The organism is Rhizobium sp. CB3171 (assembly GCF_029714265.1).
GTDB lineage: Bacteria > Pseudomonadota > Alphaproteobacteria > Rhizobiales > Rhizobiaceae > Rhizobium.
In genome coordinates this window covers 3,774,736-3,890,078 of sequence record NZ_CP121652.1, presented here as the reverse complement: position 1 = coordinate 3,890,078, position 115,343 = coordinate 3,774,736, and the positions used below count along the sequence as shown (strand labels likewise).

Annotated in this window: 106 protein-coding genes, 1 tRNA gene and 3 pseudogenes (2 of these 110 only partly in view); 57 read left to right on the top strand and 53 right to left on the bottom strand. The window is 60.7% G+C overall.

Annotated elements, in window-relative coordinates:
* A pseudogene (locus tag QA648_RS18885) lies at positions 1 to 1,420 on the bottom strand (SulP family inorganic anion transporter) (it extends 214 nt beyond the left edge of the window).
* Between the two features lie 91 nt (positions 1,421 to 1,511).
* Positions 1,512 to 2,390 (bottom strand): LysR family transcriptional regulator, encoded by an 879-nt coding sequence (locus QA648_RS18880; RefSeq protein WP_283048692.1) that lies wholly within the window; start codon positions 2,388 to 2,390, stop codon positions 1,512 to 1,514.
* Between the two features lie 92 nt (positions 2,391 to 2,482).
* Between QA648_RS18880 and QA648_RS18875 the strand changes: the two genes are divergently transcribed.
* The 8 genes from QA648_RS18875 to QA648_RS18845 all read left to right on the top strand — a co-directional run bounded on the left by QA648_RS18875 (position 2,483) and on the right by QA648_RS18845 (position 9,137).
* Positions 2,483 to 3,457 carry a quinone oxidoreductase gene (locus tag QA648_RS18875; RefSeq protein ID WP_283048690.1) on the top strand — a complete coding sequence of 325 codons (975 nt, stop codon included), beginning with the start codon at positions 2,483 to 2,485 and terminating at the stop codon, positions 3,455 to 3,457.
* A gap of 280 nt (positions 3,458 to 3,737) precedes the next feature.
* Positions 3,738 to 4,919 (top strand): MFS transporter, encoded by a 1,182-nt coding sequence (locus tag QA648_RS18870; protein WP_283048688.1) that lies wholly within the window; start codon positions 3,738 to 3,740, stop codon positions 4,917 to 4,919.
* Between the two features lie 152 nt (positions 4,920 to 5,071).
* Positions 5,072 to 6,133 (top strand): succinylglutamate desuccinylase/aspartoacylase family protein, encoded by a 1,062-nt coding sequence (locus tag QA648_RS18865; RefSeq protein WP_283048686.1) that lies wholly within the window; start codon positions 5,072 to 5,074, stop codon positions 6,131 to 6,133.
* Between the two features lie 99 nt (positions 6,134 to 6,232).
* Positions 6,233 to 6,583: an ArsC family reductase gene (locus QA648_RS18860; protein WP_104821719.1), complete on the top strand. Its 351-nt coding sequence runs from the start codon at positions 6,233 to 6,235 to the stop codon at positions 6,581 to 6,583.
* Between the two features lie 50 nt (positions 6,584 to 6,633).
* Positions 6,634 to 7,059, top strand: a complete 426-nt coding sequence (locus tag QA648_RS37030) for a putative toxin-antitoxin system toxin component, PIN family (RefSeq protein WP_349254296.1) — start codon at positions 6,634 to 6,636, stop codon at positions 7,057 to 7,059.
* 1 nt (position 7,060) lies between these two features.
* A complete protein-coding gene (locus tag QA648_RS18855; protein ID WP_104821717.1) occupies positions 7,061 to 7,288 on the top strand; it encodes a ribbon-helix-helix protein, CopG family in 228 nt (75 codons plus the stop codon).
* Between the two features lie 31 nt (positions 7,289 to 7,319).
* Positions 7,320 to 7,793: a Cys-tRNA(Pro) deacylase gene (ybaK, locus tag QA648_RS18850; RefSeq protein ID WP_104824956.1), complete on the top strand. Its 474-nt coding sequence runs from the start codon at positions 7,320 to 7,322 to the stop codon at positions 7,791 to 7,793.
* Positions 7,794 to 7,883: 90 nt separating this feature from the next.
* Positions 7,884 to 9,137, top strand: a complete 1,254-nt coding sequence (locus tag QA648_RS18845; protein WP_104821716.1) for an aminopeptidase — start codon at positions 7,884 to 7,886, stop codon at positions 9,135 to 9,137.
* Positions 9,138 to 9,175: 38 nt separating this feature from the next.
* Here QA648_RS18845 and QA648_RS18840 read toward each other — a convergent pair whose 3' ends face one another.
* The 3 genes from QA648_RS18840 to xseA all read right to left on the bottom strand — a co-directional run bounded on the left by QA648_RS18840 (position 9,176) and on the right by xseA (position 12,599).
* Positions 9,176 to 10,285 carry an endonuclease/exonuclease/phosphatase family protein gene (locus tag QA648_RS18840; RefSeq protein ID WP_283048682.1) on the bottom strand — a complete coding sequence of 370 codons (1,110 nt, stop codon included), beginning with the start codon at positions 10,283 to 10,285 and terminating at the stop codon, positions 9,176 to 9,178.
* 101 nt (positions 10,286 to 10,386) lie between these two features.
* Positions 10,387 to 10,983: an NAD(P)H-dependent oxidoreductase gene (locus QA648_RS18835; protein WP_283048680.1), complete on the bottom strand. Its 597-nt coding sequence runs from the start codon at positions 10,981 to 10,983 to the stop codon at positions 10,387 to 10,389.
* A complete protein-coding gene (gene xseA, locus QA648_RS18830) occupies positions 10,983 to 12,599 on the bottom strand; it encodes an exodeoxyribonuclease VII large subunit (protein WP_283048678.1) in 1,617 nt (538 codons plus the stop codon). The genes QA648_RS18835 and xseA overlap by 1 nt, the downstream gene beginning before the upstream one ends.
* Positions 12,600 to 12,736: 137 nt before the next feature.
* On the opposite strand from xseA, the gene QA648_RS18825 reads away from it, so the two are divergent.
* The gene (locus QA648_RS18825) at positions 12,737 to 12,964 is read left to right on the top strand and encodes a homogentisate export protein (RefSeq protein ID WP_283048676.1); all 228 of its coding nucleotides are present in this window, start codon (positions 12,737 to 12,739) and stop codon (positions 12,962 to 12,964) included.
* A gap of 40 nt (positions 12,965 to 13,004) precedes the next feature.
* On the opposite strand, the gene QA648_RS18820 is transcribed toward QA648_RS18825, so the two are convergent.
* The gene (locus QA648_RS18820) at positions 13,005 to 13,559 is read right to left on the bottom strand and encodes an RES domain-containing protein (protein ID WP_283048674.1); all 555 of its coding nucleotides are present in this window, start codon (positions 13,557 to 13,559) and stop codon (positions 13,005 to 13,007) included.
* Between the two features lie 103 nt (positions 13,560 to 13,662).
* A complete protein-coding gene (locus QA648_RS18815) occupies positions 13,663 to 15,498 on the bottom strand; it encodes a hypothetical protein (RefSeq protein WP_283048672.1) in 1,836 nt (611 codons plus the stop codon).
* A 238-nt stretch (positions 15,499 to 15,736) separates the two neighbouring features.
* On the opposite strand from QA648_RS18815, the gene QA648_RS18810 reads away from it, so the two are divergent.
* Together QA648_RS18810 and QA648_RS18805 are read left to right on the top strand one after the other, a co-directional pair.
* Positions 15,737 to 16,750 carry a glycosyltransferase gene (locus tag QA648_RS18810; protein ID WP_283048670.1) on the top strand — a complete coding sequence of 338 codons (1,014 nt, stop codon included), beginning with the start codon at positions 15,737 to 15,739 and terminating at the stop codon, positions 16,748 to 16,750.
* Entirely contained in the window at positions 16,747 to 17,133 is a 387-nt protein-coding gene (locus QA648_RS18805) for a GtrA family protein (protein ID WP_104821709.1), read from the top strand. The genes QA648_RS18810 and QA648_RS18805 overlap by 4 nt, the downstream gene beginning before the upstream one ends.
* Positions 17,134 to 17,238: 105 nt before the next feature.
* On the opposite strand, the gene QA648_RS18800 is transcribed toward QA648_RS18805, so the two are convergent.
* On the bottom strand, positions 17,239 to 18,225 hold the full coding sequence (locus tag QA648_RS18800) for a Gfo/Idh/MocA family oxidoreductase (RefSeq protein ID WP_283048668.1): 987 nt from the start codon (positions 18,223 to 18,225) through the stop codon (positions 17,239 to 17,241).
* A gap of 315 nt (positions 18,226 to 18,540) precedes the next feature.
* Here QA648_RS18800 and QA648_RS18795 point away from each other — a divergent pair, with 315 nt between their 5' ends.
* The 4 genes from QA648_RS18795 (at position 18,541) to QA648_RS18780 (ending at position 21,622) form a co-directional block, all read left to right on the top strand.
* Complete coding sequence (locus QA648_RS18795) at positions 18,541 to 19,107, top strand: isochorismatase family protein (RefSeq protein ID WP_283048666.1); 567 nt, start codon at positions 18,541 to 18,543, stop codon at positions 19,105 to 19,107.
* Positions 19,104 to 20,096: a helix-turn-helix domain-containing protein gene (locus QA648_RS18790; protein WP_283048664.1), complete on the top strand. Its 993-nt coding sequence runs from the start codon at positions 19,104 to 19,106 to the stop codon at positions 20,094 to 20,096. Before QA648_RS18795 ends, QA648_RS18790 begins: the two co-directional genes overlap by 4 nt.
* Before the next feature lie 112 nt (positions 20,097 to 20,208).
* A complete protein-coding gene (locus tag QA648_RS18785; RefSeq protein WP_283048662.1) occupies positions 20,209 to 21,159 on the top strand; it encodes an aldo/keto reductase in 951 nt (316 codons plus the stop codon).
* Positions 21,160 to 21,178: 19 nt separating this feature from the next.
* Positions 21,179 to 21,622, top strand: coding sequence for a GNAT family N-acetyltransferase (locus QA648_RS18780; RefSeq protein ID WP_283048660.1), 444 nt, complete (start codon positions 21,179 to 21,181; stop codon positions 21,620 to 21,622).
* A 50-nt stretch (positions 21,623 to 21,672) separates the two neighbouring features.
* Here QA648_RS18780 and QA648_RS18775 read toward each other — a convergent pair whose 3' ends face one another.
* A complete protein-coding gene (locus tag QA648_RS18775) occupies positions 21,673 to 22,263 on the bottom strand; it encodes a hypothetical protein (RefSeq protein ID WP_283048659.1) in 591 nt (196 codons plus the stop codon).
* A 170-nt stretch (positions 22,264 to 22,433) separates the two neighbouring features.
* Here QA648_RS18775 and QA648_RS18770 point away from each other — a divergent pair, with 170 nt between their 5' ends.
* Positions 22,434 to 22,928 carry a ferritin-like domain-containing protein gene (locus QA648_RS18770; RefSeq protein ID WP_104821702.1) on the top strand — a complete coding sequence of 165 codons (495 nt, stop codon included), beginning with the start codon at positions 22,434 to 22,436 and terminating at the stop codon, positions 22,926 to 22,928.
* A 42-nt stretch (positions 22,929 to 22,970) separates the two neighbouring features.
* Here QA648_RS18770 and QA648_RS18765 read toward each other — a convergent pair whose 3' ends face one another.
* Positions 22,971 to 23,864, bottom strand: a complete 894-nt coding sequence (locus QA648_RS18765) for a LysR family transcriptional regulator (RefSeq protein WP_104821701.1) — start codon at positions 23,862 to 23,864, stop codon at positions 22,971 to 22,973.
* A 136-nt stretch (positions 23,865 to 24,000) separates the two neighbouring features.
* On the opposite strand from QA648_RS18765, the gene QA648_RS18760 reads away from it, so the two are divergent.
* From QA648_RS18760 to QA648_RS18745, 4 genes and pseudogenes are all read left to right on the top strand, one after another.
* Entirely contained in the window at positions 24,001 to 24,996 is a 996-nt protein-coding gene (locus tag QA648_RS18760; RefSeq protein WP_283048656.1) for an aldo/keto reductase, read from the top strand.
* 450 nt (positions 24,997 to 25,446) lie between these two features.
* Positions 25,447 to 30,954 carry an alpha-2-macroglobulin family protein gene (locus QA648_RS18755; protein ID WP_283048654.1) on the top strand — a complete coding sequence of 1,836 codons (5,508 nt, stop codon included), beginning with the start codon at positions 25,447 to 25,449 and terminating at the stop codon, positions 30,952 to 30,954.
* 8 nt (positions 30,955 to 30,962) lie between these two features.
* A pseudogene (pbpC, locus tag QA648_RS18750) lies at positions 30,963 to 33,046 on the top strand (penicillin-binding protein 1C).
* A gap of 90 nt (positions 33,047 to 33,136) precedes the next feature.
* Positions 33,137 to 33,496, top strand: coding sequence for a nuclear transport factor 2 family protein (locus tag QA648_RS18745; protein ID WP_283048652.1), 360 nt, complete (start codon positions 33,137 to 33,139; stop codon positions 33,494 to 33,496).
* Positions 33,497 to 33,536: 40 nt separating this feature from the next.
* Here the strand turns inward: QA648_RS18745 and pheT are convergent, their stop codons facing one another.
* The 4 genes from pheT to rpmI all read right to left on the bottom strand — a co-directional run bounded on the left by pheT (position 33,537) and on the right by rpmI (position 38,023).
* Complete coding sequence (pheT, locus tag QA648_RS18740; protein WP_283048650.1) at positions 33,537 to 35,960, bottom strand: phenylalanine--tRNA ligase subunit beta; 2,424 nt, start codon at positions 35,958 to 35,960, stop codon at positions 33,537 to 33,539.
* Positions 35,961 to 35,976: 16 nt separating this feature from the next.
* Entirely contained in the window at positions 35,977 to 37,059 is a 1,083-nt protein-coding gene (gene pheS, locus QA648_RS18735) for a phenylalanine--tRNA ligase subunit alpha (protein WP_283051423.1), read from the bottom strand.
* A 318-nt stretch (positions 37,060 to 37,377) separates the two neighbouring features.
* Entirely contained in the window at positions 37,378 to 37,782 is a 405-nt protein-coding gene (gene rplT, locus QA648_RS18730) for a 50S ribosomal protein L20 (RefSeq protein WP_104821695.1), read from the bottom strand.
* 37 nt (positions 37,783 to 37,819) lie between these two features.
* Positions 37,820 to 38,023 (bottom strand): 50S ribosomal protein L35, encoded by a 204-nt coding sequence (gene rpmI, locus QA648_RS18725; RefSeq protein ID WP_028750884.1) that lies wholly within the window; start codon positions 38,021 to 38,023, stop codon positions 37,820 to 37,822.
* A gap of 316 nt (positions 38,024 to 38,339) precedes the next feature.
* Between rpmI and QA648_RS18720 the strand changes: the two are divergent.
* Positions 38,340 to 39,473, top strand: a pseudogene (locus QA648_RS18720) (ISAs1 family transposase); the annotation flags it as partial.
* 127 nt (positions 39,474 to 39,600) lie between these two features.
* Here the strand turns inward: QA648_RS18720 and infC are convergent.
* Positions 39,601 to 40,137 (bottom strand): translation initiation factor IF-3, encoded by a 537-nt coding sequence (gene infC, locus QA648_RS18715; RefSeq protein ID WP_183868856.1) that lies wholly within the window; start codon positions 40,135 to 40,137, stop codon positions 39,601 to 39,603.
* A gap of 278 nt (positions 40,138 to 40,415) precedes the next feature.
* On the opposite strand from infC, the gene QA648_RS18710 reads away from it, so the two are divergent.
* Together QA648_RS18710 and QA648_RS18705 are read left to right on the top strand one after the other, a co-directional pair.
* The gene (locus QA648_RS18710) at positions 40,416 to 41,228 is read left to right on the top strand and encodes an alpha/beta hydrolase (protein WP_283048644.1); all 813 of its coding nucleotides are present in this window, start codon (positions 40,416 to 40,418) and stop codon (positions 41,226 to 41,228) included.
* 234 nt (positions 41,229 to 41,462) lie between these two features.
* Entirely contained in the window at positions 41,463 to 42,062 is a 600-nt protein-coding gene (locus QA648_RS18705) for a transglutaminase-like cysteine peptidase (RefSeq protein ID WP_283048642.1), read from the top strand.
* A 215-nt stretch (positions 42,063 to 42,277) separates the two neighbouring features.
* Here the strand turns inward: QA648_RS18705 and mbfA are convergent, their stop codons facing one another.
* Positions 42,278 to 43,261, bottom strand: a complete 984-nt coding sequence (mbfA, locus tag QA648_RS18700) for an iron exporter MbfA (protein WP_283048640.1) — start codon at positions 43,259 to 43,261, stop codon at positions 42,278 to 42,280.
* 210 nt (positions 43,262 to 43,471) lie between these two features.
* On the opposite strand from mbfA, the gene QA648_RS18695 reads away from it, so the two are divergent.
* On the top strand, positions 43,472 to 43,939 hold the full coding sequence (locus QA648_RS18695; RefSeq protein WP_283048638.1) for a truncated hemoglobin: 468 nt from the start codon (positions 43,472 to 43,474) through the stop codon (positions 43,937 to 43,939).
* 2 nt (positions 43,940 to 43,941) lie between these two features.
* Here the strand turns inward: QA648_RS18695 and QA648_RS18690 are convergent, their stop codons facing one another.
* Together QA648_RS18690 and QA648_RS18685 are read right to left on the bottom strand one after the other, a co-directional pair.
* The gene (locus QA648_RS18690; protein ID WP_104821689.1) at positions 43,942 to 44,856 is read right to left on the bottom strand and encodes an EamA family transporter; all 915 of its coding nucleotides are present in this window, start codon (positions 44,854 to 44,856) and stop codon (positions 43,942 to 43,944) included.
* 97 nt (positions 44,857 to 44,953) lie between these two features.
* Complete coding sequence (locus QA648_RS18685; RefSeq protein WP_283048636.1) at positions 44,954 to 45,979, bottom strand: histone deacetylase family protein; 1,026 nt, start codon at positions 45,977 to 45,979, stop codon at positions 44,954 to 44,956.
* Positions 45,980 to 46,131: 152 nt separating this feature from the next.
* Here QA648_RS18685 and QA648_RS18680 point away from each other — a divergent pair, with 152 nt between their 5' ends.
* Positions 46,132 to 46,740, top strand: coding sequence for an HAD-IA family hydrolase (locus QA648_RS18680; RefSeq protein ID WP_283048633.1), 609 nt, complete (start codon positions 46,132 to 46,134; stop codon positions 46,738 to 46,740).
* 15 nt (positions 46,741 to 46,755) lie between these two features.
* Here QA648_RS18680 and QA648_RS18675 read toward each other — a convergent pair whose 3' ends face one another.
* Positions 46,756 to 47,277 (bottom strand): GNAT family N-acetyltransferase, encoded by a 522-nt coding sequence (locus QA648_RS18675; protein WP_104821687.1) that lies wholly within the window; start codon positions 47,275 to 47,277, stop codon positions 46,756 to 46,758.
* Between the two features lie 17 nt (positions 47,278 to 47,294).
* Positions 47,295 to 47,864 (bottom strand): XRE family transcriptional regulator, encoded by a 570-nt coding sequence (locus QA648_RS18670; RefSeq protein ID WP_283051420.1) that lies wholly within the window; start codon positions 47,862 to 47,864, stop codon positions 47,295 to 47,297.
* 176 nt (positions 47,865 to 48,040) lie between these two features.
* Between QA648_RS18670 and lepA the strand changes: the two genes are divergently transcribed.
* The 4 genes from lepA to QA648_RS18650 all read left to right on the top strand — a co-directional run bounded on the left by lepA (position 48,041) and on the right by QA648_RS18650 (position 51,144).
* Positions 48,041 to 49,873, top strand: coding sequence for a translation elongation factor 4 (lepA, locus tag QA648_RS18665; protein ID WP_112446975.1), 1,833 nt, complete (start codon positions 48,041 to 48,043; stop codon positions 49,871 to 49,873).
* Positions 49,874 to 50,047: 174 nt separating this feature from the next.
* Positions 50,048 to 50,386 carry a hypothetical protein gene (locus QA648_RS18660; RefSeq protein WP_283048627.1) on the top strand — a complete coding sequence of 113 codons (339 nt, stop codon included), beginning with the start codon at positions 50,048 to 50,050 and terminating at the stop codon, positions 50,384 to 50,386.
* A gap of 269 nt (positions 50,387 to 50,655) precedes the next feature.
* Positions 50,656 to 50,853: a hypothetical protein gene (locus QA648_RS18655; protein WP_283048625.1), complete on the top strand. Its 198-nt coding sequence runs from the start codon at positions 50,656 to 50,658 to the stop codon at positions 50,851 to 50,853.
* Positions 50,854 to 50,919: 66 nt separating this feature from the next.
* Positions 50,920 to 51,144, top strand: coding sequence for a DUF2188 domain-containing protein (locus tag QA648_RS18650; RefSeq protein WP_283048623.1), 225 nt, complete (start codon positions 50,920 to 50,922; stop codon positions 51,142 to 51,144).
* Between the two features lie 44 nt (positions 51,145 to 51,188).
* On the opposite strand, the gene QA648_RS18645 is transcribed toward QA648_RS18650, so the two are convergent.
* Positions 51,189 to 51,647 (bottom strand): GFA family protein, encoded by a 459-nt coding sequence (locus QA648_RS18645; RefSeq protein WP_283048621.1) that lies wholly within the window; start codon positions 51,645 to 51,647, stop codon positions 51,189 to 51,191.
* A gap of 143 nt (positions 51,648 to 51,790) precedes the next feature.
* Here QA648_RS18645 and QA648_RS18640 point away from each other — a divergent pair, with 143 nt between their 5' ends.
* Positions 51,791 to 52,615 (top strand): DUF2066 domain-containing protein, encoded by an 825-nt coding sequence (locus QA648_RS18640; RefSeq protein ID WP_283048619.1) that lies wholly within the window; start codon positions 51,791 to 51,793, stop codon positions 52,613 to 52,615.
* Between the two features lie 23 nt (positions 52,616 to 52,638).
* Here the strand turns inward: QA648_RS18640 and QA648_RS18635 are convergent, their stop codons facing one another.
* A complete protein-coding gene (locus QA648_RS18635; RefSeq protein WP_283048617.1) occupies positions 52,639 to 53,367 on the bottom strand; it encodes a type 1 glutamine amidotransferase in 729 nt (242 codons plus the stop codon).
* 121 nt (positions 53,368 to 53,488) lie between these two features.
* Between QA648_RS18635 and QA648_RS18630 the strand changes: the two genes are divergently transcribed.
* Positions 53,489 to 53,782, top strand: coding sequence for a SelT/SelW/SelH family protein (locus tag QA648_RS18630; protein WP_028750867.1), 294 nt, complete (start codon positions 53,489 to 53,491; stop codon positions 53,780 to 53,782).
* A gap of 395 nt (positions 53,783 to 54,177) precedes the next feature.
* Here QA648_RS18630 and QA648_RS18625 read toward each other — a convergent pair whose 3' ends face one another.
* Entirely contained in the window at positions 54,178 to 54,603 is a 426-nt protein-coding gene (locus QA648_RS18625) for a BA14K family protein (RefSeq protein ID WP_104821683.1), read from the bottom strand.
* 187 nt (positions 54,604 to 54,790) lie between these two features.
* Here QA648_RS18625 and QA648_RS18620 point away from each other — a divergent pair, with 187 nt between their 5' ends.
* A complete protein-coding gene (locus QA648_RS18620) occupies positions 54,791 to 56,212 on the top strand; it encodes a phosphomannomutase (protein ID WP_283051418.1) in 1,422 nt (473 codons plus the stop codon).
* 92 nt (positions 56,213 to 56,304) lie between these two features.
* A tRNA-Leu gene (locus tag QA648_RS18615) sits at positions 56,305 to 56,389 on the top strand.
* 369 nt (positions 56,390 to 56,758) lie between these two features.
* On the opposite strand, the gene QA648_RS18610 is transcribed toward QA648_RS18615, so the two are convergent.
* The 6 genes from QA648_RS18610 to QA648_RS18585 form a co-directional block, all read right to left on the bottom strand.
* A complete protein-coding gene (locus QA648_RS18610) occupies positions 56,759 to 57,700 on the bottom strand; it encodes a hypothetical protein (RefSeq protein WP_283048612.1) in 942 nt (313 codons plus the stop codon).
* 1,185 nt (positions 57,701 to 58,885) lie between these two features.
* Positions 58,886 to 59,200: a hypothetical protein gene (locus tag QA648_RS18605; protein ID WP_283048610.1), complete on the bottom strand. Its 315-nt coding sequence runs from the start codon at positions 59,198 to 59,200 to the stop codon at positions 58,886 to 58,888.
* Positions 59,201 to 59,346: 146 nt separating this feature from the next.
* Positions 59,347 to 61,266, bottom strand: a complete 1,920-nt coding sequence (locus QA648_RS18600; RefSeq protein WP_283048609.1) for a beta-N-acetylhexosaminidase — start codon at positions 61,264 to 61,266, stop codon at positions 59,347 to 59,349.
* 27 nt (positions 61,267 to 61,293) lie between these two features.
* On the bottom strand, positions 61,294 to 62,070 hold the full coding sequence (locus QA648_RS18595; protein WP_283048608.1) for an SDR family oxidoreductase: 777 nt from the start codon (positions 62,068 to 62,070) through the stop codon (positions 61,294 to 61,296).
* Positions 62,071 to 62,249: 179 nt separating this feature from the next.
* The gene (locus tag QA648_RS18590; protein WP_104821677.1) at positions 62,250 to 63,113 is read right to left on the bottom strand and encodes a MurR/RpiR family transcriptional regulator; all 864 of its coding nucleotides are present in this window, start codon (positions 63,111 to 63,113) and stop codon (positions 62,250 to 62,252) included.
* A gap of 87 nt (positions 63,114 to 63,200) precedes the next feature.
* Entirely contained in the window at positions 63,201 to 63,590 is a 390-nt protein-coding gene (locus QA648_RS18585; RefSeq protein ID WP_104821676.1) for a RidA family protein, read from the bottom strand.
* Between the two features lie 111 nt (positions 63,591 to 63,701).
* On the opposite strand from QA648_RS18585, the gene QA648_RS18580 reads away from it, so the two are divergent.
* The 3 genes from QA648_RS18580 to QA648_RS18570 are packed head-to-tail and all read left to right on the top strand — an operon-like array spanning position 63,702 to position 66,794.
* The gene (locus QA648_RS18580) at positions 63,702 to 64,187 is read left to right on the top strand and encodes a hypothetical protein (protein WP_104821675.1); all 486 of its coding nucleotides are present in this window, start codon (positions 63,702 to 63,704) and stop codon (positions 64,185 to 64,187) included.
* A gap of 11 nt (positions 64,188 to 64,198) precedes the next feature.
* Positions 64,199 to 65,689: a M81 family metallopeptidase gene (locus tag QA648_RS18575; protein WP_283048607.1), complete on the top strand. Its 1,491-nt coding sequence runs from the start codon at positions 64,199 to 64,201 to the stop codon at positions 65,687 to 65,689.
* 1 nt (position 65,690) lies between these two features.
* On the top strand, positions 65,691 to 66,794 hold the full coding sequence (locus QA648_RS18570) for a D-TA family PLP-dependent enzyme (RefSeq protein WP_283048605.1): 1,104 nt from the start codon (positions 65,691 to 65,693) through the stop codon (positions 66,792 to 66,794).
* Between the two features lie 212 nt (positions 66,795 to 67,006).
* Here the strand turns inward: QA648_RS18570 and ugpC are convergent, their stop codons facing one another.
* From ugpC to QA648_RS18540, 6 genes are all read right to left on the bottom strand, one after another.
* The gene (ugpC, locus tag QA648_RS18565; RefSeq protein WP_283048603.1) at positions 67,007 to 68,143 is read right to left on the bottom strand and encodes a sn-glycerol-3-phosphate ABC transporter ATP-binding protein UgpC; all 1,137 of its coding nucleotides are present in this window, start codon (positions 68,141 to 68,143) and stop codon (positions 67,007 to 67,009) included.
* A gap of 84 nt (positions 68,144 to 68,227) precedes the next feature.
* Entirely contained in the window at positions 68,228 to 69,457 is a 1,230-nt protein-coding gene (locus QA648_RS18560; protein WP_283048601.1) for an ABC transporter substrate-binding protein, read from the bottom strand.
* A 35-nt stretch (positions 69,458 to 69,492) separates the two neighbouring features.
* Positions 69,493 to 70,350 (bottom strand): carbohydrate ABC transporter permease, encoded by an 858-nt coding sequence (locus tag QA648_RS18555; protein WP_104821670.1) that lies wholly within the window; start codon positions 70,348 to 70,350, stop codon positions 69,493 to 69,495.
* Positions 70,347 to 71,231: a sugar ABC transporter permease gene (locus tag QA648_RS18550; protein WP_104821669.1), complete on the bottom strand. Its 885-nt coding sequence runs from the start codon at positions 71,229 to 71,231 to the stop codon at positions 70,347 to 70,349. Before QA648_RS18550 ends, QA648_RS18555 begins: the two co-directional genes overlap by 4 nt.
* A 13-nt stretch (positions 71,232 to 71,244) precedes the next feature.
* Positions 71,245 to 72,405 carry a Gfo/Idh/MocA family oxidoreductase gene (locus QA648_RS18545; RefSeq protein WP_283048598.1) on the bottom strand — a complete coding sequence of 387 codons (1,161 nt, stop codon included), beginning with the start codon at positions 72,403 to 72,405 and terminating at the stop codon, positions 71,245 to 71,247.
* A gap of 195 nt (positions 72,406 to 72,600) precedes the next feature.
* Positions 72,601 to 72,933 (bottom strand): hypothetical protein, encoded by a 333-nt coding sequence (locus QA648_RS18540; RefSeq protein WP_283048596.1) that lies wholly within the window; start codon positions 72,931 to 72,933, stop codon positions 72,601 to 72,603.
* Between the two features lie 289 nt (positions 72,934 to 73,222).
* Between QA648_RS18540 and QA648_RS18535 the strand changes: the two genes are divergently transcribed.
* Entirely contained in the window at positions 73,223 to 74,065 is an 843-nt protein-coding gene (locus tag QA648_RS18535) for a glycosyltransferase family 25 protein (RefSeq protein WP_104821668.1), read from the top strand.
* A gap of 32 nt (positions 74,066 to 74,097) precedes the next feature.
* Here the strand turns inward: QA648_RS18535 and QA648_RS18530 are convergent, their stop codons facing one another.
* The gene (locus tag QA648_RS18530; RefSeq protein ID WP_104821667.1) at positions 74,098 to 76,080 is read right to left on the bottom strand and encodes a nucleoside-diphosphate sugar epimerase/dehydratase; all 1,983 of its coding nucleotides are present in this window, start codon (positions 76,078 to 76,080) and stop codon (positions 74,098 to 74,100) included.
* A 215-nt stretch (positions 76,081 to 76,295) separates the two neighbouring features.
* Positions 76,296 to 77,975, bottom strand: a complete 1,680-nt coding sequence (locus tag QA648_RS18525) for a GumC family protein (protein ID WP_283048594.1) — start codon at positions 77,973 to 77,975, stop codon at positions 76,296 to 76,298.
* A gap of 211 nt (positions 77,976 to 78,186) precedes the next feature.
* Here QA648_RS18525 and QA648_RS18520 point away from each other — a divergent pair, with 211 nt between their 5' ends.
* From QA648_RS18520 to QA648_RS18465, 12 genes are all read left to right on the top strand, one after another.
* Positions 78,187 to 79,266, top strand: a complete 1,080-nt coding sequence (locus tag QA648_RS18520; protein WP_283048592.1) for a glycoside hydrolase family 5 protein — start codon at positions 78,187 to 78,189, stop codon at positions 79,264 to 79,266.
* Positions 79,267 to 79,360: 94 nt separating this feature from the next.
* Positions 79,361 to 80,605: a hypothetical protein gene (locus QA648_RS18515; RefSeq protein WP_283048590.1), complete on the top strand. Its 1,245-nt coding sequence runs from the start codon at positions 79,361 to 79,363 to the stop codon at positions 80,603 to 80,605.
* A gap of 37 nt (positions 80,606 to 80,642) precedes the next feature.
* A complete protein-coding gene (locus QA648_RS18510) occupies positions 80,643 to 81,668 on the top strand; it encodes an acyltransferase (RefSeq protein WP_283048588.1) in 1,026 nt (341 codons plus the stop codon).
* Positions 81,669 to 81,861: 193 nt separating this feature from the next.
* Entirely contained in the window at positions 81,862 to 82,746 is an 885-nt protein-coding gene (gene purU / locus QA648_RS18505) for a formyltetrahydrofolate deformylase (RefSeq protein WP_283048586.1), read from the top strand.
* Positions 82,747 to 82,883: 137 nt separating this feature from the next.
* Positions 82,884 to 83,444: a hypothetical protein gene (locus QA648_RS18500; protein ID WP_104821662.1), complete on the top strand. Its 561-nt coding sequence runs from the start codon at positions 82,884 to 82,886 to the stop codon at positions 83,442 to 83,444.
* A 211-nt stretch (positions 83,445 to 83,655) separates the two neighbouring features.
* Positions 83,656 to 86,583, top strand: coding sequence for an aminotransferase (locus tag QA648_RS18495; RefSeq protein ID WP_283048584.1), 2,928 nt, complete (start codon positions 83,656 to 83,658; stop codon positions 86,581 to 86,583).
* 510 nt (positions 86,584 to 87,093) lie between these two features.
* Positions 87,094 to 87,288, top strand: coding sequence for a hypothetical protein (locus QA648_RS18490; protein WP_104821660.1), 195 nt, complete (start codon positions 87,094 to 87,096; stop codon positions 87,286 to 87,288).
* 299 nt (positions 87,289 to 87,587) lie between these two features.
* Entirely contained in the window at positions 87,588 to 88,586 is a 999-nt protein-coding gene (locus tag QA648_RS18485) for a P1 family peptidase (protein WP_283048581.1), read from the top strand.
* A 135-nt stretch (positions 88,587 to 88,721) separates the two neighbouring features.
* Complete coding sequence (locus QA648_RS18480) at positions 88,722 to 90,251, top strand: ABC transporter substrate-binding protein (RefSeq protein ID WP_283048580.1); 1,530 nt, start codon at positions 88,722 to 88,724, stop codon at positions 90,249 to 90,251.
* Between the two features lie 90 nt (positions 90,252 to 90,341).
* Positions 90,342 to 91,295, top strand: coding sequence for an ABC transporter permease (locus tag QA648_RS18475; RefSeq protein ID WP_283048578.1), 954 nt, complete (start codon positions 90,342 to 90,344; stop codon positions 91,293 to 91,295).
* Entirely contained in the window at positions 91,292 to 92,158 is an 867-nt protein-coding gene (locus tag QA648_RS18470) for an ABC transporter permease (protein ID WP_283048576.1), read from the top strand. Before QA648_RS18475 ends, QA648_RS18470 begins: the two co-directional genes overlap by 4 nt.
* A 125-nt stretch (positions 92,159 to 92,283) precedes the next feature.
* Entirely contained in the window at positions 92,284 to 93,678 is a 1,395-nt protein-coding gene (locus QA648_RS18465; RefSeq protein WP_283048574.1) for an amidase, read from the top strand.
* A gap of 47 nt (positions 93,679 to 93,725) precedes the next feature.
* Here the strand turns inward: QA648_RS18465 and QA648_RS18460 are convergent, their stop codons facing one another.
* The 4 genes from QA648_RS18460 to QA648_RS18445 form a co-directional block, all read right to left on the bottom strand.
* Positions 93,726 to 93,965 carry a hypothetical protein gene (locus tag QA648_RS18460; protein ID WP_283048571.1) on the bottom strand — a complete coding sequence of 80 codons (240 nt, stop codon included), beginning with the start codon at positions 93,963 to 93,965 and terminating at the stop codon, positions 93,726 to 93,728.
* A gap of 77 nt (positions 93,966 to 94,042) precedes the next feature.
* On the bottom strand, positions 94,043 to 94,897 hold the full coding sequence (locus QA648_RS18455) for an NlpC/P60 family protein (protein WP_283048570.1): 855 nt from the start codon (positions 94,895 to 94,897) through the stop codon (positions 94,043 to 94,045).
* Positions 94,898 to 95,011: 114 nt separating this feature from the next.
* Positions 95,012 to 95,362 (bottom strand): MarR family winged helix-turn-helix transcriptional regulator, encoded by a 351-nt coding sequence (locus tag QA648_RS18450; RefSeq protein ID WP_104821653.1) that lies wholly within the window; start codon positions 95,360 to 95,362, stop codon positions 95,012 to 95,014.
* Between the two features lie 211 nt (positions 95,363 to 95,573).
* Positions 95,574 to 96,965: a M17 family metallopeptidase gene (locus QA648_RS18445; protein WP_283048567.1), complete on the bottom strand. Its 1,392-nt coding sequence runs from the start codon at positions 96,963 to 96,965 to the stop codon at positions 95,574 to 95,576.
* A gap of 148 nt (positions 96,966 to 97,113) precedes the next feature.
* On the opposite strand from QA648_RS18445, the gene QA648_RS18440 reads away from it, so the two are divergent.
* Positions 97,114 to 97,941, top strand: a complete 828-nt coding sequence (locus QA648_RS18440; RefSeq protein ID WP_283048565.1) for a tetratricopeptide repeat protein — start codon at positions 97,114 to 97,116, stop codon at positions 97,939 to 97,941.
* 6 nt (positions 97,942 to 97,947) lie between these two features.
* On the opposite strand, the gene QA648_RS18435 is transcribed toward QA648_RS18440, so the two are convergent.
* From QA648_RS18435 to QA648_RS18390, 10 genes are all read right to left on the bottom strand, one after another.
* Complete coding sequence (locus QA648_RS18435; protein ID WP_283048563.1) at positions 97,948 to 98,592, bottom strand: LysE family translocator; 645 nt, start codon at positions 98,590 to 98,592, stop codon at positions 97,948 to 97,950.
* 131 nt (positions 98,593 to 98,723) lie between these two features.
* Positions 98,724 to 99,704 (bottom strand): type II secretion system F family protein, encoded by a 981-nt coding sequence (locus QA648_RS18430; protein WP_283048561.1) that lies wholly within the window; start codon positions 99,702 to 99,704, stop codon positions 98,724 to 98,726.
* Positions 99,705 to 99,723: 19 nt separating this feature from the next.
* Complete coding sequence (locus tag QA648_RS18425; protein ID WP_104821648.1) at positions 99,724 to 100,731, bottom strand: type II secretion system F family protein; 1,008 nt, start codon at positions 100,729 to 100,731, stop codon at positions 99,724 to 99,726.
* 10 nt (positions 100,732 to 100,741) lie between these two features.
* Positions 100,742 to 102,223, bottom strand: a complete 1,482-nt coding sequence (locus QA648_RS18420) for a CpaF family protein (RefSeq protein ID WP_104821647.1) — start codon at positions 102,221 to 102,223, stop codon at positions 100,742 to 100,744.
* 81 nt (positions 102,224 to 102,304) lie between these two features.
* Complete coding sequence (locus QA648_RS18415; RefSeq protein WP_283048558.1) at positions 102,305 to 103,576, bottom strand: CpaE family protein; 1,272 nt, start codon at positions 103,574 to 103,576, stop codon at positions 102,305 to 102,307.
* 37 nt (positions 103,577 to 103,613) lie between these two features.
* Complete coding sequence (locus tag QA648_RS18410) at positions 103,614 to 104,327, bottom strand: CpaD family pilus assembly protein (protein ID WP_283048557.1); 714 nt, start codon at positions 104,325 to 104,327, stop codon at positions 103,614 to 103,616.
* A gap of 55 nt (positions 104,328 to 104,382) precedes the next feature.
* Entirely contained in the window at positions 104,383 to 105,882 is a 1,500-nt protein-coding gene (locus QA648_RS18405; protein ID WP_260303270.1) for a type II and III secretion system protein family protein, read from the bottom strand.
* Between the two features lie 14 nt (positions 105,883 to 105,896).
* Positions 105,897 to 106,709, bottom strand: a complete 813-nt coding sequence (cpaB, locus tag QA648_RS18400; protein ID WP_104821643.1) for a Flp pilus assembly protein CpaB — start codon at positions 106,707 to 106,709, stop codon at positions 105,897 to 105,899.
* Between the two features lie 164 nt (positions 106,710 to 106,873).
* Positions 106,874 to 107,386, bottom strand: coding sequence for a prepilin peptidase (locus QA648_RS18395; protein WP_104821642.1), 513 nt, complete (start codon positions 107,384 to 107,386; stop codon positions 106,874 to 106,876).
* A gap of 91 nt (positions 107,387 to 107,477) precedes the next feature.
* Positions 107,478 to 107,660, bottom strand: a complete 183-nt coding sequence (locus tag QA648_RS18390; RefSeq protein ID WP_283048554.1) for a Flp family type IVb pilin — start codon at positions 107,658 to 107,660, stop codon at positions 107,478 to 107,480.
* A 406-nt stretch (positions 107,661 to 108,066) separates the two neighbouring features.
* Here QA648_RS18390 and QA648_RS18385 point away from each other — a divergent pair, with 406 nt between their 5' ends.
* The 7 genes from QA648_RS18385 (at position 108,067) to QA648_RS18355 (ending at position 113,599) form a co-directional block, all read left to right on the top strand.
* On the top strand, positions 108,067 to 108,483 hold the full coding sequence (locus QA648_RS18385) for a pilus assembly protein N-terminal domain-containing protein (protein ID WP_283048552.1): 417 nt from the start codon (positions 108,067 to 108,069) through the stop codon (positions 108,481 to 108,483).
* A 159-nt stretch (positions 108,484 to 108,642) separates the two neighbouring features.
* Positions 108,643 to 109,260 (top strand): TadE/TadG family type IV pilus assembly protein, encoded by a 618-nt coding sequence (locus tag QA648_RS18380; RefSeq protein WP_104821638.1) that lies wholly within the window; start codon positions 108,643 to 108,645, stop codon positions 109,258 to 109,260.
* A gap of 11 nt (positions 109,261 to 109,271) precedes the next feature.
* Positions 109,272 to 109,850, top strand: a complete 579-nt coding sequence (locus QA648_RS18375) for a TadE/TadG family type IV pilus assembly protein (protein ID WP_283048550.1) — start codon at positions 109,272 to 109,274, stop codon at positions 109,848 to 109,850.
* A gap of 135 nt (positions 109,851 to 109,985) precedes the next feature.
* The gene (locus QA648_RS18370; RefSeq protein WP_283051416.1) at positions 109,986 to 111,206 is read left to right on the top strand and encodes a phosphopentomutase; all 1,221 of its coding nucleotides are present in this window, start codon (positions 109,986 to 109,988) and stop codon (positions 111,204 to 111,206) included.
* Positions 111,203 to 112,171, top strand: a complete 969-nt coding sequence (locus QA648_RS18365) for an adenosine deaminase (RefSeq protein WP_283048548.1) — start codon at positions 111,203 to 111,205, stop codon at positions 112,169 to 112,171. The genes QA648_RS18370 and QA648_RS18365 overlap by 4 nt, the downstream gene beginning before the upstream one ends.
* Positions 112,172 to 112,293: 122 nt before the next feature.
* Complete coding sequence (gene upp / locus QA648_RS18360) at positions 112,294 to 112,923, top strand: uracil phosphoribosyltransferase (protein ID WP_104821634.1); 630 nt, start codon at positions 112,294 to 112,296, stop codon at positions 112,921 to 112,923.
* Between the two features lie 148 nt (positions 112,924 to 113,071).
* The gene (locus QA648_RS18355) at positions 113,072 to 113,599 is read left to right on the top strand and encodes a TIGR02281 family clan AA aspartic protease (protein ID WP_104824946.1); all 528 of its coding nucleotides are present in this window, start codon (positions 113,072 to 113,074) and stop codon (positions 113,597 to 113,599) included.
* Positions 113,600 to 113,606: 7 nt separating this feature from the next.
* Here QA648_RS18355 and deoA read toward each other — a convergent pair whose 3' ends face one another.
* Complete coding sequence (deoA, locus tag QA648_RS18350; RefSeq protein WP_283048546.1) at positions 113,607 to 114,914, bottom strand: thymidine phosphorylase; 1,308 nt, start codon at positions 114,912 to 114,914, stop codon at positions 113,607 to 113,609.
* Positions 114,915 to 114,917: 3 nt separating this feature from the next.
* Positions 114,918 to 115,343, bottom strand: the 3' portion of a protein-coding gene (gene deoC / locus QA648_RS18345; RefSeq protein WP_283048544.1) for a deoxyribose-phosphate aldolase. 348 nt of this gene lie beyond the right edge of the window; the window shows 426 of its 774 coding nt (coding positions 349-774); its start codon lies beyond the right edge, outside the window; the stop codon is at positions 114,918 to 114,920.

The following is a 115,343-nucleotide window of genomic DNA, read 5'->3' as shown; positions in this document are numbered from 1 at the left end:
TCCAGACTTAGCACCACGGCCTTCAGTCCCGTTTCGTCGCGGCTGCGCGTCAGAATCTCGCCAAGGATCATATCGGCATTTCCGAAAAACAGCGGCTCGCCGGGACGCCAGATCGCAATGCCGGGCGTTTCTATCGCCTCTGGGTGGCGGCTGACGTCGACGAAATTATGGCTGCCCCCAGCCGTCCGAGACGAGCAACATAGGGGGATGCCAATCGATGCATCATTGCGACGAGCGAAAGTACGATCGCCAGCAGCATGCCGTTGAGGACGCCGAAGATCAGTACGCCGGCCGCGGCACCGAGCGCGACATAGAAATCACGATGAAGCCGCCGCAGTCGAAGAATCGGACCGGGGTCGAGCGCATGCGTGAGGGCCGCAATCACCACGGCGGCAAGCACCGGCTCCGGCAGCCGCGCCACCAGCGGCCCGGCGCTGGCGATCAGAATGGCAAGGCCGATGGCGGCAAAGACGGTGGTAGCCCGCGTCTTCGCTCCCGCCGCTTCGCTGGCGAAACCCGCGGAAAAACCGGCGCCGACGGGCATGCCCTGGACGACGGCGCTGGCGATATTGGCAAGGCCCAGCGCCCCCAATTCGCGATTGACCTCCAGAGCATCGCCGTAGCGTAGCGCCAAGGCCCGCATCGTACCCCAGGATTCGGCAAAGAGAATGAGCACCAGCGGCACGGTAAACTGCACCAGCCGCGAATAAGCGGGCCAGCCGGCATTGGGAAGCGAAGGCCATTGCGGCAGGACCTCGATCGTCCCGACCAACGCGACACCATGGCCGTCGAGGCCAAAGGCAGAAGAGGCGAGGATGCCGGCAGCGAGCACGAGGAAGGCGCCGGGGACGCCCGGCAGCCGCTTGAGCAATAGCAGTGCGACCAATGCCACGATGCCGACGGCAACGCTTGCGATGTTCCACCTAGGAATTGCCGCCAACAGCGCGCCGGCATAGCTGAAGATATTCGAGCCTTGCACGGGAGCGCCGACGAGAATCGGTAGCTGATGCAGGATGATGGTAATCGCCAGTCCCAGGGCAAAGCCGCGCAACACCGGGCGCGAGATGAAGCCGGTGATGCCGCCCAGGTGCAAGGCGGCGGCGATGACGAAGAGGATGCCGGCCAGCGCGACGGCGATGGTCGCGAGGCTCGCCTTGACGGTGGCGTCTCCCGGAACAACCGCTAGCGTCGCCGCAAGAATGGCGGCAGATGAAGAGGTCGGTGAGACGATGGCGAAACGGCTGCGTCCGAAAATCGCGTAGACCAGACAGCCGGCAATACCGGCGAGGATCGCCCTATGCGGCGGCAGACCGGCGATACCGGCATAGGCGACTGCTTCGGGCAGCATCAGGCCGGCAACCGATATGCCCGCGATCACATCGGCTTTGTTTATCGCGGGCCAGCCGCCGAGCTTCGTCATCAATCACCGACCACAGGAATCGCCAATCTGTCTAGGTGTAGAGTTTCGCTGGCAGGCTGCAACAGGAAAGTAAGCATGACGAACCGTTGGCTTACGTGGCCCCGTCAGCCTCTCTCAATGGACACGTTCTGCCGATCGTTTCGCTGACATAATCCATCACTGCGCGGATGGCCGGAGAGCGGCGCAGATCAGGATAGGTGACGAGCCAGAGATCGCGCGTGGGTGACGGGATCTCCGTCGGCAGACGCGTAAGCGCAGCTTCACCGTCGCCGAGAAAGGCGGGGAGCGCGACGACACCGAGACCGGCGAGCGCGGCTTGCAATTGACCGAAGACGTCGCCGGCGCGGAAAACGATCGGGCGGCCTGCAAGCAAGCTGCGCAGCCAAGTCTGCTGCGTCAGATGATCGAGCGCCGCATCATAGCCGATGAAGACCCAGCTCTCCTCCGGTGTTGCGGCAATCTCAGGGACAGCATAGAGCCCGAAGCGCATGACGCCGATGCGCCGCACCAGAAGATCGCTTTCCTCGGGCCGCGACATGCGCACGGCGACATCAGCCTCTCCATGATCGAGAGCGGCGCGACGGGTAACGCCGGCGATCGTCAGCGTGATATCGGGATGTTCGGCACGAAAAGCGACCGCTTTCGGGGCGATGAGGTGGGCGGCGATGGACGGCGGCGCGCTGATCTTGACGGCGGCGGAAAGCCCCGCAACCGCGCTTTTTGAATAACGTCTGATCGCCTCGACATTGTCCTCCATGCCGGCCACCAGCTCGGCGATCGCCCTGCCATCGGCCGTCAGCGGCGAGGTGCGTGGCCTGCGGTCGATCAGGCGCAGGTCGAGCGTGCGTTCCAGCGCGGCGATGCGCCGGCCGACCGTTGCGTGGTCGACGCCAAGCTCGCGCGCAGCCGCCGAGAGCGAGCCGGTCCGCGCCAGATAAGCGAAATGAAGAAGGTCCTGCCAATCGATCATCTGTGCATTATTGCACAGATATGGTGAACTCATACCGAATTTATTCAGACGTACCTTTGTGATCAAAAGTCCGTCTGAAAGGAGACCGTTCAATGCCCTTAGCCATCGCCATAACCGGTCCCGGCAGCCCCGAGACCATGAAGCTCGTTGATCTTACCATCACCGATCCGGGTCCCGGCCAGGCCCGCATCCGCCAAAGCATTTCCGGCGTCAATTTCGTCGATATCTATGTCCGTTGTGGACTGTACCCTCTGCCGCCCGGCCAGACCGTTCTCGGCTTCGAGGGCGCCGGCATCGTGGAGGCAATCGGCTCCGGCGTCGAGGGTCTGTCGGTCGGCGATCGGGTCGCCTATGTCGGTCATCCGCTGGGAAGTTACGCGGAAGTGCGCACCCTGCCTGCCTCGCGGCTGGTGCGGCTGCCTGACGATGTCAGCGAAAGGCTCGCAGGCAGCACGATGTTGCGCGGGCTCACCGCCCATATGCTGCTCCACAAGGTTCATCCGCTGCAATCGGGCGAATGGGTGCTGGTGCATGCTGCAGCCGGCGGTGTCGGGCAGATCGTGACGCGCTGGGCCAAGCGGCTCGGCGCCAACGTCATCGCCACTGTCGGTTCCGAAGCCAAGGCGGGTTTTGCCTATGAAGCCGGCGCCGACGCCGTTCTCCTGCATAATTCCGAGGATTGGGTGGAGGAAACGCGCCGCATCGCCGACCGCCGGGGCGTGCATCTCGCCATCGACGGCATCGGCGGCGCGATGCTGTCGCAGACGCTCGCCACCGTCCGGCCCTTCGGCATGGTCGCAAGCATCGGCCAGGCCGGCGGCCCCATTCTTCCGATCCAGATCGAGGAACTGACCGCCCCCCGCGCCATCGGTCTCGCCCGCCCGAGCGTATTGACCTACGCCAACGATCCCGATCTCTATCGGCAGGGTGCCGAGGCGCTGATGATGGAATTGCAGGCCGGCCTGATCAATCCGATCGGCGCGGAATACGCACTGAAAGATGCGGCCAGGGCGCATGCCGACCTGGAGGCAGGGCGAACGACCGCAAGCGTGGTGTTGACGATGTGAACCCAAGGGTGAGGTGACCATTGCGCCACCTTGCCTCCCTTCCCGCGGCCGGACATGGTGCGGTCCCCGCCACGGCGCTAAACACAATTGCTTGAACACGCCATGAATTTTTGCTGCAAAGCAGCAATTTCATTGACCCCACCGCTTCCCGCCTGATACGAAATTGATCCGTGACGTCGCACGGTCGATGGGCCGTTGCCGCCACTCCTGTCCGGTACGAACCCCGATCCGCATGGCAAACAGCAAGGACACCGCGCGCGGTGCCCGCAGGCGATATCCCGTGAACACTGCCTCCCAGACCATCCAGTCCACCTCGACACTATCCCTCCTTTCCATCGTAACGCTGACCTTCTTCGGCTATATCGCCATCGGCCTGCCGCTCGCCGTGCTGCCGACCTATGTCGACAGCGGTCTCGGCTTCGGCGTCGTCTGGGCCGGCATCACTATCAGCGCGCAATATGTGGCAACCATCATCAGCCGCGCGCAGGTCGGCCGGCTGTGCGATCAGTATGGGCCGCGCCGTTCAGTTTTCCTCGGTTTCATCGCCTATGGATTTTCCGGCGCCCTGACGCTGGCATCGGCGCTGGTCACGGGTGCTCCGGCTCTGAGCCTGGCGCTGCTGCTTGTCGGCCGCTTGGCGCTGGGTGTCGGTGAAAGCCTGGTCAGCACGGCGGCGATTACCTGGGCGATCGGGCTGATGGGCGCGCGCGAAACCGTGCGTATCATCTCCTGGAACGGCATTGCCACCTATGGCGGCATCGCGCTTGCCGCACCCTTCGGCGCCTGGCTGGAGGGGCAATATGGCTTCTTCGCCACGGGCGCCGTGACGATCGGCCTGGCAATTGCCGGCTTGATGCTGGCACAAACGCGGCCGGCGGTACCCGGCGTCAAGGAGAAGGGCATCGGCACCGGCCAGGTCCTCAGCCGCGTTGCGCCTTTCGGCGTGGCGCTGGCGCTTGCCTCCAGCGGCTTCGGCGTCGTGATGGCCTTTGTCGCCCTCTTTTTCCATAGCCGCGATTGGGATGGGGCTTCGCTGGCGTTGAGTGCTTTCGGCCTGGCCTTCATCGGCGTTCGCCTCGGATTGGCGCAAGCCGTCGCCCGCTTCGGCGGCTTGCCGCTGGCGCGCGTCTCGCTGGTGGTGGAGATCCTGGGGCTGATGGCGCTGGCCTTTGCTCCCTCGCCCACGGTCGCAATCATCGGCGCGGCGCTTGCCGGAGCCGGCTTTGCACCGATCTTTCCGGCGCTCGGCAACGAGGCGATGGCGCACGTTCCGGCACAAAATCGCGGCGTGGCGCTTGGCCTCTATTCGGTTTTCCTGGATGTGGCGCTCGGAAGCACCGGCCCGATCGCCGGCCTGCTTGCCAATCAGTTCGGCTATACGGCACCCTTCCTCCTCGGTGCCGGCGCCGTCCTGCTCAGCCTCGCCCTGATCATGAGCCTGCGCAAGAGCGGCCGCCTCTAGAACGAAAGCAACGACAAAAGCTCCGGAAACGGAACCTTGTCTTTTGGCAGGCGGTGAAACAAGTTCTGATCCATCCGCGCGCCGCCTTCCCATAATTGTTGCGGACGGAGGCCACGACTTGGTATCGGGCATCACAAGCAGGAGAGAAACACATGGACATTACGCACATCACTATCGACGGCGATACGCCGGGGATCGCGTGGCGGTTGCCTGTGTTGCATTTTTCAGGCAGCAAGCCGGATGCGCCGAAGGTCTATATCCAGGCGGCGCTGCATGCCGGGGAACTGCCGGGCACGGCGCTGGCCCATTTCCTCTGCGAGCGGCTGCGGCAGGCGGAGACGGAAGGCGCGGTTCTGAGCGATATCATCGTCGTGCCGCATGCCAATCCGATCGGCGCGGCGCAATCGCATTTCGGCGAAATGCAGGGCCGGTTCGATTTGGGCACGCGCACCAATTTTAATCGCGACTTTCCGCTGATCTCCGCGCGCGACCGCCATCTGCTGCTCGAAAACCTGGAGCGCTACCCGGCCGCTGACCGGCTGAAGCGGCAGCTCATCCATATGGCGCTTGCGGCCGATCTGGTGATCGACCTACATTGCGATGACGAATCCCTGCAATATGCCTATATCGACGACGCCTTCTGGCCGGAGGCAGCCGATCTGGCGGCGGCGTTGAACATGGACGCCGTGCTGCTGTCGGATGGTGAAAGCTCCGCCTTCGAGGAGGCTGTCAGCTTCGCCTGGAAATACGAAGTGCCCGGCGAGAAGAAAGCGCGGCTACCGGGAAAACTGTCTGTGACCGTCGAATTGCGCGGCACGCGCGATGTCTATCCAGAGATGGCCAAGAGGGACGCCGAAGGGCTCTGGCGTTTCCTCGCTGCCCGCGGCGCAGTGCTGGATGAAGGCGTGAGCCTGCCGAGCTTTACCGGGCCCGCCGTGCCGCTCGACAATGTCGAGATAATCCGGGCGCCGCAGGCCGGTACCGTGCTCTTCCATCGCAATATCGGCGAACATGTCGATGAAGGCGATCTGCTGGCGACGATCATTACCGCTCCCGGCATGCCGAATGGGACGATCGATATCCATGCTCCGCAAGCCGGCCTCATCGTCACCCGCGTCTCCGATCGCCTTGTTCGCCGCCGCGGTGACCTGATGAAAATCGGCTGCGACAGGCCGAGCACGGCCGCCCGCAAGCCGGGAGCGCTGGAAGACTGAGGCACCTCAGCGGACGTATGACCGTCGAGCCGTCCCCAGACTTTCGCTCATCTCCGCTTGCGTGCTATGCGAGAGCGCACAGCAAGAGACGGATTCGACATGACGATTACCATTTACGGCATCAAGAATTGCGACACGATGAAGAAGGCACGGACCTGGCTGGAAGGCCATGGCATCGCCTATGATTTCCACGATTACAAGGCCGTCGGCATCGACCGCGACCATCTCGAACGCTGGACCGCGCAAGCCGGCTGGGAAACCGTCCTCAACCGCGCCGGCACCACCTTCAAGGCACTCCCCGAAGAAAATCGCGCCGATCTCACCAAGGACAGGGCCATCGCGCTGATGCTGGCCCAACCTTCGATGATAAAGCGCCCGGTGCTGGAGGCCGATGAAAAATTGTTGATCGGGTTCAAGCCGGAGATTTATGCAGGCATTTTCGGAAACTGACTAAAGCCAATTGGCTTCCAAAATGATAGCATATATGCTATCAAAAATTGATGAAAGTGGTCGTCGACACAAATATTTTCGTCTCAGCCATCATGAATGCGGATGGAGCTCCGCGGCATGTCATTCGTCTTTGCCTTGAAGGACACCTAATTCCACTAGTCGGTAACGCCCTCTTTGCTGAATATGAAGATGTATGCGGAAGAGATGCCCTCTTTGATGATCGGCTGATATCGAAAGACGATCGGATAGCCTTGTTGGATGCTTTCCTTTCAAGTTGTTTGTGGACCCCCATATACTATTTGTGGCGCCCGAATTTACGTGATGAAGCAGACAATCATCTAATCGAACTAGCAGTCGGCGGTGGTGCTTCAGCTCTGATAACGGCAAATAAGAGAGACTTCGCACGAGCTGAATTACTATTTCCACGGTTGGAAATTCGCACAGCAGGTGAATTCCTTACTCAAAGGAGGCCTTGACATGAGTACACTGACAATCCGCCTTCCAAACGATCAACATGAGCGACTGAAAGCTCTTGCCGCCGCCCGCGGCACGAGCCTCAATAAGCTTTTCGAAGAACTTTCAACGAAAGCGCTGACTGAGTTCGACGCCGAAACACGCTTCCGCCTGAGAGCAGCAAACGGTGATAGCGCGCGCGGATTGGAAATTCTTGAAAAGCTCGACCGCATTCATTCTAAGCGCGGATGAGATCCGCATCGCCAAAGGCACCGGTATCCGTATGTCCAAAACCACCCGCGCCACGCAGGTGCTGACCCAGGCCAAGGTTGCCTTCACCGTCCATACCTATGACTACGATCCGAATGCAGAGCGTGTCGGGATGCAGGCGGCGGAAGCGTTGGGCGAGGAGCCGCATCGGGTGTTGAAGACATTGATGGCGGAGGTGGATGGCAAGCCAGTCTGCGTGGTTGTCCCCTCCGATCATGAGGTCAGCATGAAAAAGCTCGCCGGCGCGTTTGGCGGCAAATCGGCGGCTATGATGAAGCCCGCCGATGCCGAGCGGCTGACGGGTTATCATGTCGGCGGCATCAGCCCTTTCGGCCAGAAGAAGACGGTACCGACGGCGATCGAGGCACAGGCGATGGCCGAGGCCTATGTCTATATCAACGGCGGCCAGCGCGGCCTGCAAGTGCGCCTTAACCCCCAGGATGCGCTGAGGATTTTGAAGGCGAAGGCCGCGCCGTTGATTGCCTGATCGTGCCAAAAGAACAAAACGGCCTTCATTTCCGTCGCAAACAAGTCTAAGTCTGGGACCGTTCTTCCGATCCTCACACGCAGGTTTGCCATGACGTTCGCCTCCCCCAACCATCATCCCGTCGATCCCGCCAAGCTGGAAAAGCTTGCCGAAGTGGCCGTGAAGGTCGGGCTGCAACTGCAGAAGAACCAGGACCTGGTTATTACCGCGCCGGTCGTCGCGATGCCGCTGGTGCGGCTGATCACCCGCGAGGCCTATAAGGCCGGCGCCGGTCTCGTCACCACGTTCTATTCCGACGAAGAAACCACGCTTGCCCGCTATGAATACGGCCATGAGGAGAGCTTCGACCGCGCCTCGAGTTGGCTCTATGAAGGCATGGCCAAGGCCTATGCCAACAACGCCGCGCGGCTTGCCATTTCCGGCGATAATCCGATGCTGCTCTCCGGCCAGGACCCGGCCAGGGTCGCGCGTGCCAATCGCGCCAACTCCGCCGCCTACAAGCCCGCACTGGAAAAGATCTCCAATTTCGACATCAACTGGAACATCGTCTCCTACCCCAATCCCTCCTGGGCGAAGCTGGTCTTCCCGGACGATCCGGAAGGCATCGCCGTCGCCAAGCTCGCCAAGGCGATCTTCGCCGCCTCGCGCGTCGACGTGCCGGATCCGATCGGGGCCTGGGCTGAGCACAATGCCAATCTGCACAAGCGTTCGGCCTGGATGAACGGCCAGCGCTTCGCCTCCCTGCACTTCCAGGGTCCGGGCACAGACGTGAAGATCGGCCTTGCCGACGGCCATGAATGGCATGGCGGCGCTTCGGTCGCCAAGAACGGCGTCACCTGCAACCCGAACATCCCGACCGAAGAGGTGTTCACCACGCCGCATGCGCTGCGTGTCGAAGGTCATGTCTCCTCGACCAAGCCGCTCTCGCATCAGGGCACGCTGATCGACAATATCCGGGTTCGCTTCGAAGGCGGCCGCATTGTCGAGGCGAAGGCGTCGCGCGGCGAAGAGGTGCTGAACAAGGTGCTGGATACCGACGAAGGCGCGCGGCGCCTCGGCGAAGTGGCATTGGTGCCGCATTCCTCGCCGATCTCGGCCAGCGGCATCCTGTTCTACAACACGCTGTTCGACGAAAATGCGTCCTGCCACATCGCGCTCGGCCAATGCTACTCCAAGTGCTTCATCGATGGCGCGACGTTGAGCCAGGAGCAGATCAAGGCCCAGGGCGGCAATTCCAGCCTCATTCACATCGACTGGATGATCGGCTCCGACAAGGTCGACATCGACGGCATCAAGTTCGACGGCTCGCGCGTGCCGGTCATGCGCAGAGGCGAGTGGGCGTAAGTCATCAATACCTTCGTTTCGATGGAGCGAAGGTATTTTCAGATATCGAGATCCACCCATACGGCCGCATGGTCCGAGGCGCCCTGTTTTTCCGCCGTCAGCTCCGGATAGACGTCCCAGCGCTTCGGCCTCGATCCCGGCCATAAGCCCCTGCGGAAAACGCCACCGCCTTGAACCTTGTCGAAAAGCGTCGGCGATAGGAAAAGATAGTCGATCTTGTTGGTGGTGTTGCAGAGGCCATAGGTACCGGGATAGCCGCCATCATCGAAGTCGGGATGGGTAAAGGCGTCCTTCAGGGTGCTGGTGGTCAGCGGCTTCAGCGGCTGGCTATCGGGATAGTCGTTGAGGTCGCCGATCAAGGCGACGTAATCGACACCTTCCGTCAACAGCGCCTCGTAGATTTCCCGCGCCCGCTTCGCTTGCGTCCTGCGGCGGGCATCGGAAACCTGCACGCCGCCATAGCCCTTGCTTTTGAAATGGTTGACCAAAACGACGAGCGTCGCGCCGGCGGGCGTCGTAACGCGATATTCGGCGCAATCCCGCGAGAAGAGCAGCGAACCATCCGGCATGCGATCATCGACATGGCTGCGCATGAAATCGATCGGGAAATCTTTCCGCGTCATGAGACCGACATCAATACCGCGCTCATCATTGCCGTCGATCACCATGACATGCGCGAAAGGATCGCCGCCGACAGCCGGTACGATCAATGAATTGAAGGAAGAGAGTGCCGGCCGGCCTTCGACTTCGACAATGCCCAGCACATCGGCATTGACATCGCCGATGACGCGCGCCGTGTTGCGCATCGCCTCTTCATCCACCGGCTCTTCGCGCAGCTCCAGCGAGCCGACCCAGTCGGCGCGGCCATCGGCAATGACGACGACACCACCCGTCTTCGGCCGCGTCAACAGCGCACCGCGATTGCGCCGAAGGAGAACGAAGGGACCGGTATCGCTTTTCTCCAGGCCAAGCTGAACAATCAGTTCCGTCATCCTTTTCCGGTCGGCGTCGCTATAGCTCACCTGGCCGAGCAGGCCTTCGAGTGCGGCGAACTTCTCCAGGATCGGGCGGCCTTCATCCCAGCTATCGAGATTCATCGCCTTGGCGCGGTCGAACAGGTTTTCGACGTTATAAGAGGCCAACCTCATCGTATGGCCCTCCTAAAAAAACATGGTGTTAGAATAACATACGTCGCCAAAACCGCATATCAGCCGAATTGATTGGTTGGATACCGGGAGGATTAGTTGGTTCAAAGCGAAATGGTGGCCAAGGCGTTCCTGACGCGCGCAAGGTGCGCAAGACGCTCGGCTTCGCCGATCCGATCCATATCGTGCAGGGTCAACATACGGAAATCGAACCGCTTCGAGCAGAAGGCGGCGATGCCACGTTTCAGAAGCCGGCGCACCGGATTGCCCATGTAGAGATGCACGATCCACCAGGGCGAACCAGTCGTCGTCAACGCCCAGAACAGGCGGATATTGCTCAATTGCGGCACAATGCGGCCGCCGGCAGCATCGTGGCGGAAAGCGACGCCGGGAGCGAAGACCCGATCGAAGAAGCCCTTGAGGATGGCCGGAAAATTGAACCACCACTGTGGAAAGACCAGCATCAGCCCCTCGGCCGCCTGCAGCCGGGCGACGATATTCTCGACGACGGAAGCGTCATAAGGCTCATCGAAATAACCGCGCCGCTCGACTTCGGAGAGGCGCGGGTCGAAATCCTCACGGTAGAGATCGAGCAGATCCACCTGATGTCCGCCGGCGACGAGAGTCTCCTCCGCAGTTTTCGCTACTGCAGCCGCAAAACTATCCCCAAGAGGATGGGCGAGCACGAGGAGGATGCGCATTAGAACAGGCTTCCCTGCTTCGGCGGATCGGCGGCATCAGCCGGTTTCGCGGCCCGCTTCTTCGGCGGCGGCGTGCCTTCCGGCGGCACCCCCGGCGATGCAGTGGCAGGGTTGTCGCCGGTGACGGCACCGATGCGGCCATCGGCAAATTCGATCGAGATCGCGGCGCCCGTGGCAAGCGCTGCTGCCAAAGAAACGGGCCGGTCGGTCGCGTCGCGCACGACGGCGTAGCCACGCTTCAGCACGTTCTTGTAGGAAAGCGATTGCAAAATCCGCTCCTGGGCCACCAACTCGCCGCGCGCCCGCACGAGCTGATGGCGTATCGCGGTGTCGGCATGGCGGGAAAGATTGCCTAACAGATCGCGGGCGCGGCCGGTCTGCGCCGCCAGCCGCGACGGCAGCGTGGCGAAAACCGCATCGGCGCGGCCGATGCGGGCGCGGGCGCGATCGATCATCCGCTCGACGGTGCGCTCAGCGCGATTTATCCGCTCGCTCAGCATCTGCCTCCGCTCGGCGATACGATTCGACAGCACATCGGGCCGCAGATGCGCGGCGATGCGCTCGAAGGCGCGGCGCTTGTTGAGCGTGTTCATCTCCAGCCCACGGCCCAGCCCGGCGGCGGTCTCATCGAAGCGGCGGCGCGGCAGGGCCAGAAGCTGGTCGAGCGAGGGCAGCGCCCGAAGCAGGGCACGCACCGCCTGCCGACGCTGATCCATCTGCCTGCCCATACCGCCCTGCAGGCGGGCGGAAAGGCTTGCGAGCTGTGCCTCAAGTTCAGCCTTGACCGGCACGGCCATTTCCGCGGCTCCAGTCGGCGTCGGCGCCCGTACGTCGGCGGCATAGTCGATCAGCGTCCAGTCGGTCTCGTGACCGACGGCGGAGATCAATGGAATCTCGCTCGCCGCGGCAGCGCGGACGACCGCCTCGTCGTTGAAGCTCCAGAGATCCTCCAGGCTGCCGCCGCCACGGGCGACGATCAGCACGTCCGGGCGGGGAACGGCGCCCCCTGGTACAAATTCATTGAAGCCGCGGATCGCATTCGCCACCTCATCGCCGGACCCGTCACCTTGCACCTTCACCGGCCACACCAGGACATGCACGGGGAAACGATCGGAGATGCGGTGCAGGATGTCGCGGATGACCGCGCCGGTCGGCGAGGTGACGACACCGATGACCTTGGGCATGAAAGGAAGACGGCGCTTTCGATCCGCATCGAACAGGCCCTCGGCGCCGAGCTTGCGCTTGCGCTCCTCCAGCAGAGCCATCAGCGCACCAGCGCCTGCCGGCTCCAGCGTTTCGATGACGATCTGGTATTTCGAGGAGCCCGGGAAGGTCGTCACCTTGCCGGTGGCGATGACTTCCATTCCTTCCTCAGGGCGGAATTTCAGCTTGGAAAATGTGCCTTTCCAGATCACCGCGTCGATGCGGGCCCGGTCATCCTTCAGGGCAAAATAGGCGTGGCCGGAGGAATGCGGTCCGCGATAGCCGGAAATTTCGCCGCGCACACGCACCTGATCGAAGGCGCTCTCAACGGTGCGCTTGATCGATCCGGACAATTCCGAGACGGAATATTCCGCAAGATTCGTCGGCGAATCATTCTCAAAGAAGCTGCTCATACGGTCCTTTTATCGAAAGTCGCCGCAAATGCGGAGCCTATTCCTTCATCATGCGTTAACCCTATCAACAAAGCCTTTCTTAGCCATCCTCGTGCAATTCTGTGCAAACTTGTTTTTAGTAAAGAGGAGGTGGAGCGATGATATTCGTAACCGCCATGATCATCGGAATTGCGGCCGGCCTGCAGCGTTCGGCGATCGGTTCGATCCTGGGCGCGGCCCTGGTCAGCATCGCCTTCATGGCAGCCGTCGCCGCCTCCGCGGTTCCGCCGCCTCTGACGACATTGTTCGTTGCGCTCGGCGGCTACAACCTCGGCTTCATCGGTTATCTCATCAGGCTCGACGTGCTGGAGCGTCGCCAGGCCTGATCCGGGCGCATGTGCGCAAAAGGGACTTACAAAGCTTTGGTTACAGACCCCACTTCGGGCCATCTTCCGACAAGGTAATCTCAACCGGATCACCACTCACCTCGACAGATGGACCGCCGAGCGCATTCCAGCGAAACAGATTGAGATGCCAGCCACCGGGGATCATCCTTGATCGATCGATGATGCCATCGGCACCCGCCGCTCTGGCAGCATCGGCGGTGCGCCAGGACGGCGGCTCCTCGCCGGCAGCCAGTGCGGGGCGCCAGGGGAAATTGGAGGCATTCCGATCAATGCCGAGCCGTTCACACGCCTGCTGATCATGCTGATCGAGCACAAATGCGTCGCCGACCAACAGCGGCACAACAACACGACGCCGTCCGTCCTCGCGCATATAACCAGAAATCGCCATGACCGCCCATTCGGGGGACGCACTCATATAAAGGGCAGGCTGACCGAGCCGATGATAGCGGCCCGCGCTCCTCTCGTCCGGAGGATCGAGGACATGGTCGAGGCGTTCGACAAGGACAGAACGAAAGAAGCGCCCACTCACCTTGCGCAGGATGTTCGACGGTTCAGCGCGCGATTGTTCTTGCATGAATATCCGTTGGTCCGACATACTAGATAACGCAGGCTATCGGCGATTTATGACAGAGGCGCGTCGGCTGCGGTCGTCAGCCCTAGCTACGATACGGACACCCTCAATCCTGCGGCTTGAACCGGAAGAACTGCACGTCCGACTTCGCCGCCACTGGGATCGGTTCGAGATAGGCGGGCACATGCCCCTGGCCGAGTTGGGCGTAGAACCCTTCCGGCTTCAGCTTGGAAACTTCTTCCACTTGCGGGTCGCTGGGGCAGAAGGCAAGCAATGTTACATGGGCGCCGCGCAGGAAGGCTTCTGCCTCTTTCGGCTCCGCAAGGCCGATGTGCAGCTCGGTCAGCATACCACCCTGGTTGCGATGATAAGGAGCCGACAGCACGCGATGCGGCGTGAAGCGCAGCATCGGCGAGCCCATGTTGGACGGCGCGGCAACAACGCCGGGATTGAGGCTGGCGATCGGCGCCAGAGCGTCCTTTGAGGCGCATTCCCCCTTCTCTTCCGCATTGGCGACTGGAGCGGAGAAACTGTTTGCGATCCCGTTGTTGGCAAGCGCGCCGCCGACGGCCCAGACGGCGGGTACCGAAAGCAGCGTGGCGGCGACATAGAAGAAGGCTGCACCCATATCTTCCGGGTCAGCGGCAGAGATGCGACGAAGCTCGGCAAGCAGCAGCGCGAGCGGCGGAATGGCGAGCAGATTGGAAAACTCGGCTCCGCGCACCTGCACCAGCGCGATGATCCAATTGACGGCCACCATCGCCAAAAGGACGGCATGCAAGCGGGCACGCTCGCCGCGCATCATGCGGAAGATGCAGACCACGATCGCCATGAGGCCGGTGGCATAGAACGCGCCGAGCGAATCCGGCTGATGATGGGACAGGGTCAGGATCGACTGCGCCTCGGTGACGCTGTTCAACCAAAGTTGCACCAGCATCGGATCGAGATCGGCGAGCGGATTGCGCAGGCATTGGGGCGCGATCGCCAATGTCGTCGCGAAGACAACGGCGCCATTGGCCGCCAACACCGCCAGACGCCAGGGACGCGACAGGCGGCTGGCAAACAGCGCGGACAATAACAGGCCGGCGCCGCCGATGCTGATGATGCTATAGAAGCCGAGCGAGAGATTGTCGCATGTGACGTTGGAATAGAGATGCGGCGGCACCAGCGCGAAGAAAGCGGCGCTGACGGCGATCGTCAGCGTCAAGGCGAAGGCGCGGGCGGCGGGCGCGAAAATCTCGCCATCCCACGCCCAGAGCCCGGCAACAGCCATGCAGGCGACCGCGACGAACGGCGTGGTCTCCGCACCGATGCCGAGGGCGATGGCAAGGGCGATGGCCGCGATGACGAAATTACGCGGCCTACAGGTTTCGTCGGCCAGCATGGCGGCCGTGAGCGCGACAAGCCCGAGCTGCACATTGTCATGGTCGATGGAGCCCGGCTTGAAACGGCTCGACACCAGGATGAAGAGCGCCGTCAGACCGAGCGAGAAATGCATGCCTTCCGTGCTGGCGATGCGGCGTCCGGCTAGGCCCATGGAGAACATCAGCGGCAGCACGAGCAGCAGCGGCCAAACCGTAAGCGCTGCCGCCTCCGCGTTTTCCGGCGCAAGGAACAGTCGAAAGAAGGCAATCAGGCCAGCGATCGGCAGGTCGATGAAGCGCGACCAATGCATGAGCGTGCCGCCATCGAGGCCAAGGCGGTATTGCACCATGTCGAACCAGCCTTGGCCACCGAGAAAATCGCGTACTTCGACCAGGCGCATGATGTCGTCATTGTCGGGGCCGACATAGTCCGTGGCATGACGATTGAGGATCAACAGCGCGGCGATGATGACGGCGCTGTAGATCAGCGAGACGAGCCATGGCTGCGACCAGCGCGAAGACGTCTTCTGCGTTACCGCCAGTGCCGATCCACGCGATAATCCCACCGCCTGCACCATTTCGAACCTCGTGTTTGAAGGACATGCAAGGGCGCCATGCTAACGGCTGCCGATCAAGAAAGGGTAAAGCAGGCCCACGCCGCAGCCGATATCACGATAATGTTCCCGCAGAGATCACAACCTGCCATTTTTCATCCTCAGCCATAGGGTCTTATTAACGCGCAGCGGGATAAGTTCTCATTCGAATTATCCGTCGGGGCCTCAAGTGAAAGTCATGCGTAGGAATTGGCCAGAGACCATGTGGAATGAGAACCTGAATATCGCCGTTCTCCTGCCCTGCTACAACGAGGCCGCAACCATCGGCCAGGTCGTACGCGGCTTTCGCGAGGCGCTGCCGAATGCCGGCATTTACGTCTACGACAACAACTCCACCGATGGCACAGCGCTGCATGCCATGCTTGCGGGCGCGACCGTCGTACGCGAGCGGCGTCAGGGCAAAGGCCATGTGGTGCGCCGCATGTTTGCTGATATCGACGCAGACATCTACCTCATGGCCGATGGCGACGGCACCTATGCGCCTGATGATGCCGAGGAATTGATCCGCACACTTCTGACCGAAGGCTCGGACATGGTGGTGGGCACACGCCGCGGCGTACATGACGATGCCGGCCGACAGGGCCATGCCTTCGGCAACCGGATCTTCAACTGGCTTTACCGCACGATCTTCGGCGCCGATTTCACGGATATCTTCTCCGGCTACCGCGCTTTCTCCCGGCGCTTCGTCAAGAGCTTCCCGGCCGTCTCCGGCGGTTTCGAGATCGAGACGGAAATGTCGGTGCATGCTTCCCGGCTGAAGCTGCCCGTCAGCGAATTGGAACTCGATTACGGCCGCCGGCCGGAGGGTTCGCATTCCAAGCTTTCGACCTTCCGCGACGGCTGGAAGATCCTCTGGATGTTCGCGATGCTGATGAAGGAAACGCGGCCCTTCGCCTTCTTCGGCATTTTGGGCGCCATGTTCATGGAAGCGAGTATCGGCTTCATGATCCCGGTCTTTGTCGAATATTTCGAAACCGGCATGGTCGCCCGCATGCCCACCTGGGTACTGTCGATGGCGTTGATGATGATTTCCTTCATGCTGTTCACGGCCGGACTGATCCTCGATTCCGTCGCTCGCGCTCGCGCCGAACAGCTTCGCATCCACTATATGAGCTTGGCCAAACCGCCATCGCGGCAAATTGGCGATGAGCAAACGGTCTTCATGGCCGAACACGAAAAGCCGGTAAGCCGCAGGAAAAAGGCCAAGGCTGCATGAAGAAGCTCCTTCGCTTCCTGATCGCCGGCGGCATCGGCTTCGTGGTCGATGCGGGCGTGCTGCATCTGCTGCTCTGGTTCACGCCGTTCGGCCCCTTCGTCGGCCGAGCGATCTCGATACCGAGCGCGCTGCTCGCCACATGGTTCCTCAACCGCAATTTCACCTTCGGCCGTTCCAACCGCTCGCTTGCTGCCGAAGGCTTCCGCTATGGTTCGGTCGGCCTGACCTCGGCATTGCTGAACTATGCCCTGTTCAGCTCGCTGCTCGTTTCCGCGCCAACCCTTAAGCCGATCATCGCGCTGATCCTGGCCTCGGCGGCGGCGACTGCGTTCAGCTTCTTCGGCTATTCACGCTTCGTCTTCCGCCACCGTCAAAATCCCTAGAGGACGATGACTTTTCTTCGAATCGTCATCATGCTCTAGCTCTTTGATTTTGCATGATCTTATCCAAAAACCGCTGCGCACTTTTTGGGATCATGCTCCACCAGTTCAGACCGGCTCCCAGCCATCCTTTTCGCTGGCGCGATAAATGGCGTCGATGACCTTCTGATTGAGCTTCGAGCTTTCGAGCGTCACGACTTCTGCACCCTTGCCCATTGCGGCCGAGGCAAAAGCTTCCGCCTCGCGCTTGTACTGACGACTATCGGGGAAACGGAAGATCTGCGATTCCGAGTGGCCGCGATTGGTCAGCTCCAGCTCTTCGGCGCCATAGCGGTCGGCATTGAAGGGAGACTTCACCTCGATGAAACCGTCCGTGCCGTGGAAAACCATGACTTGGCGGGCAGCCATCTGCGTCGAGATATAGAAGGTCATTTCGAAATCGCCGAAATCGGCTTTGACGCTGGAATAGATGTCCGTGCCGAATTCCGGATCGCGCTCGGTGACCGCCTGGATGCGCAGGGGTTCGCGACCAGTGACGAAGCGGCTGCTGATCGTCGGATAGACGCCGATATCGGGCAGGCCGCCGCCGCCGAGTTCCGGGATGTTGCGCATATTGCCGGCATCGCGGTTGAAATAGGTGAAGGCGCCCTGGATGTGCCGCAGCCGGCCGATGGCGCCGGCTTGCAGCAGCGAGCGGACTTTCTGCCAGACCGGCGTATAAGTAACCATATAGGCTTCCGTCACCAGCACCTTGTTGCGGTCGCGGGCAGCGATCAGGCTGTCGATCTCGTCGGCCTTCAGCGCAATCGGCTTTTCGCAGAGCACATGCTTGCCGGCATCGGCCGCCTTGATCGTCCATTCGACATGCTGCGAAGTCGGCAGCGGAATATAGACGGCATCGATCGTGTCCGAGGCGAGCATTTCCTCGTAGGAGCCGAAAGCATGCGGGACGGAGAAGCGATCCGCCATGTCGCGAGCGCGCCCCGGATCACGGCTGGCGATTGCCGTCACCACGCAATTTTCCGCATCCTGAATAGCCGGCACGACGAGTTCGCGGCCGATCTTGGCGGTCGACAAAATTCCGAAACGCAGCATGATTTTCCTCCTGGAGCACGATCCCGAAGCAAACAACCGCAGGGCGGCAAGCGCTGAGCGGCTTTCGAACAGGACCTTATGAAATTGATGGGTGGAACGAAACGATGGGTCGTCTCGCTCGCGACGAAACCGGGACCAACTCTATTCGGCACTTATCCAAGGCGCAATGGCATGGAGCAGCGTCAAGCCGAAAACTCGTTGCGCTGCTGGATGTCTCTATGGCCGGATTTGTCCTCATTTTGTCCGGCATTTGGCTTTTGAGGCTATCAAGGCGGGTCTAGCTTCGGTTATCCTTCAAACACAGGAGATACGAAAATGTCCCATGCCGACACCGCCTTGCTGGTCATCGATGTTCAGGAGTCCTTTCGTCAGCGCCCATACTGGCAAACCGATGATCTGCCGGATTTCGTCGACCGGCTACAGGCACTGATCGACGGAGCCAAAGCCCGCGGCATTCCGGTGGTCCAGATTTTCCATGTCGATGGCGACGAGCATTTCAGCCTGGCGAGCGGATATGTCCGCAAGCTCGAGGAGATTGCGCTGGAGGCTGACGCCGTATTTCACAAAACCCGCCATTCCGCGCTCGTGGGTTCCGGTCTCGACGTCTGGCTGGTGGAAAACGGCATCCGCAAACTGATCGTTTCCGGCATCCGCACCGAACAATGCTGCGAAACAACGACGCGCCACGCCTCGGACCTCGGCTACGATGTCGACTATGTCACCGAGGCGACGCTGACTTTTCCGATGACGCACGCCTCCGGCACGGTGTTCAGCGCCGACGATATCAAGAAGCGGACCGAGCTGGTGCTATCAGGCCGTTTCGCCCGCATCGCCACCGTGGAAGATACGCTTGCCGCCGCGACCACCAGGAGCGCTGCATGAACCAAACCGGCCGACACCTCCAGACCATTCCTGTCTATGTCGTACTGCCGCCCTATACGCTGCTGATGGATGTCGCCGGGCCGGTGGAGGTTCTGCGCCGCGCCAATATCGAACAGGAGGATATCCTGTTCGATTACCGTTTCATTGCTGCCCGGCCGACCCAGACCACTTCGATCGGCCTGACGCTTGCCGACCTGCTGCCGCTGCCCGATCGCGTTCCCGATGGTGCACTGGTTATCGTCTCCGGCAGCGTCACGCCGCCGGCTGATGCCGGCGACATCGATGAAGAGAATGAGCTCCTTGCCACCTGGCTAAGGACGGCAATCCGTCCGGGCGTCACCCTCATCACCATCTGTTCCGGGGCCGTGCTTGCTGCCCGCGCGGGGCTGCTCGAGGGCTATGCCTGCACGACGCATGCGGCGTGCATCGAGGAAGTTCAGCACCATGCCCCGACTGCGCGGGTTCTCGACAACCGGCTCTACGTCGAGGACCGTGAGCGCTATTCCAGCGCCGGCATCTCCACCGGCACGGACCTGATGCTGCACATCGTCTCGAAACTCACCTCGCCGGTGACAGCGTTGACCATCGCCCGACACATGGTCGTCTACATGCGCCGCACCGGCGCCGACCCGCAGCTTTCGCCCTGGCTCAGCGGCCGCAACCATGTGCATCCCGCCACTCACCGCGTTCAGGATGCGATCATGGCCGATCCCGCCCATGGCTGGTCGCTCGCGGAGCTCGCCGGTATCGGCGCGATGAGCGCGCGGCATATTTCCCGCCTGTTTCAGGAGCATGCCGGGCTGTCGGTAACCGCCTATGTCAATCTGATGCGCGTCACGCTCGCCCGCGATGTGCTCGCTAACTCGCGGCTGGATATGGAGCGCGTGGCGGAAAAATCCGGTTTCGCCTCGCCGCGGCATATGCGGCGCGTCTGGTCGAAGTATAATGAGCTGCCGCCCAGCCACTACCGACGATCGGCGGCCGAATAAAATAATCGTTAGTGGCATTTCCAATGGTAGGACGATAACTTGCACCGACGTCCCCTCCCTTTCCGGCCTTTTTCCCACGCCGGTTTTTGCTCAAATAATCTGGAGAGCCACCATGGAAATGCGTAAGCTTGGACGAACTGATCTTTTCACCGCGCCGATCGTCTTCGGCGGCAATGTCTTCGGCTGGACGGCCGATGAGAGGACCTCCTACGCTCTGCTCGACGCCTTCTTCGACGCCGGCTTCAACACAATCGATACGGCCGACGTCTATTCAAGCTGGGTTCCCGGCAATAAGGGCGGCGATTCCGAGGAGATCATCGGCAAGTGGCTGAAGCAGGGCCGTGTTGCCCGCGACAAGGCCATCATCATCACCAAGGTCGGCTCGGAAATGGGTCCCGGCAAGAAGGGGCTGAAGGCGGACTACATCCTGCAGGCGGTCGAGGATTCGCTGAAGCGCCTACAGACCGACTATATCGACCTCTACCTCTCGCACTGGCCGGACCCGGAAACCCCACATGAGGAGACGCTCGGCGCCTATGCGAAGCTGAAGGAACAGGGCAAGATTCGTCATGCCGGCTGCTCCAACCTCAATGCCGAGCAGTTGCAGGCCTCCTTCGACGCCGCGGCCAAGGCTGGCCTGCCGCGCTACGACGTGCTGCAGCCGGAATATAATCTCTATGCGCGCGACAGCTTCGAAGGTCCGCTCGCGGACCTTTGCGTCAAGGAAGAAATCGGCGTCATCACCTATTTCAGCCTCGCGGCCGGCTTCCTCACCGGCAAATACCGCAGCAAGGCCGATACCGAAGGCCGGGCGCGCGAAAACCGCGTCGCGACTTATCTCAACGACAAGGGTTTCCGCATTCTCGCTGCTCTTGATACAGTCGCGGCGGAAACCAAATCCACGCCGGCCGATGTCGCGCTCGCCTGGCTGCTGCGCAAACGGGGCGTCACCGCGCCGATCGCCAGCGCCACCAGTCTCAGCCAGCTCGACGCGCTGATCAATTCGGCAAAGCTTTCGCTTTCCGACGAAGCGATGAGGCTGCTCGACAAAGCCGGCGAATAACGTAGGCAGGGACAAAACGATGACCGTGGTGATCCGCGATGCCAAGCCAGAAGACGAAAGCCGCTGGCGCGAGCTCTGGGCCGACTATCTCGCTTTCTATGGCGTCGGCATCGCGCCGGATATTACCGACAAGACATGGCGCCGGGTCTTCGATCCGGCGTCCGCCATATTCATGCGCGTCGCCGAAGTCGATGGCGAGGTGAAGGGTTTCACGCTCTGCCTGACGCATGAGGGCACCTGGGTGCGTACGCCGGATTGCTATCTGGAAGACCTGTTCGTCGATGAAAGCGCGCGTGGCCGGGGTGTCGGCCGGGCGTTGATGGACGACCTCGTTGCCCTCTGCCAAAAGAACGGCTGGGCGCGGCTCTACTGGCATACGGAAGAGAGCAACGCGACGGCCCGCAAGCTCTACGACAGCTATGTCGAGAGCGACGGCCACATTCGTTACCGCATCAGTTTTTAGGGCATGATCCCAAAAAGTGTGAAGCGGTTTTTGGATAAGATCATGCTCAGTCAAATAATCGGTTTCGGAAATCCTTCGTAGAGGGCCGAATGATCGCCTTGCCAATTTGCCATGCCGGGCTTGGTCAGCATGCCGCGCGGCGGGGCATAGCTCTGGATCGTCCGTTGCGGCCGCTCGTGCCATTGGATGTTGAAGGCCCATAATTTCGGGAAGAAGCAGAGCGAAGCGTAGGGCAGGTGATCGTGGATCCACCAGGCAAGCTTCTGCCAATCTCCCTCTTCGCGGCAATTGTCGATCAGCCACGGCACGACGATACAGACTGCCGCGCCCATGCAACCATCAAGATCGCGCATATCCCAAATATGATGCGTGGCGGTGTGGGCATTGGTCGAGCAATTGAAGCCGTTCCTGTTGCCGAAGGCATTGACCTCGGGCGCGCGGTAGCCTGAACGGATATGCAGTCGTCCGAAGGTCGCCTGCAGCGGCTCCAGCAGCTCCTCGCAAAGCCGGCTGCCGGTCTCGATTGCCAGATCAGGATCATCGGGGATCTCCGAGTGCAGGAAATCACGCAGGAAGAAATTCTTCGACAGCCGGACGCGGCCGAGCTCCTCCAGCCCCTTCATCGATCCCGGCTTCTTCATCGTCTCGAACCTCTCTCCGCCCGCGTGACTGGTACAGACACCTTATCTCACGCCGCCACCCCGAATTTTGTCAGCAGCGGGAACAATTGGGATTGCACTGGCTTCTGTAGGGGTCGCCGTCGAGCGGCATCCCAGAAAAATCAGGCTCTGACAACACGGAGAGAGAGATAATGGCCAAGGACAAGACGTTGGAAGATCTGTTCTACGATACACTGAAGGACATCTATTATGCCGAGCGGCAAATCGTTCGGGCACTGCCCAAGATGGCTCGCGCAGCGCAATCGCCGGATCTCAAGGCCGGCTTCGAAAAGCATCTGCAGGAAACCGAAGGACATGTGGAACGCCTGCAGCAGGTGTTCGAACTGATCGGCAAACGCGCGCAAGGCAAGACTTGCGAAGCCATTCAAGGAATCATCGCCGAAGGCGAAGAGATCATCGACGAATTCAAGGGAACGCCCGCTCTCGATGCCGGGCTGATTTCCGCCGCGCAGGCCGTCGAGCATTATGAGATTGCCCGCTACGGCACGCTGCGCACCTGGGCGAACACACTCGGCCAGCAGCAGGTGGTCAAGCTGCTCGACCAGACGCTGCAGGAAGAGGGAAACACCGACAAGATCCTCTCGAAGCTGGCGATGACCGCTGCCAATCAGAAAGCCGCAGCGTGATTGCCTCGTGGCAAGAGCGGCGGGGCCTGCCCCGCTGCTCTCCTATTGCCCGGTATATTTGAAGAAATCGATGAAGGCCCTGAGTGCCGGGCGCATCTGACGGCGGCTGGAATAATAGATGCAGAAGCCGGGATAGGGTGCACACCAGTCCTCCAGCACGCGGATGAGCTTGCCCTCGGCCAGTTCCTGCTGCACGCGGATGTCAAACAGATAGGCGAGGCCGGCGCCATTGATCGCCGCCAGAACCGCAAGCCGGTCCTCGATCACGATCAAAGGCCCGTCGATGGCGACGATCAACTCACGACCGTCCTTCTCGAACTCCCAGCGATAGAGAGAGCCATCGGTAAATCGTCGCTTGATGCAGCGGTGATGGACGAGATCGCGCGGATGCAAAGGCTTCGGATTCTTCTCGAAATAGGCCGGGGAGCCGGCGATGACGGTGCGGATATCCGGCGAGACCTTCACCGCGATCATATCCCCTTCGATGCTCTCCTCCAGGCGAATGCCGGCATCGAAGCCTTCCTTGACGATATCGCTGAAGCCATCCTCATTGGCGATTTCCAGCGTGATATCGGGATAGGTGTTCAGGAAATCGCCGAGCCGCGGGGCGAGCAGCAGGTCGGTCGCAAAACGCGGCGCGGTGATGCGAAGGTTGCCGGCCGGACGCCCGCGGGCGGCAAGCGTATCCTCCAAGGCAATATCGATCTGCTCCAGTGCCGGCGCCAGGCGTTCCAACAACAGCTTACCCTCCTCCGTCGGCGACACACTTCGGGTGGTGCGGGCAAGCAGCCGCACGCCGAGGCTTTCCTCCAGGCTGGAGATCGCATGGCTGACGGCGGAGGGCGCAATCGATAATTCCTTGCCGGCGGAACGGAAGCTGCGATGGGCAGCAACGGCGGCGAGGACCGCCAACTGAGAGAGCTGGGTTCTGTTCATTGATCTAAATAATAGAACAGCCTATTTGGATTTGCATGCATTTTCATTCGTTATCGCCAGGCATAGTTTCTCGCTTGTCACGCGGCAGGCAATCATTGTCGTCGCGGCTCGGAATTAAGCTCAAAAGGATACGACTATGAAAACCCGCAAACTCGGCAAGGAACTTTCTGTCTCCGCCGTCGGTCTCGGCTGCATGGGCATGAGCTTCGCCTATGGCGCTACGGATGATAACGAGTCAGTCAAAACGCTGCATCGTGCCGTCGACCTCGGCGTAACCTTTTTCGATACCGCCGAGACCTACGGCCCCTTCACCAATGAGGTGCTGGTCGGCCGTGCGCTGAAGCCCGTCAGGGATCGCGTCGTCATCGCGACGAAGTTCGGCTTCAAGCTCGATCTGGAAAAATCCGGTCCGGCAGCGATGGTCGGCGTCGACAGCCGGCCGGAACATGTGAAAGAGGTGGCCGAAGCCTCGCTGAAACGCCTCGACACGGATGTCATCGACCTCTTCTACCAGCACCGCGTCGATCCGAATGTTCCGATCGAAGATACCGTCGGCGCCATGGCGGAGCTGGTGAAGGAGGGCAAAGTGCGGGCGCTCGGGCTTTCCGAAGCCAGCGCCGCCACCATTCGCCGCGCCCATGCCGTGCATCCGATTGCCGCCGTGCAGAGTGAATATTCGCTGTGGAGCCGCGACCCGGAGGAAGAGGTGCTTGCCGCCTGCCGTGAACTCGGCATCGGCTTCGTGCCCTATAGCCCGCTTGGCCGCGGCTTCCTGACCGGCGCGATCCGCAATGCGGACGAACTGGCAGCCGATGACTTCCGCCGCAATCTGCCGCGTTTCCAGGCCGAGAATTTCGACGCCAACGCCGCACTCGTCGCCAAGCTCGAAGCCCTCGCCAAGGACAAGGGCGTCACGGCGGCACAGCTCGCACTCGCCTGGGTGCTGCATCGGGGCGACGACATCGTGCCGATCCCCGGCGCCCGCAAGCTGAACCATCTGGAGCAGAATGCCGCCGCTGCCGACATCACGCTCTCGGCCGGCGAACTTCAGGAATTGAGCGATGTCATGCCGCTCGAGCTGGTAGCTGGCAAGCGCTATTCGGATGCCTCGCTGGCGATGACGAACCGCTAGGGATCGTCAGCCATTCTCACGCAACATCGGCACCGGCGCCCCTCGCCGGTGCCGATGAACACGTGACACATCTATTCGATGACGAACTGAACGCGATCCCCAGCAGCCATCGTCATGAGGATGAAACAGACGCTCTGTAAAGGTCTGTACTGCGAAACAACCTATCGACCTTCTACAAAATAAGCTTTTGATTTTTCTTTGCTTATCCGTGCCGAATGACATCTTCGCATGCGCAGTCCATTGCGAACTGGATGATTGGGCATTCCCATCGAGCATTCTGTCGAAAGCCTTGAAAAGCGTAGACTAAAGTAGCAATTTTTGATCGAAAACGTCACCTCAAATAGATCGGTATAGTCGAAATCCCACTTTTGCATCTCGACGCTCGGTTGACAAATTAGCCCGAAGTTTGAAGAGTGCGGCCAATCGAAACGGACAGCGTTGGGGGGACTTATGTCTAAGCGCGCGTTTATCGGACTTTCCGCTTTTCTTCTCGCCACCTTCGCCGCCTTGATGCCAGCGAACGCCGCCGATGCGAAGCGCCAAGTGGTCACCACGCAGGATGGGGACTATTTCGGCTTCGATCTGCGCACCGAGCAGAATGTCACGCTGGATCAGTGCTCGACATCCTGCATCGGCGACAAATCCTGCAAGGCCTTCACCTATAATCCCAAGGTGAAATGGTGCTTCCTGAAGTCCGATTTCAACCAGCTCAACAGTTTCCCCGGCGCTATTGCCGGCAAGATCGTCGAAACGGCTGCGGCCAACGAGCCGGATATCGGCGCCGCCCCCGCCCTCCCCTTCCTTTCCGACAATTTCGTACAGAGCGCGCGCGATGCGAAGAGCAGGCTGACGCTCGCCAATGATTTGAAGGGACAGGGCGTCGAAAGCCTGACGGCGCTCGGCCGCATCGAGCTGACCTCCGGCAACGTCAACAACGCCTTGAACGCCTTCCAGGGCGCGCTGTCGCTTGCGCCTGACAATGGCGCGCTCTGGGTCGAGATGGCACGGGCCGCCAACACGATAACGAACGATACAACCGTCGCCACCCAGGCGGCTTACGCCGCCCTCAACGGCTATCAGCTTTCGCGCACGACGCACAGCCGCGCCGACGCGCTCGCCGTGCTTGCCACCTCTCTGCAGAATGCACAGAATTATCGCCAGGCGCTCAGCGCCTATAAGGCAAGCCTCGCTCTGGCCGGCTCCCCGACGATCCAGGCCGCCTATGACGATCTCAAAGCCCGGCAGGGCTTCCGTGTCACCGGCAACACGCTGGACAACGACAACGCCTCGCCCCGCGCCTGCCTGCAATTCTCCGAAAAACTGGTGAAGAGCGGCGTCGACTACACGCCCTTCGTGACCGTCAACGGCGCCGCCCCCAAGGGCGTCGACGCCAAGGACAACCAGATCTGCGTCGAAGGCCTCGAATTCGGCCAGCACTACAAGATTTCGCTGCGCCGCGGCCTGCCCTCCTCTGTCGATGAGAACCTTGCCGCCCAGGTGGACATCGATGTCTATGTCAAGGACCGCACCGCCTCGATCCGCTTCACCGGCGACAATTTCGTGCTGCCGTCGACGGCGCGTCGCGGCATTCCCTTGGTTTCGGTCAACACCACCACGGCCAATCTGAAGCTCTACCGCATCGGCGACCGCAACATTGCCCAGTTGCTCAGCAATTCGCAGTTCCTGACGCAGATGGACAGCTATAGCGCCCAGACCATCCAGGACACCAGCGGCGAACTGGTCTGGCAGGGTTCAATCGATATCCAGCAGGACCTCAACAAGGACGTCGTCACAAGTTTCCCGGTCGACGAGGCGCTGCCCAAGCGCAAGCCGGGCGTCTATGTCCTGACCGCCGTCACACCGAACGGCGGCCAGGAATGGGATCCGCAGGCTACGCAATGGTTCGTCGTCTCCGACATCGGTGTCACGACCTATGCCGGCACCGACGGCTTGAACGTCTTCACCCGCTCGCTTGGCAGCGCCAAGCCGATTGCCGGTGTCGAACTGCAACTGCTCGCCAAGAACAATGAAATCCTCGGCACTGCGAAGACCGATGCGAACGGCCGCGCCACCTTCAGCGCCGGCCTGATGCGGGGCACGGCAGGCATGACCCCGGCCGTCATCACGGCGCAGAACGGCGACCAGGATTACGTCTTCCTCGACATGACCCGCGCCGGCTTCGATCTCTCCGACCGCGGCGTCACCGGACGCACGGCGCCGGGCGCGATCGATCTGCTCACCTGGACCGAACGCGGTATCTACCGCGCCGGCGAGACGGTACATGCCTCCGCTCTTGCCCGCGACGTCAGCTCGATGGCGGTCGAGAACCTGCCGCTCACCTTCGTCTTCCTGCGCCCCGACGGCGTCGAGGACCGCCGCATCGTCACCGACGGCGGCAAGCTCGGCGGCTACAATGTCGACCTGCCGCTACAGCAGACCTCGATGCGCGGCACCTGGACAATGAACATCTATACCGACCCGAAGGGTACCTCCATCGGCTCACAGACCTTCCTCGTCGACGATTTCGTGCCGGATCGCATCGAATTCGACATGAAGAGCGACGCGAAGGCGATCGAAGTCGGCCAACCCACACCGGTCAATATCGAAGGGCGCTACCTCTACGGCGCGCCGGCCGCGGGCCTAAGCCTCGAAGGCGAAGTGACGCTGAAGCCGACCCGCGAGAGCGCCGACTATAAGGGCTATGAATTCGGCCTCGCCGACGAGGGCGCCGGGCAGGACAACAGCGATAGCGACAGCAGCGGCGACAACAAGGCCGAAAGCTCGCAAATGCCGCTGGAAGACCTGCAGGCGCTGGACGAAGACGGCAAGACGACCTTCGACGTCACCATAGCCGACACGCCTTCGACCACGCAGCTCCTCAATGCCAACATCACCGTGCGCATGCAGGAGGCCGGCGGCCGGGCCGTCGAGCGCTCTCTGACGCTGCCGGTCAAGGCGGATGGGCCGCGGATCGGCATCAAGCCGGAATTCGACGGCGATCTCGGCGAAAATTCCACCGGCAACTTCCATGTCATCGCCGTCGACCAGAACGGCCAGAAGCAGGCCATGCAGGGCCTGACCTGGAAGCTGCTCAGTGTCGAACGCGACTACCAATGGTATCGCGACGGCAGTAGCTGGAAATACGAGCCCGTGATGTCGACCAAGCAGGTCGCCACCGGCACGGTCAACGCCACAACGGACGGCGCTAGAATCTCGGTGCCGGTGACCTGGGGCCGCTATCGGCTGGAGGTGGAGACGACCGATACGAACGGGCCGGAATCCAGCGTCGAATTCAACGCTGGCTGGTATGTCGCTTCCACCTCGACACAGACACCTGATGCACTGGAAATTGCGCTCGACAAGGACAGCTACCATGTCGGCGATACTGCCAAGCTGAAGGTGACCTCGCGTTACGCCGGCCAGTTGATGGTGACGGCCGGGTCCGAAACGCTGATCTCGGTGACCAATGCCGATATCGGCGCCACCGGCGGCGAAGTCGACATCCCCGTCACCGCCGATTGGGGCGCCGGTACCTATGTAACCGCCACCCTCTTCCGCCCCGGCGATGCCCAGGAAAGCCGCATGCCAATGCGCGCAATCGGCATCAAATGGGCGATCGTCGATCCCGGCGAACGCAAGCTGCAGGTCAAGCTCGATGCGCCGCAGAAAACCCTGCCGCGCCAGCCGCTGAATATCGGCGTGCAGGTGGCGGGCGCAGGCGCCAATGAGGACGCCTATGTCATAGTTGCCGCCGTCGATGTCGGCATTCTCAACCTCACGCGCTACCAGCCGCCAGCCCCGGACGAATGGTATTACGGCCAGCGCCAGCTCGGCCTCGAAATCCGCGACCTCTACGGCCGCCTGATCGACGGCTCGCTCGGCGCCACCGGGCGGTTGCGCACCGGCGGCGATGGCGGACAGGCGGCCTTGCAGGCCAGCCCGCCGACGGAAAAGCTGATCGCCTTCTTCTCCGGCCCGATCAAGCTCGATGCCAGCGGCAAGGCCAATGTCAGCTTCGACATTCCGCAGTTCAACGGCACGGCACGCCTGATGGCCGTCGCCTGGTCGAAGGCCGGGATCGGCCATGCGACGCAGGATGTGATCATCCGCGACCCCGTCGTCGTCACCGCTAGCCTGCCGAAATTCCTCGCTCCGGGGGATAAGGCCAATCTCCGGCTCGATATCGCCAATACCGACGCACCCGCCGGCGACTACAGGCTGGCAGTGACGGGCAACTCGGCCGTGACCGTGGATGCAAGCGCTGCGCAGCAGACGATCAACCTACAGACCGGCGGTAAATACAACATCACGCTGCCGCTGACCGGCGGACAGCCCGGCGACGGTACGGTTTCGATCAAGCTGTCGAATGCTTCCGGCATGTCGCTCGATCAATCGGTCAATATTCCAGTTCGCCCGGCGCAGCTACCAGTCACCGAACGGCGCGTCATCGCGCTTGCCCCCGGCAAGAGCCTGACAGTCAATGCCGACCTTTTGGCCGATAGCGTGCTGCCGGGCGCTTCCGTCAGCCTCAATGTCAGCCGCTCCAGCGCCTTCGACGTGCCCGCTTTGCTGATGAGCCTCAGCCGCTATCCTTATGGGTGCGCCGAGCAGACAGCCAGCAGCGCGATGCCGCTGCTCTATTTCAGCGATATGGCGATCAAGAACGGTCTTGCCGACGACGCTGAAATCCACAAGCGCGTTCAGGACGCGATCTATCGCGAAATGTCCTATCAGTCGTCGACGGGCAGCTTCGGCCTCTGGGCTCCGGGCTCCGGCGATCTCTGGCTCGACGCCTATGTGACCGATTTCCTGACCCGAGCCCGCGAGCAAAAATACACCGTGCCGGATCAGGCCATGGTGCAGGCACTGGAGAATCTCCAGAACTCCTTGAGCATCAACACCAACGTCAAGGACCAGGGCAACGAGATCGCCTATGCGCTCTACGTGCTCGCCCGCAACAAGAAGGCTTCGATCAGCGATCTGCGCTACTACGCCGATACCATGCTGAACGACTTCCCCACGCCGCTCTCCAAGGCGCATCTGGCGGCCGCTCTCGCGCTCTATGGCGATGCCCAGCGCTCACGCAACATCTTCGTCGATGCGCTGCAGATGTCGCAAAAGGCGGCGGTGACGAAGGTCAGCTTCGCTCGTTCCGACTACGGTTCGTCGCTGCGCGACGGCGCGGCCGTGCTGGCACTTGCTGCCGAAAGCCGCCCCGTGCCGCCGATCATTCCGGACCTGGCGTCGGTCGTTGCCAAGGAATGGCAGACCAAGACCTATACCAGCACCCAGGAACAAACCTGGATGCTGCTCGCTGCCCGCGCCCTGCAGAACGGCGATGACGGCCTGACGCTGGATGTCAACGGCGCTGCCCATAGCGGCGCTTACATGGCCCAAATGACCGGCGACGCCCTGATGGGACATCCGCTGACCGTCACCAACACCACACGCCAGCCCTTATCGGCCGCGGTGACTACGGTCGCCGCTCCGGTCGCACCACTGCCGGCCGGCGGCAACGGCTTCAAGATCGAGCGCAAGTACTACACGCTCGATGGCGAGGAGGCTAATGTCAGCCAAGCGCAGCAGAACGAGCGTTACGTCGTGGTGCTGCATGTTACCGAGGACAATGACTGGCCGCAGCGCCTTCTCGTAACCGATCTCCTGCCCGCCGGCTTCGAGATCGACAATCCGAGCATCGTCAACAGCGCCCAGCTTTCGAACTTCGACTGGCTCAGCGATATCCAGCCGGCCCATGTCGAATTCCGCAACGACCGCTTCGTCGCCGCTTTCGACCAAAGCTCCGGCGCCGATCGTGATCTGACCTTCGCCTATGTCGTCCGTGCCGTTACCCTCGGCACCTACGATCATCCGGCCGCGAGCGTCGAGGACATGTATCGTCCGCAATTCTCGGCCCGCACGGCGATGGGCCGTATGGAGGTGCTGGCAGCACAACAGTAAGAGCGGTGATGAAGACGCGATGGAAAATTGCGATCGGTGTCGGGGTGAGCGCCCTCTCGGTGGCGGCGCTGATCTTTGGCCTCGAGGCTGCCGATCACGCCTTTCCGCCGCCGCTCGACAAGGCCGGCATCGTTTCGTCTGAAGTGCTCGACGTCAATGGCGAGTTGCTCCGAGCCTTCGCCACGCCGGAGGGGCGCTGGCGGCTGAAGACCGATGTCGCCGATGTCGATCCGCAATTCCTGCGCATGCTGGTCGCCTACGAGGACCGGCGGTTCTACGACCATCACGGCGTCGACCCGATGGCGCTCGGCCGCGCTTTTCTCCAGCTTGTCAGCCATGGCCGCATCGTCGCGGCTCGACACTATCGATGCAGGTGGCGCGGCTGATCGAGCCGCGCAATGAGCGATCAGTGACGGCAAAGCTGCTGCAGATCGTCCGCGCCATCCAGATTGAGCGGCGGCTCAGCAAGGAGCAAATCCTCGATCTCTATCTGACGCATGCGCCCTATGGCGGCAATCTGGAGGGTGTGCGTGCGGCAAGCCTTGCCTATTTCGGCAAGGAGCCGCGGCATTTGACCGTCGCACAGACGGCCTTGCTGGTCGCTCTGCCGCAATTACCGGAAAAGCGCCGGCCGGACCGCAATCTCGCAAGCGCCGAGGCAGCCCGCCGCCGCGTGCTCGATCGCGCTGCCGTTGCGGCTGCCGTCGGCGAGGGTGAAGCTGAGCGGGCAGCGCTCGTCCCGGTCCCCGCGAAGCGACGGCAATTGCCGGCCTATGCCGCGCATCTCGCGGAGGCCGCGCTACGCAAGCAACCCGGCGTCATCCGGCACCGAACGACGCTGCGCCGGGATATTCAGCAAGGCCTTGAAATCGTCGCCGATGAAGCATCGAAGCGGTTGGGACCGAAGGTCTCTGTCGCCATGGTGATGGCGGATGCACATACCGGCGACATCGTCGGCGAGGTCGGCTCGGCGAATTATTTCGATTCCAGCCGCTCCGGCTGGATCGACATGACTCGTGTCCTGCGCTCGCCCGGCTCGACGCTGAAACCCTTCATCTACGGCCTGGCCTTCGAAGAGGGATATGTCGCCCAGGAAACGATCATCGAGGACCGCCCTGCCGATTTCTACGGTTATCGCCCGCGGAATTTCGACATGACCTACCAGGGCGATGTCAGCGTGCGCGAGGCGTTGCAACTGTCGCTCAATGTGCCGGCCGTGCGTCTGCTCGACGCCGTCGGGCCGACGCGGCTGCTGGTGCGTTTCCGCCGCGCCGAGGTGAAGCCGGTATTGCCGCCCAACGAAGCGCCGGGCCTCGCCATCGGCCTCGGCGGCGTCGGCATCACGCTCAAGGATCTGGTGCAGCTCTATGCGGGCCTTGCCAACCGCGGCAAACCGATGCGGATCGGCGACGGCATTCAGGATCAGCCCGGGCCGATCGAAAGCGAGCCGCTGATGGAGCCGGTCGCAGCCTGGAACATCACCGACATTCTCTCCGATATCATTGCACCGGCCGGCAGCAAGCAGCTCGGCATCGCCTATAAGACCGGCACCAGCTACGGCAACCGCGACGCGTGGTCCGTCGGCTACGATGGTGCGCATGTGCTCGGCGTCTGGGTCGGCCGGCCGGACAATGGCGCGGTGCCGGGCCTGGCGGGCTATGTCTCAGCCGCGCCCATCCTCTTCGAAGGCTTCGCCAAATCCGGCGTCGCCATCGCGCCGTTTCCGCCGGCGCCCATGGGCGCGGTGCGCATTTCCGCCACCGAACTGCCGATCAGCCAGCGGCGTTTTTCGGTGACGGCCGCCGGCTTGCTGTCAGCCTCGACCCGCGAGCCGGCGCCACAGATCGTCTATCCGCCAGAGGGGGCGCGCGTCGATCTTGGCGCGAGCAGCGGCGCCAACCCACCGATGCCGCTGGCATTGAAGCTGCAGGGCGGCCGCGCGCCGTTCCGCTGGCTCGCCAACGGCAAGCCGCTGCCCGATCTCTCTCGCCGCCGCACTAATCAATGGATTCCGGATGGCGCCGGCTATTCGACGCTGACCGTCATCGATGCCGCCGGCCGGGCCGCCAGCGTACGGATTTTCGTAGAATAAGACCGGTCAAATCCTCGCGATCACGCCGCCGTTTTTGCCAGTTGGGGCGTTTATGCTATATTAACAGGCACTCAAACGAGGAATAGCGAGATGTCAGAAGAGCAAGCAATCCGTGCGGTTGTTCACCTCTATGTCGATGGCATGGCATTCGCGAACGAGCCGGCATTGCGCAAGGCGCTCCATCCACGAGTAGCGATCACAGGCAATTATCAGGGCGCGGTGGAATGGATGACGCGCGACGAATTCATCAGCGCCATCGTTGAAGAAGGCAGCGCACCGCCCGACACTGTGCCGCTGATGGAGATCGAGCTGATCGATATCGAAGGTGATGCCGCAAGCGTCAAAGTCGTCGACGAATTCGCCGGCATGCGCTTTTCCGACTATCTGTCATTGCTAAAGATCGACGGACGGTGGACCATCGTCAACAAGGTCTACCATTTGCATCGGTAGGTCTTTCCCCTTCTCCCAGGCGGGGAGAAGGGAAACCTTGTCACCCCCGAAGCACGCCACCCGTCGTTTTCGTCACGTTGGCGACGATCTTCTGGGTCAGCGCCTCGAAATCCTCGTCGGTCAGCGTGCGCTCGGCCGGCTGGATTTGCACCTCGATGGCGATCGACTTCTTGCCGTCGCCGAGCGATGCGCCCTCGAAAATATCGAAGACATTGACGCCGGTGATCAGCTTGCGGTCGGCGCCCGTGGCGGCGCGGATGATCGTGCCGGCTTCCACAGTCTTGTCGACCACGAAGGCGTAGTCGCGCTTGACTGCCTGGAACGGCGAAAGCTCCAGCGCCGGCTTGGTGCGCGTCGTCTTCTTCTTCGGCTCCGGCATGGCGTCGATATAGACCTCGAAGCCGGCAAGCGCGCCGGTGACATCGAGCGCTTCCAGCGTCTTCGGATGGAATTCGCCGAAATAGCCGAGAACGACTTTCGGACCCATCTTGATCGTGCCCGAACGGCCCGGATGATACCAGGCGGGGCCACCCTGCTCGATCTGGATATTGCCCATCGGCAGGCCGCAGGCTTCGATCACGGCCAGTGCGTCTGCCTTGGCGTCGAAGACATCGACCGGCTTGCCGCCGCCCTTGGCGGCGTTCGACCACATGCGGCCGGCGCCCGTCAGCGTCGCAGTACCACGGCGGATGCCGCCGGCGACGCGGCGCTGGCCTTCGGGCCTGTCGTTTTCATAGGTGCCGGAAACCTCGAAGATCGCGACGTCGCCATAGCCCTTGTCGGCGTTGCGTTGCGCAGCCGACAGCAGGCCCGGCAGGAGCGAGGGACGCATGTCGGACATGTCGGCGGCGATCGGATTGGCAAGCTTCAGCGCATTGGAGCCGCCGCCGAAGAGCTTGGCCTGATCTTCGGAGATGAAGGACCAGGTGACGGCTTCCAGCATGCCGCGGGAGGCAAGCGCGCGCTTGGCGGTGCGCGTGCGGATCTGCAGCGTCGTCAGGATCTTGCCGTTGACGGCGTTGTGGCTTGCAAGCGGCTGCGGCTTGATGTTGTCGACACCATGGATGCGCATGATCTCTTCGACCAGATCGGCCTTGCCATCGACATCCGGCCGCCACGAGGGCACAGCGACGGAGACACGCTCGCCCGAACCGGAAACCGAAAAGCCGAGCTTTGTCAGGATCGACCTGCCTTCTTCCACGGAGACGTCAAGGCCCGTCAGACGCTTGACCTCGGAGAAGGGGAAATCGACGATCTTGGCGTCGTAGCCCTTATAACCTTCGACCTTGGCCTTGGCGGCGGTGCCGCCACAGCAGGCGAGCACCAGCTCGGTCGTGCGTTCCAGGCCGGGAGCCATATATTCCGGATCGACGCCGCGCTCGAAGCGGTAGCGGGCATCGGTGATGATGCCGAGGCTGCGGCCAGTCTTGGCGATGTTCATCGGGTCCCAAAGCGCCGATTCGATCAGCACGTCGACGGTGTTCTCATCGCAGCCGGAATGCTCGCCGCCCATGATGCCGCCGATCGACTCGACGCCATCGTCATCGGAGATGACGACATTGTTCGGGCCAAGCTTGTATTCGCGCTCATCCAGCGCCAGCACGGTCTCGCCATCCTTGGCGCGGCGCACGACCAGATTGCCCTTGACCTTGGCGGCGTCGAAGACGTGCATAGGCCGGCCCTGATCGAAGGTCATGTAATTGGTGATGTCGACCAGCGCGCTGATCGGGCGCAGCCCGATCGCCAGCAGCCGCTGCTGCATCCATTTCGGGCTCGGGCCGTTCTTGACGCCGCGTACGAGGCGGAGCGCGAAGCCGGGGCAGATGCTGGTATCGTCGAGCTCGATCTTCAAGTCCACCGGCGTATCGCCGTCGACGGCGAAGGTCGGCGTCAGGCGCGGCTTCAGCGTGCCGAGGCCGGAAGCGGCGAGGTCGCGAGCGATGCCGTAGACGCCGGTGCAGTCGGGACGGTTCGGCGTCAGGTTGATCTCGATCATCGGATCATCGAGGCCGGCATAGGCGGCAAAGCTGGTGCCGACGGGCGCATCTTCCGGCAGATCGATGATGCCGTCATGGCTGTCGGAGATTTCCAGCTCCTTTTCCGAGCACATCATGCCGTGACTTTCGACGCCACGGATATTGCCGACCGTCAGGATTACATCGATACCAGGAACATAGGTGCCGGCAGCCGCGAAGGCGCCAACGAGGCCGGCGCGGGCATTCGGCGCGCCGCAGACGACCTGGACCGGCTTGCCGGAGCCGTTGTCGACCATCAGCACCTTCAACCGGTCGGCCTGCGGATGCTTTTCGGCGGAAAGGACCTTGGCGATGACGAAGGGCTTGAATGCCGCCTTATCGTCGACGTCTTCCACTTCCAACCCGATCATCGTCAGGCGGGCGCAGATCTCGTCAAGCGTGGCGTCGGTTTCCAGGTGCTCTTTCAGCCAGGAGAGTGTGAATTTCATGTGCTTTATCCCTTCCTTACACGCTCAAACCGCCGAACAGTGTCGGCATGTCGAGCGGGCGGAAGCCATAGTGGTTCATCCAGCGGACGTCGGCGTTGAAGAAGTCGCGCAGGTCGGGCATGCCGTATTTCAGCATGGCGATGCGGTCGAGGCCCATGCCCCAGGCAAAGCCCTGATATTCATCCGGATCGAGACCGCCATAGCGCAGCACGTTCGGGTGAACCATGCCGCAGCCGAGGATTTCCATCCAGTCGGTGCCTTCGCCGAATTTGACGATCGGGCCGGAGCGATCGCACTGGATATCGACCTCGAACGAGGGTTCCGTGAACGGGAAGAAGGACGGGCGGAAGCGCATCGTCACATTGTCGACCTCGAAGAAGGTCTTGCAGAATTCTTCGAGCACCCAGCGGATATTGGCGACATTCGCCGTCTTGTCGATGACGAGGCCTTCCACCTGATGGAACATCGGCGAGTGCGTGGCGTCACTGTCCTGGCGGTAGGTCTTGCCGGGGATGATGATGCGGATCGGCGGGCTCGAGGCTTCCATGGTGCGCACCTGCACCGGCGAAGTGTGCGTGCGCAGCACCTTGCGCTCACCCTTCTCGTCCGGCTGGAAGAAGAAGGTATCGTGCATCTCGCGGGCCGGGTGCCCTTCGGGGAAGTTCAGCGCCGTGAAGTTATAATAATCGGTCTCGACATCAGGACCTTCGGCGATCGAGAAGCCCATGTCGCCGAAGATAGCGGTGATCTCGTCGACGATCTGGCTGATCGGATGAATGCGGCCGCGTTCCGCAGGCGAAGAACGCACGGGCAGGCTGACGTCCAGCGTCTCCGCCTTCAGCTTGGCCTCGATCGCGGCATCGCGCAGCGCACCCTTGCGGGCGTTGATGGCGTCGGTCACCGAATTCTTCAGCGCATTGATCGCCGCGCCCCGCGTCTGCCGCTCTTCCGGCGACATCGAGCCCAGCGTCTTCAACAGTTCTGAAACCGAGCCCTTCTTGCCGAGAGCGGAGACCCTGACGGCTTCGATCGCCTGCTCGTCCGTGGCAGCGGCCACGTCGGCCATGAGTTGGGTTTCAAGAGTATCGAGTTCCGTCATCTTGTCCTGCCTTGCGGAGGGCGGGCTCACCGCGCCGCTCATTCCGCAGAATAATTGGTGAACACATACATCGGATAGCTGGTGGCAACGATGAAGCGCTGCAGATCACTACCCATGTGCACGCGGCCAATCAACGGGCAAATGACAAAAACCCGCCAAGAAAGCGGGTCATGTGCCGAAGTTCGGCCACAGCCGGCGGCGGCGCGCGCTTTGATCAGGCCACATGGGCTCGATCACGCGTGCTGCAAAACACAAAACCCGCGCCGGTTTTTGCCAGCGCGGGTTTGCAATGAATACACGAAATACGTGGAAGCTGTGTTAGTTCACAGCAGCTTCGAATTCGTTCTTCGTGCCAGCGTCCTTGAGATATTCCAGCGCCTTCTTGGAGGCGGCGACGAGCGCGCCGAAAGCTTCCGGCTCATGGATCGCCATGTCGGAGAGAACCTTGCGGTCGACTTCGATGCCAGCCTTGTTCAGACCGTCGATGAAGCGGCCGTAGGTCAGGCCGAATTCGCGGACGGCAGCGTTGATGCGCTGGATCCAGAGGGCGCGGAAGTTGCGCTTGTTGATCTTACGGTCGCGGTAAGCGTACTGCTTGGAGCGGTCGACGGCGGCCTTGGCGGTACGGATGGTGTTCTTGCGGCGGCCGTAGAAGCCCTTGGCTGCCTTCAGAACCTTCTTGTGCTTGGCGTGGGCGGTAACGCCTCTTTTTACGCGTGCCATTTCATGATCTCCTTAGTCTATAGCGTTACGAATAGTCTCAGAGACCGTTCGGCAAGTAGTTCTTGACAACCTTACGGCCATCCGGTTCTGCGAGAACCATGGTGCCGCGGGCGTCGCGAATGAACTTGTTGGTACGCTTGATCATGCCGTGGCGCTTGCCAGCAGCGGCTGCCTTGACCTTGCCGGACGCGGTGATCTTGAACCGCTTCTTGGCAGAGGACTTCGTCTTCATCTTGGGCATTTTGCTACTCCTTCGATGCTTCCTGGCGCGCTTTGTAAAAAGCCTCCCCACAGATCCGGCTGGGCCGGGGCTGCGACAAGGTGCCGGAGCGTTTGTTGTTGAACGGCGGATACGGTGACGAACCGCTCCGCCAGCATTCTGAACTGCCACGGCATGCCCTGCCGGTCAGTTCGGACGCGCGCTTATAACCGCAGTCGCCTGTAAGTGCAACGGGCACGGCGGGGATTCCAGGGCAATCGCTTTAGCTTTGACTCTGTTGTGGCGCCAGGAGGTCGGATTGTGATTCATGAGGAGCTTCGAATCGACGGAGCCGTTCATGCCAGTCTCTCCTACTTCTTCGCGGGCCATTCTTGATCATTTTTCAGCACTTTCCGATCCGCGGCAGTGCTGGCGGGTGGTTTACCCGCTGCCGGAGGTTCTGCTGCTTGTGCTGTGTGCGACGCTGAGCGGCATGGAGGATTTCGTCGAGATCCGGCTTTGGGGCGAGGAGCGGATGGACTTTCTGCGGCGCTTCCTTGCCTTCGAACGCGGTCTGCCCTCCCATGACACGTTGAACGACGTCATCAACGCCCTCGATCCCGAGCTGTTCAAATCCTGCTTCACCTCATGGGTCGAAGCGTTGCGGGATGGCGATCCGGATGTCATCGCCATTGATGGCAAGACATCCCGCCGGACCCATGCGCGCAGCCGAGGACGCGAACCGCTGCATATGGTCTCGGCCTGGGCAACCCGGCAGCGGCTGGTTCTCGGCCAGGAAGCGACCGACGTCAAATCCAACGAGATCACGGCTATTCCGCTGCTGCTGGAACGGCTCGAACTGACCGGCGCCATCGTCACCATCGATGCCATGGGCACGCAGACCGCCATTGCCGAGACGATCGTGCGGCGCGGCGGTGATTATCTGCTTGCGCTCAAGGCCAACCGGCCCGTCACCCATGACGACGTCGCACGCTTCTTCGCCGATCCGCCCGCCGACATGATTGAAACCGACACGGCAACCGTCGAGAACGACCATGGCCGGATCGAGCAGCGCCGGCATACCGTCTGCCACGACGTCGATTGGCTGATCTCCGACCGTCGATATCCCGACGAACCGCGCTTTCCCCATCTTGCCATGATCGCCATGGTGGAGAGCCACACCGAGCGGGCCGGCAAGGTCGAGACCGAGAGGCGCTATTATCTGTCGTCAGCCAAACTCAATCCGAAAACCTTTGCCGCCGCCGTCCGCGCCCATTGGGGCATCGAGAACCGATTGCATTGGGTCCTCGACGTCGTCTTCCACGACGACCTCTCCAGATTGCGAACCGCCTCAGGACCCCACAACATGGCCCTCGTCAAACACATCGCCATGAACCTAGTGCGAAATCCAAAAGACAAGCACAGCCTCAAAGTCCGACGCAAAAAGGCAAACCTGAACGACGATTATCTTGAAAGCCTCATCACCCAACAGCAAAATTTACCTGAAGCGATTCCCCTGCGGGGATTCTTTTACGGATCGATGACAGGCATCAACCCGGAGCACAAAAGGAAAAAGCCGCCCAACAGGACGGCTCCGGCCTCTTACGTCTGCTCGCGCCTCACTTTGGCGCAAGCACCATCATCATCTGGCGACCTTCGAGCTTGGGCTCGGCTTCGACCTTGGCGATCTCGAGCGTATCTTCCTTGACCTGCTGGAGAAGCTTCATGCCGAGTTCCTGGTGGGCCATTTCACGGCCGCGGAACTTCAAGGTCACCTTCACCTTGTCGCCTTCTTCAAAGAAACGTTCGATCGCCTTCATCTTCACGTCGTAGTCATGCGTGTCGATGTTCGGGCGCATCTTGATTTCTTTGACTTCGACGACCTTCTGCTTCTTGCGCGCCTCGGCGGCCTTCTTCTGGTTGGCGTATTTCAGCTTGCCCAGATCGAGGATCTTGCACACAGGCGGTTCAGCGTTGGGGGAAATCTCCACCAGATCGAGACCGGCCTCCTCTGCCATTCTCAATGCCTGGTCGGTTGGGACGATGCCCATATTCTGGCCGTCAGCCGCGATGAGCTGAACTTTGGGAATGCGGATTTCCCTGTTGGAACGTGGCCCGTCCTTCACGGGCGCATCGGTTTTAAAGGGTCTGCGAATGGTCGTACTCTCCACGAATTGTTTCGGATTGCTGCAGCCTCTCGCTCCCGTCGGCGCAACTGACGGAAATGTCGTAAAAGCTGCGGTGAAGTCAATAGCATGATGCCAGGAAAAAATCACCTCCCGTGTGCCAATACTGTGCGGCGCAGCCGTAAGATGCGCAAAGGACACAGCAACATCACAAAATAGCGCATGCGCTTCTTCAGAAATCGGAAGGATTTTTGCACTCGCGCGGGTGCAAATCTGCTCTATAAAGCACAAAATTCCGGGAGTTTTTAATGTCCGAAGCACTAGCCGACCTTGAACCGACCTTTATTTCCGTGGGCAGCGCCGACGACCAACGGCAGATCGCCGTGCAACTGCGCGCGGCCAGGAAAGGCGCAAAGGGCGCGACCTTCGTGTGGCTCTCCGGCTATCGCTCCGATATGAGCGGCACCAAGGCGCTGGAGCTCGACGCGCTTGCCGAACGGCTGGGTCTCGGCTGCATCCGCTTCGATTATTCGGGCCATGGCCAATCCGGCGGCGTCTTCACCGACGGCACGATTTCGCACTGGTTGGAAGAGGCGCTCGCCGTCATCAACTACGCCAAGCCGAAGCGGATCGTCCTTGTCGGTTCGTCCATGGGCGGCTGGATCGCGCTGCGGCTCGTCCAGGAACTGCGCAAGCGCAAGAAGACACCGGCCATCCAGGGCCTTGTGCTGATTGCTCCCGCCCCGGACTTCACTATCGATCTCATCGAGCCGAACCTTTCCGATGTCGAGCGGAGATCGCTTGCCGAACGCGGCTATTTCGAGGAGCCTTCAGAATATAGTCCCGAGCCGAATATCTTCACCCGCGCGCTCATCGAGGACGGCCGCGCCAACCGCGTCTTGACCGGCATCATCGAAACGGGCTGCCCGGTTCATATCCTACAGGGCATGCAGGACGAGGATGTGCCCTATGCCCATTCGTTAAGATTGGTCGAACATTTGCCGGCCGACGATGTCGTGTTAACACTTGTGCGTGACGGCGATCATCGGCTGTCCCGACCGCAGGATATCGAGCGCATGTTGACCGCAGCGGAGACGCTGGCGCTCCATAATCATCCGTAAAAACATATAGATAGCTTTGTGAAAAACCCGCGGACGGCCCGCCGCGGGGTAGAACCCGCATGCCTTCCGGTAATCATAAGAGGCATTGAATTGTGGCGACTAGCCTCTTGATTGTGCTGAAATTAACCATAAAGGCTGGTTCCGCTGTTAACACTTAAGTAACGATTGACTTGGCGCGCCCCCTTACATTAACAATTTGTTAACAAATGCAGGGACGATACAAGGAAAGTGGGCGTGCGTATTAAGGGCGTATTCGTTGCCTTCGCAGCTATAGTTGCGATGTCGTCGTCGGCCATGCCGGCCCCCCAGAACACCGCATCGATGACCATCGGCGGTGTCACATCCCAGCCCATCGGGCACTATGAGTTTTGCGAGCGTCATGCCGACGAATGCGGCCCGACGCGCAATACCGGTCCTGTCGATATGAACGCCGCCACCTGGACGCTGGTCAATCAGGTCAACCTGCGCGTCAACAAGACCATCACGCCTGCCACCGACATGGAAGTCTACGGCCAGGAAGAATATTGGGAATATCCGAAGACGGCCGGTGACTGCGAAGATTTCGCGCTTCTGAAGCGCAAGCTTCTCATGCAGAAGGGCTTTTCCGCCGCCAACCTTCTGATGACGGTCGTACGCAAACCTGATGGCGAAGGCCATGCCGTGCTGACATTGCGTACCGACCAGGGCGACTACATTCTCGACAATCTCGATGACGAGGTGAAGGTCTGGTACCAGACCCCCTATTCCTATCTGAAGCGCCAGGCGAGCTACAATGCCGGCCGCTGGGTCACCATCGAAAACGGCAACGACGTCCTCGTCGGCGCCGTCAAGTAATCACCGTAAGAACACAACTCATACAAAAGGCCGGCACATCTGCCGGCCTTTTGTTTTTCCAAAAATGCTCAGAACGGTCTACACCTCTCAGGCACGGACAAATTGAAGCGCCATTTGGTTAGTTGTTCTTATGGCTCTGCTGACCGGCCTTGACATGCTGTTCATGGGTGCTGCCGCGCGTACCGCTCGATCGCTGCTCCTTCGACGATCGCGTCTCACCCATTTCCAATCAGTATGCCCGCTGCAAGCACCAGGGAACCGCCGACGACGACTTGGAAGGCGGCGCGGAGAAACGGTGTCTCCATATATTTGTTCTGAATAAAGGCGATCGCCCACAGCTCGAAGAAGACAACGATGGCGGCGGTGATGGTGGCGGTCCAGAAATTGGGAATGAGATAGGGAAGCGCGTGGCCCAAGCCGCCGAGTGCCGTCATGACGCCGCAGGCAAGACCGCGCTTGATCGGCGAGCCGCGGCCGGAAATCTTGCCGTCATCATGGGCGGCTTCGGTGAAGCCCATGGATATGCCGGCGCCGACGGAAGCCGACAGGCCGACGAGGAAGGTCTGCCATGTCTGCTGCGTCGCGAAGGCGGCGGCGAAGATCGGCGCAAGCGTCGAGACCGAGCCGTCCATCAGGCCGGCAAGGCCCGGCTGCACATAGGTCAGCACGAATTTGCGGCGGGCATCCGCATCCTCTTCTTCCTTCACCGATTCCGGCGTGTGCTTGTCGCCAAGCATGCGGGCAATGTCTTCATGCCCTTGTTCCGCCAGCGCCAGATCGCCGAGGAGCTGGCGCGTCGAGGCGTCGGAAACCCGCTTGCCCGCCTCGACATAAAAATTATAGGCCTGCTGCTCCATGCCCTCGGCTTCTGCACGGATGGCTTCGAGCGACAGGTTCTTGCGTAGCCAGTCCGGCTTGCGTTCATAGAAACCGTTGACATGTTCGCGCCGGATCAGCGGGATGCGCTCGCCGAAACGTTTGCGGTGCATGTCGATCAGCGTCTTGCGATGGGTATCCTCGACTTCGGCCATGTCCTCGAACACCTTGGCGGAATCGGGATAGTTGTCTCTTAGAATATCGGCATAGGCGAGATAGATGCGGGCATCGTCCTCTTCCGAGGCGATGGCAATGGCGAGAATTTCCTGTTCGGACAAAGAGGCAAAGGAACGTTTTGGCGAGCGGAAAAACCCGAGCAACATAAAAATCTCCATCTTTAGAATTATTCTAAAACTAAAGTGGACGATCACTGGGGTCAAGGGCTAACAGACTATGCCGAGCCAACTACCCCATGACTTTGACAGATTGCCGCAACGGCGGCATGACATCTTGGTTCCGCCATGGAAATGCATAGATAGAGGGCCGACAAACGCCGTATTGCGCAAAATGCTGAGCGGCGGCAGGAGCATGACATGAACATTGACATACAGGGCCGCGCCGCTCACCTCGCCGGCATCCGCGAGAAGGCCGAAGCGGAGATGACGCGCATCGGCATCGATGCAGCCTTCATCGACCGGCTTGTCGATACTTTCTACGGACGCATTCAGGCGCATCCCCGGCTCGGCCCGGTTTTTGACGGCCGCCTTGCCGGCCGGTGGCCGGACCATATGGAGAAGATGAAACGCTTCTGGTCGTCGGTTGCGTTCAAAAACGGCGCCTATGGCGGCAAGCCTGTGCAAGCGCATCTCGGCGTCGAAGGCATCGCGCCAGACCTCTTTCCGGAATGGCTGGCGCTTTTTTCGGAAACGCTTGCCGATATCGCGCCCTCGGATGAAGCCAAGGCCTGGTTTATGGCGACGGCCGAACGCATCGCCAAGAGCCTGACGCTCTCGCTCTTCTATAATCCGGCATTGGACGATCCGGCGAGGAAGACTGTCTAAGCTCAGCCCTTCGTGGCGAAAATCGTTGCGCCGATGCTGGCGGCGACGACGAGGGCCGTGCCGAACATCTGCGACGGCGTCATCGGCTGCGACAGGATAATAAAGCCGGCAACGGCAGCAATGGCGGGTTCCAGGCTCATGAGGATGCCGAAGGACGAGGTCGGCATGCGCCGCAGCGCGACCATTTCCAGCACATAGGGGAGCAGCGGAACGAGCAGTGCCAGGCCGGCGATTTCGAGGAGGCCAGAGGCTGTCAGATGCGGGGCGGCGGAGGCAAAGCCGAAAGGTGTTGAAACGACCGCCGCGACCAGCAGTGACATGGAAAGCCCTTCGAGACCCTGGAAGGCGTTGCCGACCTTCTTCGTCAACAGGATATAGCAGGCCCAGCCCACGCCCGCCCCGCAGGCAAAAAGGATGCCCGGCAGATTGCCCACCCATTCCTCACCGTCATAGGCCAATAGCAGAACGCCGACGCCGGCGAAGACGGGCCAGAGAAGCTGACGGCTCAACCCGAAGCCGAGGGTCGCGACAAGCAGAGGTCCGAGGAAGTCTATCGCGACCGCAAGACCCAGCGGAATGTGCGCAATCGCCGAGAAGAAGGAAGCCGTCATCAACGCCGATACGGAACCAAGTGCCAGCACGCTGATCCATTGCGAGCGGCTGTAGCTCATGATCTTCGGACGGACGATGATCGCCAGTGCGGCAGACGCGAAGACGAGCCGCAGCCACGTCGCGCCGACGGGTCCATAGGTATTGATGATCGGAGACGACAATGCCGAGCCGAATTGGATGCTGCACATGGACAGGACGCACATCAGCACGCCGGCGGCAATGCCGCCGGAAGATGGCGCAACATCCGGATGCGGCATCAGCGCCGCGCCGCCATCCGTGCCACTTTCGATAAGCTGCTGGTCCATGACCTCTCCTCTTATGCGGGTTTTTTAGAGATCTGGACGTGGACTGACAAATTCAAACTTTTCATCCTGCGATCACGCGCGTTGATCCAGGACTGTCTCAGGCTTCGAGGCCCATGAGGACGTTGGCGACGTTCAGGCCGATCTCGGGCACGCCATAACCGCCCTCCATGCAGACGAGAACCGGCAGGCCGACGCCGGCGATGCGCTCGCCCATGCGAATGAAATCCTGCGACGTCAGCTTGAAAAAGGAGATGGGATCGCGCTCGAACGTATCGACGCCGAGCGAGAGCACGATCGCCTCCGCGCCGAAATTCTTGATGCGGGCGAGAGCCTCGGCAAGTGCCGCCGACCATTCTTCCCAGGACGTGCCGCGCGGCATCGGATAATTGCGGTTCGCCCCCAGCCCTTCGCCTTCGCCCTTCTCATCGGCATGGCCTAAGAAATAGGGGAAAGCATGGATGGGATCACCGTGCAGCGAAGCGGTGAAGACATCGCCGCGCCGATAGAAGATATCCTGTGTGCCGTTGCCATGATGGAAATCGACATCGAGCACGGCCACTTTCTTCGCGCCGTGGTCGCGAAGCCGCTGCGCGGCGACGGCGGCATTGTTGATGAAGCAATAACCGCCGAAGAGATCGTAGCCGGCGTGGTGGCCGGGCGGGCGGCAGAGGGCGAAGGCATAGCGATTGCCGGCATGGAGCCAATCGGCACCCGTCAATGCGCAGCGCATCGATGCAACGGCCGCTTCATAGGAGCCCTTGGTGATCGAGGTGTCGGCGGCGTTGGCATAATGGCCGATCATGCCGACAATGTTTTCCGGCACGCGCTGGCTGGTGCGCCGCACGGGAAAGGAATTGGCGATCGCCTCACCCTTGTAGCCGGCCGCAACCCAGCGCTCCCAGACAGTCCCAAGGAAATCGAGATAGGCGGGGTCATGCACCTTCCGCGCCGTCTCCAGCCCATGCAGCTCCGGCGCGACGATGTCCGCAAAACCGGCCTCCTTCACGGCAGCCAATATCCATTCGGCACGGAACGGCGCTTCGAAAGGCGCCACAAGCTGCCCATCATGCAGTTCTGTCTTGGCGTCCCTCAGCTTGTGATCTTCCGAATAGATGACGCGCATGGCAGCCTCCTGACGCCGGCTAAATTCCCTGGGGAATGCAGAGGCTTACACGGATTGCAGGACGGAAAAAAGAGCCGCATGCGCTCTTGATCGCCGGCAGAAACAACGCCACCTTCCGCATGCCTTTCATTCCACTGGGAGATTCGCGCCGCATGAAAGTTCTGATGGTCGATGTCGACGGTGTGCTGGTGCATGGGCGACCCGGCGATGGCCTGCACTACTGCACCTATCTGGAACGCGATCTCGGTCTCAAGCGTGAGGTGCTTCAGGAAGAATTCTTCAGGAAAGACCATTGGGGAGACGTCGTTACCGGCCGCGACAATCTGGAACCCCGGCTCACCAGCGTTCTGGAGAGGATCGCGCCGGGGCTGAGCGCCTCAACGCTGATCGACTACTGGTTCGAGAACGACTCCCGCCTCGACCAAGCCTTGCTTGGCGACCTCGCGGCGCTGCGGGCCAAGGGCATCCCGATGTACCTGGCGACCAACCAGGAGCATCGCCGCGCCGCCTATCTGATGGAAAAGCTTGACCTATCCTCCTATTTCGACGGCATCTTCTATTCCGCCATGCTCGGCTACCAGAAGCCCGCGCCTGAATTCTTCCGGCTGGCCACCGAGCGCGTCGGTATCGAAGCCCATGAGATCGCCTTCATCGACGATTATCCCGCCAACATAGAGGCCGCGCGGCAATTCGGCTGGAAGGCGATGCACTGGACGCCGACCGCGACGCTGAATGACGCGCTTGCCGCATTTTCACAATGACTATGCCGACCCGGTTCAAGCAGCGATGCGCTTATAGAACAGCGTCGTATCGCAGAGCCCACCTTCCGGCCACATGGCGTAATCGGGGATGACCCCGACCCGCTGCCAGCCGAGGCGGGGATAGATGGCTTCGGCTTCGCTGCCGGTTGCGGTATCAAGCACCAGCAGGGTCTTGCCGCGCTTGGCCGCTTCACGCTCAGCCGCCGCCATCAGCAGCCGCGCCAGCCCCTTGCCACGCGCAGAGCGATGCACCAGCAATTTCTTGAGATCGCCGCGATGCGGCTGGTTCGGCATCTGCGCCGCGCCTACCTGCACGGTACCCACAACTTTGCCCTCGATCTCGGCTACCAAGAGCAGCGTAGCGCCGCTCTCGACGCTGTCGGCGACGCCTTGCCAATAGGGCATGGCGTCGGCTGGCTTATACGGCTGCATGAAGCCGACCGATGCGCCGCCATTGACGCAATCGGCGAGCACGTCGCAGAGATCAGGAGCGACGGCGCGGGCTTCGGCGGCGGAAAGAAGACGAATATCGGGCATGAAAAGGTCCTTGATGATTATGAGCGGCCGCGATCGAGGATGACGCAATAGCGCGCCGGACCCTCGCCGGGATTATGAAAGGCATGACCGTCGCCGACGCCCATGAAGAGGCAATCCCCGGGCATCAGGCGATGGGTGACATCACGATGGGTCACCTCCATCTCGCCTTCGAACAGCCAGACATGTTGTGTCATGGCAAGGCTCGCGGCATTCGGAGGAAAGCTAACGCGTGCGCCGGCGGGGAAGACGACTTCAACAACATCCACCTTCGATTCCGTCCCCGGCGGCGAGACGGCGCGTCTGACATAGCCGGTTTCCGGATCTCGCCAGACCGCTTGCTGGTCGCGGCGGGCCAATGGCGACACATCCTTATCGTCCGCGGCGAAGAAGGCCGAGAGCGACAGGCCGAGGGCTGCGCAGAGCCTCGACAACAAGGATGCCGTCGGGCTCGCCTCGGCCCGCTCGATGCGCGAAATCATGGCGCGGCTGACGGCGGAGGCATTCGCCAGCTCGTCCAGCGTCAAACCGCGGGCAATGCGCAACTGCTTGATGCGAGCCCCGATCGCCAGCTCCAGATCGTCATCCATCATTTGCTCGCACCATCCGCCTCGCAATTCTAATATAAGAGAAATACACGATCACATAATGGAATCAAGCGCGATAATGATCCTGATAAATGGAGCGCCCGAAAAGCCTGCCTTCATGCGAATATAGCCGCCAAAACCCCGCTTTTCCGCTTTGCGGCGCGGGGCGGCGCTGCTATATGGCGCGCATGAGCACCAATTCCACCACTCCGCTTTCGCATATCCGCAACTTCTCGATCGTGGCCCATATCGACCACGGCAAATCGACGCTGGCCGACCGCCTGATCCAGACGACGGGCGGCCTCGCCGAACGCGAGATGTCGGAGCAGGTGCTGGACAATATGGAGATCGAGCGCGAGCGCGGCATCACCATCAAGGCCCAGACCGTGCGCCTGCACTACAAGGCGAACAATGGCGAGACCTATATTCTCAACCTGATCGACACGCCCGGACACGTAGACTTCGCCTACGAAGTCTCCCGCTCGCTGTCGGCCTGCGAGGGCTCGCTGCTGGTGGTCGATGCCAGCCAAGGCGTCGAGGCGCAGACGCTCGCCAACGTCTATCAGGCGATCGACAACAACCACGAACTCGTCACCGTCCTCAACAAGATCGACCTACCGGCGGCCGAACCGGACCGCATCAAGGAACAGATCGAGGAAGTGATCGGCATTGACGCCTCCGACGCCGTGCTGATCTCTGCCAAGACCGGCCTCGGCATTCCCGACGTTCTCGAAGCCATCGTGCACAAGCTGCCGGCGCCGAAGAGCGCGGGGGGCGAAAAGGCGCCGCTGAAGGCGCTGCTGGTCGATAGCTGGTACGACACCTATCTCGGCGTCATGGTTCTCGTGCGCATCATAGACGGCACGCTGACCAAGGGCCAGACCATCCGCATGATGGGCACGGATGCGAAATACCAGATCGAGCGCGTCGGCGTGCTGACGCCGAAGATGGTCGCCGTCGACAGCCTCGGCCCCGGCGAGATCGGCTTCATCACCGCTTCGATCAAGGAAGTAGCCGACACCCGCGTCGGCGATACCATCACCGAGGACAAGCGCCCGACCGCCGAGCCCCTGCCGGGCTTCAAGCCGGCGCAGCCTGTCGTGTTCTGCGGTCTCTTCCCCGTCGATGCCGCCGATTTCGAGGACCTGCGCTCGGCCATGGGCAAGCTGCGCCTCAACGACGCCAGCTTCTCCTTTGAAATGGAATCTTCTGCCGCTCTCGGCTTCGGTTTCCGCTGCGGCTTCCTCGGCCTGCTGCATCTGGAAATCATCCAGGAGCGCCTGGAGCGCGAATTCAATCTCGATCTGATCGCGACGGCGCCTTCCGTCGTCTATCAGCTCACCATGACCGACGGCACCGAGATCGAGCTGCACAATCCGGCCGACATGCCCGACGTCGTCAAGATTTCCGAATTCCGCGAGCCGTGGATCAAGGCAACGATCCTGACGCCGGACGATTATCTCGGCTCGATCCTGAAGCTCTGTCAGGACCGCCGCGGCATCCAGACCGAGCTGACCTATGTCGGCAACCGCGCCATGATCACCTACGACCTGCCGCTCAACGAAGTCGTCTTCGACTTCTACGATCGCCTGAAGTCGATCTCCAAGGGCTACGCCTCCTTCGACTACAGCCTGACCGACTATCGCGAGAGCGACCTCGTCAAGATGTCGATCCTCGTCAATGCCGAGCCGGTGGATGCGCTCTCCATGCTGGTGCACCGCTCCGCCGCCGAAAAGCGCGGCCGCGTCATGTGCGAGAAGCTGAAGGACCTGATCCCGCAGCACATGTTCCAGATCCCGATCCAGGCCGCGATCGGCGGGCGCATCATCGCCCGCGAGACGGTGAAGGCGCTGCGCAAGGACGTGACCGCCAAATGCTACGGCGGCGACGCCACCCGCAAGCGCAAGCTGCTGGATAAGCAGAAGGAAGGCAAGAAGCGCATGCGGCAATTCGGCAAAGTCGAAATCCCGCAGGAAGCATTTATTGCAGCGCTGAAGATGGGGGATGAATAGTCTCGCAATAAGCGCTTAAGATTGAAATTGAAAAGGAGCCACATGGCTCCTTTTTTGTTTTGTCACACGGAACAATTGGAGATCAAATGATTGAAGAAGATGGTTAAGGAATCTTGACTTTTTGGATTCCGATTCGTATTCTGATGAAGAAATGCTGATTCTGAAGTATCTTAGATGGTTAACGCGATGAGGACGAAGGAGGGCGATCTTATTGATCCCGCACTGGCTTTAATTGCGAAGTACGGCGACGAGGAACTAGGGCTCGAAATTTCAGTTTTGGCAAAAAAGTTACGTCAGATAATAACGCCAACCGCCGAGGACTTGCTCCCGTTGAAAGGGAGAAAGGATGATCGCTTAAGCCAGGTAATCCGTAATTTGGTAAGCCATCGAACCTTGGAGAAACAAGGGCTGGCGACTTACAGAGTTGGCGAAGCTCTTACAAGAGGAAGCTATGTGCTGACAGAGCTCGGCAAATCCTCAGTCAAGCAATCTTGGGCAAAACGGCTCAGGTAGAAAAGGGATAAAACAATATGAGGCAAACTTTAAGAAGACACATAGCCACCCGCACTATCGAGCACCGTCGCGGCTGGCAGTAACAAAAAGGGCCACAAAACAAGTCGGCTCGTACCCCGATTTGCAATGTGACCCGTGGTGTCAGTGGACAAGCCCGAATCCGCTGGGCGGATCAACTCGGAATGCCGATATCTGAAACCGTTACACTTTCAGAATCGCACTTCTGAGTCTCCGTTTCAAGAGGGCACTCTTAATTGGAGATTATTATCGTGAACGATAATAACAAGCGGAGCTACGTGCTCACCTTTGATGATGCAGTTGAAATCTGGCTTCAGAGTTGGAGCGGAGAGTTCCAGAACCGGATTGCCGCCAGCTTCGATGTTAATCCCGGTCGTGTGAATGAAGTTCTTAAAGAGCGAAAACACGTTGGTAGTCGGGAAGTAGCTTTGAAGAAGCGAGCTGCTTAGCAGGCAAAGACCAGCGCCCAGTATGGGCACTGGTCACACTTTCACTTTCATAAGGAATTCAGCATCATGACAAAGCGAGATCAGCATGTCGTGCCGCACCAGAATGGCTGGGCCGTGAAAGGTGCTGGCGCTGAACGAGCAACGAAAGTTACAACAACTCAGCAAGAGGCGATTGCCGTCGCTCGCGAAATCGCGCGTAACCAGCAGAGCGAGTTGCTTATCCATGGTGAAAACGGGCGCATTCGTGCCCGCGACTCCTATGGAAACGACCCCTTCCCGCCGAAAGGCTAATATTGCACTAGTTGGCGATCGGCTTCAGAGCCGGTCGCCTTCAATTAAGAAGCCTCTTCCCCATACTCCTTGATCAGCCCCTGATACTCATCGATCGCCGGCAGCGCCGGATAGCTGTGCTTTGCCGGTGTCGTCACCCAGGGCAATTTCTCGCTGGTCCAGGTCTCGACGAAAGGCGTGAACCAACTGGGGTCGTCGAGCATGGTCGGGCGCAGGTTGACGAACCAGTCGAACCCTTCCAGGCGCGTGAACATCCAAGTCATGCAGTAGGGGCAGAAATAGTGCTTCAGGTTTTCGTCGTGCATGCCGCCGATAACGGGTTCGCCTTGGGTGACTTCGAAACCTTCGCTCGGAATGGCGACGCTCAACGAATAGGCGCTGGAGGACATGCGCTGACAGCCGGTGCAATGGCAGGCCATGGTCAGGAGTGGCTTGGCGCTGATCTTCAATCGCACCTCCCCGCAACGGCATCCACCTTTCCAGGGTAATTCTGGCTGGGTCATGATCTCGTCTCCTCCGGTTTCCATGAAATCTAGTGGCCTTGACGCCGTTGTCAAAGCCATCGTCAACGTCGCTCGGCCATCATAATCTGACATTGCCTGCCGCTTGCTTTCGCGACACCATGGCAGCGTTCGGAGATGTCCCGATGTTGAAATCACGATCGATTGCCATCGCCTTCGCGCTCGCAGTCATCAACGAGGCAGCCGTCGCTCACGCCGATGATCAGAGCCGGCTTTACCGAGCGCAGGCAATCGTTACCGGCACTGGCGCCATCAATCGCGAACTCGGCTTCAAGGATTGCCTGGGTCGCGTGCTTGTCAGGGTCAGCGGCGATCAGCGTGTGACGACGGAGAATGCCTTTCAAGCGATGCTGCAGCGTGCCGGCTCCTTCGTCGCGACCTACAGCTATCGCGATCGCCTGGAAGGTATCCCGATCCATGACGAGCAAGGCACCCACGACCGGCCGCAGGACCTCACTTGCATCTACATGCCCGATACCATCGATCAATTGCTGTCCACGCTCGGGCACAAGCCGTGGCTGTCACCGCGCCCGAAACTCGCGATTTTCTTGGTCGTACGCGATGCGCAACGCACTTTCACGCTGACCCGCGACGGTGACGAAAGCCCTTACATGATCGACGCTTTCGAAGCGGCCGCCAGACCGTTTGCCATGGCAATCATTGTGCCCAACAAGGCAATGCTGGTCAGCCGGGGCCTCACCACAACCGGTTTGGCGGGGACGGCACAGCAGGAACTCGATGCCTTGGCCAAGACCATCGGCGGCGATGTCGCCTTGGCGGGTTCGCTTGTCTGGAGCGACAAGGATCTCGGCTGGGTCGCCGATTGGTCGATGATGGAAAGTCGAAAAATCCATCACTGGCGAATCCGCGGCGTCAGCTTCGATGACGCATTTCGCAACGCTATAGGCGGGGCGGCACAGATCGCCTCCGGCAATGGAGAGCCGCAATAGATGGGCTAGCCGATTGAACCGCTCTAAGACGCCGCCTGCAGCTTCGCCTCAGCACCAATCGTCCTCACCCACGCCCGGGCGATCGTCAGCCCGGCGATCTCAGCCGCCGGTGCATTCTTCGCGGCGATCTCGGGATAGCGCTCCAGCCAGCCGGGTTCGTTGCGCTCGATCGTCGCCTTGAACTCCGTCCGCCAGCCTTCGACGACGGCGGTATTGGCCTCGAAATGGAACTGCGTGCCGTAGGTTGCGCGGCCGATGCGGAAGGCTTGGTTGCTGGTCACCGCGTTGGTGGCGAGGCGAACGGCGCCGGTCGGCAGCGAGAACGTGTCGGAGTGCCATTGGAAAATGGTGAAATCGTCGCCGAGAGCAGATAGCAGCGGATCGGCTTTGCCCTCCTCGGTGACGCCGACGGTTTTCCAGCCGAATTCATGGGCGGCACCGAGAAGATTTTCGGCCTCGTAGGCGCGGGCCAGAATCTGGCTGCCGAGGCAGATGCCGAGCACGGCCTTGTCGGTCTCCTCGAACCGACGCATGAGCCTTGCGAGCTCCGGCAGATAGGGGTGGGTGTCGTCGTCGCGGGCATTCTGCTCGCCGCCGAGCACCACCAGCGCATCATGCGCCGCTGCATCGCTCGGAAGCCGCTCGCCGTCCCACGCACGGAACCATTCGATCTCCGCTCCCGCTTCTTCCAGCGCGATGCCGAGGGCGCCGAGCGGCGTGTTTTTCATGTTTTCGACGATGGCGACCCGCATTCCCATGACCCCCGAATACAATTCGGGCAAAATGAACATGGGAGGGCCGACGACGCAAGAGGCCAGCTTGCGGCCGATTAAAGTTGAGCCTAAATGTCAGCAAACAACAAGGAAACCGCCGATGACCGACAAGCCCCGGATCACCATTCTCTATTGTACGCAATGCAACTGGCTGCTGCGCGCCGGCTGGATGGCGCAGGAACTGCTGCAAACTTTCAGCGACAGCGTGGGCGAAGTGGCGCTGATCCCCGGCACGGGCGGCAACTTCGAAATCCGTATCGATGGCGAGCTGCTGTGGGAGCGCAAGCGCGACGGCGGCTTCCCCGGTCCGAAGGAGCTGAAGCAGCGGGTGCGCGACATCATCGATCCCGACCGCGATCTCGGCCATACCGACCGCGGATCGCTGGAGAGCTGACTACCCCATTCTCCGGCGCACCTCCGCGGCGCGCCGGCCGATATTCCGCCGACTGACATATCGAGAAGGCGCGGCCTGCGGCGCGTCTTCGCTCCGTCACTTATCTTTCCTGCCGAGGCTTATCGTGCTGGCAGCCTGCCTGACCTGAGAACCAGGCTGCTGCTTTACAGCGACGATCTTGCCCTTCTTGGGTTTCCGCGCTTCGCGGGTACTTCTCAATTGACCCTTTGCCATTTTGGGCTCCTTGCTTCGCCCGCGACCCTGTGGAAGCGGCGACATTATAGGGACTGCCCAAGTCGCGAGAAAAGCAAGCGATTTATTTTCGCTTCCTCATATAGACAAGGCGAATGGATGTGCTCTGTGCTGAAACCGGCGCCAGAGGCGCTCCCGCTCACTCAATAATAGGGGGAGCGGCAGGTCTGAAAGCCGTGGTGAAGGGTGGTGTAGAGATTGGTGCCGGGATTGTAGGTCCGATAATGTTCGGAGCACCATATCTGATGCCGCGTGCGATTGTTGACCGGCGCCGGGTAATTGGTTCTCGGCGGAACAGGATTGCGCGGCTGGATATAGATGCGGGGATTGTCAAAGCGCGACCTCCTATCGAGGCTCCGCGGCGTATAGGGAATGGGATAGCCAGGCGGGCGGTACCATTGCTGCGAGCCGAAACCGAAACAACCGCGAGCGTCGCAAACAGTGGGCCCGACCCTCGGGGGAGGCAGGCCGAGCTTCGGGCTGTTCGAGGCCGCATTGGCGAGATCCGGTGGCGACAACAAAACGAGGCTGACGGCGCAGCCGAACGCGATCTTGCCGAAAACAGTCATGGCAGACTCCTGTTGCTGGTCTTGGCGACCCAGCATCTTTTCCCGCGGCTCGCTCTATATTTGGGGCTTCCCTCAAGGCAAAACCAGGGGCGCGAAGGCGGCTATCGGCCGCGATCGATCGGTTGATCCTTTCCCCCGCTTGTTCCATAAGAGGCGCAACATTCCGAGGAGATTGCACGTGAGCAGCTTGAAATTTGGAACCAGCGGCCTTCGCGGCCTGTCCGTCGATCTCATGGGACGGGCGTCTGCCCTCTACGCCACGGCCTATGCCCGCCACCTGTTGAAGAGCGGCCATGCGCAGCCCGGCGATCTCATCCTGGTCGGCCGCGATTTTCGCGAGTCCAGCCCGGCGATCTCGGCCACCTGCATCGGCGCGCTGAAACGCGCCGGCCTCACGCCAGTCGATTGCGGCACGGTGCCGACCCCGGCGCTGGCGCTCTACGGGCTGGAGCTCAAGGCCGCCTCGCTGATGATCACCGGCTCGCATATTCCGGCCGACCGCAACGGCATCAAATTCTACCGCCCCGATGGCGAGATCGACAAGCAGGACGAGCTGGCAATCGGCGCCGAAGCAGCCGCGATCGGCGACGCTGAGCTGGATGAGACGCCCGGCACTTGCGAAGACCGGACGGCGGAGACCGAGGCGTTGTTCTTCGAGCGCAATATCGCCCTGCTGCCCGCCGACAGCCTCGCCGGCCTCACCATCGGCGTCTATCAGCACAGCACCGTGGCGCGCGATCTGCTCGGCCTAGTGCTGGTGCATTACGGCGCGCGCGTCGTGCCGCTCGGCCGCTCCGAAAGCTTCATTCCGGTCGATACCGAAGCGGTCTCGGCCGAAACCATCCGCCTGCTGAAGGGCTGGGCGCCGGAGCATGGGCTGGATGCGATCGTCTCCGCCGACGGCGACGGCGACCGGCCGCTTGTCTCCGATGAAACCGGCGAGCCGCTGCGCGGCGACCTGCTCGGCCTGATTGCCGCGAATTTCCTCGGCGCGGAAGTCGTAGTGACGCCGGTCACCTCCAATTCCGGCATCGAGGCCGCCGGCTCCTACACCGTCACCCGCACCCGCGTCGGCTCGCCCTATGTTATCGCCGGCATGGATGAGGCGCTGGCGGCCGGCAAAGCCAATGTCATGGGCTTCGAGGCCAATGGCGGCACGCTGACGGCAAGCCGCTTCATCATCGAGGGACAGCCGATCCGTGCCCTGCCGACGCGCGACAGCTTCCTGCCGATCCTCGCGACGCTCTTCGCCGCCGCGCGGGCAAAACAATCGCTGTCGGCCGTTGCCGCCAACTACCGCCTGCCGTTTGCCGCCGCCGACCGACTGGAGAATTTTCCGGTCGAAACCAGCGGGGCGCTGATGGCCTATCTGCGCGCCTCCGACGCCAATCTCGCCGCCTTCCTGGCGCCGGTCGCCGGCGTCGCGTCAAAGAGCGATATAGACGGGCTGCGGGTGACGCTGGCCGACGGCCGAATCATCCATTTCCGCCCCTCCGGCAATGCGCCGGAGATGCGCTGCTATGTCGAAGCGGCCGATGAAAACGAGGCAAAGGCCTTGCTGGAACAGGGACTTGGCCTCATCCGCGCCTGGGCGGCAGCCCGGGGTTAACCCGGGCTTCAACCGCTTTTTTCAAGATTGCCACGAAAACTTCAAAAACCCTGTTGACACCGGACAGCCACCCCCTTACATGCGTGTCCGTCGCCCAGATGGCGGAATTGGTAGACGCGCAGGTTTCAGGTACCTGTGCCGCGAGGCGTGGAGGTTCGAGTCCTCTTCTGGGCACCATTTCCTTTTGATCACTGCCAAGATCAAAGAGTTAGATTTCCTGAAAAGTTGTTTATTTGAGGCCTTTGCAGTGAGGGCCGGTAGCAGTGCGCTTGGGGGGCTTGTCCGTCCGATGGCTGTGGGGGGTCGCATCCCCCATTTTGTGAAGCGTGTCCCTTCCGATTTTGCAGGCAGCCGACGGTAGGCAAGACGCTGGTCATTCCGCTGGCCGGAAGTTGGGTAAGATTCACGGTTACTTTGAGTACCCAAAGCATTCGGCTCTCTCAGGACGGCCAGCGCCGGTGAGGCTCGGGTAAGACAAGCTGAAGCCGATATTGAGCGAGCCGAAAGCGTAAGAACGCTATGCAACTGAACTGATGAGCCAGCCACTTATCGTCGCCACGGCACAATCCCTAGCGCAATATTTTGGCAGGTAAATAGGCAAAAGTCACCGTACAAGAAACCCCACTTTGCCCCTTCGATGTCAATCTGTGGAAAGCCAATCTTAGTCGCAAGCTCGCTCCTGCCATGCGACGTGTCTAAGCGGCTATCCCAATCACGGAGCACACGCATTACCTTATCCACGTGCGTAACATGAAAGAAACTAGAGCCGTCAGAAGACGCAAAACCAACTGGCACTACCTTTGCTTCAACCTCTTCATGCGCCATCACGCCGTAACGGGCCAAGCGCAAGCGATCCTGGAGCGACGAGGTGCTTCTTGATGGCGACAGCCCTTTCACGTCCCACCCTGCTAAGAGGCGCTCTTTCGCGACCACCGCTCTCAGTGTTCCGTCGTTGCAGCTATTGTGGTCACCCAACATAAGAAAATGGATATTGTCTCTGCTCACCCATGCCCAGATCAAATCCCGAGAACCGTTGAGCCTTGTCCCATTTTTCTCAAGTGGCTTCAGGTGGAAGTGATGAGCATCCATTGTATTCAATGCGAGGTCCTTGTGTCCTCGACCGCCGTCGACCCAACGGATACCCGGCCTTGAACCTTGCTTGGGAGTATACCCACGGGTTTGCACCGTAGCCGAAAGGTATGGCGTGAAATCATCTCCTTTCGCTGACATATTGCCGATGACACCGATTACCCGCATTTGATCGTCACTCAGACGCTTTGCGAAAAATCCCTCTGCGAAGGAGACCGAACGCTGCCGAGGAGGTATCAGCCTGTCCACCCAACTCATGTAGGTGATCATAAGTTGGGCCAATGGCATTGCTCCGAGTTCCGCCTTAACGGTCGCGTCACCTGGGGCACATGGTATACGTTCTGTGAGATCGGCTCTGAGAGCGAAAAGCCGCGGCGGTAAGTCCTCTGCGTTATCCATGACAGCGCTTTCCAAATCCACCTCTCCCCTCAATCCCTCGGCATCATTCCTATCAGCACCTTGTTACCCACCCTATTACCACATCCCTGGCAGACCAACCGGGATGCAATAGAGGCCACCTGCCTAGTGCCTCCAGAGCGCCTTGCCAACTCGTAGCGGTCTAGGTGGACGATCTTGTTGCAAGCCGGGCAAACCACACTTAGCTCGTACCACTAAGATAAACCTCCAAGCGTTTGCTCGCAGTCGTCATGATCCACTGGTAGCAGCGCTATGCCTTTTCTGTGTCTCATTCCGCGCGTCGTGTCGGTGCTCATTGGCTCCACACAATGAGAACATAACAGGAACATAAAGCGGCAGCAAGGGACATTGGAAGAAATTGGTTACAGGCCTAGCTTCCTAGCAATGGCGGAACACAAGAAACATGAGAGGAAATGCCACCACCGCGAATAAGATAGGGTTCGCTACGTACGGCAGGAGGCGCTTTCGCTCTGGCTTTTTGCGACTTCTGGGCTTCGGAACGGGGCCATAAGGACCTTCGCCGTTTGCTCTAAAATAAAAGTAGCCAATCACCATATGCAGCAACAAAGCAGCGGCGGCGATTGATCCTAATATGAGGATGCGTGCGCCAAGGCTCGCTGAGCATTCTACCTGCCTGTTATCTATGTTTAGGCCGGTGACGATCTTAACAATTCCACCGATAAGCAGGGAGGCAAATAGATATATGAGCAATATATATGCTGCACCGCCTTTTCCGGTCGGGTCATTTGGCAATCTCATACTTGGTACATTATGGCGGACAAATGGGCTTCCCCGCTAATCGCGCTTGGGTTGATTCCCCATATGTGAGAATCCGTTGCTTCCACTACAAGACGCATTCACTGTATTCTTTGCCGCCGAGAAATAAATCTTTCGGCTGTTACACCAGACCCCATCTTCTCATCGGCGATATAGCTGCTGGGTTGGCTAAGCTCAGGCGCGTTAGCAGAACAAAACAAGGATAGCTGCGGGATATCCTTGCCAAAATGGGAGATGATCCCGCAACCGATAGCTAGATAGAGCCCGCGGAAGGCGATGTGTGGGACTTTATTGGTAGGATTGCGGGTCTTCCAGCAAGACGTGCAAGAGTTTGTCGCAAGCAGCTTCAAGTACCAAATCGATATCGCATTCGTCCGCCCACAACCCCGCTCACCGGCTCCGATTATGCCCCTTCCCCGTCGTCGAGACGCAGCGCTGAACCTTGCAGCTCGGATTGTCCGAGGTCGGCACCGAGGCGCTCGACATGGTGCCGCGGTTGACGCAGGCGGCGGAGTTTGAGACGTATCGATCGTACATCATCAGATTGTTGACGCTGTGCGAAGGGTATCGCAGGACGATTTCGCCCTCTCGGGCAATTTTGTCGTGAAGAGCCGAACACGTCATGCGATGGGAGTCATAACGGGACATTGCCATTGCGCTTGAGGCGGATAGCGCTAATGCCACGAGCAAAATGATCTTCTTCATGGGGTTTCCTCTTCTAGGTGACAGACGTCGCTATCGAAAGGAACCACATTATCCTGCATCTATTCTATCAGTTTCGTGACATAGCCATGCGCTGCCGGCAATGCAGTCAATCACGGCTGCGGCAATCACGACCCTGGACATCCTGCCTATAGAGCCGGACTGAGCCGCACGATCGCGGCGAAGCGCTCCCAGTTCTTGCCCGCCTTCGGCGTCCAGGCGGCTTCGGCGATGGCCGGCAGCCGGGGGAAGACGAGGCGATTGAAATAGGCGCGGGAGAGGAAATTTTCGAGCCAGATGCAGGCCTGCACGCCCTTCATCCGCTCCTTCAGTTCCTCGGGAAACTCACCTTCCGCCTCATAGGCGTAGGTATGCGCTGGGGGTACGGTGCCGGCCCAGCTCGCGCCCGGCTCCTGCCAGGCTTCCGCCTGCACCATGTCGAGGTAATAGGCCTGGCCGGGAGTCATCACCACGTCATAGCCTTCGCGCGCAAGCTCGATGCCGACCTCCGGCTTCTCCCAGGCCATCAGCAGCGTGCCTTCCGTGCCGACGCCGCCGCCGTGGGCGACTTCGTTCCAGCCGGCGAGCTTGCGGCCGCGTGCCGTCAGCATCGTCTTCACCCGCTTCAGGAAATAGGATTGCAGCGCGAAGGTGCCGGATATGCCTTCCCGCTCCATCAGCTTGCGGGCGAGCGGCGAGGCGAGCCACGAGCCGTTGGCCACTTCGTCGCCGCCGATGTGGATATATTCGGAGGGAAACAGCTCGACCATTTCATCGAACACTTTCCCGAGGAACTCATAGGTCGGCTCCACGGCAGGGTTAAGCGCATTGTTGGGATAGCCCTGGACGGAATGATAGCTCTCCGGCGCTTCCTGCCCGTCGGCCAGATCCGGCAGGGCGACGAGGGCGGCTGTGCTGTGGCCGGGAATATCGATTTCCGGCACGACCTCGACGCCGAGCGCCAGGGCATGGGCAACGATCTCCCTGACATCCTCATGCGAATAGAAGCCGTCCACCGGCTCGGCGCCGTTTCCAAGCTGCGGCAGCAGAGGTTCGTCCGGGCCGCGCAGCACGCCGGTCGAGGTTAGCTGCGGATAGGCCTTGATCTCCAGCCGCCAGGCCTCATCGTCGGTCAGATGCCAATGGAAGATGTTGAGCTTCAGCCAGGCGAGGATATCGATCAGCCGCTTCACATTGTCCTTCTGGTGGAATTGCCGGGAGACATCGAGATGGCAGCCGCGCCAGCCGTAACGCGGCTGGTCGGAGATCGTGCCGGCGGCCGGAAAGCGGAATTTGGCGGGTTCGCGCCGCGCGCCGTCCAGAAGCTGCGCCAAGGTCGTCAAACCATAGAGACGCCCGGCCTCAGTGCCATAGGCAAGCGTGATCTCTTCGGCCGAGAAAGTGAGCTGATAAGCTTCCTTGGCGAGAGCCGACCGCTCGACGAAGCGCAAGGGCCTACCCTGCGGCGCGGCGATGAGGCTGAATGGCGCATGATTGGCCGGAAACAGGCGCTGGAAGAGCGCCAGCGCCGTCGCAACTGCCTTCAGGCTGGCAGCGTCGGTTCCCTTGACGGGATAGAGCACGACCGGAAAGCTTTCGCCCGGCTTGGCATCGATCGCCGCTGGCCAAGGCTGGATGGCGAAGGGAAGATCGAGCTTGCCTTCCGGCAGCAGCACCGGCGGCGGCTCGCTGACGCGGCCTTCAAGCAGGAGATCGGTGACGGACACCGGAACATGACTGCCGTCTGATAGCGTCAAATAGGCGGACTTGGCGCCATCGGTGCAGTGTTTCGCCGTTCGGTTCAGGCCGCTGACGCTGAAGGTCCAGCTTTTGCCCGATGCCAGGGAGAGGCCGGCAGGCGCGGCGAATTCATGGAAATTGGCGTTGCGGCGCAGGAAGACGGCATTGTCGCAAGCCTTGGGATCGATGACGCGCGTCAGCGAGGTATAGACGAGGCGGAAACCGGTGAGCGGCGCATCCGAGAGATTGATCAGCGTAAAGGTCAGGCGGCCGTTCGGTCCGCCATCGGGGGACCAGGTGTTTTCGAGATGATAGGAAGCCGGCTGCATATCTATTCTCTCCTTAACGACAAGCGTTCAATAATGATCGGACTGTGAAAATGTATGGGCGAGCTCGGCCTGCCCCGCCGTCAGGCCGCAATCGACCGGCAGGCAGACGCCGGTGATGGCTGCCGCCAGCGGGCCGGCGAGAAAGGCGACGGCATTGGCGACATCGGCGGGATCGACGACGCGCTGCAGCGGATACCACCGGCGGGCCTCTTCGAAGACATTGGGATTGGCGGCCGCACGCGCCTCCCAGGCCTGCGTGCGCACCGTGCCCGGCGCGACCGCATTGGCGCGGATGCCGAACTTGCCGTATTCGACCGCGACCAGCCGAGTGAAATGCAACAAACCAGCCTTGGCGGCGCTATAGGCGGGATGGCCGAAGACGGCCATGCCGTTGACCGAGGCGATGTTGACCAGCGATCCCTTTGACGCCTTCAGCATATCCTCGACGGCGCGGAAACAGAGGAAGGCGGCTTCGAGATTAAGGGCATTGTCGGCGCGCCAGATATCCGGCGTCGTATCATGCAGGCTGACGGCGCGGGCCGCTCCCGCATTGTTGACCAGGGTCTTGACCATACCCAGCCCCGCGGCCGCCTTTGCCATTTCGGCAAGGTCGGCCTCGCTGGTGACATCGGTTTTCAGGGCGATGAAGCGTTCCGCCGGTCCCAGCTCTTCCGCAGCCTTTCGAACGGCAGCGGCATCGATATCGACCATCAGGACGATATCGTGATCATCCGCGAGACGCCGGGCAATGGCGCGGCCGATATCGCCGGCAGCTCCGGTAACGATGGCGACGGATCGGGTCATGCATCTCTCCCCTGCTGCGTTTCTGTTCTTTCGCAATTCCGGACGGAAAGCGGCTCACGCACTTTTCCTAAAGCTCGTGGCGATATTTCAGATTCGCTCCCACGCTTTAGCTCCTTGTTTTTGCATGTCGTTTTCGCAAAACCGCCGCACACTTTTGCGCGACATGCATTAGAATCGCTTTAGTCCCCGAGAAGCTGGCGGTCGTCGCCGTCGCGATGAGTGACGAGCTGCTGCTTGATGCGACGCAGCGTTACCGTCGCTTGCGGCTGGATGCGGTAAGCGACAAGGCTGGCGAGGATATCCACGACCGCGAGATAGGCGATGCGCGTCGATGTCGGGCGATAGATATTGTTGCCCTCGGGCAAATCGACCGGCACGGTGATGTCAGCGGCAAGCGCCACCGGACTGTGGCTCTGCGTCAACGCAATCGTCGGCACCTTGGCTTCGCGGGCGAGCATAAAGGCCCGCACCAGCTCGGCATTGCGGCCCGACAGCGACGAACCGATCAGCACGTCCGTCGGCTTGGCGGCGGCGGCCATCATCAACTGCATGCTGTGATCGGAACTGGCGGTGACGCGCAGGCCGAGGCGGAACAGCCTGTTCTGCAGCTCGCTGGCGATCATCGAGGAATTGCCGCCGGAGCCGAAGGCGTAGATCATCTCGGCGCCGGCAAGCCTGTTGGAGGCCTGCTCGATGGCGGGGATATCCAGCCCGCGATGCAGCAGGAACAGCGCATTCTGCGCCTTGGTGATGATGTCCTGCGCGACATCCGCCGGCGCGATGCTCTTCGGCTCCGGCTTGATGTAGCGCATGCCGACATAGGCGGTGCGGGCAAGCTGCACCTTGAAATCGGAAAAGCTCTCGCAGCCGAGCCGACGGCAGAAGCGCGTCACGGTCGGCGGCGAAACATCCGCCTTGCCGGCAAGCTCGATAATGGAGGCGTTGACCGCAAATTCGAAATCGTTGAGGACGATGTCGGCAATGCGGTTTTCCGACTGCGACAACCGCCCTCTTTCCTCCTGCATGGTCGTGAAAATATCCACAGACGTCCCCCATTTTAATGCACAATCCTATCCAAAAGCCGCTATGCGCCCTTCCAAGATCATGCAGCCCCTGACAGTCTTCCTACCTCACGCTTCCGGCGCCTTGTAGGCGATGCAGTCGATCTCCACCTTGCAATCCACCATCATCGACGACTGCACGCAGGCGCGCGCCGGCGGATGCGCGCCGAAGTAGTCCTGGTAGATCTTGTTGAAGCTCCAGAAATCACGGGGATCATCGAGCCACACGCCGACGCGGACGACATGCTCGAGGTCATAGCCGGCTTCATGGAGAATGGCGATGAGGTTGCCGATCGCCTTATGGGTCTGGGCGACGATGCCGCCATCGATGATCTCACCATCTTCCATGGCGACCTGGCCGGAGACATGGAGCCAGCCATTGGCTTCGACAGCGCGCGCGAAAGGCAGCGGCTTGCCGCCCGCACCCGTCTGGACAGCGCCATAACGCTTGATGGTCATTTTCAATCCTGCAAATTATTTTCGTGACACGTTGACAAATGACCATAGAAAGCAGAATTTGACCAGTGAAAATCGCAATTTATGAAAAGAATTTCAATATTGGCGGGTACAATGCGCGATCCCTTTAAAAATCCCTTCCCTGCCGACGACGCTGCCCGGCACGCAATCTGGGAGATGCTGGTGCCGCGCGATATCGACGCCTTTCTCGCAGCCGACTGGTCGCAGGTGGCGGACGATTTCGTCGAAGACGGCTTCATCGGCATCGACGGCCGCCGCGAAGTCAGTCCCGACAAATGGCGCCTCACCTTCCCGACGCTTGCGGCCTACCGCGACGAATGGTTGCGGCAAGCGCGCGATTTTGCCGGCCAATCCTTTGCGGAAGACCCGCGCACCGCCATCTTTACGACGACTACGCTGGAAGACATCGAGATCGAAGGCGATATGGCGCTGGTGCGCAAGAAATTCGATGGCAGCCTGAAGAAAGCCGATGGCGACGTCGATGTGCTGAAATGGCAGACGCTTTATTATTGCCGTCTGCATAATGGCCGCTGGAAGATTTCCGGCTTTACCGGTTACCTGCCGAATCCAATGGAATAGAGGCGACGGCGTTGCGCATTTTCACCGCGGTGCTCGCGACCGAGACGAACACTTTTTCTCCGATCTGCGTCGATCGGCGCGCCTTCGAGGCTTCCCTCTATGCGCCGCCGGGCGAGCATCCGGAGACGCCGACGCTTTGTTCGGCGCCGATCACAGTCGGCCGGCGAGTGGCCGCGGAAAGGGGCTGGGAGCTGATCGAGGGCACGGCCGCCTGGGCCGACCCGGCCGGCCTTGTGAATCGCACGGCCTACGAGGGCCTGCGTGACGAAATCCTCGACCAGCTTCGCGCCGCCATGCCGGTCAATGCCGTCGTGCTCGGCCTGCATGGCGCGATGGTTGCCGCCGGCTACGAGGATCCCGAGGGCGATTTCCTGTCGCGGGTCCGTCAGATCGTCGGGCCGGACATTCTCGTCTGCGCCGAACTTGATCCACACAGCCATCTGACGAAAAAGCGTCTCGCAGCGGCAAATTTCTTCGTCTACTTCAAGGAATTCCCGCATACGGACTTCGTCGATCGCGCCGAAGACCTCTGGCGCATCGCCGTCGATACGCTGGGGGGCCGCGTACAGCCGGTCATGTCGGCCTTCGATTGCCGTATGATCGACGTCTTTCCGACCTCGCGCGAGCCGATGCGCTCCTTCGTCGACAAGATCATGGCGCTCGAGAAAAGCGATGCGGATATCCTGTCCATCTCGGTGATCCACGGCTTTATGGCTGGCGACGTGCCGGAAATGGGCACGAAACTGCTGGTCGTCACAGATAATAAGCCGGATAAGGGCTCCGCCCTCGCCCGGGACCTCGGCTTGGAGCTCTTTTCCAAGCGCGGCACCTTCATGATGCCGCAGATCGACGAAAAGCAGGCCGTGACCGAGGCCATGGCCGCCAGTTCGGGGGCCGTACGCTCGGGTCCGGTCGTCATCGCTGATGTCTGGGACAATCCCGGCGGCGGCACGGCGGGCGATGCGACCGTCATCCTCGAAGAATTGCTGGCCCGCGGCGCCTGCGACACGGCGATCGGCACGATCTGGGACCCGATGGCGGTGCAGATTTGCATGGCGGCCGGCGAAGGTGCGGAAATTCCGCTGCGCTTCGGCGCGAAATCGGCGCCTGGCACCGGCAATCCGATCGACGGCGTCGTCAAGGTCGTGCGTCTGGTCGCCAATGCCGAAATGCGCTTCGGCGAAAGCCTGGCGCCCTTCGGCGATGCGGCGCATATCGAATTCGAAGGCATCGACATCATCCTCAATTCGACGCGCGCCCAAAGCTTCGATCCGAGCCTTTTCTCGGTGATGGGCATCGACCCTACGCAGAAGAAGATTCTGGTGATCAAGTCGACCAACCACTTCTTCGCCTCCTTCTCCAAGATCGCGTCGGAAATCCTTTACTGTTCGGCCGGAACGCCCTATCCGAACAATCCGGCGCGCACGCCCTATCGCCGCGCGCCCAAGGATATATGGCCGATGGTTGCCGACCCGCATGGGTCACAAGAGGGAGCTGCCTGATATGGCGCAGGACATCGTCTCGGACATCAGCCCCAAGTCAGGCGACCGCATTGACGATCTTTCGACGCCGCGCCCGATCATCGACGAAGACCGCATGATGGCGAATATCGCCCGCGTGCAATCCTATATGGATGCGCATGGGCTGAACTTCCGGCCGCATATCAAGACGCACAAGATCCCCGCGCTGGCGAGCGCCCAGGTGGCGGCAGGCGCCAACGGGATCAACTGCCAGAAGATCACCGAGGCCGAGGTGTTCGCCCATGCCGGCTTCGAAGATATCCTCATCACCTTCAACATCCTCGGTCCGGAAAAGCGCGCTCGCCTCTCTGACCTCAACGATCGCATTTCCGGGCTGAAAGTCGTCGCCGACAGCACGGTTACGGTCGACGGCCTGTCAGCCCATTTCGCGACGCGCAAACCGCTCACCGTGCTGGTGGAGTGCGATACAGGCGGCGGGCGCTGCGGCGTGCAGTCGCCGGAAGAGGCCGCGGCATTGGCAAGGCATATTGCCGGCAGGCCGGGCCTGACCTTCGGCGGCCTGATGACATATCCGAAGCCAAATAGCGCTGCCGCCATACAGGCTTTTCTGGCCGAGACCATCTCGCTCCTGAAGCGTGATGGCATCGCATGCCCCATCGTCAGCAGCGGCGGCTCGCCGAGCCTCTACGAGGCGCATCTGGTGACGGCGGCCACTGAGCACCGTGCGGGCACCTATATCTACAACGATCGGTCCATGGTGCGGGCGGGCCATTGCAGCGAGGACGATTGCGCCATGCATATCCTCGCGACCGTCGTCTCGCGCCCAACGCCAGACCGCGCCGTCATCGACGCCGGTTCCAAAGCGCTGACCTCCGATCTCCTCGGCTTTTCGGACTACGGCACCGTGGTCGGCTACCCCGAAGCGGTCATCACAAATCTCTCGGAAGAGCATGGGGTGATGGATCTTTCGAAATGCGCCGGGGCTCGTCCGGTAATCGGCGAGAAGATCCGCATCATCCCCAACCATACCTGCGTCGTTTCTAACCTGTTCGATCGCATGGTGTTTCACCGCGACGGCATCGTGACCCGCGTCGAGGATGTCTCGGCGCGCGGGCTGGTCTGGTAGGGCGCCGCTGATTGTGCCAACCACCCGCCCTCGTGGTTCGAGGGCGCTGCGCGCCAGCTCACCATGAGCGCTCACCTTCCGTGCCTCGCGGCGGCATATATCGTCTTTGCGTCGATGCGTGGTGGCCGCTCGGCCTCATCCTGAGGAGCACTGACACGGGAGCGCCAGCGGACTTGGCAGGGCCTCGAAGGACGAGGCGGCTCCAAGGGCTTTCACGAAGAAGGCGTGCCCAGTAGCTCCATATCGATATCCGTCAGCTCCACCTTGCGCTCGAAAGCCAGGCCGCTCTCATCGAAAAGATGGCAGTCGGCCACGCGGATGCCCGTGACCAGCGGCACATCCGTGCGGATGGCGACGCTTCCCGGCAGCGTGGCGCAAAAATTCTCGCCGCTATAACGCTCCAGCGCCGCATAGGCGACCGTCTGTGCCCCCAGCCGCTCGATCACGGTCGGCATGACTGTCAGGGATATATCGCCGCCGCCAAGCTGCACATGCTCCGGCCTGATGCCAAGCGTGAGCTCCTTCCCGACGACGCCGTCTCGCGGGGCGACCGGCAGCAGCGCCGTCTGGCCTTTGTACTCCACCTCGACGCCTGCCTCGGTGACGCTCTTGCAGGTCACGGGCAGGAAATTCATCTTGGGGTTACCGATGAAGCTCGCCACGAATTTATTTGCCGGCTTATGATAAAGCTCCAGCGGCTCGCCGGTCTGCGCGATCTCGCCGGCGTTCAGGACGACGATCCGGTCGGCCATGGTCATGGCTTCGACCTGGTCGTGGGTCACATAGATCATCGTTGCCTGCAACTGACGGTGCAGCTTGGCAAGCTCGATGCGCATATCGGCGCGCAGGGCCGCATCGAGGTTCGACAGCGGCTCATCGAACAGGAAGATTTTCGGCTCGCGGACAATCGCCCGGCCGATGGCAACGCGCTGGCGCTGGCCGCCCGACAGCATGCCCGGCTTTTGCTGCAGGCGTTGATCGAGATGCAATATGCGGGCGGCGTGCTCTACCCTGGCCTTGAGCTTGTCTTCCGCCATCTTCTCGACGCGCAAGGGAAAGGCGATATTCTCGAACACCGTCATATGCGGATAAAGGGCGTAGGACTGAAAGACCATGGCGATGCCGCGCTTGACCGGAGGCAGGTCGTTGACGCGCGCGCCATCGATGACGATGTCGCCGCTCGTGACACCGTCGAGGCCGGCGATCATCCGAAGCAGGGTCGACTTGCCGCAACCGGAGGGGCCGACGAAAACGACGAACTCGCCATCCATAACGTCAAGCTCGACGCCTTTGATGACTTCGAAGTGGCCGTAGAATTTCCTGACCTGGTTAAGGTGAAGCTTTCCCAAACTCTGTCTCCGCGCGGCGCCGCCATCAGGCGGGCGGGGCTCAAAAGGCCGCGCGCGATGCGCGCGGCCCGGCGATTTGCAAGCCTATTTATATTGCTCGAGATCCCCGGCTGCCTTCTTCAAGGCATCCGCCGGCTGGGCCTTGCCGGTCACAACGGACTGGACCATCTCGATCATGACGTTCTGAAAGCCCTTATAGTCCTTGAACAGCGGTTCCGGACCACCATAGCCGATGCCGTCGATGAACGGCTTCCAGAAAGGATCCTTCTTTTCGAACTCATCGACCATCGGCGAAGGACGTAGAGGCGTCAGGCCGGCGCCGCCCTGCAGTTCGTATTCGCCCTGCGGACCGGGCGAGGTGATGAACTTGGCGAATTCGATTGCCTTGTCCTCGACGCCGGTGCCCTTGAAGACCGCAAGGCTGTCGGTGATGAGCAGCGTGCCTTGGCCCTTGGCCGAAGGACCGAGCGGCAGCGGTGCGACGCCCCAGTTGATCTTCGTCTCCTTCAGGCGATAGGCAGCACCCGAGCCCGCCTGGATCATGCCGACTTTGCCGTCCAGGAAGATGGCGCGCACTTCGTTCTGTTCGTAAGCGGTCGGTCCTTCGACGGAATAAGGCGTGATATCCTTATAGGCTTGAAGGGCGGCCAGCACTTCCGGGCTGTCGAGGACGATCTTGTCGCCGTCGATCACCTTGCCGTTGTTGGTGTAAACCCAGTGCAGGAACTGGTGCATGGTGTTGTCGAACGTCTTGGCCGACAAACCATAGCCGGGGATACCGGTCTTCTCCTTGATCGCCTTGGCGTCGGCAATTTCCTCGGCCCAGGTGGTCGGCGGCTTTTCCGGATCGAGGCCCGCCTGCTTGAACAGATCCTTGTTCCAATAGAGCGCCTTGGTCGAGAAGGCGATCGGAACACCCCACTGCTGGCCGTCGGAGGTGACGGTATCGACGATATTCGGATAGTAGCTCTTCTTCTCCTCGTCCGTCATCGGCATCGGAACGATTAGATCGTTCTCCGCGAACTGTTTGAGGGTGCGCGAGCCGACATAGGCCATAGCGACCGGCGTGCCGGCTGCAGCGAGCGTCGTCGCCTTATCCTGGCACTGCTCCCAGCCGACGACTTCCGGCTTGACCGCCCAGCCGGGATTCTTGTCTTCCCACTGCTTGATATATTTCACATGGATCGGATCGATGCTGTCGCCGCAATAGATCCAGCTAATTTCCTTGTCGGCGGCTTGAGCGTTCACGGCGCCAAGCGCAGTGGAGCCGAGCAAAGCAAGGGCCAACAGCCCTGTTTTGAAATGGAATGTCACGTTTAAGCTCCCCTTCTCTAGTGATTTTGGACGATTTATTGCTTCACCGCGCCGGCGGTCAGACCGCTGACGAGATAGCGCTGCAGGAAGAAGATCACGACCAGCGCCGGCGCGATGCCGACGAAGCTTGCAGCCATGAGTTCATTCCAGACAACCTCTTGCCGGCCGAAATAAGCGAACAGCCCAACCGGCAACGGCATGTATTCGGTCTTTGAATTGAATGTGAGCGCATAGATGAACTGCTGCGCATAGGCTTCGATGAAGGAGGAAATCGCCACCACGACGATACCCGGCATCGCGATCGGCAGGATGACGCGGCGCAGCGTGTAGAGTTGGCTCGCTCCGTCGACATAGGCAGCCTCGTCAAGCTCCCGGGGGATGCGCTTCATATAGGTGTGCAGCAGCCAGATCCCGGTTGGGATGATGAAGGCCACGCCCGGCACGATCATGGCGAAATAGGTGTTGAGCACGCCGAAGGAACGCATGAGCCGGAACAGCGGTATGAGCAGGACCGCACCGGAGAACATCTTGACGGCGAGAAAGGCGCCGAGCAGCAGTCCGGAGCCCCTGAATTCGAAACGCGCGAAGGCATAGGCGGCCGGCACCACCAGGATCAGCACGATGATGGTAATCGTGCCGGAAATCAGGAACGAGTTGAAGATGTACCAGCCGAAGCCCGGCACACTGGTCCACATGGTCCGATAGGCGGCGAACGAACCGTTTTCGGGAATGAAACGGTAGGGTGACGAGAAAAGCTGGCTGAGCGGCTTCAGCGAAACCAGAAACCCTTCGATAAAGGGCGCTAGTACAAAGGTAAGAAACAGCAGAATACCGGCATAGATGCCGATAAGTTCATACCATCTGTAGCGATTGATCATCGAAGGGTGGTTCATCGCTTGTCCCCCGTGGCAAAGCGGCTGGTCAGGCGGAAGTAAGCGAGGCAGAAGAGCGACAGGAAGATGCAGATCAGCACTGCACGGGCCGCGCCCTCACCATATTTGTATGAGCCGATCGCCGTACGATAGGTATCGATGATCATCGTCGTCGTCTCGCCGTTCGGGCCGCCGCGGGTCAAGATCCAGATGATGTCGAAGGAGTTGAACGTCGAAATCAGCGACAGCATCGACATGGTGACCAGCGAGGGCACCAGGAGTGGCAGCGTGATGCGGCGGAAGCGGTAGGACCGCCCTGCGCCATCCGTCCAGGCGGCTTCATATAGATCCTGCGGAATCGACTGCATGGCAGCCAGCATATAAAGCGTCACCATCGGCACGCCGATCCAGACGTCCGTTATAATCGTCGCCCAGAAGGCCGTGCTGCCAAAGGCCAAAAAGGCAACCGGGCCATCGACCAGACCAAAGCGCTGCAGCAGACCGGAGATCATGCCGAACTGGCCGTTATACATCCAGCCCCACATGAAGATGCCGATCGCCATCGGCACGATCCAGGGCGGCATGGTCAGCACTCGAAAAAGCGAGCGGCCGGGAACCGCCGAATTCAGCATCATCGCCCCGAAGGTGCCGATGATCATCTTGATCGACACGGAAAAGAACGTCCAGATGAAGGTGCGGACGATCACCGAGGCAAATGTTTCGTTGAAAATCTTCGCATAATTTTCGAAGCCGACCCAGTTTGTCAGCTTCTTCAGCGAGGCGTCGGTGAAGGACAGGATGACGGTGTCGACCAACGGATAGGCGACGATGACGACGACGTAGAGAACGGCCGGAAGAAGCAGGAGCCAGGCGAAGATGACTGTGCTGCGTTGAACACCCATCTTGCGCCTCCCTCTATGCGGCCCGCGAGTGCAGCGCTTCGTCGAACTCGTCCCAGATCGGACGGAGATCGACGACGGCCCTCTTCTTGCGAGCCTCGTCCATCGACAAGGCAAGAATGCCCGCTTCGAGCGCATTCAGTGTCGAGACCGGCAGATGCTGCCCCGATCTGACATGCGAGATGATATCGGCCGCCATCTGCTCGTCAGCGCCGTAGTGCTGCGAAAGCACCGTGCGCGTCGCATAGGTCTTCTCGATCACCTTGTTGCCGGTGAGCATCTCGTGGACGTTGAAATAGCCGCGAATGAAATCGCCTTCCGCCATGCCGCGCGAGCCCATGATGGCGAAGCGGCGGAACTGGTCCGGCACGTTCAGATTGGTGTGAAAGTTCATGCCGACGCCGTTGGCATATTCGACGATCGCCACCTGATAGTCGATGATGTCGCCATCGCTGTCGAAAACCTTGTCCGATCCCATCCAGCCGCTCGGCTTGCGATGGAAAAGTTCGAGATCGTTGATGCCCTCCCTTGCCGGGTCGTTTTCCGGAATGAAGCTCTTGCGCCCGCCAAAGCTTGCGACCCTCTCCGGTCGCGCGCCGACCACGCCATTATAGAGATCGAGGTCATGGCAGCATTTCTCCAACATGAAGCTGCCGGAATAATGTTCGTAGCGGCGCCAGTCGCGCATGAAGAAGGCGCCGTGGTAGGGTTCGATATGCTCGGCCGCCTCGATGGAAACGATGCGACCGAGCTTTCCTTCGGCCTGCGCGACGAGCAGATCGCGATACATCGGCGAATAGCGCAGGACGAGGCCGACCATTAGCCGCTCATGGCCGAATTTTGCCATCAGGCGGGCAAGCTCGATACTGTCCCTAATGCTCGTGACGATCGGTTTTTCGCAGAAGATCTTCAGCCCGGCCTCAAGCCCGAGGCGAATATGATCGAGATGCATATGGTTCGGCGAACCAATCATCAGCAGGTCGAGCTTTTCACTGGCGATTAGCTCCTGCGGGGAAGCATAGGCCTTGCCGGCCGAAATGCCGTTTTCGGTCAGGCCCTGAAGGCCCGCCGGCTCGGGATCCACATAGCCCGCGATCTCGAAGCTGTCATCGATCGCTTTGAAAACATACCCCAGATATCCCAGACGGAATCCGAGTCCAATGATCCCCACTCGCATACTGGTAACGTTCCCGCTGCGTAATTTATTTTCGTCAGCTTGAGCGAAATTTTCGCATCCGTCAACGAGCTTCGGGAAAATACTCGAAATGATGAAATTCATTTTCAGATCGGCGTTTAAGAACACGCTGCCGCTTTGAAGCGGGGCGCATCGGATATCGATCTCTTGCCGATTACTTTTGCGGGATGGCCGAGCCTATCTGCTGGGGCCGTTATATTGCCAATACTGATAGTTCGGCTTGCCGGTGCCTTCGGAGATGACGCCGTTTTGTTCGCAGATATAACCGAGACGCGGCATGTTGTGATAGAAGACGCCCTCGTGGAATCCGCGTATACGCACCGTGGTCGTGCGGCACTCGAATTTTTCGTCGGCAGCCATCTTCGGTTCCGTCACCCCCGGAAGGTTCTTATAGGGATAGATCGGGCGGACATAGGGCTTGGGGAGCAGCGGATTGTCGGCAAAGGCAGGCACGGGCACGAGGCCGGCGAGAAGTAACGCGGCAATGACGATTTTCGGTCTGGTCCACATGGATTTCAGGATCCTTCCGGCATGCAGGCGAATGACAATACGCCGTCTGTCTCAGATATAATGATGCCCATGCAGCGCCAACAGATGACGCATGAAAATGACCTCGGAAACCGGCATGTCTGCAACCGCACATTCGTTCACAGCAAATTACGTCAGCGAAAACGCTTTTACTTGAGCATACACTATAAGCGTGCAATCTGAATTTGCGAAAAGTGAGAAGCCTGTTATATATAAATGGGGCTGTCGCTTTAGTTTATCTTGGTCGGGATTTCTATTTTTGGGAGTAAAGGTGATTCTGGAGCGGACCAATCGGATCATCGCATGTGCGGAAGTACCCAGCGCCGATAATCCGGCCTCGCAAGTTCGCATTTACGTCATCAACCTCGATCGTTCGCCCGAACGCTGGGAAAGATTGCGCGGACAGGCCGCCCAATACGGGCTAAATGTCACTCGAATTCCCGCTATCGACGGTAAGACGATTCCGGAACGCGACCGCGTCGATTTCCAGCCGCGGCAATTCATCTATCACAACGGGCGTAAATTGCTGGCCGGCGAATATGGTTGCTACCGCAGCCATCTGCTTGCCCTGCAGCAATTTGTCGCAAGCGGCGAGAAGATGGCGATCATCATGGAGGATGATGTCGAGCTCAACCATAGATTGATACCCCGTGCGCTCGCCGCCATGGACAGCGTTTGCGGCGCACGCCTGGTGAAGCTCGTCAATCATCGTCTGGTCGGCTTCAAGCCGATATCCGAAACCGCCGAGTGCGACATTGTCGGCCGCTGCATGCACGGACCGCAGGGATCGGCGGCATGCTACATCGTCAACCGGCAGGCCGCGAAGAAGCTGCTGGTCGCGCTGAAGCCGATGCTTCTGCCTTACGATGTCGCGCTCGAGCGTGGCTGGTCGACAGGGGTCGAAACTTTCGCCACCCTTGAAAACGTCGCGGATTTCAGTCCATTCCGCGCCGAAACGACGATCGGCAAGCGCGTCCACTACCGCGCGGTGAAGCGGCATTTTCTATTGCGCGCAACAGCGCATTGGTTCCGCTTCTGCGACCAGATCCGCCGTTGGGCCTATACCGTGAAGGCCAAGCCTCAATCGATTGTCGGGGGCGGCGGCGAACGGTAAGGCGGCTCGGCTTTTGCCGGAATGCCTCAAAATTACAGCCCCGCGACGCTGCCGAAATCCGGCTGACCGATGGTCAGATCCATCTCGCGCTCGCGGAAAACGAGGTCCACCACTTCGCCACTCGGCGCGTAGCCGGAGACCAGCTTCTGCAGCAGGGTTCTTGCCTGCGGGATGTCGTTTTCATCCAGCGCTGCCTCAAGGGCCGCAAGCCTCTTTGACAGCTCCGACCAGTGCAGGAAATCTTCCTTGGCCCGCATGATGCGCGGATGGGTCGTCGCCTGCGGATTGTCGCCGATCAGCAGCTCTTCATAGAGTTTCTCGCCCGGCCTCAGGCCGGTGATCTCCAGCTCGATGTCGCCCTCCGGCTCATCCTGGTCCCTGACTGTCAGGCCGGACAATTCCACCATGCGGCGGGCAAGATCGGCAATGCGCACTGGTTCGCCCATGTCGAGCAGGAAGACGTCGCCGCCGCCGGACATGGCGCCGGCCTGGATGACGAGCTGCGATGCCTCGGGGATCGTCATGAAATAGCGGGTGATATCCGGATGCGTCAGCGTGATCGGACCGCCATCGCGGATCTGCTGGCGGAAGAGCGGCACGACCGAACCCGATGAACCCAGCACGTTGCCGAAACGGACCATGGCGAAATTCGTGCCCCCCACGCCGGGCTTGCGGTCCGCGTCCATGGCCTGCAGCACCATCTCCGCCAACCGCTTGCTGGCGCCCATGATGTTGGTCGGACGCACGGCCTTGTCGGTGCTGATCAGGACGAAATCCTCGACGCCGCAGTCGCGCGCCACTTCGGCTGTCGTCAGCGTTCCCAGCACGTTGTTGCGTATGCCTTCGACGGGATTGTATTCGACGAGCGGCACATGCTTGTAGGCGGCGGCGTGATAGACGGTTTTCGGCCGCCAAGCCTCCATGATCTGTCTGAGCCGTCGGCCATCGCGGATGGACGCCAGGAATGGAATGATGCGGATATCATCATAGCCAGCCGTCGCCGCCGATTTCTCCAGCTCGCCGTGAATGGCGTAGAGCCCGAATTCATTCTGCTCCACCAGCAGCAGGCAGGAGGGGCGGTTCTTCAGGATCTGACGGCAGAGTTCGCTGCCGATCGAGCCCCCGGCGCCGGTGACCATCACCACTTTGCTGCGGATATTTTTCTCGATCAGCGTGCGATCGGGCGCGATCACGTTGCGGCCGAGCAGGTCTTCGATATCAAGTTCGCGCAGGTCTGAGACCGCGACGCGCCCTTGGGCGAGAGCCGTCAGATCGGGCATGGTGCGCACGGTGACGCGCGCCTTGCGCATGCTTTCGAGAATTTCGTTGCGGCGCTGGCGCGTCGCGTTCGGCAGCGCCAGCAGCACGTCGCTGATCTCGCTCGAGACGCTCAAGGCAGACAGGTCGGCCGGATCATAAATGGGCAGGCCGCCCATGATGCTGCCATGCAGATGCTTGTCATCGTCGAGATAGCCCACGACATTCAGTTCGGCGCTGTTGGCGAGTGCACCGGCGAGCTGCCGCCCGGAAGAGCCGGCGCCGTAGATCAGCACCTTGGCCAGTTGATTGCGGTTCAACAGCCGCTGATAGGCGTTGCCGAGCCAGTAGCGCGTCCACATGCGCGACAAGCCGATGGCGATCAACAGCAGCAACGGCTGCAAGATGCCGACCGTGCGGGGTACGCCGGGCACGCTGATCGCGGTAAAAATGGTCATGAAGGCAAGCGCGTAGATCGCCACCGCCTTGACGACGGTCATGAAGGCCGACATGCCGGCATAGCGGAAGATGGCGCGATAGAGGCCAAGGACGATGAAGATCGGGATGGCAACGAGGAGCGAAACGATCGCCGGCAGCCACTCCACGCCTTCGAGAATGACCCAGTCATCCAAGCGGAGACAATAGGCGAACCAAACGGTCAGCACGCAGAGGCTGGCATCGACGATCAGCGCCAGGGCGCGTTTGGTCGAGCGCGGCAGCGCCAGGAACGGCAGGACGAGCTTATCCGCGGGTACCATGGGTCAGTTTCCCCTGGCGCCGGTCAACGGAACAGCATACCGCTTCTCTCGCATAAATTGTCCCACCATGTATTGCACGGCACAGCAAGATTGTCTTTATGCCTTCATTAGCAAAATGCAATCACTCTCTGCATCAATTCACTTTTAGAACAGCGGACGCGCAATTGCATCCCCGATCTTGAAAGAGCCACTTGCAGCAGAGGTGGCGACGAAGATCACTTCCCAAGATAGCCACGAACGACCGGATGCTGGAACAAGCCGGCGAGGATGGCAAAGGCTGCCCCGAGGCTCATGCCGAACAGCGCGCCGGCGATCAATCCGGCTACCATCATCACCTTTCGGCTCGGTCCGTTCGCCGTCAGCGGCGGCTCGGCCTCGGAGATGACACGGATATTGTTCTGCGACAGGTCCTGCGCGTCGCTCGTCTGGCCGGAACGCTTCAGCAGCGCCTCGTAAACCTCGCGCGCAGCAGCCGCCTTGCGCTGCAACTCGTTCAGTCCGACCAGCTTGCCCGATGTATTGACCTGCGATGCCTTCTGCACCGCCAATTCCTTGGCGATATCCTGTTCTGCCTTCTGCGCCTGCTCGTAGTCGGCGCGGGCCGACGTCGTCTGCCGCTGCAGCTCGCGGCGAATTTCCGCTGCGAGGCTGTCGAGCGAGGATTTGGCGGCAAGCAGGCGCGGATGGCGGGCACCGAGCTGGCTTTGCAGGCTGCCGACATTGGCGGCGAGCGCCGCATATTGCTGACGCAGACTGCTGAGCGATGTGGACGTTGCCGTCATGTTGGCCTGGGAGCCATTGGCAACGACGTCCTCGAAACTCAGTTTATTGGCAGCTTCGGCCCGTGCCTTCGCCTCGATCGTCTTTTGCTGTGCGGTCACCAGCATATCGTTCAGCGCGGTCAGGCGCTTGTCGGAAATCAGATTGCCCTCGACGGCGACCATATCGTTGTCGGCCCGGTAGACCTCGACGGCCTTTTCGGCGTCAAGCACCTGCTGGCGCAGATCTTCGAGCCGACCATCCAGCGCGGTGCTGCTGGTGTGATAGCTGTTCGCCGCCGCCTTGCTCTCTTCCTCCATGAAGGAGGTAACAAGCTGGTTGGCGATCTTGGCCGACTTTTGCGGATCGCGCGTCGTGACCTTCAGCGACACGACATAGGTACTGGCCTCGCGGGCGATCAGCACTGCCTTCGCCAGCGTCGCGGTCGCCACGTATTTTGCCGCGTCGCCGGTCGCGCCGCCGTTGAATTGAGAATCCTGATCGAGCTTCAGCGCATCAACGACCCGGCCCAGCACCTTGCCGGAGGAAAGGATCTGGGTCTGGCTGTCGATCATCGTCAGGATCAGTTCCGGCGCAGTGGGCGCAGCCTGCGGACCATCGGAGCCCCCCACTTGGCGAGGATCGAAATAGAGGCTGGTTTCGGCCGTGAATTTCTGCGGCAGCAGCGGGATGATGCTGGCGCCGAGCACGGCCCCGACGCCTGCAAGCGCAAGAACCAGCAGCTTTTTCGCCCAGATCGACCGCACAGCCGAGCGCAAGTCGAGAAGCGGCGTGTCGGCCGCGGGCATCCGCGCAGGCGAAACCGCTTCCGGCGTGACGACAACCACCGGCTCGGTGACCGAGGGGGGCACGACAACGACCGGCTCCGCGACCAGTGGCGGCGCGGCTTCCGCTTTGCGTTCGAATTCGCGACGTACGTCATCGCGGGCGGCGATTATCCGCTCCGCCGGATCGATCGGCTTTTCGGCGGCAACGGGTTGAACCTCATGAACAAAGTCTCTCGGCCGCAGCACAGGGCTGCGTGAACGCAAGCCTTCGCGCCGTCCTTCGTACGGCTCGGTGCTGCGCCAACCCGGAAGTTGGCTCGATCGCTTGCTTCGTTCCAATGAGCTCATGTCAGACTTTCACGGGGTCCGCGCGCAGTCTCTGCGCCGCAGATGCCCTGAGTTTAGAAATGTTTGGCTAACGGAACATTAAGGACATTCCCAGGAAGTCCCTTGGCGATGGCCGACGAAGAGCCAGCCAAGCCCATCTCTTCATCAATATTCAACCGGGAGGTTCATATGAAACGGGCTCACTGGCGACGAGGAAGAACAGGAGCTTGCAATGACCGGACTCGTGAGGAGACTGCTGCGCCAAGCGCTCGCCGCGGCGGTTCTGCTCGCCTCGGCCGCAGAGACCGATGCAAGCTTTGACCCATCGCAGCTCTGCTATCGAGGCATCAACCTTTCCGGGGCCGAATACGGCGACCGCACCGGCGTGGTCGGCACCAACTATACCTATCCGTCGGAAGAAACGGTGCGCTATTTCGCCAACAAGGGCATGAATGTCGTCCGCCTGCCGTTCCGCTGGGAGCGGCTGCAGCCGGTGCTTGGCCAGCCGTTGGACGGCGAAGAACTGCAACGGCTCAGGGATGCCGTCGACCTCATCCAAGAGCACGGCATGGCCGTCGTCTTGGATCCGCACAATTTCGGCTATTACGACAAGGATCAACTCACACAGGCGCCTGCGACCGATCTCGCCTTCGGCGATTTCTGGGCGCGCCTCGCCGTCGAGTTTGCCAATCAGAAGGGCGTGTTCTTCGGCCTGATGAACGAGCCGCACGATATCAAGGCGCCCGATTGGCTGGAAGCCGCCAATACCGCTATCCAGGGCATTCGTACGGTCGGCGCCCGCAACCTCATCCTCGTGCCCGGCACGAACTGGAGCGGCGCGTTCACCTGGGCTACCGACAGGATCGGCGGCGGCGCGAACGATACTGTCATGCTTGGCGTCAAGGACCCTCTCGATTTCTATGCATTCGAGTTTCATCAGTATCTCGATGCCGACAGTTCCGGTACGCATCCTGTCTGTGATGGCAGCGACCAGGCCAGACAAGGGCTGACCGACGTCACCGCCTGGCTGCGCAAGAACGGCAAGCGCGGCTTTCTCGGCGAATTCGGCGTGGCGGGAAACCAGCCCTGTCTTGACGGGCTGAAGCAGGTTTTCGATGTCATGGCCGACAACAACGATGTCTGGCTCGGCTGGACCTATTGGGCCGCCGGCGACTGGTGGCCGTCGCAGGAACCGTTGAACGTGCAGCCGCGCGGCGGAAAGGACCGGCCGCAGATGAAGGTGATCGCCGCTGCCGTCGGCAAAAAAACGGCGATTGCGCCGGCCTGCGCCAGCGTCAAGCCGGCGGGCTGATCGACGGAGACGAATGGGCGGATAGCGCTTTGTCGCGAATCACGGCGCTGCTATGGTTGCCCCGGCCGATGGACGCGGCAGCCCTGGACATTTCATGAAAAGCCTCACGGACAAGCAGCGCATCGATTACCCGATCCTGGCGATCACACTGTTTTCGGTCCTCTACAACTGCATTCTCGCCTATATCAACCACAACATCACGCCGCTTGCCGTCTCGCATGTCGTGCTGTGCGAAGGCATGATGATGCTTTCCAGCGTCGCGTTCATTTTGAAGAAGGGCATCTATGAGGAGGATCTGCCGATCTTCCTCTTTCTGACATTCACGCTGATCATCACGATCTATATCACCGTGCTGAACCATGTGCCTTTCATCGACCAGTTCCGCAACGTGCTGATCATCGTCTCCTTCGCCGGCATCGGCAGTTGGGCGAGCGAGCGGACGGTGAAAATGGCTTTCCGCATCGGCTGTTTCTTCGTGCTGCTGTTTCTAGTCTGCGAGATCGTCAGCACGCCCTTCTATGTCAGCCTGTTCCATCCCGGCGAATATTTCGAGAATACCCGCGGCATCAAGCAGGCAAGCTTCAATAGTACCGGCCTGTTCGCTAACGCACTCGGTTTTCAGGGCCGCTTCTCCTTCGGCCTCATCGACCACCGGTCGTCGTCGATCTTCCTGGAGCAGGTGTCGCTCGCCAATTTCTGCGGCGTGATCGTCATCTATCTGCTCTCCTTCTGGCCGAAGCTCGGCAGGATCGACAAGGCGCTATTCGTTTCGACGGTGCTGCTGATCCTGCTCACCAACGATACGCGCACGATGCTGATCTTCTCCTGCATCAGCATCATCGGCTACTTCGTCTTCCCGAAGATCCCGAAGGCCTTCGATCTCATCCTGATGCCGCTGATCATCCTGATCGGCTTCTTCGTGCATTTCATGAAGCCGGATGAAATGGGCGACAATTTCACCGGCCGTATCGGCGTCACGGTCAAGAAGATGCTGGATCTCGATTTCCAGGCGATCCTCGGTCTGGATATTGCGCGTATCGGGGAATTCGCCGACAGCGGTTATGTCTACCTCATCTACGGTTCGACGATTTTTGGCCTGATCATGTTCTGGCTGTTCGTCTGCCTTTTTCCCGCCGGTGCAACCCCGGCGCAAAGACGGTGCGGTCATTCACTCTCTCTTTTCATTTTTCTGAATATGATGATCGGCGGTACGGCGATCTTTTCCATCAAAATCGCTGGCCTGCTCTGGCTGCTGATCGGTTACATGCGCGTTTCTGAAAAGCCGCGCACTGCCCGGACACAGCCGGCAAATGTGGATGGCAGCAGAGTGCCGGGCTGACTTGCTTCATGTCGGCCGAGGCCGCATGAGGATCGGGATGCTTGTACAGTTGCAGTATCTGCGCGCCATTGCTGCGCTGATGGTCGTCTATTTTCATTCAGTGCTGCAGGTACCGAAGGTCAATTCCGGCTTCGACTGGCAATTCCATCTCTTCGGCGAGACTGGCGTCGACATTTTCTTCGTCCTCAGCGGTTTCGTCATGTGGCTGACCACGGCAGGACGTGAAGTGCGCCCGCTCGACTTCTATCGCCGCCGCATCCAGCGCATCGTGCCGCTTTATTGGCTGGCGACACTGTTTTCCGCCGCCGTCGCTCTCGTCGCGCCATCGATCCTGAAATCGACGGTGTTCGACGTTCCCCACCTCGTCGCTTCGCTTCTATTCCTGCCCTGGCACAATGCTGCCGATCCCAGCCTCATCGCACCCGTCGTCGTGCCCGGCTGGACGCTGAACTATGAAATGTTCTTCTATTTCGTCTTTGGCCTGTTGCTGCTGGTGCGCGAAAAATGGCGGCTCCATGCCCTCTTCGGCACGATGACGGCGATCATCCTCGCCTGCCACCTGTTTCCGGTAGAAACGACCGCCACCACGGTCTATGGCGACCCGATCATCTACGAATTCCTGGCGGGCGTCGTTCTCGCCAAGCTTTATCTCGAAAAAGTGCTGCTGCCGCAGACGGTAGCCTGGCCGGCGCTGGTGGTCGGATTCGCCTTCCTGCTGATCAACGAGACGCTCTGCGATGCCAGCATGCGCTCCTATATGTGGGGCATTCCGGCCGTCATTATTCTCTACTCGGCCGTCTCGATCGATTTTTCCAAGCTTCCCGTCATCGGCTGGTTGAGCTATCTCGGCGACGCGTCCTACAGCATCTACATCACCCATGCCTTCACGCTGGCATTTCTGCGCGTCGTCTGCGGCGTGCTGAAGATCGATATCATGGCGCATGGCCCGATCTTCGTCAGTTGCTGCATCGTCGGCTCGGCGATCGGCGGTGCGATCGTCCATGAGCTGACGACACCCAGCCGCTGGAGCAAGTGGAAAAAGAAGCAGGCCGCCATCGCCTGAGCCTTTTCTCATCGATCTGCAGCCGCTTTCCCTCAGAACGACGGGGATACGCGGCTGAAAGACGCAATGGGAACGGAATTTTCCGCCACCTATCTTAAGCTCTGTCGCGAGGAATGGGCGGGGAGCTTTCCCGTGCCTTTCGATTGCTATAAGCGAGCGGCGAAACGACGAGCCGCCTTACGAGGGAAGAAACATGAAGAGCTATGTTCTACGGGTATCCTGCAAATCGACGCGCGGGATCGTTGCGGCGATAGCGAATTATCTGGCCGACCAGGGCTGCAATATCGTCGACTCCAGCCAGTTCGACGATCTCGATACCGGCAAGTTCTTCATGCGGGTCTCCTTCATCTCCGAGGAAGGCGTCAAGCAGGAGGCATTGGTCGAAGGTTTCAAGCCGGTCGCCGAGAAATTCGAGATGGATGCCGAGATCTACGATACCCAGAAGCGCATGAAGGTGCTCTTGATGGTGTCGCGCTTCGGCCATTGCCTCAACGACCTGCTGTATCGCTGGAAGATCGGCGCGCTGCCGATCGACATCGTCGGCGTCGTCTCCAACCATTTCGATTACCAGAAGGTGGTCGTCAACCACGACATCCCCTTCCACCACATCAAGGTGACGAAGGACAACAAGCCGCAGGCCGAAGCGCAACTGCTGGACCTCGTCGAGCAGACCGGCACCGAACTGATCGTGCTCGCCCGCTACATGCAGGTGCTGTCGGACGCCATGTGCAAGAAGATGTCGGGCAAGATCATCAACATCCACCATTCCTTCCTGCCGAGCTTCAAGGGCGCCAACCCGTACAAGCAGGCCTATGAGCGCGGCGTGAAGCTGATCGGGGCGACGGCACATTACGTCACCGGCGATCTCGACGAAGGTCCGATCATCGAGCAGGACACAGCCCGCATCACGCATGCGCAGTCGGCGGAAGACTATGTCTCGATCGGCCGCGATGTCGAAAGCCAGGTGCTGGCGCGGGCCATCCATGCCCATATCCACTACCGCACCTTCCTCAACGGCAACCGCACCATCGTCTTCCCGGCAAGCCCCGGAAGCTATGCCTCGGAGCGGATGGGGTAAAACACGCGGCGATGACAAGGTGGCGCTGCATTCGCAAACACGCGATCTGCGCCTCCATGTCCCCTATTTCCTTTTCCCGCTAAATTGCGATTTAATGCGGCCGATATCGAATCGCTTGGAGGTTGCGGAGGAGGAAAATGCGATCATATCTGGAGAGAATCCTGCCGCTCTCGGCCCTTGCCATCCTTGTGAGCACACAGGTGTCGACGGCCGCAATGACCTCGGAAGAAGACCCTTCGAAGATCGATCTCGCCAAGCTGATCGAATGCACGACCTACGACGTACCAAGCTATAATGGCTTTGCCATGTGGCTGACCGGACCGGAAAGCGATGAGGCGATGAGACGGTTCGGCATTACCGAGCAGCCGTCGACCAGCCTTCTGCTGCGGGAATTCAAGCTGGCAAAGCCGATCACCGTTTTCGGGCGACAGACCGACAGGATCGCCTTCGCTTCCTCCGGTCCGCTTGCCCTGATCAACGAGGCCGATCCGCATCCGCTTGCCAAGGAGCTGGGTGTCACCGCCGCGGTCGATCGGTTCGACAAATATCTTGCCGAAAGGGAGATATTCTCCAAGAAGGAGCAGTTGGAGAATTCCGACACGGTCCTGCATTCGCGCATCGCCCTCGACGTCTCGACTGACATCTACCATCCCGGCAAGACGCTCGCCGGCTGCAGCTATTCAATCGAAGTTGAGTAGGGTCTGAACAAGACCGACTTTTGTGTATTCAAATGAACGCACAGCGCTCTTGAGCATCCCGCTTTCATGCAAATGAACGCATGGCGCTCTAGGCAGGCGTAATCGGGAGCCTATCTTTCGTCTTAACGTTAGATCACCCTATTCGTTTTCGGTGATTTTCTTTTGGACGGAATGGTTTAGTGTCGACGCAGATGAACCATCCGGGGGAGCCATGACCGACGCCGCGCTCGTCAATCGCATGCAACTGCCAAGACCGGATACCACGCCGGAAGCGGCGGCGGAGATCTTGCAGACGCATTACGGCCTGACCGGAACGGTTACCGAACTCGGCAGTCAGCAGGACCGCAACTACCGTATCGACGCGGGTGACAACAGCTACGTTCTGAAGATCTGCCGGACGGAATACGATACGGTCGAGCTGGAGGCGCAGAACGCCGCCATCCGCCATCTGCATGCGAAACCCGATGCGCCGCGCGTGCCCAATATCGTGCCCTCGCTGAGCGGCCGGGATATTCTCGTCGTCACCATTCGCGAGCAGGATTACCTCGTCCGGCTGCTCAGTTATCTTCCTGGTCAATCGCTGACGCGGCGCAAGCATCTGCCTATCGCCGCCGTTTCGGCGCTGGGTGCCCTTTCCGGCCGGCTCGCCCGTGACCTTGCCGATTTCGAACATCCCGGCCTCCACCGCAGCCTGCAATGGGACCTGCGCCGCGCCGGGCCGGTCGCCGTGCAGCTCCTGTCGGCGATATCGGATCACGAGGCGCGCGACCGCATCGCCAAGGCGATGGTCGCAGCCGTGAAGCGCATCCAGCCGCTTGCAAGCGGGCTTCGCGTGCAGCCCGTCCATCACGACGTCACCGGCGACAATGTCGTCAGTCATCCGGATGCGCATGGGCAGCCTATCCCGGATGGGGTGATCGATTTCGGCGATATCATCCAGGGCTGGGTGGTGGGCGACCTCGCCGTCACCTGCGCCTCGCTGCTTCACCACGCCGAAGGCGATCCCTTCTACATCCTCCCTGCCATCAAGGCCTATCACGCGATCTATCCGCTCGGGGAAGCCGAATTGAAGGCGCTCTGGCCGCTGATCGTCGCCCGCGCGGTGATTCTCGCCGCCAGCGGCGAGCAACAGCTCGCCATCGACCCCGACAATGATTACGTGCGCGGCAATCTCAAACTCGAGCGCGAGATTTTCGACGTTGCCACCGGCGCGCAGCCGGACGTGATGGAAGCGGCGATCCTCCGGGCCGCGGGCATGGATCTCGCTCCGCTCGCCACCGACGGCTGGTCCGCATTGCTGCCAGACATCGCATCCGACCATATTGCCGCTGTCGATCTTTCCGCGACCAGCCCGCATTTCGTCGACGGTAACTGGCTAAAACCGGACATGGACTGGCGGTTGCTCGCCAAGGCGGCCATCGCTTCCGGCTCGGCTGCGACGCGCTACGGGGAATTCCGTCTGTCGCATGCCGATCTTCTCAGCATGACGCCGCCGCAGAATTTCGCGCTGCATAGCGATATCTGCCTGCCGGCCGGCACGACCGTCACCGCGCCCTTTGCCGGCCGCATCCAATGGCATGGCCAGCATCTCGTTCTGATTGGCGAAACCGTCAGCCTGCATCTCGACGGCGTCGAGTGCACGCTGGAAGAGAGCGCCGAGGTGGAACAAGGGGCGATCGTCGGCACGATCGGCGGCGAGGGCTCGGCCATCGGCGGACTGCGCGTGCAGCTCTGCCGCGTCCCGGGGATGGTGCCACCGCTCTTTGCGACGGCCCATCAGGCCGATGGCTGGTCGGCCGTCTGTCCCTCGCCCGCCATTCTCCTGAACGAGGCCTGCGAGGCGCCGCGGCTGGAGAGCGCCGCACTTCTCACGCAGCGCGAAGCGCATTTTGCCAGCCCGCAAAAGCATTATTACGACGTCCCGCCGCAGATCGAGCGCGGCTGGCATGAATTCGTGTTCGACACACAAGGCCGCACCTATCTCGACATGGTCAACAACGTGACCATGCTCGGCCATGCGCATCCGCGGCTGACGGCGGCCATCGAGCGGCAATGGTCACGGCTCAACACCAATTCCCGCTTCCACTATGCCGCCGTTGCCGAATTTTCTGAGCGTTTAGCGGCATTGGCGCCTGATAGTCTCGACAGCGTCTTTCTCGTCAACAGCGGTTCCGAGGCCAACGATCTCGCCATCCGGCTTGCCTGGGCGCATACGGGCAAGAAAAACATGCTGTGCCTGCTGGAGGCCTATCACGGCTGGACGCTGGCAAGCGATGCTGTCTCCACTTCCATTGCCGACAATCCCCGGGCGTTGACGACGCGACCGGACTGGGTGCATCCGCTCGTTTCGCCCAATACCTATCGCGGCCCGTTCCGCGGTCCGGATTCGGCTGCGGACTACGTGGCCGGCGTTACGACCTTGCTGGAGACCATCGACGAGAAGGCCGAGGGTCTCGCCGGCTTCATCGCGGAAGCGGTCTACGGCAATGCCGGCGGCATTGCCCTGCCGCGCGGTTATCTCGCCGATGTCTACGCCGCCGTCCGGCAACGGGGCGGCCTCTGCATCGCCGACGAGGTGCAGGTGGGTTACGGCCGGCTCGGCCACCATTTCTGGGGCTTCGAGACCCAGGACGTCGTGCCCGATATCATCACCATCGCCAAGGGCATGGGCAACGGCCATCCGCTCGGCGCCGTCATCACCCGGCGGGAGATCGCCGAATCACTGGAGAAAGAGGGCTATTTCTTCTCCTCGGCCGGCGGCAGTCCGGTGAGCTCGGTTGTCGGCCTTACCGTGCTGGACATCATGAAGGACGAAGGCCTTCAGGAGAATGCTCGTATCATCGGCGACCACCTGAAGGCTGGGCTGATCGCGCTGATGGAGCATTTTCCGCTGATCGGCGCCGTGCACGGCATGGGCCTCTACCTCGGCGTCGAATTCGTCCGCGATCACGAGACGCTGACACCCGCCACGGAAGAGACGGCCGCTCTCTGCGAGCGGCTACTCGAGCTTGGCGTCATCATGCAGCCGACCGGCGATCACCTGAATGTGTTGAAGATAAAACCACCGCTTTGCCTCTCGGCGGAAAGCACCGATTTCTTCGTGAAAGCCCTGGAAAAGGCGCTGGAAGACAGCCTTTAGGCCTGCCATCCCCGCCATTAACCATTGAGGAGATTTGGCGGCAAACCGATTTTTAATCTTCTCGGCCATTGTCGAATCTCGTTCCAATTCCTATTTGTGGGACGGTGATCGGCAATGCCCTTCCGATACGGGAGGCTGCGCGGAGGTTGATACAGGCTTTCTCGTAGTTAGTCGGATACGGAATTTTATTTTCCCGATCGTCGATATTTTGACATCTTTCGGAATATGTTTCTGAAGATGGAATTGCTATTATCTACCAAGATTGTAGACAATAGAACACCAGATCGCAGGCCTCTCCCGTTGGGGCCTTACAAGTACAACACCAACTAAGGAAGTGACATGCTGAACTTTAAAGTCATCGCTTCGATCCTTGGGCGGTCCGTGCTTGGCCATGACCGCTCGGGCGCACTCTCCCGCCCGCGCTGTCGAATGTGACGTTCGTCCTCTTATCGGATTCAAACAGTCAATTCGCCATATCTGCGCCGCTAGGGCGCGGAGGGAGTATTTTTAATGAAAAAGCAAGTCATCGAATATGCTGGCGTTCCCGTCGGCATCGTTGTTCCGGATGAAGACCGGCTGAAGTTCATAGCCGTGAAATATCATGTCCATGATCTGGACGAGCAGCGTTTCAGAAGCGCGGATGAGGTCAAACTCGCCATCCGCGATCTCCTCGTCCGCCAACAGGCTAAGCCGATCCACGTTTGATGGATCGGCTCGGCTATTCCCCACCATCACCACACCACATCATCAGCCCTTGCTCTTCGAGCGTCGTTCGCTCCCTGAGTGAGGGCTGATCTTTTGTACCAGCCCTCGCAAGCCTCTTTGTCCGATCGCCACGGTCTTTCCGCCCTCATGGTGAGGCGCGCAGGCTGAAGGCCGCAGCCTCGAACCAGGAGGGTCGGCCTCCACAGCACTCCCCTTCGACAAACCCATCTTGTCTTTTCCCCCTCTTTGCGATCCTATCGCCATGACGACCTCGCGCTTTGAAGGCGAAGGATTTTTCATTGGCTGATCTCCTCAATCTCCTAACCGATATCGAAGGCGTCGCCGTCGGTCATTGCACCGATCCTGCGCTGGGCTCCGGTGTCACAGCCATCATCTTCGATGAACCGGCAGTCGCCTCCTGTTCCGTGCTCGGCGGTGCGCCGGGCGGACGCGACACGGCATTGCTCGATCCGGCGATGACGGTGGGCGTAGTCGACGGGCTGGTGCTGTCGGGCGGCTCAGCCTTCGGTCTCGATGCGGCGGGCGGCGTGCAGGCGGGCCTGCGCGACATCGGACGCGGCCTGCAGGTCGGTAGTGCGCGCGTGCCGCTGGTGCCTCAGGCGATCCTCTTCGATCTCATCAATGGCGGCGACAAGGATTGGGGCTTGCATTCACCTTATCGCGATATGGGTTATGCCGCCTTCAAGGCCGCGGGCAAGGGCGCTTTCCCGCTCGGCACGGTCGGTGCCGGCACGGGTGCGACGACGGCGACGGTCAAGGGCGGCCTGGGCTCGGCCAGCGCCGCCAGCAGCCAGGGACATAGGATCGCGGCCATCGTCGCCGTCAATGCGCTGGGTTCGGCCACCATCGGCGAAGGACCGCATTTCTGGGCCGCCCCCTTCGAGATCGGCGGGGAATTCGGCGGCCTCGGCATGCCCGAAACCGTCGACGTCCGACTGCGGCTGAAGGGCGCGAATGTTACGGCAACGACGATCGGCGCCATCGTCACCGATGCTGCCATGACCAAGGCGGAAGCGCACCGGCTGTCGATCTGCGGCCATGACGGTTTTGCCCGCGCGCTGTTGCCCACGCATCTGCCGCTCGACGGCGACACGGTGTTTGCCGCTTCGACCGGCAAACATCAGAGAGACGACCTGCTGAGCTTCATGGAACTCTGCCATCTCGCCACCCTCGTTATGGCGCGCGCCATTGCCCGCGGCGTCTACGAAGCAACGGCGCTGCCCGTCGCAGGCGCGCTGCCGGCCTGGCGGGACCGCTTTCCGGACCGGATAATCTAGCCATTTCGGGACCCCGCCGGGCACGCGCAGCACAAATTTTCGCAATTGTGTGTGCGCTTGCGAGATGACACTATTTCAAAAAATGGCCTTGCCGGAGGGAAAACCGGCATCGGGAGCCGGAGCAAGGGAATTGAGATGACCAAGTTTTCGAGTTCAGACCTGGGCGATTTTGCGCGCCGTCTTGCCTGCGGCGCCACGCTGTCGGCCGGGCTGCTGATACTGGGCATAGCGCCGGCGGAAGCGGCCAAGACGACGCTGAACATCGGCATGAGCGTCGAACCCACCGGCCTCGATCCGACAATCGCCGCACCCGTCGCCATTGGTCAGGTGACTTGGCAGAACATCTTCGAAGGGCTCGTCGCTATCGACGAGAGCGGCAAGATCGTGCCGCAGCTTGCGAAAAGCTGGGAAATCTCTCCCGACGGGCTAACCTACACATTCAAGCTGCAAACCGGCGTCAAGTTTCACGACGGCGAGGCCTTCGATTCGACGGCGGCGAAATTCGCACTCGACCGCGCCCGTGACGGCAAATCCGTCAATCCGCAGAAACGCTTCTTCGCCACCATCGCCTCGATCGACACGCCGGACCCGGAAACGCTGGTGCTGCATCTCTCTTCGCCGACGGGCAGCCTGCTCTATTGGCTCGCCTGGCCCTCTTCCGTCATGGTCGGCCCGAAGTCTGCCGCCAACGACAAGACGACGCCTGTCGGTACCGGCCCGTTCAAATTCTCCGCCTGGGCCAAGGGCGACCATGTGGAGCTCCTAAAGAACCCGGATTACTGGAACAGATCCGTCGACGTGAAGCTCGACAAGGTGACCTTCCGCTTCATTTCCGATCCGCAGGCGGAAGCGGCGGCCCTGAAGGCCGGCGATCTCGATGCCTTTCCGGAATTCGCGGCACCGGAGCTGATGAGCTCTTTCGACGGCGACGCGCGGCTGATGACCAAGGTCGGCAATACCGAACTCAAAGTCGTCGCCGGCATGAACAATACGCGCAAGCCCTTCGACGACAAGCGGGTGCGCCAGGCCCTGATGATGGCACTCGACCGCAAGACGATCATCGACGGCGCCTGGTCCGGTTTCGGCACGGCGATCGGCAGCCACTACACGCCAAACGACCCGGGATATCAGGAGCTGACGGGGACGCTGCCTTATGACCCCGCAAAGGCCAAGGCGCTGCTGGCCGAGGCCGGCTATCCGAATGGCTTCACCTTCACCATCAAGACGCCGCAGATGGCCTATGCGCCGCGCAGCGCCCAGGTGATGCAGGCGATGTTTGCCGATATCGGCGTCACCATGAATATCGAGCCGACGGAATTCCCGGCGAAATGGGTGCAGGACGTCTTCACCGGCCGCGACTACGATATGACCATCGTCGCCCATGCCGAGCCGCTGGACATCGACATCTATTCGCGCGACCCCTATTATTTCAATTATAAGAACCCGGTCTTCAACGAGCTGATGAAGAAGATCCAGCTAACCGCCGATCCGGCGGCGCAGAACAAGCTCTACGGTGAGGCGCAGACGATCCTGGCCGAGGATGCCCCCGCGCTCTTCCTCTTCGTCATGCCGAAGCTCGGGGTCTGGGACAAGAAGCTGAAGGGGCTCTGGGAGAACGAGCCGATCCCCTCGAATGTCTTGACCAACGTCTCCTGGGAAGACTGATCTCTTCGGTTCCGCACAGACAGCAGGGCGGATCACCTCGCCCGCTGTCGAATGTTTCGATGCCGGAGCCGATCCGGCGATGGGCATGCAATGATCGTACTTCTTACCCGCCGGATCATGGGTCTTATCCTGACCCTGATCGCCGTTTCGTTGCTGATCTTTGCGGTGATGGCCCTGCTGCCGGGCGATCCCGCCGCCATCACGCTCGGCACCTCGGCCTCGCCGGAGACGCTTGCCGCGCTGCGACACGACATGGGCTTCGACCAACCATTGATCGTCCGCTACGGCCAATGGCTTGGCGGCGCGCTGACTGGCGATCTCGGCAAGTCCTATACTTATGGCGTGCCGGTCGCCGGTCTCATCGTCGAGCGGCTGGCTGTCACATTGCCGCTTGCCATCCTCGCCATTATTCTTTCCATCCTCATCGCCGTGCCGCTCGGCGTGGCGGCCGCCGCCCGGCGCGGCGGCTTCTTCGATATTGTCGCCACGCTGTTTTCGCAGATGAGCGTTGCCGTGCCCGGCTTTTGGGTGGGCCTGCTGTTGATCCTGCTGTTTTCCACCTCGCTCGGCTTAATGCCGGCCGGAGGATTTCCCGGCTGGAGCAATGGCCTGGGACCAGCACTCAGGGCGCTGACCCTGCCGGCAGTGGCATTGGCTCTGCCGCAGGCCGGTGTGCTGACACGGGTCACCCGGTCGGCCGTGCTCGACACGCTGCATGAGGATTTCGCCCGCACGGCGGTCGCCAAGGGCCTGTCAAGCGGTGCCGTTCTCTGGGGCCATATCGTGCCGAACGCCCTGGTGCCGATACTGACCATTCTCGGCCTGCAATTCACCTTCCTTGTCGCCGGTGCCGTGCTGATCGAGAACGTCTTCAACCTGCCTGGTCTCGGACGCCTCGCCTATCAGGCGCTCAGCCAGCGCGACATCGTCGTCATGCAGGATGTCGTGCTGTTTTTTGCCGCCCTCGTCATCATCATGAACTTCCTGGTCGATCTCTCCTTTCTGGTCATCGACCCCAGACTTCGCAGCGGAGGCGCACGATGATCACGGTCGAAACCGTCGCCCCCGCTCCTCCCCGCCGCTCCCGGTTCCGCGCCCTGCGCCGCGCCAATCTGATCGTAGGCGCCATCATCATTCTCTCGCTCGTCGCTGTCGCGATCCTGTCGCTCTTCTGGACGCCGGTGCCGCCCGCGAAAATGCAGATCATCCATAAGCTGCAGCCTCCTTTCGGCTTCGGCCTTCTGGGCACCGACCAGCTCGGCCATGACGTGCTGTCGATGCTGATGGTCGGCTGCTGGAATTCGCTGTCGATCTCAGTGTCGGCGGTCGTGATCGGCGGCACGATCGGGACGGTGATCGGCATTGCCGCTGCCGCCCAGCGCGGATTGTTCGAATCGCTCGTGATGCGCGCCTGCGACGTGATCTTCGCATTGCCGCCAATCCTCTCGGCCATGATCCTCGGCGCCTTTCTCGGTGCCGGACGCTTTACCGCCATCATCGCCATTGCCACCTTCATGGTTCCGGTCTTTGCCCGCGTGGCGCTTAGTTCGGCGCTGCAGGCCTGGAGCAGGGATTACGTGCTGGCGGCGCGCGCCCTCGGCAATACGCACCTGTCGATCACTATGCGGCATGTGCTGCCGAACATTATGGGCATCATCATCGTCCAGGCGAGCATCCAGCTCGGCCTGGCGATCCTAACCGAAGCCGGCTTGAGCTTCCTCGGCCTCGGCGTGCCGCCGCCGGCGCCGACCTGGGGGCGGATGCTGGCGGAAGCGCAGACCTATCTTGGACAAGCGCCCTGGCTCGCCATCCTGCCGGGCCTGGCGATTGCACTCTGCGTCCTCGGCTTCAACCTGCTTGGCGACGGCCTGCGCGATCTTCTCGATCCACGCGCGGCACGCCGCTAAAGCAATTCCAGGAAAAGTGCGAAGCGGTTTTCCGTCCGGAATGCGTAAAAACAAAAGGATAGAGCGGGAAAGCGATTCCGTTAAACGCTGAACCGCTCTAACTTCGACATACGAAGAGAATGACCATGACCGAAGCGACCGATCTTTCCATCCGCCAGCTCCTTCGGAAATTTTCCGAAAAGAGCCTTTCGCCGAGTGAATACTGGCTGGCGCTGGAGAAACATATCGAGGCGTGGGAGCCGACGATCGCCGCACTCTACGCCTATGACCCGGAAGCAGCGCGCCGACAGGCCGCCGCCTCCACCGAACGCTGGGCGAAGGGTGCGCCGCTCGGAGCACTGGACGGCATTCCGGTGACCCTCAAGGAGCTGATCGCCACCAAGGGCCAGCCGGTGCCGCTCGGCACGGCCGCCGTCGAACTCATTCCCGCCGCGGAGGATGCGCCGGTCGCAGCCCGCCTGCGCGAGGATGGCGCGGTGATCTTCGCCAAGACCACCTGCCCGGACTACGGCATGCTGTCCTCCGGTCTTTCCAGCTTCCACAAACTCAGCCGCAATCCCTGGGATCCGACCCAGAATCCTGGTGGGTCCAGTGCCGGCGCCTCGGCGGCGGCGGCTGCCGGCTACGGGCCGTTGCACATCGGCACGGATATCGGCGGCTCGGTGCGCCTGCCGGCAGGCTGGACCGGCATTTTCGGCTTCAAGCCAAGCCATGGCCGCATTCCGGTCGATCCCTATTATGTCGGCCGCTGCGCCGGGCCAATGGCCCGCACGGTCGAGGACGCCGCCTTTTCCATGGCCACGCTCTCGCGGCCCGATTGGCGCGATGGCACCAGCCTGCCGCCGAACGATATCGACTGGATGGATCTCGATATCGATGTGCGGGGGCTGAAGATCGGCCTGATGCTCGATGCCGGCTGTGGCCTGCCCGCCGATGCCGAGGTGCGCGATGCGGTCCTTGCCGCCGCCAAGCGCTTCGAAGAAGCGGGGGCTACGATCATCCACGTCGCGCCGGTGCTGACAAAGCAGATGCTGGATGGGCTGGATGTCTTCTGGCGAGCGCGTTTCTGGAGCGATATCATGGGATTGAGCGAGGAGCGCCGCGATCTGATCCTGCCCTATATCTACACATGGGCGAAGGGTGGTGCCGATATCAGCGGTGTCGAAGCGGTGCGCGGTTTCAACCAGACGATCGAGATGCGCAGGAGTTGCGGCAAGCTGTTTACCGAGGTCGATGCGCTGCTATCGCCCACCAACCCGATCGTCTCCTATCCGGCCGATTGGGCCTCCCCCACCAACGATCCGGCCCTGCCCTTCGAGCACATCGCCTTTACCGTTCCCTGGAACATGTCGGAGCAGCCGGCATCGTCGATCAATTGCGGCTTCTCCCGCTCCGGCATGCCGATCGGACTGCAAATCGTCGGTCCGCGTTTTGGCGACATGCTGGTGCTGAAACTCTCGAAGGCGTTCGAAACCTGGACCGGCGGGGTCACGAACTGGCCGAAGCCACCTGCTCCCTGACCGGCGCGTACCGCGCGACCTCTCCCCGCTGGGGCAAGGGTGAAGGCCTACAGCCGGGCCGCACCTTTCTCCTCGACATCGGCGCCAAGCTGCCGCAAGGCCTTTTCGATGACACGCAGGTCATCCTGTAGGCCGTCATCTATACTCATCATGCTGGCGCTGCCGGCGCGCTGGATGCCGCGAGTTTCGCTCCGCAGCTCACGCAGCCGATCGATCTTGCGACTGCGCCTCAGATGGCTGTCGTGGAGGATATCCCTGATCACCTGTTCCATGGCCGTGATCGGCATGATGCTTCTCCTCTCGAACAAGAAGGTGTTCAATCGAGGAAATAACGGTTTAGATTCAGACCGGTTCCGACCGGCTCTCAGCCCTGCAGGCGGCGGTAGCCTGTCGGTTGCTCATAGAGCCAGCCGATGCGCTCGACGGCGGCGGCAAAATCTTCGCGTGCCGTGGTCATCGTATGGCCGTTGGCATGCACGATGGTTTTCTCGTCTTCCATGATGGCCACATGGCCCTTCCAGAAGACGAAATCGCCGCGGCGCAATTCCTCACGCGTGATCGGCTCGCCGAGGCCGGCCGCCTGCATATCCGCATCGCGCGGCGCGTCGCGGCCCGTCATCAGCAATGCGAGCTGCACGAGGCCGGAGCAATCGATACCGAGACCGGACCGGCCGCCCCAGAGATAGGGGGTTTCCAGGAAGCGCAAGGCGACATCGACATAGTCGCCGCCATCATTGTAACCGATCGGCTGGACATGCTTGGCGAAGATGGCCGCGCCACCTTCGAGGACGACATAATGGTTCCCCCGCGTCTCGGCCGTGCCGGTGACGCGCACGCGGCTGCCCATGGAGAGGATATCCGTGTGGGGTTTGCGCAGTTCCGGCTCGGGATAGAGAAACGTCCGCTGCGTCACGACGACATGCGTGGGTGCGGCCTGTTCCGTCAGGATCGCTTTTTCGGGAAGATAGCCGACATAGCCGTCCGACACCGCTTTCACCCAGCACCAGCCATCCTTGCGCTCGAAGACATCGACCTCCTCGCCGAACAAGAGCTCGGTGTCGATGCCGCGCGCCAGATCCGGCTGCGGGCGAAGGGCAACGACGGGAGCGACGACCTGCGCCCTGGTGCCCTCGACAAAACGGCCGGCCTCGACCTTGCCCCGAAGGGAGGCTTCGGCAAGATCGGGCCGAAAGGCATTGAGACGGCGGTCGAGCATCATGAACATGGTCCTCTAGAGCAATTCCAGGAAAAGTGCGTAGCGGTTTTCCGTCCGGAGTTGCGTGAAAACAAAGAGATAGAGCAGTTCAGCGATTCCGTGAAGCGCTGAACTGCTCTAGACGGATAGTTTGCGGCCTTGCTCGATGACGAGATCACCGAGCTTTTCCAGATAGAGCGCGCCTGCGACAGTGCGCTTGATGATGACGTTGCGGCGATCACGCTCGTCGCGGACGCGGTCGACCAGCCCCATCTCGCCCATGGTGTCGAGCGCACGGGTGATGACCGGCTTGGTAACGCCGAGCGTTGCGGCGAGCCCTCGCACCGTATGCGGTGGCGGCACGAGGTAAATCTGCAGGAGGATCGCCATCTGCCGAAGCGTCAAGTCATGACCCTCGCGACGCACCTGCTCGAGCGCCACGCCTTGCCAGAGGCCGAGAGCCTGCGAGGCAGAGAGTTCAAGCGGCAAAGGCAACCTCGAAGATCGTTACGCTACCGTTTCAGTCTCGGCCAAGATCATGGCGGTTTCAAGGGGAATTCGCCAACCCTTCTCCCCGTAATGCGGGGAGAAGGGTTGCAGTACATTCGGGCCGCCAGCGGCCACCTCATGGTGAGGTGCGAAGGTCCAAAGGACCGTAGCCCTCTAACCACGAGGGCGGGTGAGAGGCAGTACTTCGGCCCTATCGCACGCTCTGGCGGATATAGTGATACAGCGCCCGGATGGCCTGCGCCTCGCCGCCGCCCGGCGAATGCGGGCGTTCGCTCTGTGCCCAGCCGAAGATATCGAAATGCGCCCAGCTCGGCGTTTTCGTCACGAAGCGCTTGAGGAACAAAGCGGCGGTGATCGAGCCGGCCATGCCGCCGGAGGGGGCATTGGTGATATCGGCGAATTTGGCGCGGATATCCTTGTCGTAGCCCATGTAGAGCGGCATGCGCCACAGCGGGTCGTCCGTCTCCAGGCTGGCGTCGGTGAGATCTCGGGCGAGATCGTCATCGTCGGTGAAGAAGGGCGGCAGGTCCGGGCCGAGCGCGACGCGGGCAGCGCCCGTCAATGTCGCCATGTCGATCATCAGATCGGGCGCTTCTTCGTCTGCATAGGCGAGCGCATCGGCGAGGATCAGCCGTCCCTCGGCGTCGGTATTGTCGATCTGCACGGTCAGGCCCTTGCGGCTCTTGTAGATGTCGCCGGGACGGAAGGCATTGGACGAAATCGAGTTTTCGACGACCGGAATAATGACGCGCAGATCGACCTTCAGCTTGGCGTCCATGATCATCAGCGCCAGGCCCATGACATTGGCTGCACCGCCCATATCCTTCTTCATCAGCAGCATGGAGGATGCCGGCTTGATGTCTAGGCCCCCGGTGTCGAAGCAGACACCCTTGCCGACCAGCGTGATGCGGCGATGACCCTTCTTGCCCCAGCGCAGTTCCAGAAGGCGCGGCGCATCGGCGCTGGCGCGGCCGACCGTGTGCACCAACGGGAAATTCTGCTTCAGGAGATCGTCGCCGATAATGACGGACACCTCCGCCTTGTAGTGCTCGGCGAGCGCCCGGAAGGCGGCTTCGAGCTGTTCCGGTCCCATGTCGTTGGTCGGGGTGTTGATGAGGTCGCGGGCGAGGAAGACGCCGGCGAGCTGGCGCTTGATATCGGTGGCGTCCGCATCGCGCGGAATCATCAGCGTCGGCGGGTTGGCTTTTTCCGATTTGTAGCGCTCGAACCGGTAGCTGCCGAGGCCGAAGCCGAGCGAAAGCCGGTTTGCCGTGAGTGGCGCGGTTTCGATATGCCAATCACCCGCCGGCAGGCTACGCGCCAACCTGCCCGTCAGGAAGGGCTGCTCCGAGGGGTTGGAGCCAAGGCCGAACAGGGCGCCGCCGAGATGGCCTTCTTCGGTCGGAATCAATAGCAGCGAGCCGCTATCGGCCTTGTAGCCGGCCTTGCTCGCCCAATCGAGGGCGATGGGATCGATGGTGCCAGTCTCGATATGTGCCGGAGTGACGGCAAAAATCGGCAGCGTCGCGCCACCCTTCGAGTTGAAGGGGCTCGCGCGCTCGATGTACTGATAGGGGGCCATAACTATCCTTTGGCAATGATTTCCGGGAATCGCGGGTTAACTCTCTGTTAGGGTTAACAGATTATTGCTGGAGCGAACATTGCGTCAAACCTTTCCCTGTTCCGATTTGAGGCCAGGCGCAGGACTCAGGCATTTCGGGATAGGCGCCATGGCCACTTCGTCAACCACGTCGACATTCAAGACCTTCCTGCTCCACGGTGCGTCAGCAGCGCTCGTGGCGCTTGCGCTTGCCGGTTGCTCGACGACCGGCAAAGACAAGATGACAACCGGCTCGATCCCGACAATGTCAAAGCCGGTCGACGAGATGAACGGCGCGGATCTCGCGCAGGCGACCCTTACCCTCGGCAAAGCCTATGAGGCCAATCCGAAAGACCGCGATACCGGCGTCAACTACGCCAATGCGCTGCGCATGAGCGGGCGCAACGATCAGGCGCTGGCGGTCATGCAGCAGGTGGCGATCGCCCATCCCGACGATCGTGGCGTGCTGGCTGCCTACGGCAAGGCGCAGGCCGCTGCTGGTCAGCTCCAGGATGCGCTTGCGACCATCGATCGCGCGCAGACCCCGGACCGCCCGGACTGGCGGCTGGTTTCGGCCGAAGGCGCGATCCTCGATCAGCTCGGCCGCTCGACCGAGGCGCGCGGCAAATATCGCGATGCACTCGTGCTGCAGCCGAATGAGCCGACAATCCTTTCCAATCTCGGCATGTCCTATGTGCTGACCGGCGATCTGAAGTCCGCCGAGACCTATCTTCGCTCCGCCGCCGCTCAGCCGACAGCCGACAGCCGCGTGCGCCAGAATCTGGCTCTCGTGGTTGGGTTGCAGGGCCGCTTCCCCGAAGCCGAAAAGATCGCCCGCCAGGAACTGACGCCACAGCAGGCGAACGCCAATGTCGCCTATCTGCGCTCCATGCTGGCGCAGCAGAATTCCTGGCAAAAACTCGCCGCCGGCGATGGCGGCAAGAAAGCGATCAACTAGAGCGGTTCAGCGCCAGATATGCCGCGGCAGGCCTTCCGCCACCAGCCGGACGCCAAGCGCTCCCATGACGGCACCCGCTATCCTGTCGATCCAAAGCTTGGCGCCGAGATAGAGCGTGCGCGGACGGTTTGACGAAAAGGCGAGTGTCACTACCGTATACCAGCCCACCTCGACGGCGAAGACCGCCAGCGGCACTGCGAGCATCAGCCCCGGAGCGGGTTCGGCCGGGAGAAGTGCTGCAAAAATGCTGCCGTAGAAAATGGCCGTCTTCGGGTTGCTGAGCTGCGTCCCCAGCGCAAACCAGAAATTACGCCCGACGCTCCCGCCGACCGGCGTGGCCGGGGCGTCGATGGCAAGATCATGGGCGGCGTTCCGCCAAATGCGGATGCCAATGTAGATCAGATACAGGCCACCGGCGACCTTCAGGGCAAGATAGAGCCATTCGACCTGCATCAGCAGCGCGTTCAAACCGAACAGGGTCAAAGTCGCGAAGGTGACGCTGCCAGCACCCATTCCGAGCGCGGCGGCAAGGCCAGCCCTGCGCGAGCGGGAAACGGCGATGCGGGAAACGAGAACGAAACTCGGACCAGGGCTGACCGCCCCGATGAAAACGGCGGCGATGATGCTGAAAAAGATAGCTATGGATGACATGAAAATCCTCCCGATACGATCGGCCTCGGGGCGGACGGCGCCATCTTCGCGCCGGTATCATCCGCCTCACATTGCCGATGACGCAGGATTGGAAATTAATCACGTCCGGCACCGGCGGCAAGTTTTGTATGTCAGAATTTGTCCATCACCTGGATAGCCGCCGGGCCAAGGATAACGGCCATGAGAACGGGCAGGAAGAAGACGATCATCGGCACCGTCAGCTTCGGCGGCAGGGCGGCGGCCTTCTTTTCCGCCTCGTTCATGCGTTCGTCGCGGCCTTCCTGCGCCAGCACGCGCAGCGCCTGCGAGATGGGCGTGCCATAGCGCTCGGCCTGGATCAGAGCCTGCGTCACCGATTTGACGATTTCGATCTGTGTGCGGCTGGCGAGATTGTCGAAAGCGCTACGGCGATCCTGCAGGAACGAGAGTTCCGCCGTGGTCAACACCATTTCTTCGGCGAGTGGCGGCGATTGCTCCGCCATTTCCTCGGAGACGCGGCGCATGCCGGCTTCGATGGAAATGCCCGATTCCACGCAGATCAGCATGAGATCGAGCGCATCCGGCCAGGCGCGCTTGATCGATTTCTGCCGTTTGGTCATGCGATTGGAAATATAGATGTTCGGTGCATAAAAGCCGAGATAGGCGGTGCCGATGACGCCGAGAAGGCGGATCGCGAAGGGCTTGGCGGCGAAGTAGCCAAGGACGAAAACGAAAATGACGGCAACCATCAAGAACAGGAAGGGCAGCAGAAAACGCGCCACCAGGAACATGTTCAGCGCATTTTCCGACCGCAGGCCGGCCGCCCGCAAGCGATTTACCGTATTGGTATCGACCAAGGCGGTGCGGAGATTGAAGCGCTCGACGATCTGGCGGACATTCTGGTTGTTCTGGCTGCGCAGCGACGCCTTGCCGCCATCGGCGGTCAAGCGGGCGCGTTCCCGGGCGCGGATCTGTTCTCGCTCGGTGGAAACGGCTTTCATGCGTTTGTTGAGATCGCCGCGCTCCAGGAAGGGCACCGCGATCGTGTAGAAGGTGGCGAAGACGGCGATCGCCACGAAAACGGCGAGTACCGTGCTGGGATCGGTCAATCTACTGGCGAAATCGGAGGACATGGCTCGGCGTCTCCTTCGGTCAAATCTCGAAATTGACCATGTTGCGCATGATGTAGATGCCGACCGACATCCAGATGCCGGCGGCGCCCAGGATCAAATGGCCGCGCGGATCTGTGAAAAGGATCAACATGTATTGCGGCGAGGTTAGATAGACGAGCGTCGCGACGATGAAGGGCAGCGAGCCAATGATGACGGCCGAGGCTTTGGCTTCCATCGACAGCGCGGTGACCTTCGCCTTCATCTTCTTGCGCTCGCGCAGCACGCGCGCGAGGTTACCCAGCGCTTCGGAGAGGTTGCCGCCGGCCTGCGCCTGGATGGCGATGACGATCGTGAAAAAGTTCACCTCCTGCAGCGGCATGTGGTTGGTCATGCGCGCGCAGGCATCGGTCATGCTCAGGCCGACCTGCTGGGCTTCGACGACGCGGCGGAACTCGGTTTTCACCGGCTCGCGCGCCTCGCCCGCCACCAGCCGCACGGCGTCATTGAGCGGCAGGCCCGAGCGGATCGAGCGGGTGATGAGGTCGAGCGCGTTGGGGAATTCATCGAGGAACTTGTTCTGCCGGCGCTTGATGAGGAAACCGATGACCCAACGTGGCAGGCCGAAGGCGGCGGCGAAGGGAAGGCCGACCAAGACGGCGACCGGTGCGCCGAGCAGGAAGACGACAAGCATGATGAAGAAGCCGAACAGGACGCTGAAGAGATAGAAACGCGCCGGCGTTAGCGACAGGCCGGCTTGCCCGAGGCGTACTTTCAGCGACTGCTTCTTCTTGGTGTTCTCCAACTGGCGCTTTTCGAGATCCTTCAGCGAATCCTGCACCGATTTGCGCCGTTTCGACATTTCCTGCACGCGGTCGCGCGCCGCCTTGACCTGCATACGGTCGGTCTCGGCCGATTTGATGCGGTTGACGCGGCTGTCGGCCTTTTTCTGCCTCTCGATCCGGGAATAGAGGATGCTATAACAGACAGCCGCCGCGGAGACGGCTGCGAGCACCACAATCAGAAGCACTACCGGATCGACACCGAACATCGGGAAAGTCCTATTTCGACTTGTTTTCCATTTCGTCGAGGGCAGCAGCCAGGCGCTTTTCCTCGTTGTAGTAGCGGGCGCGGTCCCAGAAATTCGGCTTGCCGATGCCGGTCGACATATGCCGCCCGATGATACGGCCGTTCGCATCTTCGCCTTCGATCTCGTAGCGCATCAGGTCCTGCGTGATGATCACATCGCCTTCCATGCCGATCACCTCGGTGATCTGGGTGATGCGGCGCGAACCGTCGCGCAAGCGGGCAGCCTGGATGACCACGTCGACGGAGGTTGAAATGATCTCGCGCACCGTCTTCGCCGGCAGGCTGAAGCCGCCCATCGCGATCATCGATTCCATACGGCTCAGGCATTCGCGCGGCGTGTTGGCGTGGATCGTGCCCATCGACCCGTCGTGACCGGTGTTCATCGCCTGCAACAGGTCGAAGACTTCCGGTCCGCGCACTTCGCCGACGATGATGCGTTCGGGTCGCATGCGCAGGCAGTTCTTAACGAGATCACGCATGGTGATCTCGCCCTCGCCTTCGATGTTCGGCGGGCGGGTTTCGAGGCGGACGACGTGCGGCTGCTGCAGTTGCAGTTCGGCCGTATCCTCGCAGGTGATGACGCGCTCGTCGCGGTCGATATAGTTGGTAAGGCAGTTCAAAAGCGTCGTCTTGCCCGAGCCGGTACCGCCGGAAATGACGACATTGCAACGAACGCGGCCGATGATCTGCAGCAGCGTGGCGCCCTCCGGCGTGATGGCGCCAAAGCGGACGAGCTGGTCGAGCGTCAGCTTGTCCTTCTTGAATTTACGGATGGTGAGCGCGGGGCCGTCGATCGACAGCGGCGGTGCGATGACGTTGACGCGCGATCCGTCCGGCAGGCGGGCGTCGCAGATCGGACTCGATTCATCGACGCGGCGGCCGACCTGGCTGACGATACGCTGGCAGATGGAAAGGAGCTGTGCATTGTCGCGGAAGCGGACTTCCGATTCCACCGTCTTGCCGCCGACTTCGATGAAGGTCTGGCCGGCACCATTGACCATAATGTCGGCGATATCGTCGCGGGCAAGCAGCGGTTCGAGCGGACCGTAGCCGAGCACGTCATTGCAGATGTCCTCGAGCAGTTCCTCCTGCTCGGAGATCGACATCGCGAAATTCTTGATGGTGATGATGTCGTTGACGATGTCGCGAATTTCTTCGCGCGCAGCCTCGGCATCGAGCTTGGAGAGTTGCGACAGGTCGATCGTATCGATCAGAGCGGAAAAGACCTGCGACTTAGTGTCGTAATATTCTTCGGTGCGCGCCGGCCGGCGGCGTGTCGGCGTCTGCATCGACGGCGGCGCCACCTGCTGGCGCGGTTGTGACCCCTCGCGCGCCGGCTCGACCAGCACGGTCGACGCCGCAGGCGCAGTAGCGGACGGCGCACGGGGCGGCGACGGCGGAGGCGTCACGCCACCGCTCTTTGCAGGACCTTCATTTCCGCGTCTGCCAAACATGCCGTCGATCCAATTCTACGCTAGAGCATGATCTCAAAAACACGAACCGGCCTTCGAACAAGATCATGCGACATCAAACAATTACTTCCGCTTCAGAAGGCCGAGCAGGCCGCCCTTCTTTGCCTTCTTCAGGGCAACGCGCCCGGTAACGATGTGCGATATCTGCGAGAAGGTCTCGGCGACCGGTGATTTCGGGTCGGTCTCCGAAATCATGCGGCCGCTGTTGGCGGCGTTGCCAAACAAGTTGATATCGAAGGGAATGATGGCGATCGGGTCGGTCTCCAACGGCTCGCAGAATTCCGAGGGACCGATTTCCGGGCGCTTCGGCATACCGACCTGATTGAGGATGAGATGTGGCGCCTTGTCGTTGGGGCGCAGCTTGCGCAGCGCATCCAACATGTTCTTGGCGTTGCGCAGATTGGCAAGGTCGGGCGCCGCGCAAATGACGACTTCGTCGACGGCCGAAAGCACCGAGCGCGTCCATTCCGTCCATAGATGCGGCACGTCGAGCACGCTCACCGGCGCGCTGCGCTGCAGGACATCGAGCACGGGCTGAAAGGCCTGGCCGTCGAAATCATAGGCGCGATCGAGCATAGAGGGGGCAGCAAGCAGCGACAGGTGCTGCGAACATTTGGTCAGCAGGCGATCGAGGAAAACCTCGTCAAGACGCTCCGGCGCATAGACGGCCTCGGCGATGCCCTGGGCCGGGTCCTGATCGAAATCGATATTGGCGGTGCCGTAGGGCAGATCGAGATCGGCGAGAATGGTCTCGGTCGAGAACAGGTTGGAGATGCCGAAAGCGCAATTATGCGCGATGGTGGATGCCCCTACCCCACCCTTGGCGCCGATAAAGGCGACGCTGCGGCCAAGCGGCTCGGCATCGGGATCGACGAAGATCGCCGTCATCGCCGCCATGACGTCGGCCATGGCAACCGGCTGAACCATATATTCGGAAATACCGTTGCGGATGAGTTCGCGATAGAGGCCGATATCATTGTGATGACCGACGATCACCACCTTGGTGCTGGGATCGCAGACGGCAGCGAGCGGCGCAAGCTCCGCCAGCAGATTGCCCGGATTGGCCCGGGTTTCCAGGATGATCAGATTGGGCGTCGGCGTCGAGGCGAACATGTTCGCCGCCGCCGCGGTGCTGCCGCTGGTGATTCTGAGGCTGACCTTGGACATGCGCCGATCATTGGCGCATCGGTCCATCACCTGCTGCAACTGCTCGCTTTCGCAGAAGGCATGTACCGAGATGCGCGGCAGCGGTCGCATGTTCTCGAGATCGCCCGTGCGGGGCGCATCATCGGCCTCCAACTCGGGCTTTCTGATTTCGTAGTTGATAGCGCTCATGATTCTATCCTGTTCCGCCGGCCGGTTATCCTCATGCTCACGAGCCGAAGCCGCTGATCGTGGCCGTGCTCGTCGGGACGTTGCCGCTGCGGTAATTGTCGATCACCTTGCTGCGTTGGTCGGTATCGATCGGCGACATGGCGCGCGGCGCGACGAGGTCGGTCGGGTTTGCCACTTGCGCTGCGAGGTTGTTCTGGGTCGCGCAGCCGAAATTGTAGTAGTTCTGATTGTCGAAGGCGTTATCGGACAGATCTTCCGGCCATTGGCCGCAGGAATTGGTGGTCGCCGTCGTTGCCATGAAACTAAGGCGGATCGGCGCGGCATCACCGGGGCCGCCGGATTGATAATAATTGTCGACGATACGCGCTGACGGAATGCCGCTTGCGACAAGTTCTTGCCGGATCTGCCGGCGAAGCGCGGAAACCCCAGGCGAGTTGGCCGAACTGCCGGGCGCCAGGATTTCGACAGTGCCGGAAGCGTGAGCCTTATAATCCTGCACGAAACCGCGAACCGTGTCGCGGGCGCCGGTCGTAATACGGCGATCGCCGGCAATGACGGGGATGTCGACGTGATGTTCCTTTTCGGTCAGCACGATAGGATGACGCTGACGATAGTCATCGGAAAGGGCGCTGGTCGTCATGCGATCCGGCGATCCCGCACATCCGCTGACAGCCGCAACCATCATGATCAGAGCCAGGGCTGAAAATCGCGGCCTGGCGATACGGGGCGCATTGCGATCGAGGCTGGCCATCTTTTGGTCTCTCGTTGTTCCGGTTGAAAAGGGGTGCGTCATTGTCCGTCTCCCCTCACTTGTAGATAAAGCCGACCGTGCCGTGGAAATCGGCATCCGCAACCGGCGGCCCGTCCTTATGCCCGTAGATCTTGTTGACACGGTTCATGAAGAAGGCAGAGACATCGTTGCTCGGTGAAAAATTGTCGTCAGGGCGAGCGAGTTGAGCCCGCGCCACCGGCCGCACCAGATAGGGTGTCGCGATGATCACCAGTTCGCTTTCGTCGCGTTCAAAGCTCTTTTGGCGGAAGAGTGCGCCGAGGATCGGGATCTTCGAGGCGCCCGGCGTGCCGTTGGTGGTCTGCTGGACGCTGTCACTGAGGAGGCCCGCCAGCGCAATGGAGCCGCCGGAGGGCAATTCGACCGAGGTATCGGCCGCACGCTGGTTATACGTCGCGGTTCCCGATGTGCCGACCGGGTTGGACACCTCAGTCTGGATATGCAAGCTGATGCGCCCTGCAGAGAGAACCACAGGTGTGAAGGCCAAGCTTACGCCGTAGGTAAAGGGCGTAATCGTGACGTTGCCGTCGCTATCGGTCGTGGAGTAGAGCTGCTGACCGCCGGAATTGAAGGTCGCGGCCTGACCGGAGATTGCCGTCAATGTCGGTTCCGCCAATGTACGTACCGCGCCGGCCTGCTCCATGGCACTGAGATAGGTGCTGATATTGTATTTGCCGATCGCGCTCTTGAATAGGGCGGCGATACCGCCACCGCCCGCGGCCGCGGTCGTGTCACTGGTGATACTGCCGAGTTGAGCGACAGTCAGGCCTGAGGAATTGCTGACGAGATTGTCGAAGCCGATTTGCTTCAGCACGCTGCGCTTGATCTCGGCGACGGTGACCTTCAGCGTCACCTGATCCTCGCCCTCGATCTGCAGAAGGTTGACGATCTGTGACGTCTGGCGTGCTTCGGCAAAGAGGGCGACGGAATTGTCGCCGCCGCTAGCGCTTGCGGTTTCATTGCGCGTCGTCGCCTCGCCGCCCTTGAGGAAAGCCTCGGCAAGCTGTTCGGCGCGCGTCGAATCCTGCGGCGTACGCACCGTACCGGTCATGACAATGTTGTCGGAGACGATCTCGACATTAATGTCGGAGTCCGGAATGAAGCGCTTGATATTGGACTGAAGGCTGGAAATATCGCGCTCGATCTGGAGGTCGAGGCTGACGATCTCCTTCCCGTCGGCACCGAAGACGAAGATATTGGTCTGGCCGACCGTCTTGCCGAAGAGATAGATGCGGCGCGAGGTACGCGTCACGGCATCGGCCATCTTCGGATCGGAAACGAGAATATCATGGGCGTCTGCCGGCAAATCGACCACCAGCGCCTTGTTGAGGCCGAGCTTCAGCGTGCGCTTGGTGCCGAGGCCTGCAATGGTAACGATGCTGTCGGAACCGTCGGCCTTGGCCGTCGACATGCGCAGAAAGGCCGGCGCTGCGGCGAAAGGCAGGCCGGAGAAAGCGACCGAAAAGGAGAGAGCCGCAATCGAGAGGAGGTGGATCGGTTTGCTGGTCTTGAACATGGTCCCGCCCCTTCTCATGGCGTCTTGGCTGCGGCTGTGCCGTTGGCGATGATCGAGCCTGATTTGATAACTTGGACGACGGCACCGCCGTTATCTCCGCTCAGCAGGTAATCGGCGGCGATCGTATCCGGCTGCTGCGCGTCGGCGACGGAGCGCAGCGCCAGCGTCAGCCGGTCGGCCATCTGCTGGGCGACCGCAAGCACCTTGGTCTGATCCGGCGTCAGCTCAAGCGTTGCGGTCGTGCCAACCACGGACTTGCTGCCATCCTGCTTTTCCTCGACCTGCTGATCGACGGCGAGCACGCGGACATTGCTGAGCACCGTCTCGGTTACGAATTTCTGGGTATCGCCCTTGCGCACCATGATCACGTCGACCCGGTCATTGGGGAGAATGAAGCCGCCGGCACCGGTGGCGACGGAAATCTCGGTGGCGACCGCACGTTTGCCGGAGGGCAGCAGCGAGGAGAGAATGTGGCTGTTGGAATCGGCGACCTTCTCTTCGCGGATCGGTTCGCCTTCAAAGATCGGCAGACGCACGACTGCGCCGTTCAGGTCTTTCAGGGCATCGGGGCGCTCGGATTCGGTAATGAAACCCTTGACCAGGCCGCTTTGCGGCCAGGCCATCCAGTGGATCGACTTCTCATTCAGGCGCGAGCCGACCGGAAGATTGGCGTCGGCGACGAGCACATTGGCCGTCGCCTCCTTCTCTATCACCGCTTCGACCTGCGGCACGACGTTGCGCGTGCCGGCCAGACGCATCGCCAGCAATCCGGCAAGCCCTGCCGCGACAACTGCCACCGCGAGTATCATTAAGCGAGCGGGTTTCATGATCATTCCTTGGGGAATACGACTCTTCGCCCCGCAGAATGCTCCGCAATTGGTGTAATTATGGTTAATGGTATATTACATTTACAATCAATTAAGCATAACTATTAAAGGCACGCAGAATATAGCGTTGCGCAATACATCATTAATTCTTAGAAAGATCTAATTTAGATAATATGATATGTCGCCGCCGCGACCATAGGCGACGAGGGAAAAGCCAGGAAGCCGCCGATAGCGATGGCAATGCCATAAGGGATCTTCTTGGCAATCAGCAGCGAGTTCGGCAGTGGCAAGCCCATGGCCATGATGGCGCTCGAATGCGAGCGGATCACGAGGATAAAAAGCGTCACCGCGCCGCCGATGAGGGCAACATAGACGAGGAAGGCGAGAAGCGACGGATCGTAGCCAAACCAGAGTGCGGACGCCGCCAGCAGCTTGGCGTCGCCACCGCCCATCACGTTGAGGGCAAAAAGCGCGAAGCAGACGCTGAACACGATGGCCGCGCCGGCAAAATGCATGCCGATGTCGGGCCATGTCAGACTGAGCAAGGGCGCAAGTACGATGAAGGAACCGAGCAGGACGAGCGAAACCCGGTTCGGGATCGTCATCGTAAACAGGTCGGAAAAGGCCGCGACCGCGAGGCAGAGCGGGAAGATCAGCAATGTTGCAGCTTCAAGCATTTGATATCCCCACTCGAAATATAAATGTCAAAAACCGCTCATAGTACTGAGCGGTTTTCGAACAAAACATGCGACTGTGAAAGCGGCACCCTTAGTGCAAAGTGGATGCACTGTTCATCTTAGTCGAGATGTTTTCGAAAACAGTGTTAAGCGTGTTGCCCAGGGTCGTGGCACCAGCGATGATAGCGACGGAGATCAGCGCTGCGATCAGGCCGTATTCAATTGCGGTCGCACCGGATTCGTCTTTCAGGAAACGGGAAAAAAGCTTGGTCATAGGTTCACTCCACTCACTTTGTTGACAGCACGTCCGCCAACTGTTTGCCGTTGATCGGATGAGCTGAACGGTAGCGGCTGGCCGTTTCCATCGCTTTAAGGAAGTGGGTTAACAGATCGGAAAAACTAAAACGCAAATAGACTAGTTAACGTCAATTCATGTCTTTCCAAGCATTTTTAGAGAAAATCTTCAGCCTCTTCGTAATGATTAGGAGCTGATATATTAGCAATCAATGGGAATTGTTCCAATATATTGCAACTCCCGTAGGGAAATCCCAAAATGGAAGCAGAAGAGCACGACCTGCATCGGAATTGAACGAATAGCCTTCCCCTTAATTGTTCATTCACCATTCTTTCTCATTCTATTTGGTAATTGTTTCCGTCATCAGCTTCACGAGGCCAGACCCATGCCAACCCGCGGCAAAATTGCATTCTTTGCCTGCGTCGCCGCAACAGTGGGGCTGATGCCGCAGTTTTCGCGCGCCGCGGATAACGGCATGCTGCGCGTCTATATGGATCATGCACGCGTATTGAAGCTCGATCGTCCCGTCAGCAAGGTCATCGTCGGCAATTCGCAAGTGGCGGACGCGACCGTTGCCGATCCGAAGACCATCGTGCTTACCGGCCGCAGTTTCGGCACCACGAACATCGTCCTGCTCGATTCCGACGGCAACGCAATCGTCGATGAGCGTATCCTCGTATCGATCGACGAGGGCAACACAGTCCGCGTCTACCGCCAGACCGACCGCTCGGTGCTTTCCTGCACGCCCAATTGCGAGCAGCATGCCCAACAGAACAGCACCGCCGCAGCCGCTACCCAATAATGGCGGCATCTCCGTTCCTTCTCTGTATTCAACTATACTAAATAAGACTTGTCTTTCTTAAACAATCCAAACATTTCTTCAATATGAAGAGAGATGAGAAACGGATTATCAAGAAAGCGGCTCTAGTCTTAACCCCACTTAAAACGTGCGGATTCCGGTATGATGCCAGAGGACGATATACTTGGGGGCAAGACTTTTGCGCAGAAACGTGCGGGCGGACGCCTGCGCGCATTCGTGCGTTCTCGCGACGGCGCTGCCGCCATCGAATTCGCCCTTCTGGCAATCCCCTATTTCCTGATCATCTTCGCAATTCTGGAAACCTTCGTCGCCTTCATCGCCGAACAGGTCGTTTCCAATGCCGTCGATACCGTGTCGCGCGAGATCAGGACCGGGCAGATCACTGCCGCCACGGGTGCACAACCGTTCCGTCAGGCTTTCTGCAACGAAATTTCCGTGATCATCGCATGCTCGGCAACCGAACTCACGACGCCGACCAATCTCTATCTCGACGTGGAAAGCTACACGAGCTTTGCAGCCATGCCGACCACCATTCCACGCGTGTCGTCCGATCCCTATTCCGACCTCGACACAACGGGCTTCAAATTCGCTCCCGGCGGCGCCAAGTCTATGAATATGGTGCGCGCCTATTATCGCTGGCAGATAATGACCGATCTGCTGCGGCCTTATCTCACCACGATACGGCCGTCAGACGGTTCGATGCCGACGACCTATCTTATCGTCGCGACGGCCGCCTTCCAAAACGAGAATTATCCGTGAGGAGGGTGGCGATGGCTCGAAAGGAGCTGACGGTTAGGCTTTGCGCCCTTTTGCGGCGCTTCAGCCGCGACGAGCGGGGCATCGGCGCGATCGAATTTGCCATTCTCTTCCCGGTGCTGCTGATGCTCTATCTCGGCGCCTTCGAGCTCACCATTGCGCTCAGCGTCGAAAAGCGCGCCAGCCGGTCGGCCGGATCCATTGCCGATATCGTGACGCAGCAATCCAGCGTCAGCAAGACGGTGCTGGCCACCATGCCTTCGGTTGCCAGCGCTATTTTCGCGCCCTACGACTCAACCGGCCTGACCCTGAAAATCACCGGTATTCAGCTCGATGCCAGCGGTAATGCCACCGTTGCCTGGTCCTGGGCGCAGGATGGCAGCAAGCCCTACGCGACCGGTAGCACCGCCACCGTCCCCAGCGACATCAATCAGGCGAGCACATTTCTGGTGCGCACCGAGCTTGCCATTCCGTATCAGCTCATCAGTTTCGGCTCGGATTTCCTGCCCGCCGGCAGCAGCCAGATCACCATCAGCCGCGAGTATTTCTATCGTCCACGAACTGACAGTACGGTCACCTGCAGCGATTGCTGAGCAGAATTGTTGTAAATCCCTGCAATATTTCCCACCTGAACAGGAAATTGCCAAGTTGACATCGCCGTTATATGGGTGACGTCCAATGCGCCTGACGCTGGACGTCGCGCATTGAGCAATCCTATCGGGTGGACCATGGCGCGCGCCTTTCTCTTCGTTCTTGATTCCTTCGGTGTCGGCGGCAGCCCGGATGCGGCCGCCTATGGCGATGAGGGCGCCGACACGCTCGGCCATATCGCCGAGTTCTGCGCGGCGGGTGCCGCCGACCGCGACGGCCTGCGTTCCGGCCCCTTGTCGCTGCCGAACATGTCGGGTCTCGGCTTGCTGGAGATCGCCAAGGCGGCAACAGGCAGCTATCCGGCCGGCATGCCGCAGCCGGAAAAGCTCTTTGGTCTCTACGGCTGCGCCAACGAAGTGTCGCGCGGCAAGGACACGCCATCCGGCCATTGGGAAATCGCCGGTACACCCGTCATGTTCGACTGGGGCTATTTTTCCACCGAGGGCGACGCATTTCCGCCGGAGCTGGTCGATGCCATCTGCGAGGCCGCCGATCTCCCCGGCATTTTCGGCAACTGCCATGCATCTGGCACCGAGATCATCGCCAAATATGGCGAAGAGCATATCCATAGCGGCAAGCCGATCTGCTACACCTCGTCAGACTCCGTCTTCCAGATTGCCGCGCATGAGCGCCATTTCGGTCTCGAACGGCTGATCGCTCTCTGCCAGATCGTCCGCACCCTGCTTGATCCTTATAATATCGGCCGCGTCATTGCCCGCCCCTTCGTCGGCGAGACGCAGGCGACATTCGAGCGTACCGGCAACCGCCGCGACTTCTCCGTGTTGCCGCCGGAGCCGACCCTGCTCGACCGACTGATCAAGGCCGAACGCACCGTGCATGCGGTTGGCAAGATCGGCGATATCTTTGCCCATCAAGGCGTCTCCCGCATCATCAAGGCCAACGGCAACATGAAGCTGATGGATGCGACGCTAAGGACGATGGACGAGGCCGGCGATGGCGACCTCGTCTTTACGAATTTCGTCGATTTCGACATGGTCTATGGCCATCGCCGCGACGTGGCCGGCTATGCGGCCGCGCTCGAAGCCTTCGACGCAAGGCTGCCGGAGGTGCACGAGAAGCTGAAGCCTGGCGATCTCGTCATCTTGACAGCCGATCACGGCTGCGATCCGACCTGGCGCGGCACCGACCATACGCGCGAGCGTGTGCCGGTTATCGCCTACGGGCCTGGCATCCGCTCGCGCTCGATCGGCGTCCGCCAGACCTATGCCGATATTGGCGAAACTGTTGCGCGCCATTTGGGAATTGCGGCAGGGCCGCATGGAAGGAGTTTTCTGTGACATCGCATTTGAAAAAGGTCGAGCTGCATTGCCATCTCGAAGGCGCTGCTCCTCCGGCGCTGACGTTGGCACAGGCACGGAAATATAATGTCGACACCAGTGCCTTCATGCATGACGGTATCTATCTCTGGAAGGATTTTACCGAATTCCTCGTCTGCTACGACAAGGTTTCCGAAGTCTACCGCACCGAGGAAGACTATGCGCTGCTGACCGAGACCTATCTTGAGGAGCTTGCGGGCATCGGCACGATCTACAGCGAACTGATCGTCTCGCCCGACCATGGCGACCGGATCGGCCTCGGGGCCGATGCCTATATGGCCGGCGTTTCGGCCGGCATTCGTGCAGCGCAGGAAAAGAGCGGCATCGTCGCCCGGCTGCTCGTCACTGGCGAACGTCATTTCGGACCGGACCGCGTCATCAAGGCCGCCGAATATGCCGCCAAAAGCGATAACCCGTTGATCACGGGTTTCAACATGGCGGGCGAAGAGCGGATGGGCCGGGTTGCCGATTATGCACGCGCCTTCGACATTGCCCGCGAAGCCGGCCTCGGCCTCACGATCCATGCCGGCGAAGTCTGCGGCGCCTTCAGCGTCGCCGATGCAGTCGAGCTGGTCCGTCCGTCGCGCATCGGCCATGGCGTGCGCGCCATCGAAGATGCCGATCTCGTCAAGCGCCTCGCCGATCTCGGCACGGTGCTGGAAGTCTGCCCCGGCTCGAACGTCGCGCTGAATGTCTTTCCCGACTTCCCGTCGCACCCGCTGCGCAAGCTTCGTGACGCGGGCGTGCGCGTGACGATTAATTCCGACGACCCGCCCTTCTTCCACACCTCCCTGAAGCGCGAATACGAGCTGGCGTCCGCCGCCTTCGGCTTCAGCGACGACGAGATCAATGCCATGACTCGAACGGCAGTCGAAGCCGCGTTTGTGGACGACGCAACGCGGGCGACGCTGTTAGCGAGGATATGACCACATCGTTTTAGGTCGCCGACTGGGGATGACGTTCCAAAATGCGGCCTATTTTCTTGCACCACAGACGATTTCCGTGAAAGAAACATCAGATATCGCGGAATTATTGGAAGGCTGAAATCATGGACGGCGTCACTGTCATCGATCACCCGCTCGTGCAGCATAAATTGACCATCATGCGCAAGAAAGAGACGTCGACGGGAAGCTTTCGCCGGCTTCTGCGCGAGATTTCGACGCTGCTTTGCTATGAAGTGACGCGCGACCTCGAACTGACGATCGAGACGATCGAGACGCCGCTGCAACCGATGGACGCGCCGATCCTCGAAGGCAAGAAGCTGGTCTTCGCCTCGATCCTGCGCGCCGGTAATGGCCTGCTGGAAGGCATGCTCGACCTCGTGCCCTCGGCCCGCGTCTCGCATATCGGCGTCTACCGCGATCACGAAACGCTCCAGCCGGTCGAATATTACTTCAAGGCGCCGGAAGATATTTCCGAGCGCCTGATCATCGTCGTCGACCCGATGCTGGCAACGGGCAATTCCTCGATCGCGGCAATCGACAAGCTGAAGGAACGCGGCGCCCATAATATCCGCTTCCTCTGCCTGCTCGCCGCACCGGAAGGCATTGCCAATTTCCGCAAGGCGCATCCGGACGTACCGGTCTTTACCGCGGCAATCGACAGCCATCTCAATGAAAAGGGTTATATCGTCCCCGGCCTCGGCGACGCCGGCGACCGCATGTACGGCACGAAGTAAATCCTGAAGCTAGATTAGCTTTTTTGCCCGGCAGCCCCCCAACTGCCGGGCTTTTTATTGATCTGTTTAGCGGCCTGTCAGCGAAGCTATATTAAACGTAGGGATCAATGGGCTTGATATGGAAAAGCCCATGGGAAGGATCTCGCCGATGCTCGCTCGCGTTCTTGTCATTGCCGGTATCGTCGCCGCCGCTGCTACCCAGGTTCCTGCGTTGCTGGGCACACAAATGGCAAGCAGCGAAAGATCGACGCCTGCGGTTAAGGTTGCCGTTGCGCAGCAGCCGGTCGCGACGACGGCGGCGGCATTTGGAAGCGTGTTGTTGCAGGCGGGTGCGGGCGGCCACTACGAAGGCGATTTCAAGATCAACGGCCGGCCGGTGCATGGCATGATCGATACGGGCGCGACCTATGTGGCAATCAATGAGAGCACCGCACGCCGCCTCGGCATCAGCGGCAACGATCTCGATTATCGCTACACCACGCAGACGGCCAACGGCCCATCCAAGGTGGCTCTCGTCAAACTCGACCGTCTTGAAATCGGCACGATCAAGGTCCGCGATGTCGACGCCGTGGTCGCGAAAGACGGCGCATTGAGCACAACGTTGATCGGCATGAGCTTCCTGAAAAAGCTCAATTCCTATAGTGCCGAAAACGGCTCGTTGCGGCTGACGCAATAATTACCGGTCAAATCCGGGTAACGATCACCGACGGCAGAACGGGTGCGGCATCGCCTATCCGGTAGTTCGCAGCCAAATCGGCTGCAGCCCTTTCGGCGCTCGCCTCGTCGGCCGCATGAACGGTTGCGATGCGATCGCCTTTGCTGACCCTTGTTCCGAGCGGCAGGATATCGCTGAAGCCGACGCGATGGTCGATCTTGTCCTGCGGATGACGGCGACCGCCGCCGAGATCGATGACGCTCATGCCGATGGCGCGGGCGTCGCAGGCCGCAAGCCAACCGTCCGAAGATGTAAGAACAGGCTTCTGCACGGGCGCGGCAACCAAGTATTTGTCCGGATGATCCAGCAGATCGGCAGGGCCGCCGAGGGCGTGGACCATGCGGGCGAACAGCTCGGCCGCCTTGCCGGAAGAGAGCGCTTCGCGCGCTTTGGCCTCAGCCTCAACCAATGTCTCCGCGATCCCGGCTTGCGTCAACATCTCGGCGGCGAAGGCCAGCACGACCGTTTCGAGCCGCGTGCCCACCTTGGCGCCCTTCAGGAAATCCAGGCAATTGCGGAGTTCGACGACATTGCCGGCGGCATCGGCGAGCGGCTGGTTCATGTCGGTGATCAAAGCCGAGGTTTTGACCCCGGCGCCATTCGCCACCTCTACCAGGGACCGGGCGAGTGTCTCCGCCTCCTCCAGAGAGGTCATGAAGGCGCCATTGCCGATCTTGACGTCGAGCACCAGCGTCTCGAGGCCTGCGGCCAGCTTTTTCGACAGGATCGAAGCGGTGATCAGCGGCACGGAATCGACCGTCGACGTGACATCGCGCACGGCATAAAGCTTGCCGTCGGCAGGTGCCAAGGTTCCGGTCTGACCGATAATGGCGCAACCGACCTCGTCCACCACCTTGCGGAAGTGGCTCGCATGTGGGGTGATGCCGTAGCCTGGGATCGATTCCAGCTTGTCCAGCGTGCCGCCAGTGTGCCCGAGACCGCGGCCGGAAATCATCGGCACGGCAAGGCCGCACGCCGCGGCGATCGGTGCCAGCATCAACGAGACATTGTCGCCGATGCCGCCGGTCGAATGTTTGTCCGCGATAGGCCTGTCGATGCCGGACCAAGAGAGCATATCGCCAGAGCGAGCCATGGCCAAGGTCAGCGCCACGGTCTCTTCGCGCGTCATGCCGCTGTACCAGACGGCCATGGCGAAGGCGCCGATCTGGCTTTCGGCCAGCTCATCCCGCGCAAGGGCCGCGATGAAGGCGTCGATATCGGCAACGTGAAGCGTGCCGCCATCCCGCTTCCGCCGGATGATTTCCTGCGGGATCATGGCTCAGTATCCGGACGCTGCCGCGCTCGACTGCCCGCCGCCGAGCACGTTGAGGATATCGTCGAGCAGGCTCGACGCACCGAAACGGAAAGTCGAGGGCATCGCCCAATCAGGCGCCATGATGGTCTCGGCAAGGCTCAGATAGAGCGCCGCATCGGCGACGGAGCCGATGCCGCCAGCCGGCTTGAAACCAACCTTGCGGCCACTCTGGCGGATCGCCCGCAGCATGATGTCGGCGGCCTCGAGTGTCGCATTGACGGCAACCTTGCCGGTGGAGGTCTTGATGAAATCGGAACCCGCCTCGATCGCCAGTTCGGAGGCGCGGCGGATCAGCGTCACGTCCTTGAGTTCGCCGGTTTCGAGGATGGTCTTTAAGAGCACCGGTCCCTTGCACTCGGCTCTGACGGCGGCCACCATGTCGGTGACGGC

Coding starts and splice junctions, on each gene's coding strand:
- QA648_RS18880 (WP_283048692.1), bottom strand. CDS start 2,390: ATGATCGATTGGCAGGACCTTCTTCATTTCGCTTATCTGGCGCGGACC.
- QA648_RS18875 (WP_283048690.1), top strand. CDS start 2,483: ATGCCCTTAGCCATCGCCATAACCGGTCCCGGCAGCCCCGAGACCATG.
- QA648_RS18865 (WP_283048686.1), top strand. CDS start 5,072: ATGGACATTACGCACATCACTATCGACGGCGATACGCCGGGGATCGCG.
- QA648_RS18860 (WP_104821719.1), top strand. CDS start 6,233: ATGACGATTACCATTTACGGCATCAAGAATTGCGACACGATGAAGAAG.
- QA648_RS37030 (WP_349254296.1), top strand. CDS start 6,634: ATGAAAGTGGTCGTCGACACAAATATTTTCGTCTCAGCCATCATGAAT.
- QA648_RS18855 (WP_104821717.1), top strand. CDS start 7,061: ATGAGTACACTGACAATCCGCCTTCCAAACGATCAACATGAGCGACTG.
- ybaK (WP_104824956.1), top strand. CDS start 7,320: ATGTCCAAAACCACCCGCGCCACGCAGGTGCTGACCCAGGCCAAGGTT.
- QA648_RS18845 (WP_104821716.1), top strand. CDS start 7,884: ATGACGTTCGCCTCCCCCAACCATCATCCCGTCGATCCCGCCAAGCTG.
- QA648_RS18840 (WP_283048682.1), bottom strand. CDS start 10,285: ATGAGGTTGGCCTCTTATAACGTCGAAAACCTGTTCGACCGCGCCAAG.
- QA648_RS18835 (WP_283048680.1), bottom strand. CDS start 10,983: ATGCGCATCCTCCTCGTGCTCGCCCATCCTCTTGGGGATAGTTTTGCG.
- xseA (WP_283048678.1), bottom strand. CDS start 12,599: ATGAGCAGCTTCTTTGAGAATGATTCGCCGACGAATCTTGCGGAATAT.
- QA648_RS18825 (WP_283048676.1), top strand. CDS start 12,737: ATGATATTCGTAACCGCCATGATCATCGGAATTGCGGCCGGCCTGCAG.
- QA648_RS18820 (WP_283048674.1), bottom strand. CDS start 13,559: ATGCAAGAACAATCGCGCGCTGAACCGTCGAACATCCTGCGCAAGGTG.
- QA648_RS18815 (WP_283048672.1), bottom strand. CDS start 15,498: ATGGTGCAGGCGGTGGGATTATCGCGTGGATCGGCACTGGCGGTAACG.
- QA648_RS18810 (WP_283048670.1), top strand. CDS start 15,737: ATGTGGAATGAGAACCTGAATATCGCCGTTCTCCTGCCCTGCTACAAC.
- QA648_RS18805 (WP_104821709.1), top strand. CDS start 16,747: ATGAAGAAGCTCCTTCGCTTCCTGATCGCCGGCGGCATCGGCTTCGTG.
- QA648_RS18800 (WP_283048668.1), bottom strand. CDS start 18,225: ATGCTGCGTTTCGGAATTTTGTCGACCGCCAAGATCGGCCGCGAACTC.
- QA648_RS18795 (WP_283048666.1), top strand. CDS start 18,541: ATGTCCCATGCCGACACCGCCTTGCTGGTCATCGATGTTCAGGAGTCC.
- QA648_RS18790 (WP_283048664.1), top strand. CDS start 19,104: ATGAACCAAACCGGCCGACACCTCCAGACCATTCCTGTCTATGTCGTA.
- QA648_RS18785 (WP_283048662.1), top strand. CDS start 20,209: ATGGAAATGCGTAAGCTTGGACGAACTGATCTTTTCACCGCGCCGATC.
- QA648_RS18780 (WP_283048660.1), top strand. CDS start 21,179: ATGACCGTGGTGATCCGCGATGCCAAGCCAGAAGACGAAAGCCGCTGG.
- QA648_RS18775 (WP_283048659.1), bottom strand. CDS start 22,263: ATGAAGAAGCCGGGATCGATGAAGGGGCTGGAGGAGCTCGGCCGCGTC.
- QA648_RS18770 (WP_104821702.1), top strand. CDS start 22,434: ATGGCCAAGGACAAGACGTTGGAAGATCTGTTCTACGATACACTGAAG.
- QA648_RS18765 (WP_104821701.1), bottom strand. CDS start 23,864: ATGAACAGAACCCAGCTCTCTCAGTTGGCGGTCCTCGCCGCCGTTGCT.
- QA648_RS18760 (WP_283048656.1), top strand. CDS start 24,001: ATGAAAACCCGCAAACTCGGCAAGGAACTTTCTGTCTCCGCCGTCGGT.
- QA648_RS18755 (WP_283048654.1), top strand. CDS start 25,447: ATGTCTAAGCGCGCGTTTATCGGACTTTCCGCTTTTCTTCTCGCCACC.
- QA648_RS18745 (WP_283048652.1), top strand. CDS start 33,137: ATGTCAGAAGAGCAAGCAATCCGTGCGGTTGTTCACCTCTATGTCGAT.
- pheT (WP_283048650.1), bottom strand. CDS start 35,960: ATGAAATTCACACTCTCCTGGCTGAAAGAGCACCTGGAAACCGACGCC.
- pheS (WP_283051423.1), bottom strand. CDS start 37,059: ATGACGGAACTCGATACTCTTGAAACCCAACTCATGGCCGACGTGGCC.
- rplT (WP_104821695.1), bottom strand. CDS start 37,782: ATGGCACGCGTAAAAAGAGGCGTTACCGCCCACGCCAAGCACAAGAAG.
- rpmI (WP_028750884.1), bottom strand. CDS start 38,023: ATGCCCAAGATGAAGACGAAGTCCTCTGCCAAGAAGCGGTTCAAGATC.
- QA648_RS18710 (WP_283048644.1), top strand. CDS start 40,416: ATGTCCGAAGCACTAGCCGACCTTGAACCGACCTTTATTTCCGTGGGC.
- mbfA (WP_283048640.1), bottom strand. CDS start 43,261: ATGTTGCTCGGGTTTTTCCGCTCGCCAAAACGTTCCTTTGCCTCTTTG.
- QA648_RS18695 (WP_283048638.1), top strand. CDS start 43,472: ATGAACATTGACATACAGGGCCGCGCCGCTCACCTCGCCGGCATCCGC.
- QA648_RS18690 (WP_104821689.1), bottom strand. CDS start 44,856: ATGGACCAGCAGCTTATCGAAAGTGGCACGGATGGCGGCGCGGCGCTG.
- QA648_RS18685 (WP_283048636.1), bottom strand. CDS start 45,979: ATGCGCGTCATCTATTCGGAAGATCACAAGCTGAGGGACGCCAAGACA.
- QA648_RS18680 (WP_283048633.1), top strand. CDS start 46,132: ATGAAAGTTCTGATGGTCGATGTCGACGGTGTGCTGGTGCATGGGCGA.
- QA648_RS18675 (WP_104821687.1), bottom strand. CDS start 47,277: ATGCCCGATATTCGTCTTCTTTCCGCCGCCGAAGCCCGCGCCGTCGCT.
- QA648_RS18670 (WP_283051420.1), bottom strand. CDS start 47,864: ATGGATGACGATCTGGAGCTGGCGATCGGGGCTCGCATCAAGCAGTTG.
- lepA (WP_112446975.1), top strand. CDS start 48,041: ATGGCGCGCATGAGCACCAATTCCACCACTCCGCTTTCGCATATCCGC.
- QA648_RS18660 (WP_283048627.1), top strand. CDS start 50,048: ATGGTTAACGCGATGAGGACGAAGGAGGGCGATCTTATTGATCCCGCA.
- QA648_RS18650 (WP_283048623.1), top strand. CDS start 50,920: ATGACAAAGCGAGATCAGCATGTCGTGCCGCACCAGAATGGCTGGGCC.
- QA648_RS18645 (WP_283048621.1), bottom strand. CDS start 51,647: ATGACCCAGCCAGAATTACCCTGGAAAGGTGGATGCCGTTGCGGGGAG.
- QA648_RS18640 (WP_283048619.1), top strand. CDS start 51,791: ATGTTGAAATCACGATCGATTGCCATCGCCTTCGCGCTCGCAGTCATC.
- QA648_RS18635 (WP_283048617.1), bottom strand. CDS start 53,367: ATGCGGGTCGCCATCGTCGAAAACATGAAAAACACGCCGCTCGGCGCC.
- QA648_RS18630 (WP_028750867.1), top strand. CDS start 53,489: ATGACCGACAAGCCCCGGATCACCATTCTCTATTGTACGCAATGCAAC.
- QA648_RS18625 (WP_104821683.1), bottom strand. CDS start 54,603: ATGACTGTTTTCGGCAAGATCGCGTTCGGCTGCGCCGTCAGCCTCGTT.
- QA648_RS18610 (WP_283048612.1), bottom strand. CDS start 57,700: ATGGATAACGCAGAGGACTTACCGCCGCGGCTTTTCGCTCTCAGAGCC.
- QA648_RS18605 (WP_283048610.1), bottom strand. CDS start 59,200: ATGAAGAAGATCATTTTGCTCGTGGCATTAGCGCTATCCGCCTCAAGC.
- QA648_RS18600 (WP_283048609.1), bottom strand. CDS start 61,266: ATGCAGCCGGCTTCCTATCATCTCGAAAACACCTGGTCCCCCGATGGC.
- QA648_RS18595 (WP_283048608.1), bottom strand. CDS start 62,070: ATGACCCGATCCGTCGCCATCGTTACCGGAGCTGCCGGCGATATCGGC.
- QA648_RS18585 (WP_104821676.1), bottom strand. CDS start 63,590: ATGACCATCAAGCGTTATGGCGCTGTCCAGACGGGTGCGGGCGGCAAG.
- QA648_RS18580 (WP_104821675.1), top strand. CDS start 63,702: ATGCGCGATCCCTTTAAAAATCCCTTCCCTGCCGACGACGCTGCCCGG.
- QA648_RS18570 (WP_283048605.1), top strand. CDS start 65,691: ATGGCGCAGGACATCGTCTCGGACATCAGCCCCAAGTCAGGCGACCGC.
- QA648_RS18555 (WP_104821670.1), bottom strand. CDS start 70,350: ATGAACCACCCTTCGATGATCAATCGCTACAGATGGTATGAACTTATC.
- QA648_RS18550 (WP_104821669.1), bottom strand. CDS start 71,231: ATGGGTGTTCAACGCAGCACAGTCATCTTCGCCTGGCTCCTGCTTCTT.
- QA648_RS18545 (WP_283048598.1), bottom strand. CDS start 72,405: ATGCGAGTGGGGATCATTGGACTCGGATTCCGTCTGGGATATCTGGGG.
- QA648_RS18540 (WP_283048596.1), bottom strand. CDS start 72,933: ATGTGGACCAGACCGAAAATCGTCATTGCCGCGTTACTTCTCGCCGGC.
- QA648_RS18530 (WP_104821667.1), bottom strand. CDS start 76,080: ATGGTACCCGCGGATAAGCTCGTCCTGCCGTTCCTGGCGCTGCCGCGC.
- QA648_RS18525 (WP_283048594.1), bottom strand. CDS start 77,975: ATGAGCTCATTGGAACGAAGCAAGCGATCGAGCCAACTTCCGGGTTGG.
- QA648_RS18520 (WP_283048592.1), top strand. CDS start 78,187: ATGACCGGACTCGTGAGGAGACTGCTGCGCCAAGCGCTCGCCGCGGCG.
- QA648_RS18515 (WP_283048590.1), top strand. CDS start 79,361: ATGAAAAGCCTCACGGACAAGCAGCGCATCGATTACCCGATCCTGGCG.
- QA648_RS18510 (WP_283048588.1), top strand. CDS start 80,643: ATGCTTGTACAGTTGCAGTATCTGCGCGCCATTGCTGCGCTGATGGTC.
- purU (WP_283048586.1), top strand. CDS start 81,862: ATGAAGAGCTATGTTCTACGGGTATCCTGCAAATCGACGCGCGGGATC.
- QA648_RS18500 (WP_104821662.1), top strand. CDS start 82,884: ATGCGATCATATCTGGAGAGAATCCTGCCGCTCTCGGCCCTTGCCATC.
- QA648_RS18495 (WP_283048584.1), top strand. CDS start 83,656: ATGACCGACGCCGCGCTCGTCAATCGCATGCAACTGCCAAGACCGGAT.
- QA648_RS18490 (WP_104821660.1), top strand. CDS start 87,094: ATGAAAAAGCAAGTCATCGAATATGCTGGCGTTCCCGTCGGCATCGTT.
- QA648_RS18480 (WP_283048580.1), top strand. CDS start 88,722: ATGACCAAGTTTTCGAGTTCAGACCTGGGCGATTTTGCGCGCCGTCTT.
- QA648_RS18475 (WP_283048578.1), top strand. CDS start 90,342: ATGATCGTACTTCTTACCCGCCGGATCATGGGTCTTATCCTGACCCTG.
- QA648_RS18470 (WP_283048576.1), top strand. CDS start 91,292: ATGATCACGGTCGAAACCGTCGCCCCCGCTCCTCCCCGCCGCTCCCGG.
- QA648_RS18465 (WP_283048574.1), top strand. CDS start 92,284: ATGACCGAAGCGACCGATCTTTCCATCCGCCAGCTCCTTCGGAAATTT.
- QA648_RS18460 (WP_283048571.1), bottom strand. CDS start 93,965: ATGCCGATCACGGCCATGGAACAGGTGATCAGGGATATCCTCCACGAC.
- QA648_RS18455 (WP_283048570.1), bottom strand. CDS start 94,897: ATGATGCTCGACCGCCGTCTCAATGCCTTTCGGCCCGATCTTGCCGAA.
- QA648_RS18445 (WP_283048567.1), bottom strand. CDS start 96,965: ATGGCCCCCTATCAGTACATCGAGCGCGCGAGCCCCTTCAACTCGAAG.
- QA648_RS18440 (WP_283048565.1), top strand. CDS start 97,114: ATGGCCACTTCGTCAACCACGTCGACATTCAAGACCTTCCTGCTCCAC.
- QA648_RS18435 (WP_283048563.1), bottom strand. CDS start 98,592: ATGTCATCCATAGCTATCTTTTTCAGCATCATCGCCGCCGTTTTCATC.
- QA648_RS18430 (WP_283048561.1), bottom strand. CDS start 99,704: ATGTCCTCCGATTTCGCCAGTAGATTGACCGATCCCAGCACGGTACTC.
- QA648_RS18425 (WP_104821648.1), bottom strand. CDS start 100,731: ATGTTCGGTGTCGATCCGGTAGTGCTTCTGATTGTGGTGCTCGCAGCC.
- QA648_RS18420 (WP_104821647.1), bottom strand. CDS start 102,223: ATGTTTGGCAGACGCGGAAATGAAGGTCCTGCAAAGAGCGGTGGCGTG.
- QA648_RS18415 (WP_283048558.1), bottom strand. CDS start 103,576: ATGAGCGCTATCAACTACGAAATCAGAAAGCCCGAGTTGGAGGCCGAT.
- QA648_RS18410 (WP_283048557.1), bottom strand. CDS start 104,327: ATGGCCAGCCTCGATCGCAATGCGCCCCGTATCGCCAGGCCGCGATTT.
- QA648_RS18405 (WP_260303270.1), bottom strand. CDS start 105,882: ATGTTCAAGACCAGCAAACCGATCCACCTCCTCTCGATTGCGGCTCTC.
- cpaB (WP_104821643.1), bottom strand. CDS start 106,709: ATGAAACCCGCTCGCTTAATGATACTCGCGGTGGCAGTTGTCGCGGCA.
- QA648_RS18395 (WP_104821642.1), bottom strand. CDS start 107,386: ATGCTTGAAGCTGCAACATTGCTGATCTTCCCGCTCTGCCTCGCGGTC.
- QA648_RS18390 (WP_283048554.1), bottom strand. CDS start 107,660: ATGACCAAGCTTTTTTCCCGTTTCCTGAAAGACGAATCCGGTGCGACC.
- QA648_RS18385 (WP_283048552.1), top strand. CDS start 108,067: ATGCCAACCCGCGGCAAAATTGCATTCTTTGCCTGCGTCGCCGCAACA.
- QA648_RS18380 (WP_104821638.1), top strand. CDS start 108,643: ATGATGCCAGAGGACGATATACTTGGGGGCAAGACTTTTGCGCAGAAA.
- QA648_RS18375 (WP_283048550.1), top strand. CDS start 109,272: ATGGCTCGAAAGGAGCTGACGGTTAGGCTTTGCGCCCTTTTGCGGCGC.
- QA648_RS18370 (WP_283051416.1), top strand. CDS start 109,986: ATGGCGCGCGCCTTTCTCTTCGTTCTTGATTCCTTCGGTGTCGGCGGC.
- upp (WP_104821634.1), top strand. CDS start 112,294: ATGGACGGCGTCACTGTCATCGATCACCCGCTCGTGCAGCATAAATTG.
- QA648_RS18355 (WP_104824946.1), top strand. CDS start 113,072: ATGCTCGCTCGCGTTCTTGTCATTGCCGGTATCGTCGCCGCCGCTGCT.
- deoA (WP_283048546.1), bottom strand. CDS start 114,914: ATGATCCCGCAGGAAATCATCCGGCGGAAGCGGGATGGCGGCACGCTT.